This window comes from Enterobacter sp. N18-03635 (assembly GCF_004006055.1).
GTDB classification, from domain to species: domain Bacteria; phylum Pseudomonadota; class Gammaproteobacteria; order Enterobacterales; family Enterobacteriaceae; genus Enterobacter; species Enterobacter vonholyi.
Map to the genome: position 1 here is coordinate 3,896,672 of NZ_CP034769.1, position 111,917 is coordinate 4,008,588.

Annotated in this window: 113 protein-coding genes, 1 tRNA gene, 1 other RNA gene and 1 riboswitch (2 of these 116 running past the window's edge); of the genes, 59 read left to right on the forward strand and 56 right to left on the reverse strand. The window is 57.2% G+C overall.

What is annotated here, in order from left to right:
• The 3 genes in view from ELK40_RS19365 to ELK40_RS19375 are tightly spaced (each overlapping or abutting the next) and all read right to left on the reverse strand, a layout consistent with a single transcriptional unit that may run on beyond the window.
• Positions 1-1,034: the 5' portion of an iron ABC transporter permease gene (locus ELK40_RS19365; protein WP_115876286.1), read on the reverse strand. Its footprint begins 7 nt before the window's first position; 1,034 of the gene's 1,041 nt are visible here — the first part of the coding sequence; it begins with the start codon at positions 1,032-1,034; the stop codon falls past the left edge of the window.
• Positions 1,031-2,014 (reverse strand): iron ABC transporter permease, encoded by a 984-nt coding sequence (locus ELK40_RS19370; RefSeq protein WP_115876287.1) that lies wholly within the window; start codon positions 2,012-2,014, stop codon positions 1,031-1,033. The genes ELK40_RS19365 and ELK40_RS19370 overlap by 4 nt, the downstream gene beginning before the upstream one ends.
• A complete protein-coding gene (locus ELK40_RS19375; RefSeq protein WP_127732326.1) occupies positions 2,011-2,823 on the reverse strand; it encodes an ABC transporter ATP-binding protein in 813 nt (270 codons plus the stop codon). Before ELK40_RS19375 ends, ELK40_RS19370 begins: the two co-directional genes overlap by 4 nt.
• A 384-nt stretch (positions 2,824-3,207) precedes the next feature.
• Between ELK40_RS19375 and ELK40_RS19380 the strand changes: the two genes are divergently transcribed.
• Positions 3,208-5,349 carry a TonB-dependent siderophore receptor gene (locus ELK40_RS19380; protein WP_127732328.1) on the forward strand — a complete coding sequence of 714 codons (2,142 nt, stop codon included), beginning with the start codon at positions 3,208-3,210 and terminating at the stop codon, positions 5,347-5,349.
• A gap of 83 nt (positions 5,350-5,432) precedes the next feature.
• Here the strand turns inward: ELK40_RS19380 and parE are convergent, their stop codons facing one another.
• Genes parE through nudF form a run of 5 tightly spaced genes read right to left on the reverse strand, consistent with a single transcriptional unit; the run spans position 5,433 to position 9,841 of the window.
• On the reverse strand, positions 5,433-7,325 hold the full coding sequence (gene parE, locus ELK40_RS19385; protein ID WP_111963285.1) for a DNA topoisomerase IV subunit B: 1,893 nt from the start codon (positions 7,323-7,325) through the stop codon (positions 5,433-5,435).
• A gap of 28 nt (positions 7,326-7,353) precedes the next feature.
• Positions 7,354-7,935 carry an esterase YqiA gene (yqiA, locus tag ELK40_RS19390; RefSeq protein ID WP_047173609.1) on the reverse strand — a complete coding sequence of 194 codons (582 nt, stop codon included), beginning with the start codon at positions 7,933-7,935 and terminating at the stop codon, positions 7,354-7,356.
• Positions 7,935-8,762 carry a 3',5'-cyclic-AMP phosphodiesterase gene (cpdA, locus tag ELK40_RS19395; protein WP_111963286.1) on the reverse strand — a complete coding sequence of 276 codons (828 nt, stop codon included), beginning with the start codon at positions 8,760-8,762 and terminating at the stop codon, positions 7,935-7,937. The genes yqiA and cpdA overlap by 1 nt, the downstream gene beginning before the upstream one ends.
• Before the next feature lie 27 nt (positions 8,763-8,789).
• On the reverse strand, positions 8,790-9,212 hold the full coding sequence (locus tag ELK40_RS19400) for a DUF1249 family protein (protein WP_014833293.1): 423 nt from the start codon (positions 9,210-9,212) through the stop codon (positions 8,790-8,792).
• A complete protein-coding gene (gene nudF / locus ELK40_RS19405; RefSeq protein WP_008502974.1) occupies positions 9,209-9,841 on the reverse strand; it encodes an ADP-ribose diphosphatase in 633 nt (210 codons plus the stop codon). Before nudF ends, ELK40_RS19400 begins: the two co-directional genes overlap by 4 nt.
• Positions 9,842-10,046: 205 nt before the next feature.
• On the opposite strand from nudF, the gene tolC reads away from it, so the two are divergent.
• The 3 genes from tolC to ELK40_RS19420 all read left to right on the forward strand — a co-directional run bounded on the left by tolC (position 10,047) and on the right by ELK40_RS19420 (position 13,547).
• Positions 10,047-11,525: an outer membrane channel protein TolC gene (tolC, locus tag ELK40_RS19410; protein WP_127732329.1), complete on the forward strand. Its 1,479-nt coding sequence runs from the start codon at positions 10,047-10,049 to the stop codon at positions 11,523-11,525.
• Positions 11,526-11,715: 190 nt separating this feature from the next.
• Positions 11,716-12,384, forward strand: a complete 669-nt coding sequence (locus ELK40_RS19415) for a DUF1190 family protein (RefSeq protein ID WP_048028997.1) — start codon at positions 11,716-11,718, stop codon at positions 12,382-12,384.
• Positions 12,385-12,386: 2 nt separating this feature from the next.
• The gene (locus tag ELK40_RS19420; RefSeq protein ID WP_127732331.1) at positions 12,387-13,547 is read left to right on the forward strand and encodes a glutathionylspermidine synthase family protein; all 1,161 of its coding nucleotides are present in this window, start codon (positions 12,387-12,389) and stop codon (positions 13,545-13,547) included.
• A gap of 92 nt (positions 13,548-13,639) precedes the next feature.
• On the opposite strand, the gene ygiD is transcribed toward ELK40_RS19420, so the two are convergent.
• Positions 13,640-14,428, reverse strand: a complete 789-nt coding sequence (gene ygiD, locus ELK40_RS19425) for a 4,5-DOPA dioxygenase extradiol (RefSeq protein WP_115876291.1) — start codon at positions 14,426-14,428, stop codon at positions 13,640-13,642.
• A gap of 196 nt (positions 14,429-14,624) precedes the next feature.
• On the opposite strand from ygiD, the gene zupT reads away from it, so the two are divergent.
• The gene (gene zupT / locus ELK40_RS19430) at positions 14,625-15,398 is read left to right on the forward strand and encodes a zinc transporter ZupT (RefSeq protein ID WP_024906487.1); all 774 of its coding nucleotides are present in this window, start codon (positions 14,625-14,627) and stop codon (positions 15,396-15,398) included.
• 32 nt (positions 15,399-15,430) lie between these two features.
• Here zupT and ribB read toward each other — a convergent pair whose 3' ends face one another.
• Positions 15,431-16,084, reverse strand: coding sequence for a 3,4-dihydroxy-2-butanone-4-phosphate synthase (gene ribB, locus ELK40_RS19435; protein ID WP_028017147.1), 654 nt, complete (start codon positions 16,082-16,084; stop codon positions 15,431-15,433).
• 106 nt (positions 16,085-16,190) lie between these two features.
• Positions 16,191-16,341, reverse strand: a riboswitch (FMN riboswitch).
• Between the two features lie 119 nt (positions 16,342-16,460).
• Here ribB and ubiK point away from each other — a divergent pair.
• On the forward strand, positions 16,461-16,757 hold the full coding sequence (gene ubiK, locus ELK40_RS19440; RefSeq protein WP_014071796.1) for a ubiquinone biosynthesis accessory factor UbiK: 297 nt from the start codon (positions 16,461-16,463) through the stop codon (positions 16,755-16,757).
• 77 nt (positions 16,758-16,834) lie between these two features.
• On the opposite strand, the gene hldE is transcribed toward ubiK, so the two are convergent.
• From hldE to ELK40_RS19455, 3 genes are read right to left on the reverse strand one after another with little or no spacing between them, the layout of a single operon-like run.
• Positions 16,835-18,265, reverse strand: a complete 1,431-nt coding sequence (gene hldE / locus ELK40_RS19445) for a bifunctional D-glycero-beta-D-manno-heptose-7-phosphate kinase/D-glycero-beta-D-manno-heptose 1-phosphate adenylyltransferase HldE (RefSeq protein ID WP_111963291.1) — start codon at positions 18,263-18,265, stop codon at positions 16,835-16,837.
• Between the two features lie 40 nt (positions 18,266-18,305).
• Positions 18,306-21,161 (reverse strand): bifunctional [glutamate--ammonia ligase]-adenylyl-L-tyrosine phosphorylase/[glutamate--ammonia-ligase] adenylyltransferase, encoded by a 2,856-nt coding sequence (gene glnE / locus ELK40_RS19450; protein ID WP_127732333.1) that lies wholly within the window; start codon positions 21,159-21,161, stop codon positions 18,306-18,308.
• 21 nt (positions 21,162-21,182) lie between these two features.
• The gene (locus ELK40_RS19455) at positions 21,183-22,484 is read right to left on the reverse strand and encodes an inorganic triphosphatase (protein WP_127732335.1); all 1,302 of its coding nucleotides are present in this window, start codon (positions 22,482-22,484) and stop codon (positions 21,183-21,185) included.
• 229 nt (positions 22,485-22,713) lie between these two features.
• Here ELK40_RS19455 and ELK40_RS19460 point away from each other — a divergent pair, with 229 nt between their 5' ends.
• Positions 22,714-23,334, forward strand: coding sequence for a TIGR04211 family SH3 domain-containing protein (locus ELK40_RS19460; protein ID WP_024906484.1), 621 nt, complete (start codon positions 22,714-22,716; stop codon positions 23,332-23,334).
• A 60-nt stretch (positions 23,335-23,394) separates the two neighbouring features.
• Positions 23,395-24,636: a multifunctional CCA addition/repair protein gene (locus ELK40_RS19465; RefSeq protein ID WP_127732337.1), complete on the forward strand. Its 1,242-nt coding sequence runs from the start codon at positions 23,395-23,397 to the stop codon at positions 24,634-24,636.
• Between the two features lie 10 nt (positions 24,637-24,646).
• On the opposite strand, the gene bacA is transcribed toward ELK40_RS19465, so the two are convergent.
• Positions 24,647-25,468: an undecaprenyl-diphosphate phosphatase gene (bacA, locus tag ELK40_RS19470; protein ID WP_115876294.1), complete on the reverse strand. Its 822-nt coding sequence runs from the start codon at positions 25,466-25,468 to the stop codon at positions 24,647-24,649.
• 105 nt (positions 25,469-25,573) lie between these two features.
• Complete coding sequence (gene folB / locus ELK40_RS19475; protein WP_023333447.1) at positions 25,574-25,942, reverse strand: bifunctional dihydroneopterin aldolase/7,8-dihydroneopterin epimerase; 369 nt, start codon at positions 25,940-25,942, stop codon at positions 25,574-25,576.
• A 107-nt stretch (positions 25,943-26,049) separates the two neighbouring features.
• On the opposite strand from folB, the gene plsY reads away from it, so the two are divergent.
• On the forward strand, positions 26,050-26,664 hold the full coding sequence (gene plsY / locus ELK40_RS19480; protein ID WP_111963295.1) for a glycerol-3-phosphate 1-O-acyltransferase PlsY: 615 nt from the start codon (positions 26,050-26,052) through the stop codon (positions 26,662-26,664).
• Positions 26,665-26,755: 91 nt separating this feature from the next.
• Positions 26,756-28,222 carry an MFS transporter gene (locus tag ELK40_RS19485; protein ID WP_127732339.1) on the forward strand — a complete coding sequence of 489 codons (1,467 nt, stop codon included), beginning with the start codon at positions 26,756-26,758 and terminating at the stop codon, positions 28,220-28,222.
• A 42-nt stretch (positions 28,223-28,264) separates the two neighbouring features.
• Here ELK40_RS19485 and ELK40_RS19490 read toward each other — a convergent pair whose 3' ends face one another.
• Entirely contained in the window at positions 28,265-28,687 is a 423-nt protein-coding gene (locus ELK40_RS19490) for a MarR family transcriptional regulator (protein ID WP_111963297.1), read from the reverse strand.
• A gap of 147 nt (positions 28,688-28,834) precedes the next feature.
• On the opposite strand from ELK40_RS19490, the gene ELK40_RS19495 reads away from it, so the two are divergent.
• From ELK40_RS19495 to ureG, 9 genes are all read left to right on the forward strand, one after another.
• A complete protein-coding gene (locus ELK40_RS19495) occupies positions 28,835-29,848 on the forward strand; it encodes an alpha/beta hydrolase (RefSeq protein WP_111963298.1) in 1,014 nt (337 codons plus the stop codon).
• A 148-nt stretch (positions 29,849-29,996) separates the two neighbouring features.
• Positions 29,997-30,824, forward strand: coding sequence for an urease accessory protein UreD (locus tag ELK40_RS19500; RefSeq protein ID WP_127732341.1), 828 nt, complete (start codon positions 29,997-29,999; stop codon positions 30,822-30,824).
• Between the two features lie 10 nt (positions 30,825-30,834).
• The gene (locus ELK40_RS19505) at positions 30,835-31,137 is read left to right on the forward strand and encodes an urease subunit gamma (RefSeq protein WP_003862556.1); all 303 of its coding nucleotides are present in this window, start codon (positions 30,835-30,837) and stop codon (positions 31,135-31,137) included.
• A 10-nt stretch (positions 31,138-31,147) separates the two neighbouring features.
• Positions 31,148-31,462 (forward strand): urease subunit beta, encoded by a 315-nt coding sequence (locus ELK40_RS19510; RefSeq protein ID WP_127732343.1) that lies wholly within the window; start codon positions 31,148-31,150, stop codon positions 31,460-31,462.
• Positions 31,455-33,158 carry an urease subunit alpha gene (gene ureC / locus ELK40_RS19515; RefSeq protein ID WP_127732345.1) on the forward strand — a complete coding sequence of 568 codons (1,704 nt, stop codon included), beginning with the start codon at positions 31,455-31,457 and terminating at the stop codon, positions 33,156-33,158. The genes ELK40_RS19510 and ureC overlap by 8 nt, the downstream gene beginning before the upstream one ends.
• Positions 33,159-33,167: 9 nt before the next feature.
• On the forward strand, positions 33,168-33,632 hold the full coding sequence (gene ureE, locus ELK40_RS19520) for an urease accessory protein UreE (RefSeq protein ID WP_127732836.1): 465 nt from the start codon (positions 33,168-33,170) through the stop codon (positions 33,630-33,632).
• Positions 33,633-33,641: 9 nt separating this feature from the next.
• Positions 33,642-34,181: a HupE/UreJ family protein gene (locus tag ELK40_RS19525; protein ID WP_115876301.1), complete on the forward strand. Its 540-nt coding sequence runs from the start codon at positions 33,642-33,644 to the stop codon at positions 34,179-34,181.
• Positions 34,181-34,855, forward strand: a complete 675-nt coding sequence (locus ELK40_RS19530) for an urease accessory protein UreF (protein ID WP_115876302.1) — start codon at positions 34,181-34,183, stop codon at positions 34,853-34,855. The genes ELK40_RS19525 and ELK40_RS19530 overlap by 1 nt, the downstream gene beginning before the upstream one ends.
• A 9-nt stretch (positions 34,856-34,864) precedes the next feature.
• A complete protein-coding gene (ureG, locus tag ELK40_RS19535) occupies positions 34,865-35,482 on the forward strand; it encodes an urease accessory protein UreG (RefSeq protein WP_127732347.1) in 618 nt (205 codons plus the stop codon).
• A gap of 44 nt (positions 35,483-35,526) precedes the next feature.
• On the opposite strand, the gene tsaD is transcribed toward ureG, so the two are convergent.
• Complete coding sequence (gene tsaD, locus ELK40_RS19540) at positions 35,527-36,540, reverse strand: tRNA (adenosine(37)-N6)-threonylcarbamoyltransferase complex transferase subunit TsaD (RefSeq protein ID WP_024906472.1); 1,014 nt, start codon at positions 36,538-36,540, stop codon at positions 35,527-35,529.
• A gap of 236 nt (positions 36,541-36,776) precedes the next feature.
• Between tsaD and rpsU the strand changes: the two genes are divergently transcribed.
• The 3 genes from rpsU (at position 36,777) to rpoD (ending at position 40,866) form a co-directional block, all read left to right on the forward strand.
• The gene (gene rpsU, locus ELK40_RS19545; protein WP_001144069.1) at positions 36,777-36,992 is read left to right on the forward strand and encodes a 30S ribosomal protein S21; all 216 of its coding nucleotides are present in this window, start codon (positions 36,777-36,779) and stop codon (positions 36,990-36,992) included.
• Between the two features lie 115 nt (positions 36,993-37,107).
• Positions 37,108-38,853: a DNA primase gene (dnaG, locus tag ELK40_RS19550; protein WP_003862574.1), complete on the forward strand. Its 1,746-nt coding sequence runs from the start codon at positions 37,108-37,110 to the stop codon at positions 38,851-38,853.
• Between the two features lie 165 nt (positions 38,854-39,018).
• The gene (rpoD, locus tag ELK40_RS19555; RefSeq protein ID WP_023309228.1) at positions 39,019-40,866 is read left to right on the forward strand and encodes an RNA polymerase sigma factor RpoD; all 1,848 of its coding nucleotides are present in this window, start codon (positions 39,019-39,021) and stop codon (positions 40,864-40,866) included.
• A gap of 103 nt (positions 40,867-40,969) precedes the next feature.
• Here rpoD and mug read toward each other — a convergent pair whose 3' ends face one another.
• Positions 40,970-41,476 carry a G/U mismatch-specific DNA glycosylase gene (gene mug, locus ELK40_RS19560; RefSeq protein WP_127732349.1) on the reverse strand — a complete coding sequence of 169 codons (507 nt, stop codon included), beginning with the start codon at positions 41,474-41,476 and terminating at the stop codon, positions 40,970-40,972.
• A 124-nt stretch (positions 41,477-41,600) separates the two neighbouring features.
• On the opposite strand from mug, the gene ELK40_RS19565 reads away from it, so the two are divergent.
• Positions 41,601-41,676, forward strand: a tRNA-Ile gene (locus tag ELK40_RS19565).
• A gap of 153 nt (positions 41,677-41,829) precedes the next feature.
• Here the strand turns inward: ELK40_RS19565 and ELK40_RS19570 are convergent.
• Positions 41,830-42,309: a hypothetical protein gene (locus ELK40_RS19570; protein WP_127732351.1), complete on the reverse strand. Its 480-nt coding sequence runs from the start codon at positions 42,307-42,309 to the stop codon at positions 41,830-41,832.
• Positions 42,310-42,601: 292 nt separating this feature from the next.
• On the opposite strand from ELK40_RS19570, the gene ELK40_RS19575 reads away from it, so the two are divergent.
• Positions 42,602-42,784, forward strand: coding sequence for a hypothetical protein (locus ELK40_RS19575; RefSeq protein WP_127732353.1), 183 nt, complete (start codon positions 42,602-42,604; stop codon positions 42,782-42,784).
• A gap of 12 nt (positions 42,785-42,796) precedes the next feature.
• Here ELK40_RS19575 and ELK40_RS22940 read toward each other — a convergent pair whose 3' ends face one another.
• The 6 genes from ELK40_RS22940 to ELK40_RS19600 form a co-directional block, all read right to left on the reverse strand.
• A complete protein-coding gene (locus ELK40_RS22940) occupies positions 42,797-43,162 on the reverse strand; it encodes a hypothetical protein (protein ID WP_127732355.1) in 366 nt (121 codons plus the stop codon).
• A gap of 38 nt (positions 43,163-43,200) precedes the next feature.
• On the reverse strand, positions 43,201-43,530 hold the full coding sequence (locus ELK40_RS19585) for a hypothetical protein (protein WP_348523113.1): 330 nt from the start codon (positions 43,528-43,530) through the stop codon (positions 43,201-43,203).
• Positions 43,472-43,936 carry an S-type pyocin domain-containing protein gene (locus ELK40_RS22945; RefSeq protein ID WP_244599417.1) on the reverse strand — a complete coding sequence of 155 codons (465 nt, stop codon included), beginning with the start codon at positions 43,934-43,936 and terminating at the stop codon, positions 43,472-43,474. Before ELK40_RS22945 ends, ELK40_RS19585 begins: the two co-directional genes overlap by 59 nt.
• Positions 43,937-43,956: 20 nt before the next feature.
• Complete coding sequence (locus tag ELK40_RS22950; RefSeq protein WP_244599394.1) at positions 43,957-44,244, reverse strand: hypothetical protein; 288 nt, start codon at positions 44,242-44,244, stop codon at positions 43,957-43,959.
• An 87-nt stretch (positions 44,245-44,331) separates the two neighbouring features.
• Positions 44,332-44,805 carry a hypothetical protein gene (locus ELK40_RS19595; protein ID WP_127732357.1) on the reverse strand — a complete coding sequence of 158 codons (474 nt, stop codon included), beginning with the start codon at positions 44,803-44,805 and terminating at the stop codon, positions 44,332-44,334.
• Complete coding sequence (locus ELK40_RS19600) at positions 44,783-45,175, reverse strand: polymorphic toxin type 44 domain-containing protein (protein WP_127732359.1); 393 nt, start codon at positions 45,173-45,175, stop codon at positions 44,783-44,785. The genes ELK40_RS19595 and ELK40_RS19600 overlap by 23 nt, the downstream gene beginning before the upstream one ends.
• A 208-nt stretch (positions 45,176-45,383) precedes the next feature.
• Here ELK40_RS19600 and ELK40_RS19605 point away from each other — a divergent pair, with 208 nt between their 5' ends.
• Both ELK40_RS19605 and ELK40_RS19610 read left to right on the forward strand, forming a co-directional pair.
• On the forward strand, positions 45,384-45,875 hold the full coding sequence (locus tag ELK40_RS19605; protein ID WP_127732361.1) for an Hcp family type VI secretion system effector: 492 nt from the start codon (positions 45,384-45,386) through the stop codon (positions 45,873-45,875).
• Between the two features lie 388 nt (positions 45,876-46,263).
• Positions 46,264-47,433, forward strand: coding sequence for a DNA repair protein (locus ELK40_RS19610; protein ID WP_111964916.1), 1,170 nt, complete (start codon positions 46,264-46,266; stop codon positions 47,431-47,433).
• On the opposite strand, the gene ELK40_RS19615 is transcribed toward ELK40_RS19610, so the two are convergent.
• On the reverse strand, positions 47,434-48,198 hold the full coding sequence (locus tag ELK40_RS19615; protein WP_127732363.1) for a siderophore-interacting protein: 765 nt from the start codon (positions 48,196-48,198) through the stop codon (positions 47,434-47,436).
• Positions 48,199-48,345: 147 nt separating this feature from the next.
• Between ELK40_RS19615 and ELK40_RS19620 the strand changes: the two genes are divergently transcribed.
• Positions 48,346-48,840, forward strand: coding sequence for a PadR family transcriptional regulator (locus ELK40_RS19620; protein WP_127732365.1), 495 nt, complete (start codon positions 48,346-48,348; stop codon positions 48,838-48,840).
• Here the strand turns inward: ELK40_RS19620 and ELK40_RS19625 are convergent.
• Positions 48,837-50,396, reverse strand: a complete 1,560-nt coding sequence (locus ELK40_RS19625; protein WP_127732367.1) for a methyl-accepting chemotaxis protein — start codon at positions 50,394-50,396, stop codon at positions 48,837-48,839. The two genes, ELK40_RS19620 and ELK40_RS19625, sit on opposite strands and share 4 nt — an antisense overlap.
• A gap of 336 nt (positions 50,397-50,732) precedes the next feature.
• A complete protein-coding gene (locus ELK40_RS19630; protein ID WP_115876308.1) occupies positions 50,733-52,253 on the reverse strand; it encodes a PAS domain-containing methyl-accepting chemotaxis protein in 1,521 nt (506 codons plus the stop codon).
• A 436-nt stretch (positions 52,254-52,689) separates the two neighbouring features.
• Here ELK40_RS19630 and ygjG point away from each other — a divergent pair, with 436 nt between their 5' ends.
• A complete protein-coding gene (ygjG, locus tag ELK40_RS19635; protein ID WP_168708009.1) occupies positions 52,690-54,069 on the forward strand; it encodes a putrescine aminotransferase in 1,380 nt (459 codons plus the stop codon).
• A 39-nt stretch (positions 54,070-54,108) separates the two neighbouring features.
• Here the strand turns inward: ygjG and ELK40_RS19640 are convergent, their stop codons facing one another.
• Positions 54,109-54,711 (reverse strand): helix-turn-helix domain-containing protein, encoded by a 603-nt coding sequence (locus ELK40_RS19640; protein ID WP_115876309.1) that lies wholly within the window; start codon positions 54,709-54,711, stop codon positions 54,109-54,111.
• A gap of 42 nt (positions 54,712-54,753) precedes the next feature.
• Between ELK40_RS19640 and ELK40_RS19645 the strand changes: the two genes are divergently transcribed.
• Together ELK40_RS19645 and ELK40_RS19650 are read left to right on the forward strand one after the other, a co-directional pair.
• A complete protein-coding gene (locus ELK40_RS19645; RefSeq protein ID WP_115876310.1) occupies positions 54,754-55,440 on the forward strand; it encodes a B3/4 domain-containing protein in 687 nt (228 codons plus the stop codon).
• 12 nt (positions 55,441-55,452) lie between these two features.
• Positions 55,453-56,301 carry a dihydrodipicolinate synthase family protein gene (locus tag ELK40_RS19650; RefSeq protein WP_127732369.1) on the forward strand — a complete coding sequence of 283 codons (849 nt, stop codon included), beginning with the start codon at positions 55,453-55,455 and terminating at the stop codon, positions 56,299-56,301.
• A gap of 54 nt (positions 56,302-56,355) precedes the next feature.
• Here the strand turns inward: ELK40_RS19650 and lsrG are convergent, their stop codons facing one another.
• Genes lsrG through lsrA form a run of 6 tightly spaced genes read right to left on the reverse strand, consistent with a single transcriptional unit; the run spans position 56,356 to position 62,041 of the window.
• Entirely contained in the window at positions 56,356-56,649 is a 294-nt protein-coding gene (gene lsrG, locus ELK40_RS19655) for a (4S)-4-hydroxy-5-phosphonooxypentane-2,3-dione isomerase (protein WP_008503162.1), read from the reverse strand.
• A complete protein-coding gene (gene lsrF / locus ELK40_RS19660) occupies positions 56,646-57,533 on the reverse strand; it encodes a 3-hydroxy-5-phosphonooxypentane-2,4-dione thiolase (RefSeq protein WP_115876312.1) in 888 nt (295 codons plus the stop codon). The genes lsrG and lsrF overlap by 4 nt, the downstream gene beginning before the upstream one ends.
• A gap of 11 nt (positions 57,534-57,544) precedes the next feature.
• Positions 57,545-58,546 (reverse strand): autoinducer 2 ABC transporter substrate-binding protein LsrB, encoded by a 1,002-nt coding sequence (gene lsrB, locus ELK40_RS19665; RefSeq protein WP_115876313.1) that lies wholly within the window; start codon positions 58,544-58,546, stop codon positions 57,545-57,547.
• A gap of 1 nt (position 58,547) precedes the next feature.
• Complete coding sequence (gene lsrD, locus ELK40_RS19670) at positions 58,548-59,525, reverse strand: autoinducer 2 ABC transporter permease LsrD (protein ID WP_115876314.1); 978 nt, start codon at positions 59,523-59,525, stop codon at positions 58,548-58,550.
• Positions 59,526-60,557: an autoinducer 2 ABC transporter permease LsrC gene (lsrC, locus tag ELK40_RS19675; protein WP_111964928.1), complete on the reverse strand. Its 1,032-nt coding sequence runs from the start codon at positions 60,555-60,557 to the stop codon at positions 59,526-59,528.
• The gene (gene lsrA / locus ELK40_RS19680) at positions 60,554-62,041 is read right to left on the reverse strand and encodes an autoinducer 2 ABC transporter ATP-binding protein LsrA (protein WP_115876315.1); all 1,488 of its coding nucleotides are present in this window, start codon (positions 62,039-62,041) and stop codon (positions 60,554-60,556) included. Before lsrA ends, lsrC begins: the two co-directional genes overlap by 4 nt.
• Positions 62,042-62,256: 215 nt before the next feature.
• Here lsrA and lsrR point away from each other — a divergent pair, with 215 nt between their 5' ends.
• The 3 genes from lsrR to ELK40_RS19695 all read left to right on the forward strand — a co-directional run bounded on the left by lsrR (position 62,257) and on the right by ELK40_RS19695 (position 67,049).
• Entirely contained in the window at positions 62,257-63,228 is a 972-nt protein-coding gene (gene lsrR / locus ELK40_RS19685; protein ID WP_003862617.1) for a transcriptional regulator LsrR, read from the forward strand.
• Positions 63,229-63,261: 33 nt separating this feature from the next.
• Positions 63,262-64,842: an autoinducer-2 kinase gene (gene lsrK, locus ELK40_RS19690; protein ID WP_115876316.1), complete on the forward strand. Its 1,581-nt coding sequence runs from the start codon at positions 63,262-63,264 to the stop codon at positions 64,840-64,842.
• A gap of 185 nt (positions 64,843-65,027) precedes the next feature.
• Complete coding sequence (locus ELK40_RS19695; protein ID WP_127732371.1) at positions 65,028-67,049, forward strand: NADPH-dependent 2,4-dienoyl-CoA reductase; 2,022 nt, start codon at positions 65,028-65,030, stop codon at positions 67,047-67,049.
• A 41-nt stretch (positions 67,050-67,090) separates the two neighbouring features.
• On the opposite strand, the gene rlmG is transcribed toward ELK40_RS19695, so the two are convergent.
• Positions 67,091-68,227, reverse strand: a complete 1,137-nt coding sequence (rlmG, locus tag ELK40_RS19700; RefSeq protein WP_127732373.1) for a 23S rRNA (guanine(1835)-N(2))-methyltransferase RlmG — start codon at positions 68,225-68,227, stop codon at positions 67,091-67,093.
• Positions 68,228-68,310: 83 nt separating this feature from the next.
• On the opposite strand from rlmG, the gene ELK40_RS19705 reads away from it, so the two are divergent.
• The 4 genes from ELK40_RS19705 (at position 68,311) to sstT (ending at position 72,563) form a co-directional block, all read left to right on the forward strand.
• Positions 68,311-68,814, forward strand: coding sequence for a M48 family metallopeptidase (locus ELK40_RS19705; RefSeq protein ID WP_024906411.1), 504 nt, complete (start codon positions 68,311-68,313; stop codon positions 68,812-68,814).
• Positions 68,815-68,884: 70 nt separating this feature from the next.
• Complete coding sequence (locus ELK40_RS19710; protein ID WP_127732375.1) at positions 68,885-69,883, forward strand: Gfo/Idh/MocA family oxidoreductase; 999 nt, start codon at positions 68,885-68,887, stop codon at positions 69,881-69,883.
• A 251-nt stretch (positions 69,884-70,134) separates the two neighbouring features.
• A complete protein-coding gene (locus ELK40_RS19715; protein WP_023309283.1) occupies positions 70,135-71,103 on the forward strand; it encodes a TerC family protein in 969 nt (322 codons plus the stop codon).
• Between the two features lie 218 nt (positions 71,104-71,321).
• A complete protein-coding gene (gene sstT / locus ELK40_RS19720; protein ID WP_115876320.1) occupies positions 71,322-72,563 on the forward strand; it encodes a serine/threonine transporter SstT in 1,242 nt (413 codons plus the stop codon).
• A gap of 94 nt (positions 72,564-72,657) precedes the next feature.
• On the opposite strand, the gene ELK40_RS19725 is transcribed toward sstT, so the two are convergent.
• Both ELK40_RS19725 and uxaC read right to left on the reverse strand, forming a co-directional pair.
• Entirely contained in the window at positions 72,658-74,145 is a 1,488-nt protein-coding gene (locus ELK40_RS19725; RefSeq protein ID WP_115876321.1) for an altronate dehydratase family protein, read from the reverse strand.
• Between the two features lie 17 nt (positions 74,146-74,162).
• Positions 74,163-75,575, reverse strand: a complete 1,413-nt coding sequence (uxaC, locus tag ELK40_RS19730) for a glucuronate isomerase (protein WP_115876322.1) — start codon at positions 75,573-75,575, stop codon at positions 74,163-74,165.
• Between the two features lie 475 nt (positions 75,576-76,050).
• On the opposite strand from uxaC, the gene ELK40_RS19735 reads away from it, so the two are divergent.
• The 11 genes from ELK40_RS19735 (at position 76,051) to ELK40_RS19785 (ending at position 83,308) form a co-directional block, all read left to right on the forward strand.
• Entirely contained in the window at positions 76,051-77,349 is a 1,299-nt protein-coding gene (locus ELK40_RS19735; protein WP_024906406.1) for an MFS transporter, read from the forward strand.
• A gap of 115 nt (positions 77,350-77,464) precedes the next feature.
• The gene (exuR, locus tag ELK40_RS19740) at positions 77,465-78,241 is read left to right on the forward strand and encodes a transcriptional regulator ExuR (protein WP_023615584.1); all 777 of its coding nucleotides are present in this window, start codon (positions 77,465-77,467) and stop codon (positions 78,239-78,241) included.
• 344 nt (positions 78,242-78,585) lie between these two features.
• On the forward strand, positions 78,586-79,248 hold the full coding sequence (yqjA, locus tag ELK40_RS19745; protein WP_008503144.1) for a DedA family general envelope maintenance protein YqjA: 663 nt from the start codon (positions 78,586-78,588) through the stop codon (positions 79,246-79,248).
• Positions 79,249-79,250: 2 nt separating this feature from the next.
• On the forward strand, positions 79,251-79,634 hold the full coding sequence (gene mzrA, locus ELK40_RS19750; protein WP_127732377.1) for an EnvZ/OmpR regulon moderator MzrA: 384 nt from the start codon (positions 79,251-79,253) through the stop codon (positions 79,632-79,634).
• A gap of 143 nt (positions 79,635-79,777) precedes the next feature.
• On the forward strand, positions 79,778-80,146 hold the full coding sequence (locus ELK40_RS19755; protein WP_023309291.1) for a DUF1090 domain-containing protein: 369 nt from the start codon (positions 79,778-79,780) through the stop codon (positions 80,144-80,146).
• A gap of 31 nt (positions 80,147-80,177) precedes the next feature.
• Positions 80,178-80,483 (forward strand): YqjD family protein, encoded by a 306-nt coding sequence (locus ELK40_RS19760; protein WP_008503141.1) that lies wholly within the window; start codon positions 80,178-80,180, stop codon positions 80,481-80,483.
• Between the two features lies 1 nt (position 80,484).
• Positions 80,485-80,883: a phage holin family protein gene (locus ELK40_RS19765; RefSeq protein ID WP_014885329.1), complete on the forward strand. Its 399-nt coding sequence runs from the start codon at positions 80,485-80,487 to the stop codon at positions 80,881-80,883.
• Positions 80,880-81,176: a YqjK-like family protein gene (locus ELK40_RS19770; protein ID WP_111964937.1), complete on the forward strand. Its 297-nt coding sequence runs from the start codon at positions 80,880-80,882 to the stop codon at positions 81,174-81,176. Before ELK40_RS19765 ends, ELK40_RS19770 begins: the two co-directional genes overlap by 4 nt.
• A gap of 209 nt (positions 81,177-81,385) precedes the next feature.
• Positions 81,386-81,778 (forward strand): DoxX family protein, encoded by a 393-nt coding sequence (locus tag ELK40_RS19775; RefSeq protein WP_023309292.1) that lies wholly within the window; start codon positions 81,386-81,388, stop codon positions 81,776-81,778.
• A gap of 71 nt (positions 81,779-81,849) precedes the next feature.
• A complete protein-coding gene (locus tag ELK40_RS19780; protein ID WP_127732379.1) occupies positions 81,850-82,836 on the forward strand; it encodes a glutathione S-transferase family protein in 987 nt (328 codons plus the stop codon).
• A gap of 106 nt (positions 82,837-82,942) precedes the next feature.
• Positions 82,943-83,308, forward strand: coding sequence for a DUF805 domain-containing protein (locus tag ELK40_RS19785; RefSeq protein WP_023294635.1), 366 nt, complete (start codon positions 82,943-82,945; stop codon positions 83,306-83,308).
• 41 nt (positions 83,309-83,349) lie between these two features.
• On the opposite strand, the gene yhaJ is transcribed toward ELK40_RS19785, so the two are convergent.
• Positions 83,350-84,252, reverse strand: coding sequence for a DNA-binding transcriptional regulator YhaJ (gene yhaJ / locus ELK40_RS19790; RefSeq protein ID WP_008503135.1), 903 nt, complete (start codon positions 84,250-84,252; stop codon positions 83,350-83,352).
• Between the two features lie 104 nt (positions 84,253-84,356).
• Here yhaJ and ELK40_RS19795 point away from each other — a divergent pair, with 104 nt between their 5' ends.
• Positions 84,357-85,058: a pirin family protein gene (locus ELK40_RS19795; protein WP_115876325.1), complete on the forward strand. Its 702-nt coding sequence runs from the start codon at positions 84,357-84,359 to the stop codon at positions 85,056-85,058.
• Between the two features lie 89 nt (positions 85,059-85,147).
• Here ELK40_RS19795 and ELK40_RS19800 read toward each other — a convergent pair whose 3' ends face one another.
• From ELK40_RS19800 to garL, 9 genes are all read right to left on the reverse strand, one after another.
• A complete protein-coding gene (locus tag ELK40_RS19800; protein ID WP_111964939.1) occupies positions 85,148-85,558 on the reverse strand; it encodes a Spy/CpxP family protein refolding chaperone in 411 nt (136 codons plus the stop codon).
• 146 nt (positions 85,559-85,704) lie between these two features.
• Complete coding sequence (gene pflB, locus ELK40_RS19805; RefSeq protein ID WP_127732381.1) at positions 85,705-87,999, reverse strand: formate C-acetyltransferase; 2,295 nt, start codon at positions 87,997-87,999, stop codon at positions 85,705-85,707.
• Between the two features lie 15 nt (positions 88,000-88,014).
• The gene (tdcD, locus tag ELK40_RS19810) at positions 88,015-89,223 is read right to left on the reverse strand and encodes a propionate kinase (RefSeq protein WP_115876388.1); all 1,209 of its coding nucleotides are present in this window, start codon (positions 89,221-89,223) and stop codon (positions 88,015-88,017) included.
• A 30-nt stretch (positions 89,224-89,253) separates the two neighbouring features.
• Positions 89,254-90,585: a threonine/serine transporter TdcC gene (gene tdcC, locus ELK40_RS19815; RefSeq protein ID WP_127732383.1), complete on the reverse strand. Its 1,332-nt coding sequence runs from the start codon at positions 90,583-90,585 to the stop codon at positions 89,254-89,256.
• A 9-nt stretch (positions 90,586-90,594) separates the two neighbouring features.
• A complete protein-coding gene (tdcB, locus tag ELK40_RS19820; protein ID WP_111965010.1) occupies positions 90,595-91,584 on the reverse strand; it encodes a bifunctional threonine ammonia-lyase/L-serine ammonia-lyase TdcB in 990 nt (329 codons plus the stop codon).
• 101 nt (positions 91,585-91,685) lie between these two features.
• Positions 91,686-92,606: a transcriptional regulator TdcA gene (tdcA, locus tag ELK40_RS19825; RefSeq protein WP_008501504.1), complete on the reverse strand. Its 921-nt coding sequence runs from the start codon at positions 92,604-92,606 to the stop codon at positions 91,686-91,688.
• Between the two features lie 687 nt (positions 92,607-93,293).
• Positions 93,294-93,670: RNase P RNA component class A (rnpB, locus tag ELK40_RS19830), an RNA gene on the reverse strand.
• A gap of 59 nt (positions 93,671-93,729) precedes the next feature.
• The gene (gene garR, locus ELK40_RS19835) at positions 93,730-94,620 is read right to left on the reverse strand and encodes a 2-hydroxy-3-oxopropionate reductase (RefSeq protein ID WP_127732385.1); all 891 of its coding nucleotides are present in this window, start codon (positions 94,618-94,620) and stop codon (positions 93,730-93,732) included.
• Between the two features lie 21 nt (positions 94,621-94,641).
• A complete protein-coding gene (gene garL / locus ELK40_RS19840; protein ID WP_127732387.1) occupies positions 94,642-95,412 on the reverse strand; it encodes a 2-dehydro-3-deoxyglucarate aldolase in 771 nt (256 codons plus the stop codon).
• A 374-nt stretch (positions 95,413-95,786) separates the two neighbouring features.
• Here garL and garD point away from each other — a divergent pair, with 374 nt between their 5' ends.
• Positions 95,787-97,358, forward strand: a complete 1,572-nt coding sequence (garD, locus tag ELK40_RS19845; RefSeq protein WP_127732389.1) for a galactarate dehydratase — start codon at positions 95,787-95,789, stop codon at positions 97,356-97,358.
• A 155-nt stretch (positions 97,359-97,513) separates the two neighbouring features.
• Here garD and rsmI read toward each other — a convergent pair whose 3' ends face one another.
• A complete protein-coding gene (gene rsmI, locus ELK40_RS19850) occupies positions 97,514-98,377 on the reverse strand; it encodes a 16S rRNA (cytidine(1402)-2'-O)-methyltransferase (RefSeq protein ID WP_111964947.1) in 864 nt (287 codons plus the stop codon).
• Between the two features lie 62 nt (positions 98,378-98,439).
• On the opposite strand from rsmI, the gene ELK40_RS19860 reads away from it, so the two are divergent.
• The 4 genes from ELK40_RS19860 to dolP are packed head-to-tail and all read left to right on the forward strand — an operon-like array spanning position 98,440 to position 102,167.
• Positions 98,440-100,617 (forward strand): penicillin-binding protein activator, encoded by a 2,178-nt coding sequence (locus tag ELK40_RS19860; protein WP_127732391.1) that lies wholly within the window; start codon positions 98,440-98,442, stop codon positions 100,615-100,617.
• Positions 100,575-100,970 (forward strand): YraN family protein, encoded by a 396-nt coding sequence (locus ELK40_RS19865; protein ID WP_111964949.1) that lies wholly within the window; start codon positions 100,575-100,577, stop codon positions 100,968-100,970. The genes ELK40_RS19860 and ELK40_RS19865 overlap by 43 nt, the downstream gene beginning before the upstream one ends.
• A 21-nt stretch (positions 100,971-100,991) precedes the next feature.
• Entirely contained in the window at positions 100,992-101,582 is a 591-nt protein-coding gene (gene diaA / locus ELK40_RS19870) for a DnaA initiator-associating protein DiaA (RefSeq protein ID WP_003861754.1), read from the forward strand.
• Positions 101,583-101,591: 9 nt separating this feature from the next.
• Entirely contained in the window at positions 101,592-102,167 is a 576-nt protein-coding gene (gene dolP / locus ELK40_RS19875) for a division/outer membrane stress-associated lipid-binding lipoprotein (protein WP_111964950.1), read from the forward strand.
• A gap of 50 nt (positions 102,168-102,217) precedes the next feature.
• Here the strand turns inward: dolP and ELK40_RS19880 are convergent, their stop codons facing one another.
• Together ELK40_RS19880 and ELK40_RS19885 are read right to left on the reverse strand one after the other, a co-directional pair.
• Positions 102,218-103,255 (reverse strand): permease, encoded by a 1,038-nt coding sequence (locus ELK40_RS19880; protein WP_115876339.1) that lies wholly within the window; start codon positions 103,253-103,255, stop codon positions 102,218-102,220.
• Between the two features lie 39 nt (positions 103,256-103,294).
• Positions 103,295-103,939 carry an NAD(P)H-binding protein gene (locus ELK40_RS19885; RefSeq protein ID WP_127732393.1) on the reverse strand — a complete coding sequence of 215 codons (645 nt, stop codon included), beginning with the start codon at positions 103,937-103,939 and terminating at the stop codon, positions 103,295-103,297.
• A 128-nt stretch (positions 103,940-104,067) separates the two neighbouring features.
• Between ELK40_RS19885 and ELK40_RS19890 the strand changes: the two genes are divergently transcribed.
• Positions 104,068-104,586 carry a type 1 glutamine amidotransferase domain-containing protein gene (locus ELK40_RS19890; protein ID WP_115876340.1) on the forward strand — a complete coding sequence of 173 codons (519 nt, stop codon included), beginning with the start codon at positions 104,068-104,070 and terminating at the stop codon, positions 104,584-104,586.
• Here the strand turns inward: ELK40_RS19890 and ELK40_RS19895 are convergent.
• Positions 104,566-105,000 carry a YhbP family protein gene (locus ELK40_RS19895; protein ID WP_127732395.1) on the reverse strand — a complete coding sequence of 145 codons (435 nt, stop codon included), beginning with the start codon at positions 104,998-105,000 and terminating at the stop codon, positions 104,566-104,568. The genes ELK40_RS19890 and ELK40_RS19895 overlap by 21 nt on opposite strands.
• A 14-nt stretch (positions 105,001-105,014) precedes the next feature.
• On the opposite strand from ELK40_RS19895, the gene ELK40_RS19900 reads away from it, so the two are divergent.
• Complete coding sequence (locus ELK40_RS19900) at positions 105,015-105,344, forward strand: GIY-YIG nuclease family protein (protein WP_115876341.1); 330 nt, start codon at positions 105,015-105,017, stop codon at positions 105,342-105,344.
• Here the strand turns inward: ELK40_RS19900 and ELK40_RS19905 are convergent.
• Together ELK40_RS19905 and ELK40_RS19910 are read right to left on the reverse strand one after the other, a co-directional pair.
• A complete protein-coding gene (locus ELK40_RS19905) occupies positions 105,331-105,834 on the reverse strand; it encodes an N-acetyltransferase (protein WP_127732397.1) in 504 nt (167 codons plus the stop codon). The two genes, ELK40_RS19900 and ELK40_RS19905, sit on opposite strands and share 14 nt — an antisense overlap.
• On the reverse strand, positions 105,828-106,352 hold the full coding sequence (locus tag ELK40_RS19910; protein WP_024906374.1) for an SCP2 domain-containing protein: 525 nt from the start codon (positions 106,350-106,352) through the stop codon (positions 105,828-105,830). Before ELK40_RS19910 ends, ELK40_RS19905 begins: the two co-directional genes overlap by 7 nt.
• 211 nt (positions 106,353-106,563) lie before the next feature.
• Here ELK40_RS19910 and ELK40_RS19915 point away from each other — a divergent pair, with 211 nt between their 5' ends.
• From ELK40_RS19915 to ELK40_RS19925, 3 genes are all read left to right on the forward strand, one after another.
• Positions 106,564-107,559 carry a peptidase U32 family protein gene (locus ELK40_RS19915; RefSeq protein ID WP_021242249.1) on the forward strand — a complete coding sequence of 332 codons (996 nt, stop codon included), beginning with the start codon at positions 106,564-106,566 and terminating at the stop codon, positions 107,557-107,559.
• Between the two features lie 7 nt (positions 107,560-107,566).
• Positions 107,567-108,445, forward strand: a complete 879-nt coding sequence (locus ELK40_RS19920) for a U32 family peptidase (protein WP_115876343.1) — start codon at positions 107,567-107,569, stop codon at positions 108,443-108,445.
• A gap of 78 nt (positions 108,446-108,523) precedes the next feature.
• Positions 108,524-109,531: a luciferase-like monooxygenase gene (locus ELK40_RS19925; protein WP_115876344.1), complete on the forward strand. Its 1,008-nt coding sequence runs from the start codon at positions 108,524-108,526 to the stop codon at positions 109,529-109,531.
• 84 nt (positions 109,532-109,615) lie between these two features.
• Here the strand turns inward: ELK40_RS19925 and mtr are convergent, their stop codons facing one another.
• The gene (mtr, locus tag ELK40_RS19930; protein ID WP_115876390.1) at positions 109,616-110,860 is read right to left on the reverse strand and encodes a tryptophan permease; all 1,245 of its coding nucleotides are present in this window, start codon (positions 110,858-110,860) and stop codon (positions 109,616-109,618) included.
• 142 nt (positions 110,861-111,002) lie between these two features.
• Positions 111,003-111,917, reverse strand: partial view of a DEAD/DEAH family ATP-dependent RNA helicase gene (locus ELK40_RS19935; RefSeq protein WP_111964959.1) — the 3' end only. It continues 981 nt past the right edge of the window; the window shows 915 of its 1,896 coding nt (coding positions 982-1,896); its start codon lies beyond the right edge, outside the window — the gene reads right to left on this strand; its stop codon occupies positions 111,003-111,005.

A 111,917-nucleotide genomic window follows, 5' to 3' on the forward strand; every position in this document is an offset into this window, starting at 1 on the left:
CTGTCCCGACGCTGCCAGAGCAGCAGCAGGAAAAACGGTCCGCCAATCAATGAAATGACAATTCCCGCCGGCAGCTGCAGCGGGAGGAATGCAAGACGTCCGACGTTATCCGCCAGCAGCACCAGCAGCGCGCCCAGCACGGCGCTTCCCGTCAGGAGCGCCGTTTGCCCACCGCGCAGCAGCAGGCGCGCCATATGCGGGGCAATCAGCCCCACAAAGCCAATGCTGCCCACGCAGGAGACGCAGGCCGCCGTCAGCACCACCGGGGCGAGAACCCTCAGCAGCGCCAGCCGCGTTATGCGCACGCCAAGACCCGCGGCGGCCTGATTGCCGAGCAACGCCACGTCCGCTGCCCGCGCGGTAAAGAGCAGCAGCGCAAACGCGGGGGCGGCCCAGAGCGCGGCCAGGCCCACCAGCGTCCAGTTTGCCGCATGCAGGCTTCCCGCCAGCCACAGCATCGCCGTCTGCACGTCCCGCACGTCGGCGGTGGTGATAAAGACGCCCATTGCGGCGGCAAACGCCCACGACACGCCGATGCCGATCAGGATGAACCGCGGGCGCGAAATATCGCGCGCCAGGGCGATAACCACCAGCGCGGTGAGCAGCCCACCGGCCATGCCGACCAGCGGACGCCAGGCCAGGCCCAGCGCCGGGAACTGAAAAATGAGCAGCAGTACCGCCGCGCTACAGCCCTCCTTCACGCCGATAAGCCCTGGGTCAGCCAGGCCATTGCGGGTGATGGACTGCATTGCCGCCCCCGCCATACCGAGCATCGCCCCGCACAGCACCGCCATCAGCAGGCGCGGCAGGCGGATATCCATCACGATGTAGCGCGTCTCCGCAGTCAGGCTCGCAGGAGAAAACAGCGCGCGCCCGATGGCGGAGGTGGGAATGGGCAGAGAACCGTGCGTCAGGCCAAAGCCCAGCAGGCTTAGCGCCACCAGCGCCAAAAGAATCAGGCACGCCAGCGCCCGCGGGCGAACCAGCGCCGATATACGGCCAATTCGGATCGCGCGGAATCCGGCCCGGTTCATTTGAACATCCTCGACGCCATAAAGATGAATACGGGCGCGCCGACCAGGGCCGTCATGATGCCGGTTGCCAGCTCCCAGGGGGTAAACAGCGTGCGGGCGGCGATATCCGCCAGCAGCAGAACCAGCGCACCGCACAGGGCAGACAGCGGCACCATCACGCGTAAATCAACTGACACCAGACGGCGAATGAGCTGCGGCACGACCAGGCCAATAAAACCAATCGGCCCGGCGATAGAGACGGCCGCGCCGCAGAGTAGCGCGATGGCCAGCAGGGCGAGCAGGCGGGTTTTCAGCAGGGACACGCCAAGCCCCTGCGCCATTCTGTCGCCCAGCGCCAGCATGTTGAGCGAGGGCGACAGCCCGATAGCAAGAACAAAACCAGCGGCTGCAGCCCACAGGGCGCTCTGGAGCATCTGCGCGTTAACCCCGGCGATATCACCCGCCAGCCAGGTACGCAGGTCGAGCAGCGTCTGTTCATCCAGGATTAACACCGCGGCGGTAATCGACGAGGCAAACGCCGACATCGCCACGCCGCACAGGGTGACCTTCATCGGCGTGAGCCCGGTGCGACCGGACGAGGAGAACATCAGCACCAGCAAAAACAGCGCGGCTGCACCGGCGGCGGCAACGAGCGGGCGACCAAACGGCAGCGACAGGCCAAGCGCGCTGACGCTCGCCACTGCCAGCGCAGCCCCGGCGTTGAGCCCCAGAATATGCGGCTCGCCTAGCGGGTTGCGGATCACAGACTGCAGCAGCACGCCCGCCACGCCGAGCGCGGCGCCCGTCACCATCGCGGCGCAGAGGCGCAGCAGTCGTAATTTGATAATGACGTTATGGTCGAAATTGCGCGGGTCGAAGTGGATGAACGCCTCCACTACCGTCTGCGGGGCGATAAAGCGTGCACCGATGCCAAGATGCGTAATCGCACCCAGCGCCAGCAGCAATATAAAAATCAGGAAGGCCAGAGAAGCGCGTATCATGGCTGTTCAAGGCTCTGGCGAAACGGCATAAAGAACGGTTTGCCGGTCAAGGGGTTGATGGACATATGCACGTCCACATCAAACACCGCTTTGATCAGTTCCGGCGTGCAGACGTCGCCCTCGTGCAATACGCCCTCCACTTTTCCCTGGCGCAAAAAGACCAGCGAATCACCGTAGTTCACGGCGAAGTTGAGATCGTGCAGCACTACCACCACGGTACGCCCGTGCTCACGCGTCAGCGTATGCAGAAGCTCAAGGATCTCCACCTGGTAGCGGAGATCGAGATATGTCGTCGGCTCGTCAAGCAGGATATACGGCGTTTGCTGCGCCAGCGCCATGGCGATCCAGCAGCGCTGACGCTGGCCGCCGGATAAGCTTTCCACCGGCATATGGGCAAACTCTGCCGTGCCGGTCAGGCGCAGGGCCTCTTCCACCGCCCGCTCGTCCTCGTCGCTCCACTGACGCATAAAGTTCTGCCAGGGAAAACGCCCGCGCGAGACCAGTTCAAAAACGGTTAACCCTTCCGGCAGCAGCGGCGACTGCGGGAGAATGCCAAGCTGACGGGCGACCGCTTTGGTGGGCTGCTCGTGGATCGCCTTGCCGTCGAGAACTGCCGCGCCGCCAAGCGGCTGGAGCAAACGCGCAATGGTGCTCAGCAGCGTGGATTTCCCACAGCCGTTCGCCCCTACCAGCACGGTCATTTTCTGCTGTGGGATCGCAAGGGAGATATCATCAACGATGATTTTTTTCTGATAGCCCGCAGAGAGGTTCTCCAGAACCAGACCCGGTTTGTGTGTGTTGTGAGCCACGTGAACGCCAACGTAATGAAAAACCAACAAATAAAAATAAAACTCATTCTCTTTTGAGAGTTTGACGCCGAGCCATGTAGTAGTCAAGCGAAGAAACACCCTGGAAAAACCAGGGGTAAGCCTGAGTAAAAGTGAAAACTGGACGGCTTGTGAAAACATCTATTTCAATGACTTAATTATTATCCCGCTGCGCTTGTACGCACGGTTAAACGCTGTAGTCGATTTTTTCTTTTTTCCATTTACTACTACATTCACGCATGATTGAATGATTCTCAATTACATGTCCGATGCCACTTCCGGCTAACGGACAGACCGTAAAGGGCAATGACTCACACAGTTTGCCGCGAAACGTCATTCGCGGGATATTTCGGGATAACAGATGTAATGGCTACGTTCACACCTTCACTCTCTGGGGTAAAAGGGCGCGCGCTCTTTTCCCTGCTGTTTATGGCGCCGCTGGTTCAGGCAGCAGATAACACCGCGGCTAAAGATGGCGAAACGCTTACCGTCACCGCCGATCCAAATACGACGGCGGAGGCCACCAACGGCTATCAGCCGCTGAACACCTCCACCGCGACGTTAACCAACATGCCGATGCTGGACATCCCGCAGGTGGTCAATACCGTCAGCGACAAAGTGCTGGAGGATCAAAATGCCACCACGCTGGATGAAGCTCTGTACAACGTCAGCAACGTGGTGCAGACCAACACCCTGGGCGGTACGCAGGATGCCTTCGTGCGCCGCGGATTTGGCGCGAACCGCGACGGGTCAATCATGACTAACGGCCTGCGCACCGTCCTGCCGCGCAGCTTTAATGCCGCAACCGAGCGCGTGGAGGTGTTGAAAGGCCCGGCCTCCACGCTGTACGGCATTCTCGATCCGGGCGGCCTGATTAACGTCGTCACCAAACGCCCTGAGAAGACCTTCGGCGGTTCAATTTCTGCCACCTCTTCCAGCTTTGGCGGCGGTACCGGACAGATCGATGTTACTGGCCCAATTGACGGCACGCGTCTGGCGTATCGCCTCACGGGTGAGTATCAGGACGAGGATTACTGGCGTAATTTTGGCAACGAACGCAGCACCTTTATCGCCCCGTCCTTCACCTGGTTCGGCGACGACGCCACCGTGACCGTGCTCTATTCGCATCGCGACTATAAAACGCCGTTCGATCGCGGAACGATCTTCGATCTCAACACCAAAAAGGCCGTCGACGTCGATCGCAAAACCCGCTTTGATGAGCCGTTTAACGTGACCGACGGCCAGTCCGATCTCGCTCAGCTCAATGCGGAATATCGCCTCAACAGCCAGTGGACCGCGAAGTTTGACTACAGCTACAGCCAGGATAAATACAGCGATAACCAGGCGCGCGTGATGGCATACGATTCAAAAACCGGCAACCTGACCCGCCGAGTGGATGCCACCCAGGGCTCGACCCAGCGTATGCACACGACGCGCGCGGATCTGCAGGGGAACGTGGACATCGCGGGCTTTTACAATGAGATCCTGACCGGCGTGTCGTATGAGAATTACGATCTGCTGCGCACCGACATGATCCGCTGTAAGAACGTTAAGGATTTCAATATCTATCATCCGACGTATGGCAAACTCGGCAAATGCACCACCGTGTCGGCGTCCGACAGCGACCAGACGCTGAAGCAGGAAAGCTACTCTGCCTATGCGCAGGACGCGCTGTACCTGACCGATAAGTGGATTGCCGTCGCAGGCATGCGCTACCAGTATTACACCCAGTACGCGGGGAAAGGCCGCCCGTTCAACGTCAACACCGACAGCCGCGACGAACAGTGGACGCCGAAGCTGGGGCTGGTTTATAAGCTCACGCCAGCGGTCTCGCTGTTTGCCAACTACTCGCAAACGTTTATGCCGCAGTCGTCCATTGCGAGCTACATCGGCGATCTGCCGCCGGAAACGTCGAATGCTTACGAGGTGGGCGCAAAGTTCGACCTGTTCGACGGGGTTACCGCCAATATCGCGCTGTTTGATATTCACAAACGCAACGTGTTGTACAACGAAAGCGTGGGAGGGGAAACCATCGCCAAAACGGCGGGCCGCGTGCGCTCCCAGGGCATGGAGGTGGATCTGGCCGGTTCACTGACCGAGAACACCAATATTATCGCCAGCTATGGCTATACCGACGCGAAGGTGCTGGAAGATCCGGACTACGCGGGCAAACCGCTGCCGAACGTGCCGCGCCATACCGGCTCCCTGTTCCTGACCTACGATATTCACAATGCGTTTGCCGGGAATACCCTGACGCTGGGCGGCGGCGGGCACGGCGTAAGCCGTCGTTCCGCAACCAACGGTGCGGATTATTATCTGCCGGGCTATTTCGTGGCGGATGCGTTTGCGGCGTACAAGATGAAGCTACAGTATCCGGTGACGCTGCAGGTGAACGTGAAGAACCTGTTTGATAAAACCTACTACACCTCATCTATCGCCACCAACAATCTGGGTAATCAGATTGGCGACCCGCGCGAAGTGCAGTTTACGGTGAAGATGGAGTTTTGATGTAAAAAAGCCCGGTGGCGCTAACGCTTACCGGGCCTACGCTCCATTCCCTCTCGCTGTGGGAGAGGGTTAGGGTGAGGGCATCAGGCCTCAATATCCGCCATATCGCCTTTCTCCTGCAGCCAGTTACGACGGTCTTCCGAACGTTTCTTGGCAAGGAGCATATCCATCATGGCGTTGGTCTGCTGTTCGTCTTCGTCGCTGATCGTCAGCTGCACCAGACGGCGCGTGTTCGGATCCAGCGTCGTTTCGCGCAGCTGCATCGGGTTCATCTCGCCCAGCCCTTTAAAGCGCTGAACGTTAGGTTTGCCCTTCTTGCGCTTCAGCTGTTCCAGCACGCCCGCTTTTTCTTCTTCCGTCAGCGCGTAGTAAACCTCTTTGCCGAGGTCGATACGGTAAAGCGGCGGCAGCGCCACGTGGACGTGACCATTTTTAACCAGCGTGCGGAAGTGCTTCACAAAAAGCGCGCACAGCAGCGTGGCGATGTGCAGACCATCGGAATCCGCATCCGCGAGGATACAGATCTTGCCGTAGCGCAGCTGGCTCAAATCGTCGCTATCCGGATCGATACCGATCGCCACCGAGATATCGTGGACTTCCTGCGAGGCCAGCACTTCATCTGAAGAGACCTCCCAGGTGTTCAGGATTTTCCCCTTGAGCGGCATGATCGCCTGGTATTCACGGTCGCGAGCCTGCTTGGCCGATCCACCCGCCGAGTCCCCTTCCACGAGGAATAGCTCGGTACGGTTGAGATCCTGCGCGGTACAGTCCGCCAGCTTGCCCGGCAGCGCAGGGCCGCTGGTCAGCTTTTTACGCACCACTTTCTTCGCGGCACGCAGACGACGCTGGGCGCTGGATATCGCCATTTCAGCCAGCATCTCTGCTGCCTGAACGTTCTGGTTCAGCCACAGGGTAAACGCATCTTTCACCACGCCGGAAACGAACGCCGCGCACTGGCGTGACGACAGACGCTCTTTGGTCTGACCGGCAAACTGCGGATCCTGCATCTTCACGGAGAGCACGTAGGCGCAGCGGTCCCAGATATCTTCCGCCGACAGCTTCACGCCGCGCGGCAGGATATTGCGGTATTCGCAAAATTCGCGCATCGCGTCCAGCAGTCCCTGACGCAGCCCGTTGACGTGGGTACCGCCGAGCATGGTTGGGATCAGGTTGACGTAGCTTTCGGTCAGCAGTTCGCCGCCTTCCGGCAGCCACAGCAGAGCCCAGTCGACCGCTTCGGTATCGCCGCTAAAGTTACCGACGAACGGTTTTTCCGGCAGCGTCGGCAGGCCGTTTACCGCTTCGCACAGGTAGTCGTTCAGGCCATCGGCGTAGCACCAGGTCTGCTCGGTATTGTTGACGTTATCCTTAAAGGTAATTTCCACACCCGGACACAGCACCGCTTTGGCTTTCAGCAGGTGCGTCAGGCGGGATACGGAAAAGCGCGGGCTGTCGAAGAAGCTTTCGTCAGGCCAGAAGTGGACGCTGGTGCCGGTGTTGCGTTTGCCGCACGTGCCGACAACCTGCAGATCCTGCACCTTCTCGCCGTTTTCAAACGCGATGTTATAAATCTGGCCGTCGCGACGGACGTTTACTTCCACGCGCTTGGACAGGGCGTTGACGACGGAAATCCCCACGCCGTGCAGGCCGCCGGAGAACTGGTAGTTCTTGTTGGAGAACTTACCGCCCGCATGCAGACGACAGAGGATCAGCTCAACGGCAGGCACGCCCTCTTCCGGATGGATATCCACCGGCATGCCGCGCCCGTCGTCGATGACTTCCAGCGACTGATCGGCATGCAGGATAACGTCAACGCGTTTGGCATGGCCCGCCAGCGCTTCGTCCACACTGTTATCAATAACTTCCTGGCCCAGATGGTTTGGGCGCGTTGTATCGGTGTACATCCCCGGGCGGCGGCGAACCGGCTCAAGCCCGGTGAGGACCTCAATGGCATCAGCGTTATAGGTTTGCGTCATGATTTAAACTAGCAATTCGCATTGATTGTCAGTGGCTGTGCAGTCCAAGAAAATCGACAATCTGGGTGAAATGATTCTCAAAGCCCGTGAAAGCATGGTTTCCGCCCTCTTCTATAGTCTGGCGGCAGGAGGCGTAATACGCCACTGCCTGGCGGTAATCCAGCACTTCATCACCCGTCTGCTGCAACAGCCAGATGAGATCCGGCGCCTCAAGCGGGTCGACCTGCATAACTTTGAGATCGTAAATATGGCGTGACTCTAGCACATATTGCTGCCCGGTGTAGGGGTTCTCGTTTTCGCCAAGAAAGTCCCTCAGCAGCTCAAATGGCCGAACCGCCGGATTAACCACAACGGCAGGTAGCATGAAGCATTGTGAGAGCCAGGTGGCGTAATACCCGCCCAGCGAGGAACCGACCACACCAAAGGTTTCGCCGCCGTGCGCAAGCACAATCGATTCCAGCATCTCCGCGGCCTCTGCCGGGTAAGGCGGCAGCTGCGGGATAATCATCTCAACGTCGGGGTGATGCTCGCTCAGCCACTGGCGAAACAGAGTCGCTTTTGCGGAGCGCGGCGAGCTGTTGAATCCGTGCAGATAAAGGAGCGTAGACATCAATAGCCTTCTGAAGCGGTATCCGGGCGGAATTTTGCACCGGTCAAACGGCAGACTTCCGTGGTCAGCGTGCCGTCGGCATGCAGTTCCAGCCAGCGCCAGCCTGGCGCAATGGTATCCAGCGTAAAGTTGGCGCAGTGCGGCTTAAACTGAACGCAGGTCGACGGCGTCGCCAGCATGCGGCGCCCGTTCCAGTCGAGATCCTGTTCCTGGTGAATATGTCCACACAGCAGGTTTTTCACTCGCGGGAACTTCGCCAGCACGCGATCCAACGCTGCGGAGTTGCGCAGACTGTGCTGATCGAGCCAGCTACAGCCCGCCGGCAGAGGGTGATGATGAAGCAACAGCAGCGTGTGACGTTCAGGTTCAGCAGCCAGTTTGGTCTCCAGCCAGTCGAGCTGAAACTCGCTTAACTCACCGTGCGGGACGCCAAACACCTGGCTGTCCAGCAGCAGGATCTGCCACTGGTCACCCGCAAAAACACATTTCGCCGGAGAAATACCCGCATCCTGGAGAGAACTGTACATAGCGGGCTGGAAGTCATGATTTCCTGGCAGCCAGACGCAAGGCACGCTAAAGCTCGCGATGCCTTCAGCAAAATGCTGGTAGGCCGCGGAAGATTGGTCCTGCGCCAGATCGCCCGTTGCGACAATCAGATCGCATGCACGGTTTTCGGCGTGAATCGCGCTAAGTACCGCCTGATAACTCTCCCAGGTATTCACCCCCAGCAGCGTTTCATGCTTTTCGGCAAAAAGGTGGGTATCGGTGATTTGTAATATCCTGACTGGCGCCCCACCAGCAACAGTCAGGTTCAACAGGCTTTCCAAATGGTGTCCTTAGGTAGGTTTATGACGCTAACAAACCGGAATCGCCATTGCTCCATGTGCTAAACAATATCTTAGCCAGTCGGCTAAAAACTGGTTAATTTGATGCTTTTCGTCGCGTTGATGCAACTTTTTATTCGGGTAATCATACCGCGCCTTGAAGCGAAAGATCTGCTGGCTTGAACACACTTCAGCGACCATCGCGTCGTGATAGAGGCGTACCGTCATCGACGGCAGGCTCCAGTAGCTAATGCTGGGTGCCGTTTGCTCAATTTCCACCAGCGTAGTGTAGCGCGTTGATTCTGTTATCGTTAAACGATACTGCGCGTTGCTCACCTGATAGCTTACCGTTTCGCCGGGTGCGTCGTTTTTCGGCAGCAGGCGGCGCAATTGTGCGAAATTGGTTTCGCACAGGCGCATCATTTCTGGGAAGTCAGGCGTATAGCGCTTCATTTTTTCCACTCGTTTCGTAATGTCTGATAATGCAGCTGCAGCCATTGCAGGGCGATGACAGACGCTGCGTTGTCGATTTTCCCCTCTTCTACCCACTGATAAGCCTGTTCCCGGCTCACCACATGAACACGAATATCTTCGTTTTCATCTGCCAGACCGTGGATCCCTTCCGCCGTCGTGGCGTCCACTTCGCCCACCATAATGGACAAGCGCTCGCTGGTACCTCCCGGGCTTGCCAGATAGCTCAGCACCGGTTTTGTGCGGCCCACCACCAGCCCGGCCTCTTCCAGCGCCTCGCGTCGGGCGACGTCTTCAACCGTCTCACCTTCTTCGATCATCCCGGCCACCATTTCCAGCAGCCACGGGCTCTCACTGACGTCATAAGCGGCGATGCGGATCTGCTCCACCAGCACAACTTCGTCACGCACTGGGTCAAAGGGTAGCAAGACTGCCGCATGCCCGCGCTCAAAAATTTCGCGTCTGATTTCGCCGCTCATTTCACCGTTGAACAGGCGATGCCTGAAACGGTAAAGATCCATTGAAAAAAAACCGCTATAAAGCGTTTCTCGTGCAATAATTTCTACATCGTTTTTGGCGAATGTCACGGGCAACTTTTCTGGTTTTTGCATGAGTCGAGTCCTGGTAGCAATGGTGATGAAATTGTGAATTTCAAGGCTGTTTGGCTGCCGTTTGTAAGGCTATATGGTAGATTGGTGCAAATTACCGCCAGATGGCACGTAACGCCAACCTTTTGGTGTGGATGATTCTGTTAGAATCGGCAATTATTTTTTTAATTAGATCAGCGCTAATACTGCTTCACAACAAGGAATGCAAATGAAGAAATTGCTCCCCATCCTTATCGGCCTGAGCCTGACGGGCTTCAGTGCAATTAGCCAGGCGGAAAACCTGTTACAGGTCTACCAGCAGGCACGTCTGGGCAACCCTGATTTACGTAAATCAGCGGCCGATCGTGATGCTGCGTTTGAAAAGATTAACGAAGCTCGTAGCCCCTTGCTGCCACAGTTAGGTTTAGGTGCAGATTATACCTACAGCAACGGTTTCCGCGACGCTAACGGCGTAAACTCCAATGCTACCAGCGCCTCACTGCAATTAACACAGACGCTGTTTGATATGTCCAAATGGCGTGCCCTGACCCTGCAGGAAAAGAGCGCAGGCATCCAGGATGTGACCTATCAGACCGACCAGCAGACGCTGATCCTGAATACTGCCACGGCGTACTTCAACGTGCTGAGCGCGATTGACGCACTCTCCTACACCGAAGCGCAGAAACAGGCCATTTACCGTCAGTTAGATCAAACCACTCAGCGCTTCAACGTGGGTCTGGTCGCGATCACCGACGTGCAGAACGCCCGTTCACAGTACGACACCGTGCTGGCTAACGAAGTGACCGCGCGTAACAACCTCGACAACGCGCTGGAATCCCTGCGTCAGGTCACCGGCAATTACTATCCTGAGCTGGCCTCCCTGAACGTCGACAGCTTCAAAACGGATAAGCCGCAGGCCGTTAACGCCCTGCTGAAAGAGGCGGAAAACCGCAACCTGACGCTGCTGCAGGCGCGTTTGAGCCAGGACCTGGCCCGCGAGCAAATTCGTCAGGCGCAGGACGGCCATCTGCCAACCCTGAGCCTGAGCGCGTCTACCGGTGTCTCTGATACAACCTACAGCGGCTCTAAAACCAATACGTCCCAGTATGACGACAGCAATATGGGCCAGAACAAGGTGGGCCTGAGCTTCTCCCTGCCGCTGTATCAGGGCGGTCAGGTCAACTCCCAGGTGAAACAGGCGCAGTACAACTTTGTTGGCGCGAGCGAGCAGCTGGAAAGCGCCCACCGCAACGTGGTGCAGACCGTGCGTTCCTCCTTCAACAACGTGAACGCCTCAATCAGCAGCATCAACGCCTATAAACAGGCCGTTGTGTCTGCACAGAGCTCCCTGGACGCGATGGAAGCAGGTTACTCGGTCGGTACACGTACTATTGTGGACGTGCTCGATGCGACCACCACGCTGTACAACGCGAAACAGCAGCTCTCCAGCGCGCGTTACCAGTACCTGATTAACCAGCTGAACATCAAACAGGCTCTGGGTACGCTGAACGAGCAAGACCTGCAGATGCTGAACAGCGCGTTGGGCAAACCGGTCTCCACCTCTCCGGACAGCGTTGCACCGGAGAACCCGGAGCAGGTTGCCGCGGTTGATAACTTCAACGCTAACGGCACTACCCCTACTGCACAGCCTGCTGCCGCGCGAACCACAGCGCCTGCCAGCAAGAGCAATAATCCGTTCCGTAACTAAGAGTGTCATCAGGCCTACTGCGGCCTGATGCCTTCACTCCAGCCCTCTTCCACAGGGAGAGGGCGCATCTGAATCACATCCGAACGTAAGTCAACGTAAAGATCCCCCTGATTCCGCCCCTCTTCGCTTCATTTTCAACCACTCATCCTCTATCCTGAGCGTTATTACCACTGGGTCCTGGAAGACAAAGATGAAACGGACAAAAACGATCAATCACGCGTCGTTCCGCAAGAGCTGGAACGCACGTCACCTCACCCCTGTTGCGCTGGCGGTCACGGCTGTCTTTATGCTGGCAGGCTGTGAGAAAAATGACGAAACGGTTTCGCTGTATCAAAACGCGGACGACTGTTCTGCCGCAACCGGCAAAGCCGCCGAATGTAAAACGGCTTACACCAGCGCGCTGAAAGAAGCGGAACGTACCGCGCCGAAATATGCCTCACGCGAAGACTGCGTGGCGGAGTTTGGTGAAGGTCAGTGCCAGCAGGCACCGGCTCAGGCAGGCACCGCACCTGAAAATCAGGCGCAGGCGCAGTCCAGCGGCAGCTTCTGGATGCCGCTGATGGCAGGCTACATGATGGGCCGCCTGATGGGCGGTGGTGCAGGTTACCAGCAGCAGCCGCTGTTTAGCTCGAAAAACCCGGCCAGCCCGGCTTACGGTCAATATACCGATGCCAGCGGCAAAGGCTACGGCGCAGCGACCCCTGGCCGCACCGTGACCGTACCGAAAACGGCGATGGCGCCGAAGCCTGCGACCACCAGCACCATCACCCGTGGCGGGTTCGGTGAGTCTGTGGCGAAGCAGACCAGCATGCAGCGCAGCGCGACAGGCACCTCCTCTACTCGCTCAATGGGCGGCTGATCATGGAACGAGTCAGTATCACCGAGCGCCCGGACTGGCGCGAAAAAGCCACCGAGTACGGTTTTAACTTCCACACCATGTACGGCGAGCCGTACTGGTGTGAAGACGCCTATTACAAGCTCACGCTGGCCCAGGTTGAGAAGCTGGAAGAGGTAACGGCCGAGCTGCACCAGATGTGCCTGAAGGTGGTGGAAAAGGTCATCGACAGCGACGAGCTGATGGCAAAGTTCCGCATTCCAAAGCACACCTGGAGCTTTGTCCGCCAGTCGTGGAAAACGAATCAGCCTTCGCTTTACTCTCGCCTGGATCTGGCATGGGACGGCAAAGGCGAGCCTAAGCTGCTGGAAAACAACGCCGATACCCCAACGTCACTGTACGAAGCGGCGTTCTTTCAGTGGATTTGGCTGGAAGACCAGGCCAATGCCGGAAACCTGCCGGAAGGCAGCGACCAGTTCAACAGCCTGCAGGAAAAGCTGATCGAGCGCTTCGCCGAGCTGCGCGAGCAGTTTGGCTTCAACCTGCTGCATCTCGCCTGCTGCCGCGACACGGAAGAAGACCGAGGCACGGTTCAGTATCTGCAGGATTGCGCCGCTGAAGCGGAGGTGGCGACCGAGTTCCTCTATATCGAGGATATCGGCCTCGGTGAAAAAGGTCAGTTCACGGACATGCAGGACCAGGTGATCAGCAACCTGTTCAAGCTCTACCCGTGGGAATACATGCTGCGCGAGATGTTCTCCACCAAGCTGGAAGATGCTGGCGTGCGCTGGCTTGAGCCGGCATGGAAGAGCATTATCTCCAACAAAGCCCTGCTGCCGATGCTCTGGGAAATGTTCCCGAACCATCCGAACCTGCTGCCGGCGTACTTTGCAGAAGATGATTACCCGCAAATGAAGAAGTACGTCGTCAAGCCGATCTTCTCACGCGAAGGCGCAAACGTGTCGATTATCGAAAACGGCAAGACGCTGGAAGCGGTTGAAGGGCCGTACGGCGAAGAAGGGATGATCGTCCAGGAGTTCTATCAACTTCCAAAATTTGGCGACAGCTATACGCTGATTGGCAGCTGGCTCATCAACGATCAGCCTGCCGGAATTGGCATTCGCGAAGATCGCGCGCTGATCACGCAGGATCTGTCGCGGTTCTATCCGCACATTTTCGTGGAGTAAGACTGCGGCCTGATGCCCTCACCCCAGCCCTCTCTACAGGGAGAGGGTGGAAAGACTAAAAACGGCAACCTGACGTTGCCGTTTTGCTTTTATTATCCCACCTGCACCGATAGCATACTCAAACTGCCCATCTCAATACCGTCGACCGGGATCGTCACCGGCTCCTGACCATCCCACGCGCCAAGTACGTACAGCAGCGGCAGGAAGTGCTCCGGCGTCGGGTTAGAAAGCGAACCGCCCTCATGATCCAGATAGTTCACCAGCGGATGCGCCTCAGCCGGCCCCTGCCAGGTCAGGTTCGCTTTAACGTAGTCGTTAAAGGCGGTCGCCCACGGGTACGGCGTGTTCTCACCGTGCCAGCGTGCGGTACGCAGGTTATGCACCACGTTGCCGCTCGCCACCAGCATGATGCCTTCATCACGCAGGGTCGCCAGCTTGCGGCCCATCTCCAGATGCCAGGCGGCCGGTTTGGTGCTGTCGATGCTCAACTGCACCATCGGGATATCCGCATCAGGATACATTTTAATAAGCACGCCCCAGGAGCCGTGGTCAAAGCCCCAGGCTTCTTTATCCAGCGTCACAGGGACAGGCGCCAGCAAATCCACCAGCCTTTGTGCCAGCTCGGGCGAGCCGGGGGCCGGATAATGCGTGTCGTAAAGCGCCTGCGGGAAGCCGCCAAAATCATGAATGGTTTTTGGCGCTTCCATGGCGGTCACGCCCGTCCCACGGGTAAACCAGTGCGCAGATACCACCACGATCGCTTTCGGACGCGGTAGCGTCTCGCCCAGATGACGCCAGGCGCGGGTATAGACGTTGTCTTCCAGAACGTTCATAGGGCTACCGTGGCCTAAAAACAGGGCTGGCATACGTGAAGAAGTCATGGTGATATCCTTACGGAAGGTGTCAATTTAATGGTGCTACATTACGCGCAATCCGGCAAAGATGAACGCAGATAAGCGTGAAGATCATCATCAGGAAATTTGAATGTAAGGAATGTGTAAAGCCGGGTTTTCCCCCTCGCTTTGCCAGAAATGAATCATTTATATTAATGAGAATCATTATCATAAGGAGCAATGCATGTCAGTCCCTCTGATCCTGACCATACTGGCGGGCGCCGCGACGTTCATCGGCGCGATCCTCGGCGTGCTCGGCCAAAAGCCCTCTAACCGCGTGCTGGCCTTCTCACTGGGCTTTGCTGCCGGGATCATGTTGCTCATCTCCCTGATGGAAATGCTCCCTGCCGCGCTGGGCACGGAAGGCATGTCTCCGCTGCTGGGCTACGGCATGTTTGTCTTTGGCCTGCTGGGATACTTTGCCCTCGATCGGATGCTGCCGCACGCGCATCCGCAGGATTTAATGCAGAAAAACGTGACGCCCATGCCGCGCAATATCAAGCGTACCGCCGTGCTGTTAACGCTTGGCATCAGCCTGCATAACTTCCCGGAAGGGGTCGCCACCTACGTGACGGCCAGCAGCAATCTTGAGATGGGCTTTGGCATCGCTCTGGCGGTCGCCTTACACAATATTCCTGAAGGACTGGCCGTCGCTGGGCCCGTGTATGCCGCAACGGGATCGAAACGCACCGCTGTGTTCTGGGCGGGTATTTCCGGGATGGCCGAAATCCTTGGCGGCGTGCTGGCCTGGCTCATCCTCGGTAGCCTGGTCTCTCCGGTAGTGATGGCAGCGATTATGGCAGCGGTAGCCGGGATCATGGTTGCGCTTTCGGTGGATGAACTGATGCCGCTGGCGAAGGAGATCGATCCTAACAACAACCCCAGCTATGGCGTGCTGTGCGGAATGTCGGTGATGGGATTAAGTCTGGTTCTGCTGCAGACCGCAGGAATCGGGTAAAAAAACGCCGGGACATCCCGGCGTTTTTATTATCAGCTGGCTTTGCGCTCGTGCGCCTGGCGATACTCGACCAGATCTTCAATCGTGACCACCGGCATGTTGTGCAGACGGGCAAAGGTGATGCACTCCGGCGCGCGCGCCATGGTGCCGTCATCGTTGGTCAGTTCACACAGCACACCGGCAGGTTTGAAGCCCGCCAGCGTCACCAGGTCGATCGTCGCTTCGGTGTGACCACCGCGGGTCAACACGCCGCCCGCCTGCGCGCGCAGCGGGAAGACGTGGCCTGGACGATGCAGATCGGATGGCTTCGCATCATCAGCAATGGCGGCACGTACGGTAGTCAGACGGTCAGCCGCAGACACACCGGTGGTCACGCCATGCGCCGCTTCAATGGTCACGGTAAAACCGGTACCAAAGGCGCTGGTGTTGTTTTCGACCATCATCGGCAGCTCGAGCTGCTTACGACGATCTTCGGTAATACACAGGCATACGATGCCGCTGCCGTGACGGATGGTCAGCGCCATCTGTTCAACGGTCATGTTTTCGGCGGCGAAAATCATGTCGCCTTCGTTTTCACGGTTTTCATCGTCAAGCACCATCACACCGCGGCCTTCGCGCAGTGCATCCAGTGCATGTTCAACACGTTGAGTTGAAGTGCCAAAAGAGGAAAGTAGCGTCTGATTCATGGTAAAAAAACCTCATTAACATTATGGTTACCAGAATCAGGGCAGTCTTAGGAGCGCCGTATAAGCGGCAAAAAGATAACGTGAGCGGGCCCATGCCCGACTTGATCGTTACTCTCTCCCATCCGGACTCTAACCGTCGGCCCCGGAATTACACCGGATCTGCTGACCTTTGAGTTTTCACCCAAAGCGCTCGCGGGCTTTCAGCGTCACGCTGATTTACCGCCGGTGGGGAATTTCGCCCCGCCCTGAGAATAAGCGAGATAACTATAACGCTATTGATTATCCTGGGCAATGCATAAGCATCAAACAATTTTGTTTACCCCGGGCATGACGCGCTACAATGGACACTAACACCTTTCCATCAAGGGAAACGACAATGATTGACCCGAAAAAAATTGAGCAGATCGCGCGTCAGGTTCATGAATCTATGCCAAAAGGCATTCGTGAATTTGGTGATGACGTAGAAAAGAAAATCCGCCAGACGCTGCAGGCGCAGTTGGTTCGCCTTGATTTAGTCAGCCGCGAAGAGTTTGACGTGCAGACCCAGGTTCTGCTGCGCACCCGCGAGAAGCTGGCGCTGCTGGAACAGCGTCTGACCGAGCTGGAAAACCGCAATGCGCCGGAAGAAGTGAAGCCGGCACCGGCCATTCCGCCGGTGGATGACCAGGAGTAAGTGCGGCCTGATGCCCTCACCCCAGCCCTCTCCCACAGGGAGAGGGTGAAAAAAAACGGGCCAAACGGCCCGTTTTTTTACTTACTGTCTTTCTGAATCTTCTTGATGATGTTGGTGGTTGAGCACCCGTCCTCAAAGTTGAGCACCATCACCTCGCCGCCGTTGGCCCAGACTTCTTCGCTGCCCGCGATTTGCTCCGGCTTGTAATCCCCGCCTTTTACCAGCAGGTCCGGCAGAATACCGGCAATCAGGCGCTGCGGCGTGTCCTCTTCAAACGACACCACCCAGTCCACGGCTTCCAGCGCGCCGAGCACGATCATACGCTGCTCCAGCGGGTTCACCGGACGCGTTTCCCCCTTCAGACGTTTGGTCGACGCATCGCTGTTGACCGCCACAATCAGGCGATCGCCCAGCTTGCGCGCATTCGCCAGATACGAAACGTGGCCAGCGTGCAGAATGTCGAACACGCCGTTGGTCATCACCACCTTTTCCCCACGCTTGCGCGCGGCGGCGACGGCTACCTTCAGCTCGTCTTCGGTCATGACGCCAAAACCGGTATCCGCACGGCCGCGCACCGCGTTTTCCAGCTCGATTGGGGAAACGGTTGAGGTCCCGAGTTTACCGACGACCACGCCCGCCGCGGCGTTAGCGAAGTAGCACGCCTCTTCCAGCGAGTTTCCTGCCGCCAGCGTCGCCGCCAGCACGCCGATCACCGTATCGCCGGCACCGGTCACGTCGTACACTTCCTGCGCCTGGGTTGGCATGTGCAGCGGCGCTTTGCCCGGCTGCAGCAGCGTCATCCCCTGCTCGGAGCGGGTCACCAGAAGCGCAGATAATTCGAAGTCTGCAATGATCTTCATGCCGCGCTCAACCAGCTCTTCCTCGGTTTTGCATTTGCCCGCCACCGCTTCAAATTCGGAGAGGTTTGGCGTCAGCAGGGTTGCGCCGCGATAGCGCTCAAAATCGGTCCCTTTCGGGTCGATCAGCACGGGTACGTTGGCTTTACGCGCCAGCTGAATCATCGTCTGCACGCTCGCCAGCGCGCCTTTGGCGTAATCGGAGAGCACCAGCGCGCCGATATTGCCCAGCGCCTGGTTGATACGCTCGTGCAGCGGCTCGGGATCAACGCCTTCGAACCCTTCTTCAAAGTCGAGGCGGATCAGCTGCTGGTTGCGCGACAGCACGCGCAGTTTCGTAATCGTTGGGTGTGTCGGAACAGAAACGAAGTCGCACTTCACGTTCACGTCCGCCAGCGACTTGCTCAGCGCGCGCGCCGCATCGTCGATGCCGGTCAAGCCCACCAGACGCGACTGCGCGCCCAGAGAGGCAATGTTCATCGCCACGTTTGCCGCGCCGCCGGGACGCTCTTCAATGGTGTCGACCTTAACCACCGGTACCGGTGCTTCCGGAGAGATGCGGCTGGTCGGTCCATACCAGTAGCGATCCAGCATCACATCCCCAACAACCATAACTCCAGCACGTTCAAACTCTGGCAGTGTTACTTTCATTCCTGACTCCAGAAAGATTCACAATTTGCGCGCGATGATATCACACTTGATTTGTTACGCACGGTTCCACCAGCCACTTCTGCCAGCTGGCCGTTACCTGAGCGCGTTCTGCGACAAAACAGTCCAGCGCCACGTGCCCCGGCTGCTCCTGCAGCGCCAGGTGATGAAGCTCATCGCGAAGCGTCGTGTAGGCGCGGGTTAAGGCCTGCGCCTCCTGCTCGTCCATGATGTCGTTTTGCGCCAGCAGTTCCAGAATGCGCACGTTATCCGACCAGCGGGTCAGCTTCGGCTTGTCGTGGGCGTGGAGCAGCACCAGATACTGGGTAATGAACTCAATATCGGTGATTCCGCCCTCGTCGGCTTTGATATCAAAGCGATCGTGGTGTTTATTGCCGAGATGCGCGCGCATTTTCTCGCGCATTTCGCGCACTTCCGTTTGCAGCGTGCTACCCTCGCGCGGGGTGGTCATAACCTCCTTACGGATGGCATCGAACTGCGTTTTGAGCTGCGGATCGCCATATACCACGCGAGCGCGCACCAGCGCCTGATGCTCCCACGTCCAGGCTTCATTCTTCTGGTAATCGGCGAAGGATTCCGTTGAAGTGACCAGCATGCCCGCCGCGCCGGACGGACGCAGGCGCGCATCAACTTCATACAAAATGCCCGACGAGGTGCGGGTGCTGAACAGGTGCATGATGCGCTGCGCCAGGCGCAGGTAGAACTGACGCCCGTCAATTTCACGCTCACCGTCGGTCATCACGTCAACCGGGCAGTCGTGCAGGAAGATTAAATCCAGATCGGAGCTGTATCCCAGCTCCCAGCCGCCGAGCTTGCCGTAACCCACCACGGCAAACCCTCGCCCCTCACGGTCAGCAAGGTGCTTCGGCTGGCCGTAGCGGGCCACCATCTGCACCCACGCCTGCTGCACTACCGCGTCGATGATCGCCTCCGCGAGCCAGGTTAAGTGATCGCTCACTTTCATCACCGGCAGCGTTCCGGCGATATCCGCCGCCGCCACGCGCAGCATCTGCGCCTGCTTAAACTGACGCAGCGCCTCCAGCTGTTGCTCTTCGTCTTCTTCCGGCACGCGAAGCAGATACTGACGCAGCTCGTCCCGGTAGGCATCCGTCGCCGTGGGCTGATACAGCGTGTTCGGATCGAGCAGCTCATCCAGCAGCAGCGGATATCGCGCCAGCTTATTCGCCACCATCGGCGACGCGGCGCAGAGCGTAATCAGATGCTTCAGCGCCCCCGGGAACTCGCTCAGAAGCTCCAGATACGTGGTGCGCGTAATAATCCCGCTCAGCAGCGGCATCATGCGCGACAGCGGCACCGGCGCGTCCGCCCGCGAGCAGACCTCGCTCAGCAGATGCGGCATCAGGTGATCCAGCACCTGACGACCGCGCGGGCCGATGGCGCGTTTGTTCAGTTCGAGACGGAAATCCGCGATCAGCGCCACCACGCGATGGCGGGCGTCGTCACTCAGGTGCGCCAGCACGGGGGTCGTGTCATCTTCCTGAAGTGCGTCCTGCCACAGCTCGCGCCAGTGCTCGGAAAGCGCGTCGTCCTGCGATTCACTTTCGTCATCACCAATCAGCTCGTTAAAGATGCGGCGCACGCCCGCCATGTGAGCGTCCAGCCGTTCGGTCAGCGTAGACCAGTCATCCACGCGCATGCCCCAGGCCAGGCGCGCCCGATTAAGGTCATCCCCCGGCAGGGTCTGGGTCTGTTCGTCGTTGATGCTTTGCAGCAGGTTTTCCAGACGTCGCAGGAAAAGATAGGCCTCGCGCAGGGTTTGCGCGTCGCCGTCCGGCAGCAGATGAAGCTGTTCGATGGCGCTCAGCGTCGGCAATAGCGAGCGGGACTGCAAGGACGGCTCACGGCCACCGCGAATAAGCTGGAAGACCTGGACGATAAATTCGATTTCGCGAATGCCGCCCGCGCCGAGCTTGATGTTGTCCTTCAGCCCGCGACGGCGAACCTCACGGGCGATCATCCCTTTCATATTACGCAGAGACTGGATGACGCTGAAGTCGATATAGCGACGGAACACGAACGGGCGCAGCATGGCGCGCAGTTCGTTAGCGTAAGCGTCGCCGCTGTCGCCCATGATCCGCGCTTTAACCATCGCATAGCGCTCCCAGTCACGCCCCTGCTCCTGGTAGTAATCCTCCAGCGCGGCAAAGCTCAGCACCAGCGGTCCGCTGTCGCCAAACGGACGCAGGCGCATGTCCACGCGGTAAACAAAGCCGTCCTGCGTCGGCTGATCCAGCGCCTTAATCAGACGCTGACCGAGGCGGGTAAAGAACTGGGCGTTGTCCAGCTCGCGACGGCCGCCGCGCGTAGAGCCGTTCTCGGGCCACGCGAAAATCAGGTCGATATCGGAGGAGAAGTTCAGTTCGCAGCCGCCCAGCTTGCCCATCCCCAGAATCAGCAGCGGCTGAGGAACCCCTTCCTCGCTGCACGGCGTGCCCCACTCTTTACAGCAGGCGGCGTAGAGCCAGTCGCGCGCGGCGACAATCAACGTCTGCGCCAGCTCGCTTAACTGCTGCAGCGTACTCTCTTCACTCACCAGCTCCAGCGCCTGCGCCCAGGCAATGCGCACCATCACCCGACGGCGGAACTGGCGCAGGACGCGCATCAGCGTCGCTTCATCCGCTACGTCTTCGAGTGCGGCCTGCAGCCAGCCGGCATAGTGCCGCCACTCGTCCGCCTGCGGCGGTGCGTTTTCAAGCTCCGCCAGCCAGTCCGGGTAGACGGCGATGCTTTCCTGCACAAAATCACTGAAGGCGAGCACGCTCTTCGCCTGCTCGCTTAACGATGACGCCGGTAATGACTCAGGCAGACGTTCGCAAACGGTCTGCCACTGCTGCTGTAACGGTGAAGAAAGCGGCATTCTAGGGGTTCCTTGCCAGAGTTAACGTTTTCCGCTGTGCAGCCAGTACGGCTCCTGCGAAATGGCCTCATTACGGAAATGCTCAATTTCAATATGCTGACGGGTTTCGATGGCATGCTTCAGCCCCTGCCAGTTTTCCAGCCACGCCTGCGCCTGTGGCCCGTCGTAGGCACCGGAAAGGAGCAGCATGCTGTCGATGTTGCGCGAAAGACGGGGAAGCTGATCGCCATACTTATCGCCGAGCGGATACGCAAAGGTGCTCTTCAGTTCAGCGGCATGACGGGAAAGATGAATGTCCGCGAAACGCTTAAAGTTTTCCGCGATTTTGGCCTCGGCTTTCGCATCCAGGAAGGCGCGCCAGCCGCGCGTGACCAGAAACTCGGTCAGCGCCAGTTTTGCCGAAGCGGCCTGCGGGCTGTAGATCGCCGTTTGCGCCGAGACGTCCGAGAGCATCAGCGTTTCGGTTTGCGTCAGCAGATCGCGTAAGTGAGCGCTCGCTTTGCGAGGCACGATGCCGCCGAACAGCGCCAGGGTATGGCGCACCAGGGCAATCGCCGCGAGCACGTGGGATTTGGCGTTTTTCACATTTCGCACCCACAGCTCTTCGTGGTACTGCCACTGCGAAAGCGCCAGCTCCAGCGCGGCTTCCAGCCCCTGCTCAACGCTGGCTTTCGGCGCAACGCGCAAAATGGTCGTCTCTTTCAGCACGCGCGGCGCATTTCCGGCCGCCAGATGGTAACCCCGCGCGGCTTTACTCAGGCTTCCCTGACGCAGTCCGGACTGACTCACCAGCCTGCGCGCCAGCTTCAGCACGTCATTTGCGTCCCCTTCCAGCAGCTCAAGCTCCAGTTCGCAAATCGGTTCCTGGAATTCCCCTGCCTTCACCTCACCCAGATCGAGGGCGATTTCGATGCGGCTTTTGCCTTCCGTCACCAGCCATTTCTCGCGCCAGAAATCGGTGCTGAACAGCGGCTGTACCTGTTCCGCCAGCGCGGAAGGCAGCTCGCCTTCCGGCCAGACTTCCGCCGGGAAACGTTCCAGCTCAAGTTCTGGCTTACTGATGTCGATATTGTATTCCGGGCGCTGATGTAAACCGCCGACCACGCGGCCGGCAATTTTCATCGTCATCTCGTAGCGCCCGCTCGCGCCACGGATGCGCAGCCCCATATCGTGGCGGCGCAGCCAGTTGTCTGGCGTTTCGTAATAGATATTAAGCAGTTGTACCGGTGCATGGTGTTCGCCGGAAAGCGTATGCAGATGCTGGCGGAGTGCGTCAACGCTGTCTTTTTCGACGATAAATTTTAATTCGATTTCCTGAGCCATAGCCTTGTACTTTTGCGGGCGTCACAGACGCGTCAATGAGGGCGAACTTCCTCGCCATTTGTTTGTCAGTACATAGTATTTTGCGCCAAATTGCCATGCAATGAGCAATTTGTCGGGCGTAAATGTGTAGAGTCGTGACACAGATGATTCTGATTGCTGACGAATGCTTTGCGTAGAGACACTGTTGCCACTACTATCGTTCCACTATTTATGAAAATAACGACTAATGATGCTTAAATTACGCCTGATTGGACTTACTTTACTCGCTTTTAGCGCCGCAACCGCAGTGCACGCTGAAGAAAAGCGTTACGTTTCTGACGAACTGAACACCTGGGTACGCAGTGGCCCCGGAGATAATTATCGCCTCGTGGGTACGGTAAATGCCGGCGAGGAAGTCACCCTGTTACAGACCAACGCGGACACCAATTACGGTCAGGTTCGCGACAGTACCGGCCGTACGTCCTGGATCCCGCTGAAAGAGCTGAGCACCGTGCCAAGCCTGCGCACGCGCGTTCCCGATCTGGAAAACCAGGTGAAGACCCTGACCGACAAGCTGAACAACATCGACGGCACCTGGAACCAGCGCACCGCTGAAATGCAGCAGAAAGTAGCGCAAAGCGACGGTGTGATTAACGGTCTGAAAGAAGAGAACCAGAAACTGAAAAACGAGCTGATTGTCGCGCAGAAGAAAGTGAATGCCGCCAATCTGCAGCTCGACGATAAACAGCGCACCATCATCATGCAGTGGTTTATGTATGGCGGCGGCGTACTGGGCGTCGGTCTGGTGCTGGGCCTGGTTCTGCCGCACCTGATCCCGAGCCGTAAGCGTAAAGACCGCTGGATGAACTAATTCGTCTTCTCTGCCAGACTTACGTATCATTCTGGAAAAGAGAAAACGGGAGAGTTGGGCGTGAAAAGTTATCTGGTCGGTGGTGCGGTACGTGATGCGTTGTTAGGTCTGCCGGTCAAAGATAAAGACTGGGTGGTGGTTGGCGCCACCCCGGAAGAGATGCTCGACGCGGGCTACCAGCAGGTAGGCCGCGATTTTCCCGTCTTCCTCCACCCGAAAAGTCGTGAAGAGTATGCCCTGGCGCGTACCGAGCGGAAATCAGGTTCGGGCTATACGGGCTTCACCTGCTATGCCGCGCCGGACGTGACGCTGGAGGAAGATCTTCTGCGCCGCGATCTCACCATCAACGCGCTGGCGCAGGACGAGAACGGCCAGATCGTTGACGCTTATGGCGGCCAGGACGATCTGCGCAACCGTCTTTTACGTCACGTCTCCCCGGCGTTTTCTGAAGATCCGCTCCGCGTCCTGCGCGTGGCGCGCTTTGCCGCACGCTACGCCCATCTCAGCTTCCGTATTGCCGATGAAACCATGGCGCTGATGACCGCCATGACCGAGGCGGGCGAGCTTGAACACCTGACGCCAGAGCGCGTCTGGAAAGAAACGGAAAATGCTCTCACAACGCGCAACCCGCAGGTCTTTTTCCAGGTCCTTCGCGACTGCGGCGCGCTGAAGGTGCTCTTCCCGGAAATAGACGCGCTGTTTGGCGTGCCTGCTCCGGCGAAATGGCACCCGGAAATTGATACCGGCGTACACACGCTGATGACCCTGAGCATGGCGGCCATGCTCAGCCCTGACGTGGACGTGCGCTTTTCCACCCTGTGCCACGATCTCGGCAAAGGCCTAACGCCAAAAGAATTCTGGCCTCGCCACCACGGGCACGGCCCGGCAGGGGTGAAGCTGGTCGAGGGGCTGTGCCAGCGTCTGCGCGTGCCGAACGAAATCCGCGATCTGGCGAAACTGGTGGCGGAATTCCACGATTTGATCCACACCTTCCCCATCCTCAAACCGGCCACCATCGTTAAGCTTTTCGATAACATCGACGCCTGGCGTAAACCGCAGCGCGTGGAGCAAATCGCGCTGACCAGCGAAGCTGACGTGCGCGGGCGTACCGGGTTTGAAGCGTGCGATTATCCGCAGGGGCGTTTACTGCGTAAAGCCTGGGAGGTAGCGAAAGCGGTGCCGACGAAGGACGTTGTCGAGGCGGGATTCAAAGGTCCGGAAATTCGCGAAGAACTCACGAAACGGCGAATTCAGGCGGTGTCTGACTGGAAGGAAAAACACTGCCCTCAGCCAAAAGACTGAGGGCTATCGGTTAGAAGAAGACTACGTACACCGCAGCGGCAACGATAAAGCGATAGATCGCGAACGGAATGAACGAGATACGCTTAATCAACTGCAGGAAGGTTTTGATGGCAATCAGCGCCACGATAAACGCGGTGATGAAGCCAACGGCGAACATTGGAATATCGCCAGTCGTCAGGAAGTGATAGCTCTTATAGACGTCGAGTACAGTGGCGCCCATCATCATCGGCACCGCCAGCAGGAATGAGAACTCTGACGCGGCGTAACGGCTTACGCCCATCAGCATCCCGCCGGAGATGGTAGCGCCTGAACGCGAGAAGCCCGGCCACAGCGCCAGACACTGGAAGCAGCCAATGATAAACGCCTGACGATACGTCATATCGTCCAGCCCTTCCGCGCGCGGCGTTTTCGGCTTCAGCACTTCCGCGGCGATCAGCAGGAAGCCGCCCACCACCAGCGCGTACATCACGTTAATCGGGTTAAACAGCGATTTGATGGCGTCGTGGAAAACCAGACCCAGCACCACCGCCGGGATCATCCCGAGCAAAATATGGATCAGCGACAGGCGACCTTTACTCATCCCTTCGTGCTGCGGCGGACGGCCAAAATGGATACCGATCAGGCCAAACAGACGGCGCCAGAACATCACCACCACCGCCAGAATCGAACCCAGCTGGATAACCACTTCAAACGTTTTGGCGGTATCGCCTTCAAAGCCCAGCAGATGGCCAACGATAATCATATGGCCGGTACTGGAAACCGGTAAAAACTCCGTCAATCCTTCGACCACACCCAGTATTGCCGCCACCAGCAGCGAGTGCATATCGCTCATCTATAAACCCCTAAAAAGATATAAAAAAACGGTCGCCCCAACGGCTACCGTGAAAGATACAGCTTTAAGACCGGTATAACCTAAAATGGTTTAGCAATTATGACGTTAATTCTTGCCTTTCAGATTTGTGCCACGCTCAATGATGACGCCAACGTTGGCGGCTCGCGCCACCGCGCCCGGCTTGCTCAGCTTGATGCGCACCCAAGGTGAATTAAATTTTTTCAGCAGCAATTCTGCGACTTCTTCCGCCACCCGTTCGACCAGCGCAAAACGCTGCCCTTCAACGTGGGCGATGACCGTTTCACTGATGTCGGCATAGCTGAGACAGTCGTTCACGTCATCGCTTTTTGCCGATTTGCGGTTATCCCATCCCATTTCGATATCGAACACCAGCTTCTGCTCGATGGTCTGTTCCCAGTCGTAAACACCAATTGTGGTGATTACCGAAAGTTGCTCTATAAATACAATATCCATCACGACCTGCCTGCTTTTTGGCTAAACCGGATACCACTTCCGGCGAATTATGCGTATTATCCACAGATGCTGAGAATACAGATACATTTTCAAAACGGAACAGCGTTATGAGTGCAATCGCGCCTGGAATGATCCTCCTCGCCTATCTTTGCGGCTCAATCTCCAGCGCCATTCTGGTCTGCCGCATCGCCGGGTTACCCGACCCGCGTGAAAATGGTTCCGGGAATCCGGGGGCGACCAACGTACTACGAATTGGTGGCAAGGGAGCAGCCGTAGCGGTTTTGATTTTTGATGTTCTGAAAGGGATGCTGCCCGTCTGGGGCGCGTATGCGCTGGGCGTCACGCCGTTCTGGCTGGGGCTTATTGCTATTGCGGCCTGTGTCGGCCACATCTGGCCCGTATTCTTCGGTTTTAAAGGTGGCAAAGGCGTGGCGACCGCCTTTGGTGCCATTGCGCCTATCGGCTGGGACCTAACCGGCGTGATGGCCGGGACCTGGCTACTGACCATTCTGCTGAGCGGCTATTCGTCGCTGGGCGCCATCGTCAGCGCGCTGATCGCCCCGTTCTACGTCTGGTGGTTTAAACCTCAGTTCACCTTCCCTGTGTCGATGCTCTCCTGCCTTATCCTGCTGCGTCATCACGATAATATTCAGCGCCTGTGGCGTCGTCAGGAGACCAAAATCTGGACGAAGCTCAAGAGGAAGAAAAAAGACGCGCCGTAAGGGTTAGTTATGCCTTATAGCCAAATGTGATTTTGGTCACCTTCTGCCTGTGGTAACTGTTAATGACACAACACAACCACATTAGAAGAAAATGGCTGAAATCACAGAAACAACTCCCCTTTCAACGGCAGAAAAACACCCCGATGGCGACATCAAGTGGGTGCGCAGCGCTTCGGATGTATCACGCCTCGTTAATGACGGCTCACAGGGCCGGGCCAATGCCCGCATCGTGGTCGGTATCGCGCTGGGCGGGATTTTCCTCGATGCTTACGATCTGGGCGCGCTGGCCTTCGGCATAAAAGATATCACCCGCGAATTTAACCTGACGCCCGCCGGGACCGGTATGGTGGCCTCGGCAATTACCTTTGGCGCGATTGTCGGGGCGCTACTCGGCGGTTACCTCACGGATAAAATCGGGCGCTACCGCGTTTTTATGGCTGATATGGTGTTCTTCGTGGTGGCCGCCATCGCCTGTGCGCTGGCCCCGAACGAATATGTGCTGGCGGGTGCCCGCTTTGTGATGGGGCTTGGGGTCGGGATCGACCTTCCCGTGGCGATGGCGTTTTTAAGCGAGTTCGCCAGGCTGAAAGGTCCGGGAAACAAAGCCTCCAGCGTCGCGATGTGGTGCCCCACCTGGTATGCCGCCATCAGCGTCTCCTACCTGCTGGTGCTGTTCTTCTACGCCGTGCTGCCGGAAAGCCACAGCGACTGGCTGTGGCGTTTAATTCTCGGCTTTGGTGCAGTGCCAGCGCTGGTGATTATCGCCATCCGCAGCCGCTATATGAGCGAATCGCCGGTATGGGCGGCGAATCAGGGCAATCTGAAGGAGGCGGCGTCGATTTTGCGGCAGTCGTACAATATTAACGCCCACGTCGCGCAGGATGCGCTCGGCCAGCCTGCACCCGTCGTGAATAAAGCGAAATGGTCAAACTATCTGAATCTATTTCGCGGCGTCTACTTACGCCGCACGACGCTCGCCACGCTGCTGTCCGTCGTCTCCTCGTTCGCCTATAACGCCGTGGCGTTTGGCCTGCCTGTGATCATCTCCAGCTTCTTTGTCCAGTCGATGCTCACCACCATTCTCATTTCTCTGGCGCTTAACCTGCTGTTTGCCTTCGTCGGCGGACTGCTGGCGGTACGCTATGTGCCGCGCTTCGGCGCCTGGCGGATGTCGCTTGCGGGTTATGCCTGCCAGCTTGTCGCATTGCTTGGCCTGGCGCTGATTGGCCGACCGGAAGGTGCTTCTGAAGGCGTGCTTGCCGTGGCGATGCTGGCGCTATTCCTTTTCGGTCAGGGCTTTGGCCCGGGCGCGCATACCATGACGTTCGCCTCGCTGAGCTACCCGACCTCGCTGCGCGGCGTGGGCGTGGGTCTCAACCAGACGCTGATGCGCAGTAGTTCTACGCTGTCGCTGTTCCTGTTCCCGCTGCTGGTGGCGTCGCTCGACACCGCCGTGTTCTGGGTGATTGCGCTGGCGCCGTTTATCGGCCTGGCATCGCTGCTGGCGATCCGCTGGGAGCCCTCCGGGTATGATGTGGATGCGGAGGACTATCGGTAACGACACATCGCTTCGGTGGGTTCCCCACCCACCGAAGGGTTCTTACAAATCGTCCAGCAGCGTTCGGGAGAGTTTTTTTAGCATATCAAGCTCATCATCGTTCATCCGCATGCTGCAGCGAATCTGGTCCGGCAATGCCATCACCCGTTTTTTCAGTTCTTTCGCCTTATCGGTCAGCACGACATTTTTCATTCTTTCGTCACCCACAACCGCGATACGGTTGAGGAATCCTTTTGCCTCAAGCTTTTGTACAAGCGGCGTCAATGTGCCCGAATCAAAAAACGTCTTATCGCTGAGATCGCGAAGTGGAATGTTGTCTTTCTCATAAAGCGCCATCAAAACAACGAATTGCGGGTAGGTCAAATCCATCTCTTGCAGTAGGGGACGATACTGGCGAACAAACGCATTGGTGACCGAGTACAGCGAGAAGCAAAGTAAATCATCTAGCGTTTTGTTTTCTTTCATTTTTCTATCAACTCCGAATCTGTTGCCTAAAAAAATTATAAATAATGTTTGACTAAAAGTATCTTGCGCGCAAGTATTAAACCAGCAACTAAGTAGCACACTATTTAGTTATCTCATCCGTTCAAATGCGCTTAAAGAGGTACCACCATGAAAACACTAACCGCCATCCTGGTTTCTTCCGTCTTCGCGTCAGCTGCGGCATCCGCTCAAACCACCAATACTCCAGCTCCGACCGCAGGCGTACAGGCGTTTCTTAATATTCTGAATTCCGGCAAGGGTAAGCCAATGGAACAGATGACCCCGCAGGAGGCCCGGCAGGTACTGATCGGCGCGCAGCAAGGCGCAAAACTGCCGCCCGCTCAGGTTTCAGAAAAAACGATCCAGGTAAATGGTCAGGCGATCAAACTGAAAATAGTGAAACCTGAAAACGCGACCGGCACGCTCCCGGCATTTATGTTCTTCCACGGCGGCGGTTGGGTGCTGGGCGATTACCCAACCCATGAACGCTTAATCCGCGATCTGGTTCGCGCATCAGGCGCCGCAGCGGTTTACGTTGATTACACGCCGTCACCTGAGGCCCATTTCCCGGTGGCCATCAATCAGGCCTATGAAGCGACAAAATGGGTAGCCGAACACGGTCAGGAAATTGGCGTGGACGGTAGCCGTCTGGGTCTGGTCGGTAACAGCGTGGGCGGCAATATGGTGGCTTCCGTGGCGCTGCAGGCAAAACAGTTCAATGGGCCCAAAATTCGCTACAACGTGATGCTCTGGCCTGTGACCGATGCGAATTTTGATACTGCCTCGTATAACCAGTTCGAGAACGGCTATTTCCTGTCGAAAAACATGATGAAATGGTTCTGGGATAACTACACCACCAGCGCTGCCGACCGCAACAATATCCTTGCCTCTCCGCTTCGCGCCAGCGCCGCGCAGTTGAAAGGCTTCCCGGAGACGCTGATTCAGACAGCAGAGCTGGACGTTCTGCGGGATGAAGGTGAAGCATTCGGGCGTAAGCTGGATGCGGCTGGCGTCCCGGTGACCGTCACGCGCTATAACGGCATGATCCACGATTACGGCCTGCTTAACCCGCTGAGCCAGGAGCCAACGGTTAAAGTTGCCCTGGAGCAGGCAGGCGCAGCGCTGCATGAGCACCTGAAATAACGGCATCGCGATGTTTGTCAGACAGCACGCCCCCGGGGCGTGCTTTTTTGTTTCGTCTTAACCGCCATCCATAAGCGACTCATATGACAGCCTTCATTTCTGCCAGGGCATACTGAAACGACCCCGATGATGAGCAGATGGATGCAGCATGTTAGCAGCTCAGGTCACTGATAATTCGTACAAAGGCTGGCAGGCGTCGCTTGCCCTGCAGTTTTGTCACACCCCTGAGAAAACCCTCCTGCACTCCGCTCATCACGTCGGGCCGCTTACCGTTCAGCGTCCATTTTATCCCGAAGGAGAAGCCTGCCACCTTTATCTGCTGCATCCGCCTGGCGGGATTGTGGGCGGCGATACGCTGGACATTTCCGTTCGGCTGGACGCCAAAAGCCATGCGCTTATCACAATGCCCGGCGCCAGCAAGTTCTATCGCAGCAGCGGCCCGCAGGCTCGCCTGAATCAGCACTTTTATCTCGATGATGAATCCACGCTGGAGTGGCTACCGCAGGACACTATTATCTTCCCGGGTGCGAACGCCGCGCTGCGCTCCGTCTTCCACCTGAAGACCTCCAGCACGCTGCTGGCGTGGGAGCTGTACTGCCTGGGGCGCCCGGTGATCAATGAGACCTTCAGCCACGGCACGCTGGAGAGCCGCCTTGAAGTCTGGGTTGAGGATGAACCGCGCCTGATTGAGCGTCAGCACCTTGCCGACGGCAATCTCACGCCCGTCGCCGGATATCCATGGCTCGGCACGCTGCTGTTCTATCCGGCCAATGAAGAACATCTCGACACGGTACGCGAACGGCTCGCGCCGCTGGAACACTTTGCGGGGGCAACGCTCACCGACGATCTGCTTTCGGTGCGTTTTCTCTCCGATGACAACCTGATTTGCCAGCGGGTGATGCGTGACGTCTGGCAGTCGCTTCGCCCGCTTCTCACCACCAAAACCGCCTGTTCGCCGCGTATCTGGCAGACATAAGAGAAACGTTATGGAACTGACCCCCAGAGAAAAAGACAAGCTGTTGCTGTTCACCGCCGCGCTGGTTGCCGAACGCCGCCTTGCGCGCGGGGTAAAGCTTAATTACCCGGAATCGGTCGCGCTGATCAGCGCCTTCATCATGGAGGGCGCGCGCGATGGCGAAACCGTCGCCTCGCTGATGGAGGCGGGCCGCCACGTCCTGACGCGCGATCAGGTAATGGAAGGCGTGCCGGAAATGATCCCGGATATTCAGGTCGAAGCCACCTTCCCGGACGGATCGAAGCTCGTCACCGTCCATAACCCGATCGTCTAAGGAGCGCGCGATGATCCCAGGTGAATACCAGATCCAGCCCGGAACGATTGCGTTCAACGTCGGGCGTGAAATCCAAAGCGTGGTTGTCGAAAATCACGGCGACAGGCCGATCCAGGTCGGATCGCATTACCACTTTTACGAGGTCAACCCGGCCCTGAAGTTCGAGCGGGAAGCCACCAAAGGCTACCGGCTGAATATCCCGGCGGGCACCGCCGTGCGCTTCGAGCCCGGCCAGAAGCGTGAGGTGACGCTGGTTCAGGTCACGGGCGCGCAGCGCATTTTCGGTTTTCGCGGCGAGGTGATGGGCGAGGTGAAACATGGCTGAGATTTCACGCCGGGCATATGCCGATATGTTCGGCCCCACCACCGGCGATAAAGTGCGGCTGGCCGACAGCGAGCTATGGATCGAAGTGGAAGACGATCTCACGATCTACGGCGAAGAGGTCAAATTCGGCGGCGGAAAGGTGATCCGCGACGGCATGGGTCAGGGGCAGATGACCGCAGACGACTGCGTGGATCTGGTTCTCACCAACGCGCTGATCGTCGATCACTGGGGGATCGTAAAAGCCGATATCGGCGTAAAGAACGGGCGGATCTTCGCCGTCGGCAAAGCCGGTAATCCGGACATTCAGCCCGGCGTGACGATCCCGATTGGCGCGGCAACGGAAGTGATTGCCGCCGAGGGGAAGATCGTCACCGCGGGCGGGATCGACACCCACATCCACTGGATCTGCCCGCAGCAGGCGGAAGAGGCGCTGGTCTCCGGCGTCACGACCATGATCGGCGGCGGCACCGGCCCCGCGGCGGGCACCAACGCCACCACCTGTACGCCGGGGCCGTGGTATATCGCCCGCATGCTGCAGGCAGCCGATACGCTGCCGGTGAATATCGGCCTGCTCGGTAAAGGTAACGGCTCCAACCCGGACGCCCTGCGCGAGCAGATTGCCGCCGGTGCTATCGGGCTGAAGATCCACGAAGACTGGGGCGCGACGCCTGCGGCGATCAACTGCTCGCTGGAGGTGGCCGAAGAGATGGATATTCAGGTGGCGCTGCACAGCGACACGCTGAACGAGTCCGGGTTTGTCGAAGACACGCTGGCGGCCATCGCAGGGCGCACCATCCACACTTTCCATACCGAAGGCGCAGGCGGCGGCCACGCGCCGGATATCATCACCGCCTGCGCGCACCCGAATATTCTACCCTCCTCCACCAACCCGACGCTGCCCTACACGGTGAATACCATCGACGAGCATCTCGACATGCTGATGGTCTGCCACCACCTTGACCCGGATATCGCCGAGGACGTGGCGTTTGCGGAATCCCGCATTCGTCGTGAAACCATCGCCGCTGAAGACGTGCTGCACGACATCGGCGCATTCTCGCTCACCTCGTCAGATTCGCAGGCCATGGGCCGCGTCGGAGAAGTGATTATCCGCACCTGGCAGGTCGCTCACCGCATGAAGGTCCAGCGCGGCGCGCTGCCGGAAGAGACTGGCGATAACGACAACTTCCGCGTGAAGCGCTACGTCGCCAAATACACCATAAACCCGGCGCTGACCCACGGTATCGCCCATGAGGTCGGTTCGATTGAGGCGGGCAAGCTGGCGGATCTGGTGGTCTGGTCCCCGGCGTTCTTCGGCGTCAAACCCGCCACCATCGTCAAGGGCGGGATGATCGCCTGCGCGCCGATGGGCGATATCAACGCCTCGATCCCCACGCCGCAGCCGGTGCATTACCGCCCGATGTTTGGATCGCTGGGCGCCGCGCGCCACGCCACCCGGCTGACGTTTATCTCGCAGGCCGCCACTGCGAACGGCATCCCGCAGCAGCTCAGCCTGCAGAGCGCCACGGCGGTAGTAAAAGGCTGCCGGACGGTGAAAAAGGCGGACATGATCCATAACGGCCTGCAGCCGAACATTACCGTCGATTCACAAACCTACGAGGTGCGCGTCGACGGCGAACTGATTACCAGCGAACCGGCTGACGTTCTGCCGATGGCGCAACGCTATTTCCTGTTTTGAGGAGTAATGATGATTTATTTAACCCAACGTCTGGACCACGCGCACCCGACTACCGCCAGCGTCACGCTGCCGATTGACGTGCGGGTGAAAAGCCGCGCCCGCGTATCGCTGAACGACGGGCGCGAGGCCGGGCTAATGCTGCCGCGCGGCCTGCTGCTGCGCGGGGGCGATCTGCTGACTACCGACGACGGCAGCGAGGTTGTCGAGGTGATCGCCGCGCCGGAGTCGGTCTCCGTGGTGCGCTGTGCCGATCCGTTCCTGCTCGCCCGCGCCTGCTACCACCTGGGCAACCGCCACGTGCCGCTGCAGGTTATGCCCGGCGAGCTGCGCTATCACCACGATCACGTTCTCGACGACATGCTGCGCCAGTTCGGGCTGGACGTGACCTACGCCAGCCTGCCGTTTGAACCGGAAGCGGGCGCTTACACCAGCGATGCCCACAGCCACGGCCATTCTCACGCTCATTCACATTAAGGATTAATCATGCGCAAGTTACTCACTCTGTTACTGCTGGCTTTTTCCGTTCCCGCGCTCGCGCATCCCGGCCACGGCGCCGACAGCTTCCAGGCCGGTTTTCTCCATCCGCTGACCGGACTCGATCACCTGCTTATGCTGGCGGGTGCAGGCGTGCTCTCGGCACTGAGCGGCCGCAAGCTCCTGCTGCCGTTTGCCACCCTCGGCATGATGCTCGTTGGCGCTATTGCGGGCAGCCTGCTCGGCGGCTTTAGCGGCATGGAGATGCTGATTATCGCCTCGCTGGCGGTCTGCGGCGTGATGATGTTTAAAACTGAAAATCGCTTGCTGCTGGCAGTGCCTGTCCTGGCGATGTTCCACGGCTGGGCGCACGGCGTGGAGATGTCCGGCCACAGCTTCTGGCTCTTCACCAGCGGCTTTATGCTCGCCAGCGCCACGGTGCTGTGCGCCAGCTTTGCCGCAGGGCTGCTGCTGCGCCGTCACGACGGCCTGCGTAAAACCTTCGGCGGCGGGCTGATCGTCTCCGCCCTGCTGGCGCTGATGAGCTGATGGAGCACGCCCGCCAGAGGCTGCGTCTGATGCAGCTCTCCAGCAGCAGCCTGCCGGTCGGGTCGTTTACCTGGTCACAGGGGCTGGAGTGGGCCGTTGAGGCGGGCTGGGTCACGGACGCCAACGCCTTTAAACGCTGGCAAATCCAGCAGATGGAGCAGAGCTTTTTCTGCGTCGACCTGCCGCTGTTTATCCGTCTTTATCAGGCCTGTGAGCAACGCTCGCTTACAAATGCAAAACGCTGGACGGCATACCTGCTCGCCTGTCGGGAAACGCGCGAGCTACGAGAAGAAGAGCGCAACCGCGGGGCGGCCTTTACGCGGCTGATTAAGAGCTGGGAACCTGACTGTCTGCCCGAATGGCTGCCGCTGTTTATGCAAAGCCAGCTCTGCGGCATGGCGTGGCTCGGCGTTCGCTGGGGCATTAGCGCGCGCGAACTGGCGCTGAGTCTGGGCTACAGCTGGATGGAGAGCGCGGTCATGGCGGGCGTCAAGCTGGTGCCGTTTGGGCAACAGGCCGCGCAGCAGCTGATTATCGAACTGAGCGACCACTACGCCGCCGGGTTTGAACAGGCATTTTTACGTAGCGACGACGCGCTGGGGGCAGCAACGCCGCTGTCCGCCATCGCCTCGGCGCGCCACGAAACCCAATATTCACGACTATTCCGTTCCTGAGGAGTCAACATGGCTGATTACAAACATCCCCTGCGCGTGGGCGTGGGCGGCCCGGTAGGGTCGGGCAAAACCGCGCTGCTGGAAGCGCTCTGCAAGGCGATGCGCGATACCTATCATCTTGCGGTGGTCACCAACGATATCTACACCAAAGAGGATCAGCGCATCCTGACCGAAGCGGGCGCGCTGGAGCCAGAGCGCATCGTGGGCGTGGAGACGGGCGGCTGCCCGCATACCGCTATCCGGGAAGATGCTTCGATGAACCTGGCGGCGGTGGAAGCGTTGAGCGAGAAGTTCGGCAATCTGGACCTGATCTTCGTTGAAAGCGGCGGTGACAACCTCAGCGCGACGTTCAGCCCTGAGCTGGCGGATCTGACCATTTACGTGATCGACGTGGCCGAAGGGGAAAAAATCCCGCGCAAGGGCGGGCCGGGGATCACCAAATCCGATTTTCTGGTCATCAACAAAACCGATCTCGCGCCGTACGTGGGTGCCTCGCTGGAGGTGATGGAGCGCGATACCAACCGCATGCGCGGCGAGCGTCCATGGACCTTTACCAACCTGAAGGCGGGTGACGGTCTTGCGACGATTATTGCATTTCTGAAAGAGAAAGGGATGTTGCGGGTGTAGTCAAACGATCCCCTCTCCCTGTGGGAGAGGGTTAGGGTGAGGGATTACGCCTCCGGCAGTTCCGCCAGCGGCCAGCGCGGACGCACGGACACGCTCAGGTCGGACGTTGCCCCCGCATTAAGGCGCACCATCCCGGCGTAGGCGATCATCGCCCCGTTATCGGTACAGAATTCCGGACGGGCATAGAACACTTCCCCGCGACGCTTTTGCATCATCTCGGCGAGCTTCGCGCGAAGCGTGCGGTTAGCGCTCACGCCGCCCGCCATCACCAGACGCTTAAAGCCGGTCTGATCCAGCGCGCGCTTGCACTTGATCATCAGCGTGTCCACTACCGCATCTTCGAACGCGCGGGCGATATCGGCGCGGGTTTGCTCGCTGTCGTCGTTATTGCGGATCGTGTTGGCCGCAAAGGTTTTCAGCCCGGAGAAGCTGAAGTCCAGCCCCGGACGGTCGGTCATCGGACGCGGGAAAACAAAGCGCCCTTCCGTTCCCTGCGACGCCATTTTTGACAGCATCGGGCCGCCCGGGTAATCCAGACCCAGCAGCTTGGCGGTTTTATCGAACGCTTCACCGGCGGCGTCGTCGATCGACTCGCCCAGCAGCTCGTACTTGCCAATGCCCGTTACGCTAATCAGCTGCGTATGGCCGCCGGAAACCAGCAGCGCAACAAACGGGAATTCAGGCGGATTCTCTTCCAGCATCGGCGCCAGAAGATGCCCTTCCATATGGTGAACCGGGATGGCCGGCACGTCCCACGCGAAGGCCAGCGAACGACCAACGGTTGCGCCAACCAGCAGCGCACCGACCAGGCCCGGGCCTGCGGTATAGGCCACGGCATCAATATCGGTTGAGCTCAACCCGGCCTCTTTCAGCGCCGCCTGAATCAGGGGAACCGTTTTACGCACGTGGTCACGAGAGGCCAGTTCAGGGACGACGCCGCCGTAGTCAGCGTGCAATTTCACCTGACTATACAGCTGGTTGGCCAGAAGTCCTTTTTCGTCGTCGTAAATGGCGATGCCGGTTTCATCGCAGGATGTTTCAATACCCAGTACACGCATGACTTGTTTTACCTCGTTTCAATACCGCGCAGTGTAGAGCCTGGGCGGGTTGATGTAAAACTTTGTTCGCCCCAGGAAGAAGGCTCGTGTATACTCCTCACCCTTATTAAAGTCCCTTTCAAAATCGCATCGGTGCTTTACAAAGCAGCAGCATTTGCAGTAAAATTCCGCACCATTTTGAAATAAGCTGGCGTTGATGCCAGCGGCAAACCGAATTTATTAAAGGTGAGAGTTACATGCCGGTAATTAAAGTACGTGAAAACGAGCCGTTCGACGTAGCACTGCGTCGCTTCAAACGTTCATGCGAGAAAGCAGGTGTTCTGGCTGAAGTTCGTCGTCGTGAGTTTTATGAAAAACCAACGACCGAACGTAAGCGCGCTAAAGCTTCCGCTGTGAAACGTCACGCGAAGAAACTGGCTCGCGAAAACGCACGCCGTACTCGTCTGTACTAATTGGTTGAGGGCCTCAGCCCTCAATTGACAGACAGAGTAATAGTCGTAAGGCCGTGCTTCCGGAAGGAATGCGCGGCTTGTTTTCGTTTATAAGTCGCTTAAATTTTTGGGGCATATGGCCGGAAGAATCCCACGCGTTTTCATCAATGACCTGCTTGCCAGAACCGACATCGTCGATCTCATCGACGCGCGGGTAAAGCTGAAAAAACAGGGCAAGAATTACCATGCGTGCTGTCCGTTCCATAACGAAAAAACCCCCTCCTTCACCGTAAACGGTGAAAAGCAGTTTTACCATTGCTTCGGCTGTGGTGCTCACGGTAATGCCGTTGATTTTTTAATGAACTACGACAAGCTCGAGTTCGTTGAAACCGTCGAAGAGCTGGCGGCGATGCATAACCTTGAAGTGCCGTATGAAGCAGGCAGTGGGCCAAGTCAGATCGAGCGCCATCAACGGCAAACGCTGTATCAACTGATGGATGGCCTGAATTCGTTTTACCAACAGTCTCTTAAGCACTCTGCGGCTGAGCCTGCGCGTCAGTATCTGAACAAGCGCGGACTGAGCGACGATGTCATTGCGCGTTTCGCTATTGGTTACGCCCCGCCCGGCTGGGACAACGTGTTAAAGCGTTTTGGCGGCAATAGCGAAGATCGTAAATCTCTCATCGATGCAGGTATGCTGGTCACCAACGACCAGGGACGAAGCTACGACCGCTTCCGCGAACGGGTGATGTTTCCGATCCGCGACAAGCGAGGCCGGGTAATTGGTTTTGGTGGTCGCGTGCTGGGTGATGCCCTGCCGAAATACCTTAACTCCCCGGAAACCGATATTTTCCATAAGGGCCGCCAGCTTTACGGTCTTTATGAGGCGCAGCAGGATAACGCGGAACCTCCGCGTCTTCTGGTCGTCGAAGGCTATATGGACGTCGTTGCGCTGGCGCAGTACGACATTAACTACGCGGTTGCGTCGTTAGGTACGTCCACCACCGCCGATCATATTCAACTGCTGTTCAGGGTGACCAATAACGTCATCTGCTGTTACGACGGTGACCGTGCAGGACGCGACGCCGCCTGGCGTGCGCTGGAAACCGCGCTACCCTATATGACCGACGGGCGTCAGCTACGCTTTATGTTCCTGCCCGACGGTGAAGATCCGGATACGCTGGTGCGTAAAGAGGGCAAAGCGGCGTTTGAAGCGCGGATGGAGCAGGCTCAGCCGCTCTCCACGTTTTTGTTTAACAGCCTGATGCCGCAGGTCGATTTGAGTACCCCTGACGGGCGCGCGCAGCTCAGCACGCTGGCGCTGCCGTTAATCAGTCAGGTGCCCGGCGAAACGCTGCGCATCTACCTGCGTCAGGAGTTAGGCAACAAGCTCGGCATTCTGGATGACAGCCAGCTTGAACGTTTAATGCCTAAACAGGCTGAAAACGGCACGGTTCGCCCCGCGCCTCAGCTAAAACGCACAACCATGCGTATACTGATAGGGTTATTGGTCCAAAACCCCGAGCTTGCGCCGCAGGTGCCGTCGCTGGCGGGTTTGAACCACGAAAAATTGCCCGGACTTGGCTTATTTTCAGAACTGGTCAACACGTGTTTGTCACAGCCAGGTCTGACCACCGGACAACTTTTAGAGCATTATCGCGGCACAAAAGAGGCCGCTACCCTTGAAAAATTGTCGATGTGGGACGATATAGCAGATAAGGACATTGCAGAAAAAACGTTCACCGACTCACTCAACCATATGTTTGATTCGATGCTTGAGCTGCGCCAGGAAGAGTTGATAGCTCGCGAGCGCACACACGGTTTGAGCAGCGAAGAACGCCGGGAGCTCTGGATGATTAACCAGGAACTGGCGAAGAAATAAGTCAAAGACAAAAGTATTTAACGGCTTAAGTGCCGAATATCGATCGGGAAGCCCCCGGCAGCCGCACTGAGAGGCAGCGGCAAAAATATAAGTACGCCCTCGCTTTAAAGGTTGGCAGCCCCATCGCCGACACCAATCAAACGAATTAAGTGTGGATACCGTCTTATGGAGCAAAACCCGCAGTCACAGCTGAAACTTCTTGTCCAACGTGGTAAGGAGCAAGGCTATCTGACCTATGCCGAGGTCAATGACCATCTGCCGGAAGATATCGTCGATTCAGATCAAATCGAAGACATCATCCAAATGATCAATGACATGGGCATTCAGGTGATGGAAGAAGCACCGGATGCCGATGATCTGTTGCTGGCTGAAACCTCCAACAACACTGACGAAGATGCGGAAGAAGCTGCTGCACAGGTACTGTCCAGCGTGGAATCTGAAATCGGGCGTACCACTGACCCGGTCCGCATGTACATGCGCGAAATGGGTACCGTTGAACTGTTGACCCGCGAAGGCGAAATTGACATCGCAAAACGCATCGAAGACGGGATCAACCAGGTTCAGTGCTCTGTCGCCGAGTACCCGGAAGCGATCACCTATCTGCTGGAGCAGTACGATCGCGTTGAAGCGGAAGAAGCGCGCCTGTCTGACCTGATCACCGGTTTTGTCGACCCGAACGCTGAAGAAGATATGGCGCCTACCGCCACTCACGTCGGTTCTGAACTATCTCAGGAAGAGATGGATGATGACGAAGACGAAGATGAGGAAGAGAGCGACGACGACACCGCGGACGATGACAACAGCATCGACCCGGAGCTGGCGCGTGAGAAGTTTGCCGAGCTGCGTACCCAGTACGAAGTGACGCGTGACACCATCAAAGCGAAAGGCCGCAGCCACGCTGCCGCTCAGGAAGAGATCCTGAAGCTGTCTGAAGTATTCAAACAGTTCCGCCTGGTGCCAAAACAGTTCGACTACCTGGTAAACAGCATGCGCGTGATGATGGATCGCGTACGCACCCAGGAACGCATCATCATGAAGCTGTGCGTTGAGCAGTGCAAAATGCCGAAGAAGAACTTCATCACCCTCTTCACCGGTAACGAAACCAGCGAAACCTGGTTCAACGCGGCTATCGCGATGAACAAGCCGTGGTCTGAAAAACTGCACGACGTGAAGGACGATGTGCATCGCGGCCTGCAGAAACTGCATCAGATTGAAGAAGAGACCGGCCTGACCATCGAGCAGGTAAAAGACATCAACCGTCGTATGTCCATCGGTGAAGCGAAAGCTCGCCGTGCGAAGAAAGAGATGGTTGAAGCGAACTTGCGTCTGGTTATCTCTATCGCCAAGAAATACACCAACCGTGGCCTGCAGTTCCTGGATCTGATTCAGGAAGGCAACATCGGTCTGATGAAAGCGGTAGATAAGTTTGAATACCGTCGTGGTTACAAGTTCTCCACCTATGCAACCTGGTGGATCCGTCAGGCGATCACCCGCTCTATCGCGGATCAGGCGCGCACCATCCGTATTCCGGTGCATATGATTGAGACCATCAACAAGCTCAACCGTATTTCCCGCCAGATGCTGCAGGAGATGGGCCGCGAGCCGACGCCGGAAGAGCTGGCCGAGCGCATGCTGATGCCGGAAGACAAGATCCGTAAAGTGCTGAAGATCGCCAAAGAGCCAATCTCCATGGAAACACCAATCGGTGATGATGAAGATTCACATCTGGGTGATTTCATCGAGGATACCACCCTCGAGCTGCCGCTGGACTCTGCCACCACCGAGAGCCTGCGTGCTGCGACACACGACGTTCTGGCTGGCCTGACCGCTCGTGAAGCGAAGGTCCTGCGTATGCGTTTCGGTATCGATATGAACACCGACCACACGCTGGAAGAAGTGGGTAAACAGTTCGACGTTACCCGCGAACGTATCCGTCAGATCGAAGCGAAGGCGCTGCGTAAGCTGCGTCATCCAAGCCGCTCTGAAGTGCTGCGTAGCTTCCTGGACGACTAATCCGTCCTGACCGTGAAAAAGCTCCCTTCGGGGAGCTTTTTTTTTGTTTATTCCCTCTCCCTGTGGAAGAAAGTCAGGGGTGAGAGCATCAGGCAGCAGGGGATTAAAGCCCCCGCACCATCAGCGCCTCATCAAGCTCCCTGTAGGCCTCCACCAGCTTATCCAGCGTCGCCCTGTTGAGCCCGCTCGGGTTCGGCAACACCCACACCTGCGTAACGCCAATCATGATGCTCTGCTTACCCCACTTAGCCCCGCGCTGGCTGAAAGCCTGCTCGTAGGCCTGCTTACCGAGGATCGCCAGCGCGGCCGGCTGATAGTCTTCTATTTTCTTCACCAGCTCACGCCCGCCGCTTCGCAGCTCATGGAGGTTGACCTCACTTGCCTGTACAGTCGGACGTTCGACCAGCATGGTAATTCCGCAGCGCGTATCCAGCAGGTGCTGTTCCTCTTCGGGCTTGAGTAACCTGTCGGTAAACCCGGCCTGGTAAATCACCTTCCAGAAGCGATTCCCCGGATGGGCGAAGTGAAAACCGGTTTGCGCCGAGGACTTGCCCGGGTTAATTCCGCAGAACACCACCCGCAGGCCAGGGGCCAGAATATCGTTGATCATCTTTACTCCCGCTGATACATCGTTATGGAAGTATAAAGGATTGATTATGCGTTGTTTATAAAAACAGCAGGCAGGTGCGAATGGCTGGATTGCTGCGGGGAGTTACTTTATAATTCACCGCCACGGCCCCTTAGCTCAGTGGTTAGAGCAGGCGACTCATAATCGCTTGGTCGCTGGTTCAAGTCCAGCAGGGGCCACCAAATTTTAGAAGTAAATACATACACTTAGGCCACTCTCGCGAGTGGCCTTTTTGTTTATAAGTGTTTGAGTGTCGCAAAAGTGTCGCAGTAGTTGCTACTAGAAGCTCATTTATCAGCGCCTCTATCACTATTCCTCTGCTTTTCCTGCTGAAGCTATTTAATCATCGGAATGAGCTTTTTCGCCTTTTCTTCTACATAGTCGTCAAGATGAAGTTGCAAGCGCTCGTCAAATGATGTTTCTGACCGCTTTAGGAGTGTAGTTTCTGGGGGCACAAATTTACTCTTTCCGGGAATTTGATCAGTCATCAAAAGCAGCCCATCTTCCAGGGTAAAACTTAATTCCGCAAAAATATATTTGTGGCCGCCAATGTATTCAAAGGCTATTGCTTCAAAGGAGTGGCTGAACATTGTTCGATGGCCTTCAAGCATAAAATAATCTACCATTTGAGGGGTATTATCGATGAACTCTCTAATCTGAGGCGTTGATATGATTCCGGAAACATCACGTCCGTTTATAGAAACTTCAACAACTGTTTGCTCTGGCGATTCAATCCACTTATTTTCAGACAAGCCTTCAAAATCATCTCCTGAATAAGAGGAGGACCATGAGCCTTCAAGTGTCGGACTAGACATAACCCATTTTTCAGCAAGATGTTAATTATCAATGAGTTGTTTGGAGTCCATGGTTGCCACCATGAACAAAGAAGATCCCACTACAGCAAGTACTGCCCACCATTTTTTAATAATTTGCATTTACCGTAACCCAACCCCCCAAAGATTGTATTAATTTACAACGCGAAGGCACTAATTAGAAATAGTATATTCTCAATCTGGTTGTAATCTGGATACGATTTCATAAAGATGTGGCTTACTATCGTGTAATGAAAATTAGCATTGAATCTTGATTACCATCGGGCATTGCTCAATGAATTACACACAATTTGGTTCAAACAATACTGAAAATTTTTTCAGCCTTTTTAAAATGCTGATCTCGATTCAAACCCGCACCAGCCACGGCTTTGCTGGTTTTTCTTTGTCTGCCGCCTATTGCGCCACTTGGTCTTTTCACCTCACACAAAATAAAAAAATCTCCTTATTTATCTGTTGATTACGCTTTTCGTTAGATCCTCCGCAGATCCCTAAAACTGAAAAAACTGAAATTCTTTTCAATCTTTTCAGTTCCGGTATTCCGTAAAACCGCCAGCACTGGCGCGGCCTGTCGGTCTGGTTTGTAGAAAAATAAAACTGAATAATTTTTATGATCCAAATACCGCAGGCGGGTGCGGTTGTAGTGCGATTTTGGTCTGCGGAAGATTTTTTTTGCCATGCTGTGACGCGCCAGCGCCCTGCTGTACACACGATCTGTTTTAAGGGTAGATCTGAGCGCCTTAAAAGGCTGAACGCGGCACAGCGCCGCTGGCAGCGCGTAGCGATAGCCGCTTGTGAGGTAAGAAATGAGATATCCCCGCCGGGGGATGAAGGGCATAAAAAAACCCGCTTTCGCGGGTTATGTTCTGAACTGGTTTACTTGCCAAACACCGGGGAGTATTTGCCGTTCAGCGTGTCAGCTTTCGTTCCGGTGTTCCGGATGGCTCCCGCGTTGGTCGGTGCTCCTGTATTGCTGTGCGTGTGGCTTGCCGTTTGCTCTGCCAGCTCTTTTACCACGTCCAGCGTGTCCAGCATCAGCTGTGCCACGTTGATGGTGCCAGAGCCAATCCACACTATCGGGGCAATAATCTGCTGTTGAACAGCCGCCACGCTTTTACATATCAGCCCAATTTTCTCAATCAGGTCTTTATTCCCTGCGTAAATATGCTTTAACAGCAGCGGCAGACGGCATGTGATCCGCCTCATAAACCCCCTGCCGCGAACGGCGTTTAAAGTCACTGCATAACTTGACCTCCAGAAACTCCACCGGCGGTTTGCTCAGGTAGATATAAATCGGCGGCAGGTCTGGGAACGGCAGGATCAGAATGTAATCCGCGAAGCTCTTTTTTTCCGGTGCCGGGCTGGTGGTCGCCGTTATTCCGGTATTATCCGGCAGCGGGCCAACAATCACAGGTTTTGGCAGCACGGGCCGCGCCTGGTTGCCGGTATTCCAAGGCTGTTTCTCGCCCGCTCGGTCAGGCGTCAAGATTATGGTTATGTGCTGATCTTCCTCCGTGGTGAAGGTGTACGCCTGCGCGCTGCTGTCGTACTCCATTTTTCTGACGCGTACATTATCCCGGCCAGGTGGTGTGTGCCAGCCATGCGGGACCAGGTTCCCCTGCTGTCACTCTCTCACGTATAGCGCACCCGGCTCGAGGCTTCACGCATCTGCGCCAGGCGCATACGGTCAATAAAATCCTGTTCACCGTCATTCAGCCTGCCAGGCATCATTCCCGCCAGCAGCCCGGACACGGGAGCACCCGCTCCGGCGGTGGCTATCTCACCCTGCTCGGCAACGCCACGCACCGCCCAGGTACCGTAGGTCAGCGCCCTGCCGCTTATCAGCTCCAGCAGGCTTGCGCCTGCTGTGGCAGCCTGTGCGCGTGCAGCTGCAGCAGCGACGGCGGCCTGATAATCCATTTCTTCATGGTTGCCGTTCAACCAGCGATAAAGGGCGCTGCGCTTTTTCGGTACGGGGATATCCTCTGTTTTTAAATAAAATATCTATTATCGAATAAATTTCCCCTTGTCCCAGCCCTCGCCACGGGCCGTTAAGTCGATTGACGGCGCGGCCGCTATTCCCTCAGCATCATAAAAAAATGCGGACGTTGTAAAGCTGTACACGGTGCCATAAACAGTAAATGAGATATTGTTGCCTATGCCGTCAACTTTCGCACGGGCGGTGTTCGCTGTAAGCGTTGGGGCGATATGTTGTTTTTCGAGAGCCGCCAGCGGATCGCCGTCAATCTTGCTTGCTAAAAAATAACGATATACTTCCCCTGTGGTCATGTTCGAGCCGTCATATTCAGTTATATATAACCACGTACGGGGCGTGAGTTGGCGAACCTCATAAAGTTTGTCACTCACCGTTAAACGCTGGATATGCTGAAAATAACAGTATCCCGCAATCACGATAGCCATAGTGAATGTAGCCACCCAATGCAACGCCTTAAACGCCTTAATAGTGGTGCTGCTTAACATAGTCTATGCCTTGCTTTATCCAAAATTGGTCCATCGGATCATCACCAAACGGCGGGGCCCCCGTAAAATTGCCCCATTCCGGCCTTGATGTGCCGGCCTTCCACTGCGCCGCGCCAGCGGCAATAAGCAAAATCTTTTCAGGGATGCACGCTGCAAAACCCACAGCGCCGTAATGAAAATTTCCGAAGTCAGCGTAAGCCCGTTTTTGTTGTTTGTAATCCCACGTCCCGCCGTTCCTTACTCGCTCATAAAACCACGTATACGTAAGCGGGGTGGCCATGCCCTGAACGCCGTGACGCGCCCGCGCAAGCCTGATGTGTTCGCGCAATATCTCCAGCCCGCGGGGCGGGTAAATCGGTATACATGCCATCGTTATTCCCTTTTGCCTGGCAAACCAGCAACATAAGAGCAACAGCACGGTGCGATACTGTTTGAGATCAATCTATTAATTTTATTTGCAACATCAATAAGTAACCCGATTAAATAACACGAATCTATAACACAATTTGTATCACCTGCGATCGGTTTTTAGCCGTTAATGAGGGTTTATTCTCTTTACATAAAATGGAGTTTTAAAAATGGCTATTCCTGCTTACCTGTGGCTTAAAGACGATGGCGGCAATCCGATTTATGGATCTGTGGATGTTCAAAACCGCGAGGGAAGCATTGAGGTGCTTTCTTTTAGTCACGGCCTGTTAGTTCCTACCGATAACAACACGGGCAAAATCACCGGTACACGCGTACATGCGCCGCTCGTAATAGAAAAGGAGTTTGATAGCTCCAGCCCATATCTTTATAAGGCCGTAGCTACCGGGCAGACGCTGAAAAGCGCGGAAATTAAGTGGTATAAAATCAACGATGCGGGGCAAGAGGTAGAGTATTTCAACATGCTGTTGGAAAACGTCCGGATAGCCAGCATTAACCCAGTTATGCATAACTGCAAAGAGCCAGGTTTACAGATGCATAATCATAATGAGGGCGTACAGCTGCGCTATGAGCGGATCACCTGGAAATATTGCGATGGGAACGTCCAATATTCAGACGCGTGGAACGAGCGTGTAACAGCGTAAAAAAAGGGCGGTTAATCCGCCCTATATTGTTTTTAGTGCCAATTCTTTCGCACCTTGGGTCTGCCAGCACGTAGCCTCCCTCGATGGCAATACCTCGCGCGATCACCCGGTGCCGGCTCTCCGCACTTCTTACACGTTTGGGCTATTTTAATCATGCTTAATGCTGTTAAGCATTCTCTGGCTGTTACCGCCTCTGATTTTTTGCTGCACCCTATGCAAGCACATACGGAATCAATCACACGTAGCCCGGCCTGCCGCTCACCCTCACAAACTGCAAAACTAAAGAAATCCCCCATCGCGCCGATCATCATCCGTGTGTATTATTTCCTGTAGCTTTTACAACAACTAACCTTAACTCAAATACTTAAGCGCCAAAGCGAAAGGCATCATGAGCACACCGATCAAACGGCTAGAAATCATTAAAAATGCCATTGAGCTGGAAGATGACGACATCATCCAGAGCCAGCTGACACGCCTGAAAAATGAAGCGTTTGACGATGAGCTACAGGCAATCGTCGTGGCGCTTGAGGGAAAAAACTACACCGAGGCTATGGCGGCCATTACCGCCTGGCTGCAGGGCCAGCGCGCCGTGACCCAGTGGCGCGATCCGCAGGTGGCGGCCAGCAAGCTCGAGCTGAAGGCGCTGGAAGAGCGCCTGCGCGATCTGATTGACCGCCGCAACGCCCGTGTGCAGCAGCTTGATGAATTCAACGATCTCTATTTCTCCCGCCTCGGGCCGTTGATGCAGCAGATCCTCGCCCTGCGTAAAACGCTGGCCGAGCTTAACCTGCGTCGTCAGCAGGCGGAAGCGCGTCGTCGCGAGGAAGATTATCGTCGCTGCCAGCGCTATATGGCGCAGGCGGTAGAAGTACTGGCGACGCTTACCCAGCGCTGGCGCGATCTCCCGGCTGACTCCGTGCAGGCAGCCGAGGCGCGTAAACATCTGGAGCAGCAAAGTAATCTCATCGCCAACCTGCTGGCCGAAGCGCTGGAGCTGGAGAGCGGCTTAACGCGTGAAGAAGAGCCTGCGCGTCAGGCTCGCGACGAGGCCAACGAAGAGTACGAGAAGTATCGCGAACAGCATCACGATGCCGAAGTGCGGCTGCGTAAAGGAAAGCATCTTTCGGAAGAAGATCAGAACGAACTCAAGCGTCTCTGGCGGCAGGCGAGCAAGCTCTGCCACCCGGATCTGGTGGCGGACGATCTGAAAGAAGAAGCCAACAACATGATGGTGCAGCTTAACCAGGCGAAGCAGCGCGGGGATGTGAAAGCCATTCGTTCGCTGGTGGCCCGCCTGCAGCAGGGCTTCGAGCCATTGATGGCAAGCGACAGGCTGAACGATCTGGAACGTATCCGCAAAAAAATGGCGCAGGTCCGCGAGCAGATCGACATTTTAGTGAATGAGCTGGCGGAGCTGGAGAAAGAGGAGTCCTGGCTTCTGGTCTCGTCGCTGAGCAATATGGAAGCGTACTTCGCTCAGCAGGAGAAAGCGCTGCACGAGGTCCGCGCCTCGCTCGAACATCAGGTGAGCGAAGCGCAGCTGGATTCAGCAGCCTGATTATTTGGCGTGCCAGTATGCGCTGGCACGCACCAGCTGTGGATCAATCGCGTCGGTTTCAAACTGACGGCTCAGGCTTTTCACCACCTTCCCTTCCCCGGTCAGCCAGATAAAGTAATCGTCCCCCGGAACGGTCAGCGCAGCCAGATGATCTGCGACTGCCTGCTCGCTGTGGCCCACCACCCAGGTGATGTTGAACTCGCTCAGGTGCGCCAGATAGTCCTTATAGGATTCATCCCCAACCGTCACGACCGCGTGAACGTCCGGGCGAACCGGCAGTTGCGCAATGCTCTCTAGGCGTCGACGCAGCGCGGGCATACCGGACTCATCGCACACGTACAGCTGCCAGGCGTAATCCTCCGGCACCACCAGCGAGCCGCGCGGGCCGCCGATGGTCAGCTTGTCTCCCGCTTTCGCCTCAATCGCCCAGCTGCTGGCAATACCGCCGTCATGAATGAAGAAATCGAGAACCAGCTCATGATTTGCCTTGTCGTAGAGCGGCGTATAGTCGCGCGCCTGCGGACGCACGCCGTCGCCCCAGTCGATGCCTTCTTCGGTAACCACCGGCGGCACGAACGTCGCCCCGGGTGCCGGGAAAAAGACTTTGGTATGGTCGTCGAAACCGCGGGAGCTAAAGCCCTCCAGCGCCTCGCCGCCTAAAACAATGCGCTGGAAACCCGAGCTGGCGCGCTCAACGCGGAGCACCGTCAGCTCGCGAAAACGCAGGTCATTACGAACGCGCTGTGGGTAACGGGTAGTTGCCATTTTTAGCCCCTTCTCTGGTGAATACGATATATCTAAATCAATTTTCAAATGATAATGATTACTAATAAGTAAAAATGCAAGATCTTTTAGATTGCATCTGAATATATCTTAGATATAGTTTAGATATATCAAAATGAAGGGCATACTATGCGACACGAACATGAGGGCGGCGGGCGGCGGGCGCGCTTTTTCGGCCACGGCGATCTGCGGCTGGTGATTCTGGATATCCTGACCCGTAGCGCGAGCCACGGCTACGAGCTGATCAAAGAGATCGAGAACCTGACCCAAGGGAATTACACCCCGAGCCCAGGGGTCATCTATCCAACCCTGGATTATCTTCAGGATCAGACGTTTATCACCATTACGGAAGAAGAGAACGGTCGCAAGAAGATTGCGATTACCGCTGAAGGACAACGCTGGCTGGACGAAAACCGGGAACAGCTGGAACAGATCCAGGTGCGTATCAAAGCGCGTTCTGTCGGTTTTCAGCTACGCAAAAACCCGCAGATGAAGCGGGCGCTGGATAACTTCAAAGCGGTGTTAGACCTGAAGGTGAATCAGGGAGAGCTCAGCGACGCGCAGCTCAAGCAGATTATCGGCGTAATCGACCGCGCGGCGCTGGAGATCTCCCAGCTGGATTAAGCCGGTGCGTGCTCACTCACGCGGAAGACGCGTACCAGCTCTTTCAGGTGCATCGCCTGTTCGTTAAGCGATGCTGCTGCCGCGACGGACTCCTCCACCAGCGCGGAGTTCTGCTGGGTGGTGGCATCAATCAGGCCAATCGCGCTGTTAATCTGCGAGATACCTTCCGTCTGCTCGTGGCTGGCCTGGCGGATCTCACGCAGGATCGTATCCATCTCCTCCACGTTGCCGACCATGCCGTTAATCAGCCCACTCGCTTTTTCAACCAGGTTCATCCCGTCCTGGGTCTGGCTGGTAGAGCTCTCAATCAGCTCGCGGATTTCGCTGGCAGACGACGCGCTCTTCTGGGCAAGCTGACGCACTTCACCGGCCACCACCGCAAAACCGCGACCGTGCTCGCCGGCGCGCGCCGCTTCCACAGCGGCATTTAGCGCCAGAATGTTGGTCTGGAAAGCAATGGCGTCGATCAGGTCGATAATGTCGGACATCCGGTTGGACGTCTCGTTAATCAGGCGCATTTTGCTGGTCACCTGCTTCATCATCTCACCGTTGTTTTTGACCACCGTGGCGGCATCAGCCGAGAGGTTGGTCGCTTCCCCGGTATGCGAGGCGGTATTTTTCACCGTCGCGGTGATCTGCTCCATCGAGGCGGCGGTCTGTTCAACGGAGCTGGCCTGCTCTTCCGTGCGCGCGGCCAGATCCTGGTTCCCGGCGACAATCTGCGCGGCTGCGCTGGAGATATTCTCCGAGCCGGTTTGCACCTGCTGCACAATGTCCAGCAGTCGCGTTTTCATCTCCATCAGCGCGTGCAGCAGCAGACCCGTTTCGTCTTTACCGTGTGGCGTGATGCTGCCCGTGAGATCGCCCTCTGAAATGGCTTTTGCAAAATGCACCGCCTCGCCGAGCGGACGAGTAATAGCGCGCACGATAAACCAGCCGATCAGGCTGCCTGCCCCGACGCTAAAGAGCGTGAGCAGGATCAACAGCAGGCGGTTAGACCGGAAATCCCCTTCCACCTGCGCGCCAGCGCTCTGCATCTCGCTGTTTTGAATGGTAATCAGCTCCTTCACCTTCGCTTTATAAGCCTGCTGCACGGCGAGGGTGGTGGTCATCATCTCCTGAATAGCGCCCGCACGATTGTTGTTCTGCACCGCCTGCAAAATGCGGTAGCGCGAGTCCAGATACTGCTGGCGCACGCTGCGGATCTCCGCCAGCACCTGCTGAGACTTTTGATCCTGCAACGCGGTGTTCAGCTCTCCCAGGATCACCGTGATATGCTCGCTGATCTCTTTCAGGCGCTGCTGAGATTGCCCAGTGTAGGTGCCCTGCTCGTCCAGCAGCATCAGCTGTTGAGTGCTAATAAATTCCTGGAAGTTATCAATTAACTGGTTCGCTTTTACCGTGGTCGGATAATCACTGGTAATAATGGATTGCATCCCGTTATTAGCCCGGTTCAGACTCAGCAGAGACAGGCTCGCGCTGATCGCCATCAGGACAATAAAGAACCCAAACGCCAGAAATAATTTCGTGCCGATCTTTACGTCATGTAAGAACATATTTTCTCCATCGATGTGATTATTTCTCAGACGATCGCTGTTATCGGTAACGATTTCGCTAACTTTATGAGTTTGATCGTTTTTTTATTTCATAACCCACACAATGGATAGGTAGAGGCTATTAATATTGCCCCATTGATCGTTACCAGACCACCAGAGAGGCATTTTTCAAAATAGCCTTCTGGATAATTGACTTAGGCAGGGATAAATAACTAAGATACTTTCTTTAGTTATTTAATATTATATTAACAATAAAATACATTAATAGTCACACGCAGAAAATAAAAAGCCGTTTATTCCTTACGAAATAAACGGCTTTTTTGGAACATTACTGGCTCAATGAAGCACTGTCACCGCATCCTTGAGACGTCCGGCGCGGTGCTTCACCATGGCAGAAATGTGTGCGCTCTCCTCGACCAGGTCGGCGTTTTTCTGCGTAATGCTGTCGAGTTCAGCCACCGCGCGGGTCAGCTCAGAGAGTCCGGTTGCCTGCTCGGAGGTCGCGTGGCTGATCTGGGCGATAAGCTGCGTCACGTTTTTCACCTGCACAACAATATCATCCATCGTACGGCCTGCGGCATGCACCTGCTCAGAGCCGGACTGCACCTTGCTGGCGCTGGCATCAATGAGTTTACGAATATCATTCGCGGCACTGGCGCTGCGGCTGGCGAGATGGCGGACTTCGCCCGCGACCACGGCAAAACCTTTGCCCTGCTCGCCTGCCCTAGCCGCTTCAACCGCCGCGTTCAGCGCCAGAATATTGGTCTGGAAAGCGATGTCGTTAATCAGGGAGGTAATTGAGCCAATTCGCTGCGTGCTGTCGGCAATATCATCCATCGTTTTAACGACGGTCTGCATCGCATTGCCTCCTTTTGTCGCCGCGCTGCTCGCGGCCACGGAGAGTTTGTCCACCTCGGCGGCGGTTTCGGAGTTACTCTGAACGGATGCGGCCATCTGATTCATTGTCGCGACGGTCTGCTGCACGTTCGCTACGGTCTGACGCGTTCGATCGTTCAGATCTTCATTTCCCTGCGCCAGCCTGTCGCTGCCGTCACGGACGCTAACCACCTGGCTCGACACGTCATTAATCAACCAGCGGCACATCAGGCCAAGCTGCCCTACCGCGCGCAACGTCAGCCCCAGCTCGTCACTGCGGTTCAGATGCTGCACGCTGTTGCGCTCACCGGTTGCGACCTTCAGCGCCTGTCGCGCTACATTCTCTACCGGGCGGACAATCTGTTGCTCAAAGAGCAGCGTCCCCAGCAGCATCACCACCGCAGCAGCAACGAGCGGCACCCACCCGGCGGAGGTCACCGCCAGGGTGGAGGCGAGTAGGGCAAAGAGCACCGCCATCACGCTGCGCACGCGCCAGCGCAGCGGCATGGCCGGCAGTTTGCCCAGACAGCCTTTTCCAACCACCAGCCCCTTGTACACACGTTTCTTACAGCTCCCGTCGTTGAGCGCCCGGTAGAGCGGTTCCACGGTGGCAATTTCTTCCGCCGTGGCTTTGGTGCGAATGGACATATAGCCCGTGACCTGCCCGTGGCGCACCATCGGCACTGCGTTAGCACGCACCCAGTAGTGATCGCCGTTTTTGCGCCGGTTTTTGACAATCCCACTCCACGGTTCGCCCTGCTGCAGCGTGTACCACATATCGGCAAATGCGGCTTTTGGCATGTCGGGGTGGCGTACCAGGTTGTGCGGCTGGCCCGTCAGCTCATCAAGCTGGTAGCCGCTCACCTGCACAAAAGTGTCGTTGGCGTGAGTGATGTAGCTGTGGACGTCTGTGGTAGACATTAAGGTGGTGTCATCGTCCAGAGGATATTCATTCTGGGTGACATAGGTTGGAGAGGACATCGTGGGCATCCCTTGCAGGTTATTTGAATGTTAATTTTGTGGGTCAATGTTTTTTCGGCGGTAAACAATTTATCTTTAGTTGTTAAACTTGATGAAGATCGCAGATTTCACTTAAACCATACTTTTTGTACGAATTTATAATTCATTGATTTCAAATACTTTCACAAAGAAATTACCTATAAAGTATGACCAGTTAACGCCCACTTAAGTTGCAGCGAATGCACTTCTTTAGTGCAGTTGCGCTTTTTCGCCCCCATTTATCCTTATCTGTCCTGTACCGCTAAATCCCGTTTCGGTTGCTTCGGCATGATTAAATATTGTGCAACATTATTTTAACCTGGCGTTTATCCCGATTTTCATTAAGGCATCTGAAGTGGCGTAATCCCTGCAATACTTAAACCAGTATCATGTGATACGCGATCCCCGGGAGCACATTTTGAACAGGTTACCTTCCAGCGCCTCGGCTCTTGCCTGTACCGCGCACGCATTGAATCTCATTGAGAAGCGAACGCTCGATCATGAGGAGATGAAACAACTTAACCGAGAGGTCATCGATTACTTTAAAGAGCACGTCAATCCAGGGTTTCTGGAGTATCGCAAATCTGTTACCGCCGGCGGGGATTACGGAGCCGTAGAGTGGCAAGCGGGGAGTCTTAACACGCTTGTCGACACCCAGGGACAGGAGTTTATCGATTGCCTTGGTGGTTTTGGTATCTTCAACGTGGGGCACCGTAATCCAGTTGTGGTTTCCGCCGTACAGAATCAACTTGCGAAACAACCTCTCCATAGCCAGGAACTGCTCGACCCGCTTCGCGCCATGCTCGCGAAAACGCTGGCGGCCTTAACGCCCGGCAAACTGAAATACAGCTTCTTTAGCAACAGCGGCACGGAATCGGTCGAAGCGGCGATAAAGCTCGCCAAAGCGTACCAGTCGCCGCGCGGGAAATTCACCTTTATCGCCACCAGCGGCGCGTTCCACGGTAAATCCCTGGGCGCACTGTCCGCTACCGCCAAATCCACCTTCCGCAAACCGTTTATGCCGCTGCTGCCGGGCTTCCGCCACGTGCCGTTCGGCGACATTAACGCCATGCGCACCGTGCTGAGTGAATGCCGTAAAACCGGCGATGACGTGGCGGCGGTGATCCTGGAGCCGATTCAGGGTGAAGGCGGCGTGATCCTCCCTCCGCAGGGCTATCTGCCTGCCGTGCGTCAGCTGTGCGATGAGTTTGGCGCGCTGCTGATCCTCGACGAAGTCCAGACCGGGATGGGGCGCACCGGCAAAATGTTTGCCTGCGAGCACGAGAACGTGCAGCCGGACATACTGTGTCTGGCGAAGGCGCTTGGCGGCGGCGTGATGCCGATTGGCGCGACGGTTGCTACTGAAGAGGTGTTCTCGGTGCTGTTCGACAACCCGTTCCTGCATACAACCACCTTTGGCGGTAACCCGCTGGCCTGCGCAGCGGCGCTGGCGACCATCAACGTGCTGCTGGAGCAAAACCTGCCCGCGCAGGCGGAGCAGAAAGGCGACATGCTGCTGGACGGCTTCCGTCAGCTAGGCCGGGAGTATCCGGATCTGGTGCAGGATGCGCGTGGTAAAGGGATGCTGATGGCAATTGAGTTTGTCGACAACGAAATCGGCTACAGCTTTGCGAGCGAGATGTTCCGCCAGCGGGTGCTGGTGGCCGGAACGCTCAACAACTCGAAAACCATCCGCATTGAACCGCCGCTTACGCTGACGATTGAGCAGTGCGAGCAGGTGCTGAAAGCGGCGCGTAAAGCGCTGGCAGCGCTGCGGGTGAGCGTGGAAGAGGCGTAAAAAATCACCGGGCCTACAGGCGTTTGTAGGCCCGGTTTTTTAGCGGTGAAATTCCGCCACCGTCATGGTGAAGCGAAGCACGGTATCGCCCTCATTGGCGTAGCCGTGCGCCGCTTCCGTTTTCGCCACAGCCGATGCGCCAGCGTTAACCTGGGTTACCGTCTCATCCACCGTCAGCGTTAAAACGCCTTCGTTCACGTGCAACAGCTCAAAGGTTCCCGCCGGGTGCCCCGGAGAGGTAAAACGCTCCCCCGGCTGCATCTCCCATTGCCATAACTCAATCATATCCGGGCCTGCCGTTCCCGCCAGCAGTCTGGCGCGTCCACCCTGTTCGCCCTGCCACAGCACCGGAATAGTCTCTTCTTCGATAACATGCACCAGCGGCTCGCTGGAGACGTTAACGATATCCGCCACTGAGATACCGAGCGCGGCAGCCAGTTTGCACAAGATGGCGATACTGGGGTTGGCTGCGCCCTTTTCGATCTCTACCAGCATGCCTTTGCTGACGCTTGCGCGGCGGGACAGCTCGTCCAGAGATAGCTTTTTCTCTTTGCGCCAGTTGCGTATGCGGTTCGCGACGGCCAGGCTTACCTGGGCAACATCGGCCCCGTGCGCAGTCATTATATTGACTTTATCAGTCATTGGTCACTACCATGGTATAAAACAGTCAATACAGGATTATTTATGTCTCTCGTTACGCCGTCAATAGACTCACGTCTTGCCGGGATTGCCCCAGGCTTTCGGGCGCTGAGCATTCTGGTTGAAGCTGCGCCAATTACCCATCCGGAGGTGGCGGCTGCCGCGCTGGCGCAGGCCTGCCAGCAGATGCTTAATGATGATGTGCCCTGGGCTGATGCACACCTTTCAGGCTGGGATGAAGTGTTTAAAGCCTTCGGCGCGAAACCGAAACGCACGCCCTGCTCGGCATCCGCCCTGCGTAAGCGGGTCCTGAAAGATGGCTCGCTGCCGCCGCTGGATCCGGTGGTGGATATCTATAACGCGGTGAGTATTCGCTACGCCATTCCGGTCGGCGGAGAAAATCTCGCGGCTTATTCGGGCACGCCGCGTCTGACGCTTGCCGACGGCAGCGAGCCATTTGATACCTTCAAAGAGGGACAGCCGGTGGTGGAACATCCGGAACCGGGCGAGGTTATCTGGCGCGACGATACTGGCGTCACCTGCCGCCGCTGGAACTGGCGCCAGGGGATACGGACGCGCCTTGATAGCCAGGCGCAATCCATGTGGTTTATTCTTGAAAGCCTGCCGTCGATGCCGCTTGCGGCGCTGGAAGAGGCGGGAGATGAGCTGGTCAACAACCTGCAGCGGCTGATGCCGGGGGCCACGGCTCAGGTTCAGATGCTGACGCTGTAAGAGGACAACACGATGTTTTACGGGTTAAGCGCTTTTCCGTTAACGCCCCTGAAAGAGGGGACGTTTGACGAGCAATCCTTCATCAATCTTCTGCGCCCCGTGGTCGACGCTGGCGTGGATTCTCTGGGCATTCTCGGCTCAACGGGAAGCTATGCCTATCTGACCGTAGAAGAGCGCGGTCGGATCGCACGCTGCGCGGTGGCGCATGCTGATGATATTCCGGTCATCGTCAGCATTGGCGCACACCGGCTGGACGATATACTGCGTCTGGCTGACGACGCGCAGGCGGCAGGTGTCTCCGGCGTGCTGATGGCCCCCGTGTCCTACCAGCGATTAACGGAAGACGAAGTGTTTAATCTCTATGAAACGGTGACCCGCCAGCTCTCCATACCGTTGTGCATTTACGATAATCCGGCCACCACCGGGTTTGCGTTTAACGATGAATTGTTATTTTCCGTAGCGGCCCTGCCGAATGTGGGATCCATTAAGCTTGGTCGCGTGCCGGAAGACCTGTCGCAGGTACGCGCCCGTCTTCCTGAGACAGTCACGCTGGGCATCGCCGGCGACTGGCGAGCGGCCTCTGCCCTGCAGGCCGGGTTTGACGTCTGGTACTCGGTGCTCGGCGGATTGTTCCCGCAAACAGCGCTGGCGATTGCCCGTTCGAAAGAGACTGCCCAATCCGAGCGATTAGAGCCACTGTGGGAATTGTTCCGTCACTACGGCAGCTTACGGGTTATCGCGGCGGCGGCAGAGATGATGGGAAAAGTGGCTGCACCCGCGTTGCCGTTCCCGTTGCAGACGGTTCAGGGTGAGCCACGTGAAGCGCTCGCGAGATTACTTGCCCATCTGGAGCTGGTTTGAAAAATGCCGGGTGGCGCTGCGCTTACCCGGCCTACAACACTTTTATAACGCCTGTTACTCCGGCAACAGCCCAACAAAGCTGCGCTTTTTACGCGGCTCCGACATCAGCTCCTCAAGTTTATCCACGCACGCCAGGTAGTGCGGGGTTTGCTTATGCGCCAGCACCGCCTCTTCGTCTTTATAGGCTTCGTAGATAAAGAACCGGGTTTTTACCCTCGGGTCCTGCAATACGTCAAAACGCAGGTTCCCCGGCTCCTGGATTGCGCCCTCGTGGTTGGCGCGAAACACTTCCAGAAACTCGTCTACCCGCTCGGGCTTAATGTTGATCTCTACCAGCGTTACGTTCATTTTGCTTCTCCCTGTTTCTCTTCCTGCCAGAACTGGAACGCATCGCGGGCATTCCAGCTCTCGTGAACCACTTTTTTCACCGCCTTCAGCATGGCGAGCGGCGCGCTGGACTGGAAGATGTTGCGCCCCATGTCCACGCCGGACGCGCCCTGGTCTATCGCGCGCCAGCACATCTCCAGCGCCTCGTGCTCCGGCAGCTTTTTGCCCCCTGCGATAACGATCGGCACCGGGCAGCTGGCGGTCACTTTTTCAAAACCCTCATCCACGTAGTAGGTTTTAACGAACTGCGCCCCCATTTCGGCGGCGATGCGGCTTGCCAGCGAGAAATACCGAGCGTCGCGCGCCATCTCTTTGCCGACGCCCGTCACCGCCAGCGTCGGCATGCCGTAGCGCGCGCCAGCGTCCACCAGCTTGATGATGTTATTAATCGACTGATGCTCAAACGGGCTTCCGATATAGACCTGCGCCGCCACCGCGCAGACGTTCAGGCGCAACGCGTCTTCCATCGCCACCGCCACGCACTCGTTGGAAAGTTCGCCCAGAATCGAGTTACCGCCGGAGGCGCGCAGCACCACCGGTTTGTTCGTCGCGGCGGGCACCTGGCTCCTGAGGATGCCGCGGGTACACATCAGCACGTCGGTTTCACCAAACAGCGGCGCGATAGAGAGGTCGATACGCTCAAGGCCGGTAGTCGGCCCCTGAAAGTAGCCGTGGTCAAAGGCCAGCATCACCGTGCGGTTGCTGTTTGGGTTAAAGATGCGCGCCAGCCGCGACTGCATGCCCCAGTCCAGCGAGCCGCAGCCCTTCAGGGTGAACGGCACATTTTGCTGCGGCGTGCCGATGCCAAAATCCTTACCGTCTTTGATGTCGTCTAAATCAGCCATTTGCTCCCCCGTCAGAAATCGTATTTGCTGATGTTCTCTTTGGTGAACACCACCCGCTCCGGCAGCAGCACGATGCCGTTGCCCTTCGCCTCATACTGGTAGCCCTGCACGCTGTTCGGCTCGACCTTCAGCGCCCCGATGTTTTTTACGTCCACGCTGTCGCCGACGTTAAGATCGCCTTTTTTAAGCAAACGATCGGCGACATTGACCGCAATTTTGCCCTGTTGCACCACGTCCCACAGGCCGAAGGCCTTCACCGTGCCGCGCTCAACGTACGGGCGCATCACGTTCGGCGTGCTGAAGCCGACAATCGCCACCCCTTCCCGCTTCAGGTTTTCCGCCGCCTGCGCCGCGGCCGGCAGCGCGTTGGCGTCCGGGGCGATAATCGCATCCAGATCCGGGTAGGCTTTTAAGATCCCTTCGGCGGTTTGCAATGATTTGGTGGCGTCGTTATAGCCAAACTGGGTCGTTACGATCTGCCACTGGGGGTGATCTTTCTCGATTTTGGCCTTCGCCTCTTTCACCCACTGGTTCTGGTCGGTGACGGTGGGGCTTGAGTAGAAGAACGCCACTTTGGCATTCGGTTTGGTGACCTGCTTGCCCGCCATCTCCACCAGCAGGCCGCCCAGCTGTTCCGGCGTCCCCTGATTGATGTAGATGCTGCGGCACTCCGGCCTGGTGTCGGAATCCCAGGTCAGGACCTTGACGCCGCGCTGCATCGCGCGCTTAAGCGCCGGACACAGCCCGTCCGGCGACACGGCGGAGACAATAATGGCGTTATAGCCCTGGTTGACGAAGTTATTGATGAGCTGCACCTGGCCGGAGACGCTCGGCTCGGTCGGGCCGTCGTAGGTCACGTCCACGCCAAGATCTTTCCCCGCCTCTTTCGCGCCGTTGCCGCCGCTGGTGAAGAAGCCAACGCCCACCAGCTTCGGGATAAAGGCAATGCGGTCCGCCGCCTGCGCCGAAGCGAAGCTGAGGGCCATTGCCAGGACGAGCAGTTTTGTTTTCATCTTACGCTCCGGATAGTTTTCTGAAGAGAGATCGCACCCACTCGCGGTGCAGACTCAGCGAACGTCCCATCACCACCACAACCAGCAGCGCCCCTGACAGCGCGCTCGACACCTGGTTGGGGATACCGACCATCTGTAAACCCTGCTGCAGGTACCCCACCAGCAGCGCCGCCAGCGCCGTACCGACAACCGAACCTGAACCGCCGTAGATATTGGCTCCGCCGAGCACGGCGGCGGTGAGCGCGGGCATCAGTAAATCGCGCCCAAGATCCGAACGCGCGGAGCCGAAATAGGAGACCATGACCAGCGCGGCAATCGCGGAGGCAACGCCCACCAGGCCGTACAGCGCGTAGGGCATGCCGTTCACCGACAGCGCCGCATAGCGTGCCGCACGCGGATTTTGGCCAATCAGGAACAGATGACGGCCAAAGCGCCCGCGGTGGGTAATGAGCCAGAAGAAGACGGTGATTACCGCGAACAAGACCAATGGGATCGGCAGGCCCAACACCGTGAGGTTAGCGAAGGCGGTAAAGCTGTCCGGGAAGCCGCCGATGCCCTCGTAGCCCGTGGCCCCCGCCATGCCGGAGAGCAGCAGCGCGCCGCCGCCGTAGAGGTAGAGCGTGCCGAGGGTGATAACCAAAGGGCTGATGCCGGTGTAGTGGATCAGCGCCGCATTCACCAGCCCGCACAGCAGGCCGAGCAGCAGCGTCAGCGGAACGGCGGCCGCCATCGGCCACCCCGCCTGCATCATCACCCCCAGCGCGATGGCGCACAGGCCGATGGTCGAGCCGAGGGAGATGTCGATCCCGCCGCTGACGATCACCAGCGTCAGCGGCAGCGCCACAATGCCGATGCAGATGAAGTCGCTGGTGCTGAACAGCAGCATGTTGATATCGAGCATGCGCGGGTTGATGGCGCCAAAGAGCAGGATCTCCAGCACCAGCAAAATCAGCAGCGCGCTTTCCCAGTTAAGCCTCATTTACGCCACCTCTTTTTTACGTTTGGGAAAGGGGGTGACGTGCTTTCCCCCTCTGTTACCCGGCTGGAAGCGACCGTACTTCAGCGCCCGCTGATGCCGCGCCAGCGCCTGGCGCAGACGCCCGTCGAGCACCAGCACGCCCAGCAGCACCAGCCCGGCGATAAAGTCGTTCCACCACGCCGGGAGCCTGAACAGCACCAGCACGGTGTCGATTTGCGTCAGGAAGAACGCACCGAGCAGCGCGCCAATCAGCGTCCCCGTGCCGCCCAGCAGCGAAATACCGCCGAGCACGCAGGCGGCGATGGCCTTCATCTCCAGCCCGCTGCCGGTCTGGTTAGGCACAAAGCCAATCTGCGCGGCAAAGACGATCCCGGCGCAGGCCGCCAGCATGCCGTTGAGGGTGAAGGCGATCATACGGGTGCGGTTCACCGCCACGCCCAGCTGGCGCGCGGCGGCGAGGTTATCCCCCACCGCGTAGAAATCACGCCCGAACGCGGTGCGCGACAGCGTCCATGCGCCTGTGGCCGCGATGGTCAACACCACCATGCCAAGGGGCGACACGCCGACAGCGGCAGGCTCAGAGAGGGATTTCAACCCCGGCGGCAGCCCTTCAATCCACTTTCCGCCCGTCCAGAGCAGCATCGCCCCGCGGTACAGCCCCAGCGTGCCGAGGGTCGCGACAATCGCCGGAATACGCAGCCCCACCACCAGAAAACCGTTGAACGCCCCGGCCAGCGCCCCGATCGACAGTGCGAAGAGAATGGAAACGGGCAGGCTGTAGCCGCCGTTCAGCGCCACGCCGACGGCGATGGCGGACAGCCCGACCGTTGAACCGACGGACACGTCGATATTGCGGGTCAGCATTACCAGCGCCGCACCGATGGCCAGCAGGATCAGGATCTGCGAGCTGGCGAAGATCATCCCCAGCGTCTGCAGGCTGAAGTAAGAGGGATTCAGCGCCACCAGCACGGCGAACAGCGCCAGAATGGCGAGAAACGCGCTCAGCTCGCGGTTTTTCAGTAAGGTCTTCATGATTGCCCTCCGAACGCCAGCGCCATCATGCGATCGAGGCTGACGGCGTGGCGCGGCAGTTCGCCGCTGAGCACGCCCTGGTGCATCACCAGCACCCGGTCAGCGAGACCCGGAAACTCATCGAGATCGCTTGAGATCATCAGCACCGCCACGTTCTGCGCCGCCACGCTTTTGATAAGCTGGTAGATATCGGCGCGCGCCGAGACGTCCACCCCGCGCGTCGGCTCGTCGACGATCAGCAATAACGGGTTGGCTTCCAGACAGCGTGCAAGCAGCACCTTCTGCTGGTTGCCGCCGGAGAGAGTGCGCACGGTTTGATCCGCATGGTTGAGCTTGATCCCCAGCGCCCGGTGATAGCGCTCCACCACCGCGGACTCTCTTTTCCGCTGCTGCCAGAGCGACGGCTCGTTCAGCGCCACGGTGTTCCAGCGGATCGGCGCGTCGAGGAACAGGCCGGACACCTGCCTGTCTTCCGGCAGGTAGACCAGGCCTTTTTCCAGCCGCAAACGCACCGGCTCGTTGGCGATCTCCTGGTTCTCCAGCCAGATGCGTCCCCCGCGTACCGGCCGCAGGCCGTAGAGGGTTTCGGCAAACTCGGTGCGCCCGGAACCCACCAGCCCGGCCAGGCCGACGATCTCCCCGGCGTAGATCTCAAGGCTCAGATCGATAAACCCTTCTCCGGTCAGGTCCTCTACCCGCAGCACCGGAAAATCCTGCGGCTGGGTGCGGCGGTTGCCCGGCAGAGCCAGCCACAGCTTTTGCGTATCGCTGAGGGATTTCTCCCGGCTCACCGGCGTCATGGCGGCGATCAGTGCGCTATCGTCAAACTGCGCGGTTTCGCCGCTCAGCACCACCGCGCCGTCGCGCATCACCGAGACGTGGCTCGAAAGCACGCGAATTTCTGGCAGCTTGTGCGAGATAAAGACTATCCCGACGCCGAGTGCCTGCAGGGCGCGGATCTGGCGGAACAGCCGTTCGGTTTCGCCCGGCGTGAGGGAGGCCGTGGGCTCGTCGAGGATCAGGATCCTGGCGTTGCGCATTAATCCGCGCAGGATCTCCACCATCTGCTGATCCGCCACCTCCAGGGTGCTGGCGGCGGCGTCGAGGTTGAGCTGGCAATGCAGTTGCTCAAGCTTCTCCTCCAGCCGCTTTTCCCGATCGCGTTCGCGCGGCAGGCGGAACAGGATGTTTTCCCGCACCGTAAGGTTGGGGAACAGCAGCGGCTCCTGCGGCACCAGGTAAATGCCGAGCCTGTGCGCCTGCACGGGCGTCAGCCGCGCATATGACTGCCCCTCGACGGAAAGTTCACCGCTGTCCGGCGTCTCGACCCCGGCGATGATCTTCATCAGCGTCGATTTTCCCGCGCCGTTTCCGCCCATCAGCGCGTGCACCTGGCCCGCAAGCAGCGTGAAATCAATGCCTTTCAGAACCGGCACGCCTGAGAACTGCTTGCTGATATTCCGCGCGTCGAGAAGTGGTGTCATCATCGCTCCGCTATTGAACAAATGATTTTTAGATTTAATAATGTTCAAAAGCGTAGACGGTGAACTATATTTACAACCGTGCAGGGATCACAGTTTTATCGATTGAGATTCAGATAAACCAGAAACGATCGAAATGATCCGTTTTGTCGCGTGGCTCACACTTTCCCTCCGCGTCATCACGAACATATGATCTAAATTTTTATAAGAGTTCAACTATGAGCGATAAACGCACTGCGGAAGAAGGACGGTTTGCCGGGCTGGCGCTGGCGGAAGAGGAGCTGGTGGCGCGCGTGGCCTGGTGCTACTACCACGACGGGCTGACCCAGAACGATATCGGCGAGCGGCTCGGGCTGCCGCGTTTGAAGATTTCTCGCCTGCTGGAAAAAGGCCGTCAGTCCGGGGTGATCCGCGTGCAGATTAACTCCCGCTACGAGGGATGCCTGGCGCTGGAAACCGAGCTACAGCAGCGCTTTGGCCTGAAGCTGGTGCGCGTGATGCCCGCCCTGAATACGCCGCCGATGAACGTGCGGTTAGGCATTGGCGCGGCGCAGTCGCTGATGGGCGTGCTGGAACCCGGCCAGCTGCTGGCGGTGGGGTTCGGTGAAACCACCATGAGCAGCCTGCAGCACCTGAGCGGCTTTATCAGCTCGCAGCAGATCCGCCTCGTGACGCTCTCCGGCGGCGTCGGGCCATATATGACCGGTATTGGACAGCTGGACGCGGCCTGCAGCGTCAGCATGATCCCCGCCCCGCTTCGCGTGTCTTCCGCCGAAGTGGCCGGGATCTTAAAACGCGAGACCAGCGTGCGGGACGTGATCCTCGCCGCCACCGCCGCTGATGTCGCGGTGGTTGGCATTGGTTCGGTGAACCAGCGCCGCGACGCTACGATACTGCGCTCCGGCTATATCAGCGAAGGTGAACAGCTGATGTACGCCCGCAAAGGCGCGGTCGGCGACATTCTCGGCTATTTCCTCAATGCCGAAGGCGAATGCGTTGAGGAGCTGGAGATCCATAAAGAATTACTCGGCGTCTCGCTTGATGAGCTGGCGCAGCTGCCCACCATCGTTGGCGTGGCCGGCGGGGAAGAGAAAGCCGATGCGATTTATGCCGCACTGAAGGGTCGCCGTATCAATGGCCTGGTGACGGAAGAGACGACAGCCCGCGCGGTGCTGGCTCTGGCCAAGTGAGAGCCCGCCCTGCGCTAACAGCGAGGCAAGCTCATGAGTTACCTTTTAGCGTTAGATGCAGGGACAGGCAGCGTTCGCGCCGTTATTTTCGATTTACAGGGCAACCAGATTTCCGTCGGTCAGGCCGAGTGGAAGCACCTGAGCGTTGAGAACGTGCCGGGGTCGATGGAGTTCGACCTCGAGACCAACTGGCAGCTGGCCTGCCGGTGCATTCATCAGGCGCTGTCGCGCGCGAATCTGACCGCGGCAGATATTCAGTCCGTTGCCTGCTGTTCAATGCGCGAAGGGATCGTGCTGTATGACCGCAACGGCGAGGCCATCTGGGCCTGCGCTAACGTCGACGCCCGCGCCAGCCGCGAAGTGGCCGAACTCAAAGAGATCCACGATGACCGTTTTGAATCCGAAGTATATGACGTCTCCGGCCAGACGCTGGCGCTGAGCGCCATGCCGCGCCTGCTGTGGCTGGCGCACCATCGTCCGGATATTTACCGCAACGCCGCGACCATCACCATGATCAGCGACTGGCTGGCGGCGAAGCTCTCCGGCGAGCTGGCGGTCGACCCGTCTAACGCGGGCACCACCGGCATGCTGGATCTGTTTTCCCGCAACTGGCGTCCGGCGCTGCTCGACATGGCCGGGCTGCGCGCCGATATCCTCTCCCCGGTGAAAGAGACCGGCACCGTACTGGGTGCTATAAACCGGGAGGCCGCGCTGCAGAGCGGCCTGCGCGAAGGCACGCCGGTGGTGATGGGCGGCGGCGACGTGCAGCTGGGGTGCCTGGGGCTGGGCGTGGTTCGCGCCGGACAAACGGCGGTGCTGGGCGGTACCTTCTGGCAGCAGGTGGTCAACCTGCCGCAGGTGCGCACCGATCCTGAGATGAACATCCGCGTGAACCCGCACGTCATTCCCGGCATGGCGCAGGCGGAGTCGATCAGCTTCTTTACCGGGCTGACCATGCGCTGGTTCCGCGACGCCTTCTGCGCGGAGGAAAAGCTGATTGCCGAGCGGATGGGGATGGACACCTACTCCCTGCTGGAAGAGATGGCGAGCCGCGTGCCGGCGGGTTCCCACGGGGTGATGCCGATCTTCTCCGACGCGATGCATTTTAAGCAGTGGTACCACGCCGCGCCGTCGTTTATTAACCTCTCCATCGACCCGGAAAAATGCAACAAAGCGACGCTGTTCCGCGCCCTGGAGGAGAATGCGGCGATCGTCTCGGCCTGCAACCTGGCGCAGATTTCGCGCTTCTCCGGCGTAACGTTTGAAAGCCTGGTGTTTGCGGGCGGCGGTTCCAAAGGCGCCCTGTGGAGCCAGATCTTAAGCGACGTCACCGGCCTGCCGGTGCGCGTGCCGGAAGTGAAAGAGGCGACGGCGCTCGGCTGCGCGATTGCGGCAGGTGCTGGCGCGGGGCTGTTTGCCGATATGGCCTCGACGGGCGAACGGCTTGTGAAGTGGAGCCGCGAGTTCACGCCGAACCCGCAACACCGGGAGCTGTACGACGGCATGATGCAGAAATGGCAGGCGGTGTACGCCGACCAGCTCGGGCTGGTGGACAGCGGGCTGACGACCTCGATGTGGCAGGCGCCGGGGCTGGTGCGGGCAGCGGCGCCGTAAATAACGCCGGATGGCGCTACGCTTATCTGTTCTGGGGTTTTGTAGCCCCGGTAAGCGCAGCGCCACCGGGGAAGTTCTTTGAGATCTATCACAATCATTCGATCCCGCTTTTACCTTTCCGCTGCCGCTGGCTAAATTAGTAACTCATCCGACCACATAACAATAATTTTACACTGGAAGAGACTATGAGCCGCTACCCGTCGTTATTCGCCCCCCTCGATCTGGGGTTTACCACCCTTAAAAACCGCGTGTTGATGGGCTCGATGCACACCGGGCTCGAGGAGCATCCGGACGGGGCCGAGCGTCTGGCAGCCTTCTATGCCGAGCGCGCGCGCCATGGGGTGGCACTGATAGTCACCGGCGGCGTGGCCCCTTCCCCTTCCGGCGTCGGCATGGAGGGCGGCGCGGTGCTGAACGATGCGTCGCAGCTGCCGCACCACCGCATTGTGACCGACGCGGTGCACAGCGAGGGCGGTAAAATCGCCCTGCAAATTCTGCACACCGGACGCTACAGCTACCAGCCGAATCTGGTTGCGCCATCGGCCATTCAGGCGCCGATTAACCGCTTTAAACCTCACGCCCTCACCCACGACGAGATCCTGGCGCTGATCGACGACTTTGCCCGCTGCGCGGCGCTGGCGCGTGAGGCGGGCTACGACGGCGTGGAGGTAATGGGCTCAGAAGGCTATCTGATTAACGAGTTCCTCGCGGCCCGCACCAACCAGCGCGACGACGAATGGGGCGGCGACTATGCCCGCCGGATGCGCTTTGCTGTAGAAGTCGTGCGCGCCGTGCGCGAACGTGCGGGCGCGGATTTTATTATCATCTTCCGCCTGTCGATGCTCGACCTGGTGGAAGGCGGCGGCACGTTCGACGAAACCGTGCAGCTGGCGCAGGCGATAGAAGCCGCGGGGGCCACCATTATCAACACCGGCATCGGCTGGCACGAGGCGCGCATTCCGACCATCGCCACGCCGGTGCCGCGCGCGGCGTTCAGCTGGGTAACGCGCAGGCTGAAAGGGAAAGTGTCTGTTCCGCTGGTCACCACCAACCGCATTAACGATCCGCAGGTGGCGGACGATGTGATTTCGCGCGGCGATGCCGACATGGTCTCGATGGCGCGCCCGTTCCTGGCCGATGCCGAACTGCTCTCCAAAGCGCAAAGCGGCCGCGCGGATGAGATCAATACCTGCATCGGCTGTAACCAGGCCTGTCTGGATCAGATCTTCGTCGGGAAGGTCACCTCCTGCCTCGTCAACCCGCGCGCCTGCCATGAAACCAAAATGCCGGTGATCCCGGCGACAGCGAAAAAACGCCTGGCGGTTGTCGGCGCAGGACCTGCGGGCCTGGCGTTTGCGGTGAATGCCGCTTCGCGCGGGCACAGCGTGACGCTGTTTGATGCAGCCGGGGAGATCGGCGGGCAGTTTAATATCGCCAAACAGATCCCGGGCAAAGAGGAGTTTTATGAAACGCTGCGCTACTACCGCCGGATGATCGAACTGACGGGCGTCGAGCTGCGGCTTAACCAGTTTGTCAGCGCGGCGGATCTGACTGATTTCGATGAGGTGATTCTGGCGAGCGGGATCGTACCGCGCATGCCTGCGATCGAGGGTATCGATCATCCAAAAGTGCTGAGCTATCTCGACGTGCTGCGTGACAAAGTACCGGTTGGCGAGAAGGTGGCGATTATCGGCTGCGGCGGGATCGGCTTTGATACCGCCATGTATTTGAGCCAGCCGGGCGAGGCGACCAGCCAGAACATTGCCGAGTTTTGCGTCGAATGGGGCATTGATACCAGCCTCAGCCAGTCCGGTGGCCTGCGCCCGGAAGGGCCGCAGCTGCCGAAAAGCCCGCGCCAGATCGTGATGCTGCAGCGTAAGGCCAGCAAGCCGGGTGAAGGGCTGGGCAAAACGACCGGCTGGATCCACCGCGCTACCCTACTCTCGCGTGGGGTGAAGATGATCCCGGCGGTAAGCTACGAGAAGATCGACGACGAGGGTCTGCACGTCACGATCGGCGGCGAGCCGCAGCTGCTGCGCGTGGATCATGTGATTTTATGTGCCGGGCAGGAACCGAAGCGGGATCTGGCCGATCCGCTGCGCGAGGCCGGTAAAACAGTGCATCTGATTGGCGGGTGCGACGTGGCGATGGAGCTGGATGCGCGGCGGGCGATTGCGCAGGGGACGAAATTAGCTCTGGCGATCTAGGGCATTGCCCGGTGGCGCTGCGCTTACCGGGCAAAACAATCTTAACGACGACGTCCCAGCTTCACCGACTTCAGCACCACGAACTTATTGTTCGTCGCAATGGTGACGCAGTTGCCGAAAATCTTCTTCAGCTTGTGGAAGTAATCCAGGTGGCGGTTGGCCACGATGTACAGCTCGCCGTTAATCTTCAGGCAGCGGCGCGCGTGGTGGAACATCTCCCACGCGACGTTATCCGTCAGGGCGTGCTTCTGGTGGAACGGCGGGTTGCAGAACACGGCGTTAAAGCGGAACGGCTCTACGCCGGACAGCGCGTTGTTGATCATAAACTCGCAGCGGTCCAGCGCGTCCGGCATGTTGGTTTCCACGTTCAGACGGCTGGAGGCCACCGCCATCGGCGATTCGTCGCTGAACACCACGCTGGCCTCCGGGTTCTTCGCCAGCAGCGTCAGGCCAATCACGCCGTTGCCGCAGCCCAGGTCGACAATCTCTCCCTCCAGATTTTCCGGCAGATGTTCCATAAAGAAGCGCGCGCCGATATCCAGACCAGTGCGTGAGAAGACGTTCGCGTGGTTGTGGATGGTCCAGTCGGTCCCTTCCAGCGTCCAGCTCAGCGTGTCCGGCGCGTCGGCCAGCTCCGGCGCGCTGAAGGTGCAGTTAATCAGGCGCGCTTTTTTCCACGCCAGCGTGGTGGTGGTTGGGCCGAGGACCTTCTCGAACAGCTCCAGCGTCGAGGTGTGAATATCGCGCGCTTTGGCACCCGCGATGATGCGCGTTTCAGGCGTGACGACCTTACGCAGCGCGCGAAGCTGCTGCTCCAGCAGCGCCATGGTTTTTGGCACTTTGATCAGCACCACGCCCGGCGCCTGCGGGTAGTCCGCGGTGCTGTCGAGGAACTTCACGCTGGACTCGTCGATGTCGTTATGGCGAAGGTTTTCACGCGTCGCCAGTTCGCTTAAGTAGGAATCGCCGATGCTGTACGGCGTGTGCCCCGCCAGGGCGCAGCCCAGCGCGCCGAAGGCGTCATTCAGGATCAAAACCGGGCCGCGGATTTCAGTCTCATCCAACTGTTGCAGCAGATATTCATCCGCCGCTTCCCACGCCTGAAGCGGGTTAACGTCGTCCGTTTCCGGGAAACGTTTAAGGTTGAGTGAACGGAAACCGTTGTCTAAGTGGCTCATCGGCCCTCCTGAATGGTAAAATTTGGCGTATCCCTGAAAAGGGTGCGTGAGTATACCCGTTTTCGCATTAATTTGGGCTTTTGATGAACCAACTTACTTATCTCCAGGGCTATCCGGAGCATTTACTGACTCAGGTTCGCAGCCTGATTGCCGAGCAGAAGCTCGGCGCGGTGCTGGAAAAACGCTATCCCGGCACGCACGATTTCGCGACCGATAAGGCCCTCTGGCAGTATACGCAGGATCTGAAAAACCGGTATCTGAAGAGCGCCCCGCCGATCAACAAGGTGATGTACGATAACAAGATCCACGTGCTGAAAAACGCGCTCGGCCTGCACACCGCCGTCTCCCGCGTGCAGGGGGGCAAGCTGAAGGCAAAGGCCGAAATCCGCGTCGCGACGGTTTTCCGCAACGCGCCGGAAGCGTTTCTGCGGATGATCGTCGTCCATGAGCTGGCACACCTGAAAGAGAAAGAGCACGACAAAGCGTTCTATTCCCTGTGCTGCCACATGGAGCCGCAGTACCACCAGCTGGAGTTTGATACCCGTCTGTGGCTTACGCATTTATCGTTAAAAGGTAATGCGGAATAGCGCACGCGAATTGTCATGATGACGTGCTACAGTGGCTAAAGGTTCCCCGCTACGGAGTACGTAAACGTTTATGATACGTTTCGCAGTCATTGGAACGAACTGGATCACGCGCCAGTTCGTCGACGCCGCCCACGAAACCGGCAAACTGAAACTTACCGCAGTCTATTCCCGCAGCCTTGAGCAGGCGCAGAGTTTTGCCAACGATTACCTCGTTGAGCATCTCTTCACCTCGCTTGATGAGATGGCGCAAAGCGATGCCATTGACGCGGTCTATATCGCCAGCCCGAACTCCCTGCACTTCTCGCAAACGAAGCTGTTCCTCAGCCATAAAAAGCATGTGATTTGCGAGAAGCCGCTGGCGTCAAATATTGAGGAAGTGGAGGCGGCCATTGCGCTTGCCCGCGAAAACCAGGTGGTTCTTTTCGAAGCGTTCAAAACCGCCAGCCTGCCGAATTTCCTGCTGCTGCAGCAGTCCCTGCCGAAAATCGGCAAGGTACGCAAAGCCTTTATTAACTACTGCCAGTACTCGTCGCGCTACCAGCGCTATCTGGACGGCGAGAACCCGAACACCTTTAACCCGGCGTTCTCGAACGGCTCGATAATGGATATCGGATTCTACTGCCTGGCCTCTGCAGTGGCCCTGTGGGGCGAACCGCACGGCGTCACGGCTACCGCCAGCCTGCTGGAGAGCGGCGTGGATGCGCACGGTGTCGCGGTGCTGGACTACGGGGATTTCAGCGTCACGCTGCAGCACTCCAAGGTGAGCGATTCCGTGCTGCCATGCGAAATTCAGGGCGAAGCGGGCTCGCTGGTCATCGAGAAGATCTCCGAGTGCCAGAAGGTGAGCTTTGTCCCGCGAGGTGGCAAAGCCCAGGAGCTGACGCAGCCTCAGCATATTAACACTATGCTCTATGAGGCAGAGGTCTTCGCCCGTCTGGTGGAAGACAACGAAGTGAATCACCCAGGCCTTGCGGTGAGCCGCACCACGGCGAAGCTGCAAACGGAGATCCGCCGTCAGACCGGCGTGGTGTTCCCGGCAGACGGCGTGAGTGCGGAAGTTATCGCGTAAAGCTGTGTAATGAAACGGCGCAGACCATTGACGAAACCAATGGTCTGACATATTTTGTTACCTGCAAAGGGGAGTAACTTCTTCGTCGGTGGATCGTCATTACGATGCGTGCAATACCGCATCCGGTCGCCGGGCAACCTTCGTGGTTGTAAGTGAGACCTTGCCGGAAGGCGAGGTCTATGCATAAAAAGCTAACGGCTATCGTCTTCTGACCATGGCCGTTTTTGTTTTTTATGTGTAAGGAAAATAGTATGCATTCTGTCGGCACTCCCATGTTGTGGGGCGGATTCGCGGTTGTCGTGCTCATCATGCTGGCGATCGACCTCTTTTTGCAGGGACGTCGCGGCGCGCACGGCATGACCATGAAACAGGCCGCCGCCTGGTCGCTGGTGTGGGTCACCCTCTCTCTGCTCTTCTGCGCTGCCTTCTGGTGGTACCTGGCCTCGACTGAAGGCCGCGCAGTTGCCGACCCTCAGGCGCTCGCCTTCCTCACCGGTTATCTGATTGAAAAAGCCCTGGCGGTCGATAACGTCTTCGTCTGGCTGATGCTGTTCAGCTACTTTGCCGTACCTGCTGCCCTGCAGCGTCGCGTGCTGGTGTACGGCGTGCTGGGCGCGATTATCCTGCGTACCATCATGATCTTCGCTGGCAGCTGGCTGATTACCCAGTTCGAATGGCTGCTGTACGTCTTCGGCGCGTTCCTGCTGTTCACCGGGGTCAAAATGGCGCTGGCGAAAGAGGACGGCTCTGCGATTGGCGATCGCCCGCTGGTGAAGTGGATCCGCGGCCATCTGCGCATGACCGACAAGATCGAGAGCGAGCACTTCTTCGTGCGCAAGAACGGCCTGCTGTTTGCCACCCCGCTGCTGCTGGTGCTGATTCTGGTTGAGCTGAGCGACGTGATTTTCGCCGTGGACAGCATTCCGGCGATCTTCGCGGTAACCACCGACCCGTTCATCGTCCTGACCTCTAACCTTTTCGCCATTCTCGGCCTGCGTGCCATGTATTTCCTGCTGGCAGGCGCGGCGGAGCGTTTCTCCATGCTGAAGTACGGCCTGTCGGTGATTCTGGTGTTTATCGGTATCAAAATGCTAATCGTCGATTTCTACCATATCCCGATCGCTATTTCGCTCGGCGTGGTATTTGGCATTCTGATCGTGACGCTAATTATCAATACCTGGGTTAACCGCCAGCACGATAAGAAGCAGCAGGTGGAGTAATCCCCTCACCCCGGCCCTCTCCCACAGGGAGAGGGTGAACACACTTTTGTAACGCAGCAGTTAAAAAACATGATGCAACACGTAAAATCCAGCATTTTACGCTTCCCTCCTTTGGCACATTCCCTATACTCGACCAGGCAAACATTTACTTACATCCGGACATAAATGTGACTAAGAGCACATCCGGGATGGAACGCAATTTCACTCAGGAAATATGTATGAGCATACAATCAAGCGGTCTGTTCGCGCGCCTGGCGCAGGGCAGCCTCGTTAAACAAATTCTGGTCGGGCTGGTGCTGGGTATTCTGCTGGCGATGGTGTCAAAACCTGCCGCGGAAGCCACGGGGCTGCTCGGGACGCTGTTCGTAGGTGCACTGAAAGCCGTCGCGCCGGTACTGGTTCTGATGCTGGTCATGGCCTCAATTGCCAACCACCAGCACGGACAAAAAACTAACATTCGCCCCATTCTGTTCCTTTATCTGCTGGGAACCTTCTCGGCTGCCTTAACGGCCGTGGTGTTTAGCTTCCTGTTCCCGTCCACGCTGCACCTGACCAGCGCGGCCGGTGATATCACGCCGCCGTCCGGCATTGTCGAAGTCCTGCGGGGCCTGCTGATGAGCATGGTCTCTAACCCCATCACCGCGCTGATGAGCGGAAACTACATTGGCATCCTGGTCTGGGCGATTGGTCTGGGCTTCGCGCTGCGCCACGGCAACGAGACCACGAAAAACCTGGTCAACGATTTGTCCAACGCCGTGACCTTTATGGTGAAGCTGGTGATTCGCTTTGCGCCAGTCGGTATTTTCGGGCTGGTCTCCTCCACGCTGGCAACTACCGGTTTTGACGCACTGTGGGGTTACGCGCAGCTGCTGGTTGTGCTGGTCGGCTGTATGCTGCTGGTGGCGCTGGTGATCAACCCGCTGCTAGTGTTCTGGCAGATCCGCCGCAACCCGTATCCGCTCGTGCTGACCTGCCTGCGCGAAAGCGGCGTAACCGCCTTCTTCACCCGCAGCTCGGCGGCGAACATTCCGGTTAACATGGCGCTGGCGGAGAAGCTGAACCTGGACCGCGACACCTATTCCGTTTCGATCCCGCTGGGTGCAACCGTGAATATGGCGGGTGCGGCAATCACCATTACCGTGCTAACCCTGGCGGCGGTGCATACGCTGGGCATTCCGGTGGATCTGCCAACCGCGCTGCTGTTGAGCGTCGTGGCGTCGCTGTGTGCCTGTGGCGCATCGGGCGTGGCGGGCGGTTCCCTGCTGCTGATCCCGCTGGCGTGTAATATGTTCGGTATCCCGAACGAAATCGCCATGCAGGTGGTAGCCGTCGGCTTTATCATCGGCGTGCTGCAGGACTCCTGCGAAACCGCGCTGAACTCCTCTACCGACGTGCTGTTTACCGCAGCGGCCTGTCAGGCGGAAGACGCGCGTTTAGCGAAGAACGCCCTGCGAGGTTAACAGCAAAACGGCAACCCTGAGGTTGCCGTTTTTAGTGTTTGTACCCTCTCCCTGTGGGAGAGGGTCAGGGTGAGGGCACCAGCCCGCTCCCTATTTAAAGCGTCACACCACTCTTAAAGATCGCCAGCTCGCGGAAGTCGTTCTTCTCGTTACAGGTTTGCTTGCCGTTGGCAAATTCCACAATCGCGTCCACGAATTCCGTCAGCAGCTGCGGCATCGCTTTGCCGTGAATCAGCTGGCCCGCATCAAAGTCGATCCAGTGTTTTTTCTTCGCCGCCAGCTCGCTGTTGGTGGCAATTTTCACCGTCGGCACAAAACCGCCGTACGGCGTGCCGCGACCGGTGCTGAACAGCACCATATGGCAGCCGGCGCCCGCCAGCGCGCTGGTGGCGACCGCATCGTTACCCGGTGCGCTCAGCAGGTTCAGACCGTGCGTTTTCAGGCGCTCGCCGTAGCGCAGAACGTCCACCACCTGGCTGGCGCCCGCTTTCTGGGTGCAGCCGAGAGATTTCTCTTCCAGCGTGGTGATCCCGCCCGCTTTGTTACCCGGAGACGGGTTCTCGTAAATGGGCTGATTGTGGGCGATGAAATACTGTTTGAAGTCGTTCACCATGGTGACGGTCTTCTCAAACGTCTCTTCGTCGCGGCAGTGGCTCATCAGAATACGTTCCGCACCGAACATCTCCGGCACTTCGGTCAGCACAGTGGTGCCGCCGTTGGCAATGACGTAATCCGAGAAGCGACCCAGCATCGGGTTGGCAGTGATGCCGGACAGGCCGTCAGACCCGCCGCACTCCAGACCAAACTTCAGCTCGCTCAGCTTGCCCGGCTCGCGCTTGTCGTGGCGCATCACGTTATACAGCTGATGAAGCTGCTCAACGCCCGCTTCCACTTCGTCGTCCTGATGCTGACACACCATAAAATGCACGCGCTCAGGATCGAACTCACCGAGCGTCTCGCGGAAGGCGTCCACCTGATTGTTCTCGCAGCCCAGGCCGATCACCAGCACCGCCCCCGCGTTCGGGTGGCGCACCATGTTTTGCAGCATGGTGCGGGTATTGATGTGGTCGTCTCCCAGCTGGGAGCAGCCGTAGGTGTGGCTGAACAGATGTACCCCGTCAGTGCCTTCGGCACTGTTGGTCTCTTTCAGAAAACGCGTCTGGATCTGCCGCGCGATGCCGTTGACGCAGCCGACGGTCGGGAGGATCCACAGCTCGTTGCGGATCCCCACCTCACCGTTAGCGCGACGGTAGATCTGTACTTCACGATCTGCCGCCTGACGCTCTTCCGCGGGTAAATCAGGTTGATAGCTGTACTCGTCCAGATCGCTTAGATTGGTGCGGGTATTGTGAGAATGAATATGTTCACCCGGCTCGATATCCGCTAACGCATGCCCAATCGGAAGACCGTACTTAATGATGTTGTCCCCTTTGGCGAGAGGCTTCACGGCAAACTTGTGTCCGCGAGCAATCGCCTGACGCAGGGTGACGCTCTGGTTATCAACGGTCACCACGTCGCCTTCATCGAGATCCGTCAGCGCGACGGCCACGTTATCCAGCGAATGGATTTTGATGTATTGCATATCAACCTCAAACGGCCCTAGTTCAGTTCAATGGCGAAGTAGTCACGCGCATTGTTAAAGCAGATGTTTTTCACCATTTCGCCCAGCAGCTGGATATCCGCTGGCGCTTCGCCTGCGTGCACCCAGCGGCCAATCATCTGGCACAGAATGCGGCGGAAATATTCATGACGGGTATAGGACAGGAAGCTGCGGCTGTCGGTCAGCATGCCGACAAAGCGGCTTAGCAGGCCAAGCTGCGCCAGCTGCGTCATCTGACGTTCCATACCGTCTTTCTGATCGTTGAACCACCAGCCGGAGCCGAACTGCATCTTGCCCGGCATCCCTTCGCCCTGGAAGTTGCCGACCATGGTACCCAGCACTTCGTTATCGCGCGGGTTCAGGCAGTACAGGATGGTTTTAGGCAGCAGATTTTGTTCGTTCTGTTTGCTCAGAAGTTTGGACAGCTCTTCTGCCAGCGGACGGTCGTTGATGGAGTCGAAGCCTACATCCGCACCCAGCAGCTTAAACTGGCGCTGGTTGTTATTGCGCAGCGCACCGATATGGTACTGCTGTACCCAGCCGCGACGCGCATATTCCGCACCGAGGAACACCAGTACCGCCGTTTTGAACTGCGCCACTTCGTGCTCGCTAAGCGATTCACCGGAGAGACGACGTGCCAGAATGCTGTCCAGCTCGGCCTCGTTTGATTCTGCAAACAGCACCACGTCCAGCGCGTGGTCAGAGACTTTACAGCCGTGCGCCGCGAAGTGATCCAGACGTTTGGTCAGCGCGGTTTGCAGGTCGGTGAAACGACGGATGTCGGTATCGGACACTTCCGCCAGCTTCGCCATGTAGTCGGCGAAGGTAGCCTGCTCAATGTTGAAGGCTTTGTCCGGGCGCCAGCTTGGCAGCACTTTGATATCAAAAGAGGTGTCTTTGGCGATAACCGCATGATGCTCCAGAGAGTCAATCGGATCGTCGGTGGTGCCCACCATCTTCACGTTCATCTGCTTCATGATGCCGCGCGCGGAGAAGTTATCCTGCGCCAGCAGGGCGTTGCAGCGCTCCCAGATTTCATCGGCGGTCGTTGGGGAGAGCAGTTTGCCGGTGATGCCAAACGGACGGCGAAGCTCAAGGTGCGTCCAGTGGTAAAGCGGGTTGCCGATGGTGTGCGGAACAGTCGCCGCCCAGGCGTCAAACTTCTCGCGGTCGGTCGCATCGCCGGTACACAGGCGCTCAGCCACGCCGTTGGTGCGCATGGCGCGCCATTTGTAGTGGTCACCCTTCAGCCAGATGTCATACAGGTTTTTGAAGCGATAATTTTCGGCAACCTGCTGCGGCGGTAAATGGCAGTGGTAGTCGAAAATCGGCTGGTCTTTTGCGTAGTCGTGGTACAGGCGGCGAGCAAATTCGGTATCTAACAGAAAATCGTCGGTCATAAACGGCGTCATTATCGTCTTCCTCATTACGGGAGCGCAGAAAGCGTATGTTCATATGCTGCAAAGTTATCACACCAATTTCCACCAGCCGACGTTTTTTTCGTGAGTGAGATCAATAAACGTCAACAAATAAATTACCCTCAATGGAGTAAACCCTTCTACAAGCCGCATCATTACTGGCTTTGCGCTCAGCAATTAATGTCCCCACAAAGAATCATACATTTGTGATGTCACTCACCTTTTAAAGTTGTATGACAAGTTATCTTTTCGCCGTCGCAAACTATAAGCCGACGGAATGCATTCCTGGTGTCAGATACACCAGATTTAACGGTACGGATACCGACTTATGCACGCTTACTTATGGCAAGGTTCGGGCCGTTCCGGGACATGCTCCCGGCTGCGCCCCTCCCGTTACACAACTGCTCCCGGAAACGGTCGAGAGGTTGCCGCGTTCTGGCGCGGAAATAACATAACGATGAGGTTTTAGATGCGTAAAATTAAAGGGTTACGTTGGTATATGATTGCACTGGTGACGTTAGGCACCGTGCTGGGCTACCTGACGCGTAACACCGTGGCAGCAGCAGCGCCAACGTTGATGGAAGAGCTGCATATCTCCACGCAGCAATACTCCTACATCATTGCCGCCTACTCCGCGGCTTATACCATCATGCAGCCTGTTGCTGGCTATGTGCTGGACATTCTCGGTACCAAAATCGGTTATGCCTTCTTCGCCATCGCCTGGGCGGTGTTCTGCGGAGCCACCGCGCTGGCGGGAAGCTGGGGCGGCCTGGCGCTGGCGCGCGGCGCGGTAGGTGCAGCTGAAGCCGCCATGATCCCCGCAGGGCTGAAAGCCAGCTCCGAGTGGTTCCCGGCAAAAGAGCGTTCCATTGCGGTCGGTTACTTCAACGTCGGCTCGTCCATCGGGGCGATGATTGCACCACCGCTGGTGGTGTGGGCTATCGTGATGCACAGCTGGCAGATGGCGTTCATCATCTCTGGCGTGCTGAGCTTTGCGTGGGCCATGGCGTGGCTGATTTTCTATAAACATCCGCGCGATCAGAAAAAACTGTCTGAAGAAGAACGCGAGTACATCATTGGTGGTCAGGAAGCGCAGCATCAGACCAACAACGGCAAAAAAATGACCGTCTGGCAGATCCTGGGCACCCGTCAGTTCTGGGGTATCGCCCTGCCGCGTTTCCTGGCCGAGCCGGCATGGGGTACCTTCAACGCGTGGATCCCCCTGTTCATGTTTAAAGTCTACGGCTTTAACCTGAAAGAAATCGCGATGTTCGCCTGGATGCCGATGCTGTTCGCTGACCTGGGCTGTATCGTGGGCGGATACCTGCCACCGCTGTTCCAGCGCTGGTTTGGGGTGAACCTGATTGTTTCCCGTAAAATGGTAGTGACCATGGGCGCACTGCTGATGATTGGCCCGGGCATGATCGGCCTGTTCACCAGCCCGTATGTGGCCATCGCCCTGCTGTGCATCGGCGGATTTGCTCACCAGTCCCTGTCCGGCGCGCTGATTACGCTCTCCTCTGACGTCTTTGGCCGTAACGAAGTGGCCACCGCCAACGGCCTGACAGGGATGGCCGCCTGGACCGCGAGTACGATGTTTGCGCTGGTGGTCGGCGCACTGGCGGATACCATCGGCTTCAGCCCGCTGTTCGCCGTGCTGGCTATTTTCGACCTGCTGGGCGCTGTGGTGATCTGGACGGTGCTGAAAAGCAAATCGGCAGAAGAGCTGGCGAAAGAGTCCCTCGGGAAACCGGCTACGCAAAGTTAGCGAAAATGCGTTTCACCGAAGCCGCCTCCGGGCGGCTTTTTTAATGGCAAAATCTGGAGAGTGGCACGCAAAAGTGGTATAACAAATCATCTGCCGTACCCTGCCTGGAGCGCATATGGAAATCACCGAACCACGTCGTTTATATCAACAACTTGCTGCCGAGCTGAAAGATCGCATCGAGCAAGGAGTCTATCTTGTCGGTGATAAACTTCCCGCCGAGCGCTTCATTGCGGATGAAAAAAGCGTCAGCCGCACCGTGGTGCGCGAAGCCATCATCATGCTGGAAGTGGAAGGCTACGTTGAGGTACGCAAAGGCTCCGGCATTCACGTGATTTCTAATCTGCCGAAACACTCTCCCGTCGCGGACGAAAGTCTGGAATTCGCCAGCTACGGTCCGTTTGAGCTGCTCCAGGCTCGCCAACTGATCGAAAGCAATATTGCTGAGTTTGCGGCGACGCAGGTGACCAAGCAGGACATCATGAAGCTGATGGAAATCCAGGAGAATGCCCGTAAGGAAAAATGTTTCCGCGATTCAGAGTGGGATCTGCAGTTTCACGTCCAGGTCGCCCTGGCAACCCAAAATACGGCGCTGGCGGCAATCGTTGAGAAAATGTGGACTCAGCGCGTTCATAACCCGTACTGGAAGAAACTGCACGACCATATCGATTCCCGTACCGTCGACAACTGGTGTGACGATCACGATCAAATCCTTAAGGCGCTGATTCGTAAAGATCCCCATGCCGCTAAGCTGGCGATGTGGCAGCATCTGGAAAACACCAAGCAGATGCTGTTCAATGAAACCAGCGACGACTTCGAATTTAACGCTGACCGCTATCTTTTCGCCGATAATCCCGTTGTTCATCTCGATACGGCCCCCAGTGCCGCAAAATAGATGACCTTCCCGCTGGCAGGCGCCTCGCTGCGCCTTCTGGCTCCAGTGGGTAAGCAAAACATATATAGTGTCAGCCTTTGTAAATCCCCTCGCTCACTTCCTGGGCTTACGCCAAAATCAACTCACGCCTGCAAATTCTGTGACGCAGAACGTTGGGCTTTGTTACAATTGGATTCACTTCGTTATTTTGTAAGTTAGTGCTTGCTAACCAGCCAATTAACAGGGAAACGTGTTGGCCACACCGCAATGTGTCCGCGAGCGACCATAATGAAATCACAACAATGTCGCCGTGCTGTTTGCCCCGGATAACAGGCGTGACGTTAACCGATTTCCAGGAACACTGAATGGAACTTTTGACCCAACTACTGCATGCCCTTTGGGCGCAGGATTTTGAAACGCTGGCCAACCCTTCCATGATTGGCATGCTCTATTTCGTCTTGTTTATGATCCTGTTCCTTGAGAACGGTTTGCTGCCTGCTGCCTTCCTGCCTGGTGACAGTTTGCTGGTGCTCGTCGGCGTGCTGTGTGCCAAAGGGGCGATGGCGTTTCCGCAAACTATTTTATTACTGACCGTCGCGGCCAGCCTCGGCTGCTGGGTGAGCTACATCCAGGGTAGATGGCTGGGCAATACCCGGATCGTCCAGAACTGGCTCTCGCACCTGCCTGCACATTATCATCAGCGGGCGCACCACCTTTTCCATAAGCACGGGCTTTCCGCGCTGCTGATTGGCCGCTTTATCGCGTTTGTACGTACGCTGTTGCCGACCATTGCCGGTCTGTCGGGGCTGAGCAGCGCCCGCTTCCAGTTCTTTAACTGGATGAGCGGTCTGTTATGGGTGCTTATTCTGACAACGCTCGGCTATGCGTTGGGTAAAACGCCGGTGTTTATGAAATATGAAGACCAGCTGATGTCCTGCCTGATGCTGCTGCCTGTGGTTCTGCTGGTCTTCGGCCTGATCGGCTCTCTGGTCGTGCTGTGGAAAAAGAAATACGGAGCCAGAGGCTAACGATGGCTATCTCACCGCTTGCCCTGCGCCGTTTTGCCTGTGCCGTGATTACACTGGGGGTGCTCAGCGCTATGCTTCTGGCATGGAGCGCGCTTTCGCACCAGGAATCCACGCTTGCCATTCGCCCGGTGAACCAGGGTGCCAGCGTGCCTGACGGTTTTTCTGTCTGGCACCATCTGGACGCGAACGGGATCCGCTTTAAAAGCATCACCCCACAGGACGATGTTTTACTGATCAAGTTTGATTCCCGAGCGCAAAGTGCCGCCGCAAAAGTGGTTCTCGACCGTACGCTGCCGCACGGGTATATCATTGCCCAGCAGGAAGATGAGAGCCAGCCTGCAGCCTGGCTCTCGTTGATTCGCGATACGTCGCATCGGTTTGGATAACTTCCAGGATTCCGAATCTTTTCACTCACTTTGGTGAATCCCCCGTTTACTTACTATGCTTAAGTACGCGGAGCACCCCTCGACTGTACTCCGCATAACTTTGGATAGCGGCTTACGCCGCAACACAATGGAAGGTTTCGATAATGAAATTCCGCATGACTCTGGCTCTGGCCCTTTTTTCTTTAAGCACAGCATCCTTCGCAAACTCTCTTTGTCAGGAGAAAGAACAGGATATTCAGCGTGAGATCGGTTATGCCGAAAAGCATAACAATCAGCACCGTGTTGACGGTCTTAAAAAAGCGCTGAGCGAAGTGAAAGCGAACTGTTCAGACAGCAAGCTTCGTGCCGACCACAAGAAGAAAATCGCTGAACAGAAGGACGAGATAGCCGAGCGCCGTCGCGACCTGCAGGAAGCGAAAGAGAAAGGGGATGCGGAAAAAATTGCTAAGCGCGAGAAGAAGTTGAAAGAAGCGCAGGACGACCTGAAAGCGCTGGAAGCTCGCGATTATTGAGTTAACGGAAATCTCAACAGGAGAGAGAATCATGTCAAAAGATACGACGTCTGAACATCTGCGCGCTGAACTGAAATCCCTGGCCGATACCCTTGAAGAGGTGCTGAACTCCTCTGCTGACAAGTCAAAAGAAGAGGTCAGCAAGCTGCGCAGCAAGGCGGAGCAGGCCCTGAAAGAGAGCCGCTACCGCCTGGGTGAAACCGGTGATGCACTGGCGAAACAGACCCGCGAAGCGGCTGCCCGCGCGGACGAATACGTGCGTGATAATCCATGGACGGGTGTAGGAATTGGTGCCGCAGTGGGTGTGGTACTGGGTGTCCTTCTGACGCGTCGTTGATATGGAAGATCCTCGTCACGCACAAGGGCCTGCTAACAACGTCCTCGGCATCGGCCAGCGTATTTTAACAACGCTGGTCGGGATTGCCGAAACGCGCGTCCGGCTGGCAGTGGTTGAGCTGGAAGAGGAGAAAGCCAACCTCTTCCAGATGCTGCTGATGCTCGGACTGACCATGCTCTTCGCCGCGTTTGGTCTGATGAGCCTGATGGTGTTAATCATCTGGGCCATTGACCCGCAGTATCGTCTTAACGCCATGATTGCCACCACCGTCGTTCTGCTGGTAGCAGCGTTGATTGGCGGTATCTGGACGCTGCGTAAAGCGCGTAAGTCCACGTTCCTGCGCCATACGCGTCAGGAGCTGGCTAACGATCGCGCCCTGCTGGAGGATGACAAGCCGTGAGCGGTAAAGCCGAACGTCAAAAGCGAAAAGCGTACCTGCTAAGCCAGATCCAGCAGCAACGGCTGGATCTGTCGGCCAGCCGTCGCGACTGGATTGACGCGACGCGACGGTTTGACCGAGGCTGGAACACCTTCCTGAGCCTGCGTTCATGGGCGCTGGTCGGCAGCAGCGTGATGGCTATCTGGACGGTTCGTCATCCAAATATGCTCATCCGCTGGGCGCGCCGTGGGTTTGGTGCCTGGAGCGCCTGGCGCCTGGTGAAAGCAACGTTGCGGCAGCAGCAATTACGCTAGCCTTCTCGCCGGGTAAGGCGTAGCCGCCACCCGGCAAAATCCTCCCCCTCACTTACTCAATATCTTTGAAGAAGATTGACAGTTTTCCTTGCTAACAATTGCCACCCGCCCCGTTTATTATCCTCTCCATCGACAGCAACGACGCGGTATCTACCCGGAATTGCAGACAAATAACGTTCAGCCGCTGATGTGGTTTCCTGGAGAGTAAAATGAAAAAATTAGAAGATGTTGGTGTACTGGTAGCGCGTATTCTGATGCCAATTCTGTTCATCGTGGCAGGTTGGGGAAAAATCACCGGTTATGCGGGTACCCAGCAGTATATGGAAGCCATGGGCGTTCCGGGATTCCTGTTGCCACTGACCATTCTTCTTGAGTTCGGCGGCGGCCTGGCAGTCCTGTTCGGCTTCCTGACCCGCACTACCGCGCTGTTTACTGCAGGCTTCACCGTACTGACGGCGTTCATCTTCCACAGCAACTTTGCGGAAGGCGTGAACTCTCTGATGTTCATGAAAAACCTGACCATCGCGGGTGGCTTCCTGCTGCTGGCCGTCACTGGCCCGGGCGCATACAGCATCGACCGCGTTCTGAATAAGAAATGGTAAGCACGCTATACTGAATGAACTCAAAGCGAGGAGACATCTCCTCGCTTTTGCTATCTGACGGAGGAGAAAAAATGGGACAACTCGTAGACGGCGTATGGCAGGATGTCTGGTATGACACCAAATCCACCGGAGGTCGCTTCAAGCGCTCAGTTTCGGCCTTCCGTAACTGGCTGACCGCCGACGGTGCCCCCGGCCCGAGCGGCGAAGGCGGCTTCGCGGCTGAGAAAGACCGTTATCATCTTTATGTTTCCCTTGCCTGCCCGTGGGCGCACCGCACGCTAATTGTGCGCAAGCTCAAAGGTCTCGAATCCTTAATTCCGGTTTCGGTGGTCAACCCACTGATGCTGGAAAACGGCTGGACGTTCGACAGTGATTTTCCTGCGGCAACCGGCGACGAACTGTATCACCACGATTTCCTGTACCAGCTCTATCTGCGCGCCGATCCGCACTACACCGGGCGCGTGACCGTGCCTGTGCTGTGGGACAAGAAAAACCAGACGATTGTCAGCAATGAGTCTGCGGAAATCATCCGCATGTTCAATACCGCATTTGATGCGCACGGCGCTCGTGCCGGCGATTATTACCCGGTTGAACTGCGCGATAAGATTGACGAGCTGAACGGCTGGATTTACGACAACGTCAACAACGGTGTCTACAAGGCCGGTTTCGCCACCAGCCAGGAAGCGTATGACGAAGCGGTCGGGAAGGTGTTTGAATCACTGGAACGCCTGGAGCAGATCCTGGGCCAGCATCGCTACCTGACGGGCGATCGCCTGACGGAAGCGGACATTCGCCTGTGGACCACGCTGGTTCGCTTTGATCCGGTTTACGTCACCCACTTTAAGTGCGATAAACACCGCATCAGCGACTACCTGAACCTGTATGGTTTCCTGCGCGACATCTACCAGATGCCGGGCATCGCCGACACGGTCGACTTCGACCATATTCGCACCCACTATTTCCGCAGCCACAAGACCATCAACCCGACGGGTATTATCTCCATCGGCCCGTGGCAGAACCTGGATGAACCGCACGGGCGCGACGTCCGATTTGGATAAATATTAAGGGCATCAATAGATGCCCTTTTTTAATTCACAATCTCCATCTATCCTTACTTTGATTGCTTAGAAAACAAGTGATTGACCGATTATTGAGGCAAGGAAAATGGACTGGTATCTGAAAGTACTGCGCAACTACATTGGATTTGGTGGCCGCGCCCGCCGCAAAGAGTACTGGATGTTCGTTCTGGTGAACTTCATCCTCATCATGGTGCTGGGTATTGTGGATAAAATTCTTGGCTGGGAGCGGGCTGGCGGTGAAGGCGTGCTGACCACCATTTATGGCCTGTTAGTCCTGCTGCCATCGTGGGCGGTACTGTTCCGTCGGCTGCACGATACCGATCGTTCAGCGTGGTGGTTATTGCTGCTGTTGATCCCGATCGTGGGCTGGATCGTGATTTTGATTTTCAACTGTCAGAGCGGAACGCCGGGCGAAAACCGTTTTGGTCCCGATCCTAAGATCGGCGCGTAAATTACTGCCCGGTGGCGCTTACGCTTACCGGGCCTGTACGCTTATTTGTTGTGGTGCGCAAAGAGCTTTGGAATTTCTCGCAGGCACCACGATTTGGCTTCGCCCATGCTGTCGCGACGCCACGCCATAATGATATCCACTTCGCTGGTGTACTCCGGGCTCACAACCCGCAGTCGTCCTTCCGCAATATCTTTTTCCACAAACGGGTACGGCATCGTCGCCACGCCCAGACCGGCCAGCAGCGCCTGCCGTTTGTCCTCCAGCGAGGTCACCGTCAGACGAGGCTGTTTATCCAGCAGCTGCACCGTCAGCACCGGACGCTCGCGCGCGGTATCCGCGACCGCCACGCCGCGATACTTCACGCGCGTCACTTCAGAGAGCGGCTCGGGTTCCTGATGAATCGGGTGGTTGGGGGCGGCAACGTAAACATTCATCACGCTGTAGAGCTTGCGCGAGTTGATTTCCGACGATGAGCGGAAGTGCATGTCCGGCGCAATAACGATATCTGCCCTGCCCGTCTCCAGACGTTCCCACGCCCCTGCCAGCACCTCGGTGATGATGGACAGCTGCGTATTGGCCTTCGCTGCCAGGCGGTCCACCAGCGGGAACAGCGCTTCGGTCGGCACCAGCGCTTCGGTCACGAGCGTGAGATGGGTTTCCCAGCCGCGCGCCAGCGCTTCGGCGTCTGTCGTCAGCTTGTCCGCCGCTTCCAGCAGTACGCGGCCGCGCTCCAGCAGCATTCGGCCGACGTTGGTGAATTTTGTTCGATGACCGGAGCGGTCAAAAAGCACCACGTCCAGCTCTTCTTCCAGCTTCTGCATGGTGTAGCTCAGCGCAGACGGAACGCGCCCCAGTTCATCGGCTGCCGCCGCAAAACTGCCGCGCCGGTCAATCGCGTCCATGACGCGAAGCGCCTCAAGCGTCAATGCTCTCTCTTTAGCCATCTCGTTCTCATTCAGGAAATTTGAACATACCGGGCAGAATATCTGGCTAACAATGAAGCGTCCATACCTTTACCATTGTTTTAGTGTAAAGAGAGGTCAAGTTTATGATTACGACAAGAACAGCTAAACAGTGCGGACAAGCCGATTTCGGTTGGCTGCAGGCCCGCTACACCTTTTCCTTTGGACACTACTTTGACCCTAAACTCCTCGGTTACGCTTCACTGCGCGTGCTGAACCAGGAAGTGCTCGCCCCGGGCGCATCCTTCCAGCCGCGTACGTACCCGAAAGTCGATATCCTGAACCTGATCCTGGAAGGCGAGGCAGAATACCGCGATAGCGAGGGCAATCATGTCCAGGCAAAGGCTGGCGAAGCGTTGTTAATTTCCACACAGCCGGGTATCAGCTACAGCGAACATAACCTCAGCAAAGACAAAACGCTGACCCGCATGCAGCTATGGCTGGACGCCTGCCCTGAGCGGGAAAATCCGCTGGTCCAGAAGTTAGATTTAACGGGCGATAAGCAGCAGCTGATTGCATCGCCGGACGGCAGTACAGGTAGCCTGCAGCTGCGCCAGCAGGTGTGGCTGCATCATATCGAACTGAAGAAAGGTGAACAGGCGAGCTTCCAGCTTCACGGTCCGCGCGCCTATCTGCAGTCTATTCACGGTACGGTGCATGCGGTGACGCACACGGAAGAGAAAGAAGCCCTCACCTGCGGCGACGGGGCGTTTATTCGTGATGAAGCGAATATCACGCTGGTGGCAGATACGCCGCTGCGCGCGCTGCTGATTGATTTGCCGGTTTAGAGAATGCCCTCACCTTAACCCTCTCCCAACGGGAGAGGGAACCGCTCGAGCCTCGGCAGAATTATCCGGCGCCGTACGCGACGACGAAATCACTCTGCCAGCGCGTTGGCCATATCAGTTCTAATCTGTTTACGCTGTTCCGGCGTTAATACCTGGCTGACGTCGAAGTAATATTTCACGCGGTAATAACGGGTCTGCTCTTCAATCTTGCTAAAGGCGGCAAGCTGGCTTTTGACCGTGCTTTCGTCCCATTTACCCGCCTGGAACATGTCGACCAGCGCGCCGTCCTTCACGCCCGTCATCGGGATCTTGCTGACATTTTGTTCCAGCTGCTTATGCAGCTCTTCAATCTTCTTAACCTGCTCATTGCTGAGCTTCAGGTGCTGTACCAGCGGATCCTGCGATGGAGACGGAGCAGCCTCAACGTTCGCGGCCTGTGCCGTAAAACTGCACACTGCCAGCGAGGCGGCGACCAGCGCAATACGGGTCATTTTCATCATCTTACTGTCCTTACATGCTGTGATAGGAAAAGCGGGCATTGTTTTTCAAGAGCGGATGAATATGTGTGAGTAATTATATAAACAATTTTGTATGTTTCGCGGGCAAAAACATGCCCCCTGGGTTGAGGGGGCATGAGCACTTAGATTTAGATTGACTGGGTAAACGTTCGAGAAATCACGTCCTGCTGCTGTTCCCGCGTCAGCGCATTAAACCGCACCGCATAGCCCGAAACGCGGATGGTCAGATTCGGGTAATTCTCCGGATGCGCAATGGCATCCAGCAGCATCTCCCGGTTCATCACGTTAACGTTCAGGTGCTGCCCGCCCTCAATAGATGCTTCGTGATGGAAGTACCCGTCCAGCAGCCCCACCAGGTTGGTTTTGCGCACCAGCTCGTCCTTACCCAACGCCTGCGGCACAATGGAGAAGGTGTAGGAGATGCCATCTTTCGCATAGGTAAATGGCAGCTTGGCAACCGACGTTAGCGAGGCCACCGCCCCTTTTCTGTCGCGGCCATGCATCGGGTTTGCGCCTGGCGCAAACGGCGTGCCGCCGCGGCGTCCGTCCGGCGTGTTCCCGGTCTTCTGGCCGTAAACCACGTTGGAGGTGATGGTCAGGATCGACTGGGTCGGCACCGCGTTGCGATAGGTTGGCAGCGCCTGAATTTTCTTCATAAAGCGCTCCACCAGGTCGCAGGCAATGCTGTCCACACGGTCGTCGTTGTTGCCGTACTGCGGATAGTCCCCTTCAATCACGAAATCGACCGCCAGGCCAGTATGGTCGCGCACCGGCTTCACCGTAGCGTATTTAATCGCCGACAGGGAATCCGCCGCTACCGACAGCCCGGCAATGCCGCAGGCCATGGTGCGATAGACATCCCGGTCGTGCAGCGCCATCAGCGAGGCTTCGTAGCTGTACTTATCATGCATGTAGTGAATGAGATTCAGGGCGCTGATGTACTGCACCGCCAGCCAGTCCATAAAGTGATCGAGACTCGCCATCACGGTGTCGTAATCCAGCACGTCGTCCAGCAGCGGCTCGGTTTTTGGCCCGACCTGGATCTTCAGCTTTTCGTCCACCCCACCGTTGATCGCGTACAGCAGCGTTTTGGCAAGGTTGGCGCGCGCGCCAAAGAACTGCATCTGCTTGCCGATCACCATCGGGCTGACGCAGCAGGCAATGGCATAATCGTCGCTGTTGAAGTCCGCACGCATCAGATCGTCGTTCTCATACTGCAGCGAAGAGGTGACGATCGACACCTGCGCGGCGTATTTCTTGAACGCGATCGGCAGCTGTTCTGACCAGAGGATCGTCAGGTTCGGCTCCGGCGCGGGTCCCATGGTGTGCAGGGTATGCAGATAGCGGAAGCTGTTTTTGGTCACCAGCGTGCGTCCGTCCAGCCCCATGCCGCCGATCACTTCCGTCGCCCAGATCGGATCGCCGGAGAAGAGCGTGTCGAACTCCGGCGTGCGCAGGAAGCGCACCATGCGGATCTTCATGATGAAGTGGTCGATCAGCTCCTGCGCCTGCACCTCGCTCAGCCGCCCCGCCTGCATGTCGCGTTCGATGTAGATATCGAGGAACGAGGCCGTGCGCCCCAGCGACATCGCCCCGCCGTTCTGGGATTTCACCGCTGCCAGGTAGGCAAAATAGACCCACTGCACCGCTTCCTGAGCGCCCATAGCCGGACGAGAGATATCAAACCCGTAGTTCGCCGCCATCTGCTGGATCTGCAGCAGCGCGCGCCTGTGCTCCGCCAGCTCTTCGCGCAGGCGGATCGTTGCCTCCAGATCTTCGCCGCGCTCCAGCCTGCCCTGCAGATCGGCAAACTGAAGTTCACGTTCGCGTACCAGATAGCTGATGCCGTAGAGCGCCACGCGGCGGTAATCACCGATGATGCGTCCGCGCCCGTAGCCGTCCGGCAAACCGGTCAGCACGCCGGATTTACGACAGCGCATCATCTCCGGGGAGTAGACGTCAAACACCCCCTGGTTATGGGTTTTGCGCAGGTCGGTAAACAGGTATTCGAACTGCGGATCCATCTCCCGACCATAGGCTTCAAACGAGCTGCGGATCATGTTGATCCCACCGTACGGGTGCAGCGCGCGCTTGAGCGGCTTATCGGTTTGCAGGCCGACGATCGTCTCCAGATCCTGGTCGATGTAGCCAGGCCCGTGGGCCGTAATGGTGGTGGCGATGTTGGTGTCGAAATCCACCGGGGCGTGGGTGGCATTCTCCTGGCGAATGCCGACCATTACCTTCTGCCACAGCGCCGTCGTTGCAGGCGTCGCCTGCGCGAGGAAAGCTTCATCGCCTTCATAAGGGGTGTAGTTATGCTGAATAAAATCGCGGACGTTGACGGCGTTTTTCCATTCTTCACCGCGAAACCCGGCCCATGCGTCGCTGTAGGGCGCGACGCCCGTATCGATTGTTACTTTCATGTGTTTCTCGCTTTATCAGGCGTAAGCCGCAGCCGGGGTAACCTTCCCAAGACGGAGGGCGTCCAGCGCGATCATTTTTTCTTCGTTGGTAGGGACCACCGCGCAGGCCACGCGGGACGATTCGGTGGAGATCACGCGCTCACCCGCGCTGCCCGGCAGGGCATTTTTGGCGTCGTCGAGGATAATGCCGAAGACTTTCAGATGTTCCGCCACCAGAGCGCGAATCAGCGTTGAGTTTTCGCCAATGCCGCCGGTAAAGACCACCCCATCCAGGCGGTGCAGCGACGCCGCGTGCCCGGCGATATGTCGCGCAATGCGGTGAACAAAGGTATGGATAGCCAGCTGCGCCCGCTCATTGCCTTCGTCCCAGGCTTTCTCCAGCGCGCGTAAATCGGAGGAGATGCCGGAGATCCCAAGCAATCCCGACTCTTTATTGACCACGCGCTCCAGATCCTCTAACGACTGGCCGGTTTGCTGGGCAATCCACGCCATCGCGCCGAAGTCCACGTCGCCGCAGCGCGTCCCCATTATCAGCCCTTCCAGCGGCGTCATCCCCATCGAGGTGTCGACGCTTTCGCCGTTGCGCACCGCGCAGATGGACGCCCCGTTGCCGAGATGGGCAATCACCAGGCCGCTGTCATCGGGGGACAGGCCGAGAAGCGTATGCGCCTGCGCGGCCACGTAGCGGTGAGAGGTGCCGTGGAAGCCGTAGCGGCGCACGCCCAGCGCTTCAAAATAACGATACGGCAATCCGTACAGATACGCCTGAGGCGGCAGCGTCTGGTGGAAGCTGGTATCAAATACCGCTACCTGCTGCACGCCCGGGAACAGATGTTGTGCAGCTTCCACGCCGCTCAGGTTGGCGTAGTTATGCAGCGGCGCCAGCGGTGAGACCTGGCGGATCTGCTCAATCACCTCTTCCGTGATCAGGGTCGACTCGCTGAAAAGATTGCCCCCGTGAGCAATGCGATGGCCAATTAAGGCCACGCTGCTCATCAGGTTACGCTTCTCCAGCTCCAGGGCGATGGCAGCCAGCGCCCCTTCGTAGTCCTGGTGAGCCAGTCTGGCTGGCTCACCCCCGTTCACGGAAATAATGGCCTTCTCGGTGTTGATCCCGTCTGCAATGCCCGTCATCAGGGCGTCGCAGCTGCTGGCGTCGAGCACCGAAAACTTAACAGAGGACGATCCGCAGTTAATAACCAGTACAACCGGAAACTCAATCATCATGTGACTCCGCTCTTCCTGAGCAATGGTTTAGAACAGTTTGTAAACGATATTCAGAATGGTCAGCAGGCCGACCGCGGTAACGAAGACGTTCTCGGTACGCCCTTTGTATTTTGCCAGCGCCGGTGCTTTGCGGATGGCATACATCGGCAGCAGGCACAGCAGAGAGGCGATGATTGGTGCACCCATGGCTTCAATAAGGTCGAGAATGTTCGGGTTGGCGTAGGCCACAACCCAGGTGGAGCCCATGATGAACACCATGCTGATGGTGTTCAGTTTGCCGACAGAGACTTTCTTCTTATCGCCCTTGTAGCCGAACTTGAGGATCAGGCCATTCAGCCCTTCCAGCGTGCCCAGGTAATGACCGAAGAAAGATTTGAAGATAGCAACCAGCGCGATGATGGAGGCACCGTATTCCAGCACCGTCGCGAACGTCGATTTTGTCCCGGACATTGACGCAAAGTGGTTCGCCAGGTAAGAGAGCACCGGAATGTTCTGTGCCTTGGCGTCCGCCATGTTCTGCGGAGAGAGCGTAAACAGGCAGCTAAAGGCGAAGAACATCACCACGGCCACCATCAACAGGCTGGCGCGACCGATGATTTTGGAACATTTCTGCTCGGTGAACTCTTTTCCGAACTCCGGCTCGTATTCTTCGCGCTTGGAGACCACGAAAGAGGAGACGATAGGCGAGAAGTTGAAGGAGAAGACCATGATGGAGATACCCAGCCACACGGTGACCAGAATGCCGTCATGGCCGGTGAAGGCGATATCGCTCAGGTTGACCTGGTCGATCACCGCTGAGTTCCAGTAAGGGATCAGCGACAGGGAAATCAGCACCAGGCTGGCAATAAACGGGAACACCAGGAAGCTCATTACCTTCACCATCAGGTCTTTACCAAACCAGATAACAAAGGCCATCAGCAGCAGCAGGAACAGCGCCACCACGCCGCGGTTCAGCGCAGGCAGCTGGAGCTGGTTTTCCCAGAAGGTCATAAAGGTGTTGGTAATGGTGACGCCGTAAATCCACAGCAGCGGGCAAATGGCGAAGAAGTAGAGGAACGTAATGACCACCCCACCCGTCTTACCAAAGTGCTCTTCCACCGTTTCGGTGATGTTGCCGGAGACGTTGCTGCCGGAAAGACACAAACGCGCCAGCGCGCGGTGGCAGTAAAACGCAATCGGGAACGCGAGAACCAGCATCAGCAGGATGGGGATTAATCCGCCAAAGCCCGCGCGGATGGGGAAGAACAGCACGCCTGCGCCAATGGCGGTACCAAACAGGCCAAGCGTCCAGGTGGTATCAGACTTACGCCAGGAGGACGTTTTTGTCTGGCCAACGATAATGCTTTCTGTGTTGCTCATAGGTCACCTTTATGCGTCAACGAAGCCGGTAATTTGGGAAACACGGGAGAGATCGATATTGCCGCCGGAAATAATGCAGACGGTTTTACGACCCTGAATATAGTGATCAAGCCTGCCGCTTAATAACGCGGCACAGGCCAGCGCGCCGGCACCTTCTGTCACCACTTTATTTCGCTGAATAAGCGCGATCATGCTGTCGCGAATGTTGTCTTCGCTCACCAGCACAATGTCATCGACCAGTTCACGAACGATCTCAAAGGTTAATTTCCCCGGGCGAGAGACATCGCAGCCGTCGGCTAACGTGCCGGTAACGCGATGGTTGGTTATTTCTCCGGCATGCCAGGAGGCAGCCATTCCGTGCACGTTTTCAGACTGTACGCCGATGATATTAATGGTGGGATTGATGGATTTAATTGCCGTTGCAATCCCGGCAATTAGTCCACCGCCGCCGATAGGCACAATGACGTTATCCACGTCATATAAATCTTCAAGAATTTCCAGACCGATGGTGCCCTGCCCGGCGATGACTTTTGCATCGTCGTAAGGGGGAATAAAAATACGCCCTTCCATCTCGACGATTTCGCTGACTTTGGCGATGGTGTCGTTGAAGTTCTCGCCGTGCAGCACGACTTCCGCCGAGTAGTCGCGCGTCGCGGCCACTTTAGACTTCGGCGCCCCCATCGGCATCACCACTTTGCCGTCGATGCCAAGCATGGCGCAGGAGAGAGACACCCCCTGCGCGTGGTTCCCCGCGGAGCAGGCGACAACGCCTTTACGTTTTTCAGCGTCGGTCAGTGAGCTTAATTTGTTAAACGCGCCGCGGATCTTAAACGAGCCGGTGCGCTGCATGTTCTCGAACTTCAGGAATATTTCGCCCTTACAGCGTTCGCTGAGATAATTCGAGCGCGGCATACCGGTTTTATATATTTTTCCTGCCAGTCGTTTTCTGGCGTCCTGAATATCTTCAATGGTTACAGGGAGATCGTAGGTAATATGCATAATATCCTCGTTATAATAATTCATTCTTTTTCAGGCAAAGTCAGGGTGTCAGCGCGTTAACACGTTAACGCGCTGGGTGTTTTAAAATAAATACTAATTATTCATCGTCGTCTTTCGATATTCATCGACGAATACTGTTTTGCCAGCTCAACTAATACTGACGCCGATTTTTTAATCCTGTAATTTTTAGACCACACGGCGGCATAACGCGCCACGGGTAATTCATCTTCCACGGGCAGCACAATAAACTGGTCGGAACCGAATGGCGCAATCATGTCGCGGGGAATCACCGTCAGATAATCGGCATTCAGGACAAGGTTATAAATGGTGACGACCGAATCGGTCTGGACGATGTTTTCGATGCTGATGTGGTTGTCTTGCAGGGTGGTCAGAAGTTCTTTGTAGTAGCCCATATCGGTTTGCGGCATCACCCACTGCTCGTGCGTGAGCGATGCCAGTGTCGTCGGGCCGGTGCACGTTCGCGTTTTACTGGCGACCAGCACAAATTCGGACTCAAACAGCGGTTCGACGTGCAGATCCTGTAGCAACATTTCATCGCTCAGGGTGCCGATAGCGAAATCCAGACGACCGTCGCGAATGGCCGGAAGGAAAGATGAGAGCTGGGCTTCATACATCGAGACGCGTGCTTTCGGGAACACTTCCTTGAATTTTTTGATCATCTCAGACAGGAAGGTAAAGCCGATCAGCGACGGGTAGCCAAAGGAGACGTCCATAACGGTGCTGAAGCTCAGGCTGTTAATTTCACTCACCATGTTTTTCATTTCGCGGGTGATCGACTCTGAGTACGAGAGCAGAACCTGGCCCGCGGCAGTGAGTTTTACGCCTGTGTTTTTACGCACCATCACTTCCACGCCGAAGTAGGACTCAATATCGCTGATGATTTTGCTGACTGCAGGTTGCGTCAGGCCCAGCTGTCTTGCTGCAGAACCTATGGAGCCACTTTTAATGACTTCCTGAAATACCACGAGGTGCTGTGTTTTCGGTAGAATAATAGTGTTCATAATATTCTGCGCTTATTTCCCTATGACGGGGTGAATTCTACTCAATAATCTTTAAAGGGGTATGTGCTGTTACTCACAATTTGCTTTCCCGGCCCTTTAACCCACAGACCAAAAACAAAATAAAATCGTTATATTTCATTAACATACAACGATATAAATATGCTACTACGCTGATATTGATCAACAAAAATAGCGGTAATAAATTAATTTTATGGCGATAACCCGGATAAATTTTACCGTCCGGAAAAAATCAATAAAGACGATATTTCAGGCAATTAAAGGCCAATAAATAACCGCTATTTGTTTGAAACATTCTTTCAATTTATCAAGTTTTTCTAACGCGAATTTTCAGGCTTGCGGAAAAGAGTGGAATGCGTCACATATTCACGGGAGAAATGTATTTAATTTCAATATATGCATATCAAACAAGAAAAATTTTGCGATCATTAAGATAACAATATTAACAAATTACCAATACTGTAAATCTTCTGTTTTTTAGCGTGAAATTTTGTGATGACGATCGTCAACAGATGCAGGAGCGATACTGAAGGAGCAAAAACAGTGAAATGTGCTTAATGTCGCAAATATGAGAATTGATGTCGTTTGTTCGGTTGCCGGGCGGCGCAGCGCTTACCCGACCAGCAACATTCAGAAAGCAAAAACCCCGCCGAAGCGGGGTTTTTTAAGAAGTGAAACTGACCGATAAGCCGGGTTCTGTCGTGGACAGTCATTCATCTAGGCCAGCAATCGCTCACTGGCTCAAGCAGCCTACCCGGGTTCAGTACGGGCCGTACCATGTGAACCCCTATTTGGCCTTGCTCCGGGTGGAGTTTACCGTGCCACGGACTGTTACCAGCCGCGCGGTGCGCTCTTACCGCACCCTTTCACCCTTACCTGATCCCGCTTGCGCGGGCCATCGGCGGTTTGCTCTCTGTTGCACTGGTCGTGGGTTTCCCCCCCAGGCGTTACCTGGCACCCTGCCCTATGGAGCCCGGACTTTCCTCCCCTCCGCCCGTCTCCCCCGAAAGGGACGACGACGAAGCGGCGACTGTCTGGTCAGCTTCGGCGCGCAGTATAGAGGGTTTGCACGCCGCTGTCACCCTCAGGTATGGGAAAGCCGTGATTAACGCGCCACTTCCACCTTCGCCAGTTTTTCGTAATAGCATGCAATCGCGCTGTGATCTGCCGTGCCCAGGCCATCGGCACGCAGCGCCTGCATCATCTCCATAACTGCTGCGGTCAGCGGCAGCTGTGCGCCCACGCCGTGTGACGTATCCAGCGCGTTCGCCAGATCTTTGATATGCAGGTCGATGCGGAAACCGGGTTTGAAATTACGCTCCATGACCATCGGCGCTTTGGCATCCAGCACGGTGCTGCCCGCCAGACCGCCGCGAATAGCCTGGTAGACCAGGTCCGGATTGACGCCCGCTTTGGTTGCCAGCGTCAGCGCTTCAGACATGGCGGCAATGTTGAGTGCCACAATCACCTGGTTTGCCAGCTTGGTCACGTTACCCGCCCCAATCTCTCCGGTGTGTACCACGGAGCCCGCCATCGCTTTCATCAGGTCGTAGTATCTATCGAAAACGGCTTTATCACCGCCGACCATCACCGACAACGTGCCGTCGATCGCTTTCGGCTCACCGCCGCTGACCGGCGCATCCAGCATATTGACGCCCTTTGCCTTTAGCGCCTCGCTGATTTCACGGCTTGCAAGCGGTGCGATAGAGCTCATATCGATAAGCACCAGGCCAGGCTTCGCGCCGTCGATAATGCCGTTTTCACCCAGCGCAACCTCTTTGACATGCGGGGAGTTAGGCAGCATGGTGATGATGACATCGCACTGCTCGGCAATGGCTTTCGCGGTGGTGGCGGCTTCTGCGCCAGCCGCTATCACCTCAGCCACGGCCTGTGGATTATGATCGGAGACCACCAGCGAGTAACCTGCTTTGATGAGGTTCTTACTCATTGGTTTACCCATGATCCCCAGGCCAATAAAACCCACTTTCAGCGTCATAATCTGTTTCCTCAATGATGGTTATTTTTTAAAAGCGTCCGCTAATTTCTGCGTGGCCGAGCGGAATACGCCGAGGTCGCTGCCGACGGCAACAAACGTGGCTCCCCACTCCAGATAGCGACGGGCGTCAGCCTCAACCGGTGCCAGAATGCCGCACGGTTTGCCGTGTGCTTTAGCACGGGCAAAAATGTGCTGGATCGCGCGCTGCACGTCAGGGTGGCTGGCATTACCCAGATGGCCAAAGGCGGCAGCCAGATCGCTTGGGCCAACGAAGATACCGTCCACGCCGTTGGTGGCTGCAATCGCATCGACGTTATCAACGCCCTGCTGGCTCTCAATCTGAACCAGAATGGTGATGTTGCTGTTGGACTGCGCGAAGTAGTCCGGCACGGTGCCAAACATATTGGCGCGATGCGAAACGGAAACGCCGCGGATCCCTTCTGGCGGATAGCGCGTAGAGGCTACGGCCAGTGCCGCTTGTTCTTCTGTCTCCACAAACGGGATCAGGAAGTTATAGAAGCCGATATCCAGCAGGCGCTTGATAATCACCGGCTCGTTGGTGGGGACACGCACTACCGGGGCGCTGTGGCTGCCTTTAAGCGCCATCAGCTGCGGAATAAAGGTGCTGATATCGTTCGGCGCATGTTCGCCGTCCAGCACCAGCCAGTCGAAACCAGCCAGGCCCAGCACTTCGGTGCTGATAGGATTTGCCAGCGCGGACCAGCAGCCAATCTGAATCTGGTGCGTCGCAAGAGCCGCTTTAAATTTATTCGGGAAGATATCGTTATTCATCGTATTTACCTTTTTAATTCCGCAGCCTTTTTCAGTATCATTTTATTTATTCAGACACCGCGCCAGCATGATATTTATTATTCTGCCGTATTCTGGCGTGATAAAAACGTCATTCAGTATAAGGCGCAATCCGCGACCGCACATTGTTTTAATGCTCAGGTATTACGGTATATTTTGATAAAAATTTTTGCATATGCACAAAGCACTGGGCGCTAATGCACAGAATCAAGGATTACGGGTTCTGAAGCGATCGAGATCACATTTTCATATCCCCTATGCTGACATGCTTTATTTCTGCAAGCCGCGTATTTATTTCTACCATTAGAAAATTGGCTGAATTTATTATCAGACACTTTGCTGGAGAATATTGAACAATGGCCGACATTGAAATTCGACAGGCATCGCCGACGGCGTTTTATATAAAAGTTCACGACACCGATAATGTAGCGATTATTGTCAACGACAATGGCTTAAAAGCGGGAACCCGCTTTCCGGACGGGCTGGAACTGATTGAGCATGTTCCGCAGGGACATAAAGTCGCCCTGGCGGATATTCCTGCTAACAGCGAAATCGTACGTTACGGTGAAGTCATCGGCTATGCCGTTCGATCTGTACCTCAGGGTAGCTGGGTTGAGGAGTCGCTGGTGGCGCTTCCGGAAGCACCGCCGCTGAATACGCTTCCGCTGGCAACCCGCGTGCCGGAGCCGCTTCCTCCGCTGGAAGGCTATACCTTTGAAGGCTACCGCAACGCGGACGGCAGCGTCGGCACTAAAAATCTGCTCGGCATTACCACCAGCGTACACTGCGTGGCGGGCGTAGTGGACTACGTGGTGAAAATCATCGAACGCGATCTGCTGCCGAAATACCCGAACGTCGACGGCGTGGTTGGCCTGAACCACCTCTATGGCTGCGGCGTGGCGATTAACGCGCCCGCTGCCGTGGTGCCTATCCGGACCATCCACAATATCGCCCTGAACCCGAACTTTGGCGGCGAGGTGATGGTCATCGGTCTGGGGTGTGAAAAATTGCAGCCAGAACGGTTGCTTCAGGGGACCGAGGATGTCAAAGCCATCCCGGCAGACGAGGCCAGCATCGTGCGCCTGCAGGACGAACGTCACGTTGGTTTCCGCTCAATGGTCGACGATATTTTGCAGGTAGCAGAACGCCATCTGGACAAACTCAACCGCCGCCAGCGCGAAACGTGTCCGGCGTCGGAGCTGGTGGTCGGAACCCAGTGCGGCGGCAGCGATGCCTTCTCCGGCGTGACGGCCAACCCGGCGGTGGGCTATGCGTCCGATCTGCTTGTTCGCTGCGGCGCCACGGTGATGTTCTCCGAGGTGACTGAAGTGCGTGACGCCATCCATCTGCTGACGCCGCGCGCCGTTAATGAAGAGGTCGGCAAGCGCCTGCTTGAGGAAATGGCCTGGTACGATAGCTATCTCGAGATGGGCAAAACCGACCGCAGCGCCAACCCGTCTCCAGGCAACAAGAAAGGCGGCCTGGCAAACGTGGTGGAAAAAGCCCTTGGTTCGATTGCCAAATCCGGGCAGAGCGCGATTGTGGAAGTGCTCTCTCCGGGCCAGCGCCCGACGAAACGCGGCCTGATTTACGCGGCAACGCCGGCCAGCGATTTCGTTTGCGGCACGCAGCAGGTCGCGTCCGGCATTACGGTGCAGGTCTTTACCACCGGGCGCGGCACGCCGTACGGCCTGATGGCGGTACCGGTGATCAAGATGGCGACACGCACCGAGCTGGCAAACCGCTGGTATGACTTAATGGACATCAACGCGGGTACTATCGCGACCGGAGAAGAGAGTATTGAGGACGTGGGCTGGAAGCTGTTCCACTTCATTCTGAATGTCGCCAGCGGGAGGAAGAAAACCTTCTCCGATCAATGGGGATTACATAACCAGCTGGCGGTGTTCAACCCGGCACCGGTGACGTGATTTTCCGTCCCACATCTATCCCGCATTCAGGTAACCCGCCGGACACGCCGCAAACCTTCCAGGTTGAGGCGATACCTGTTGGCTAAAAGACGCATAACGATCCGTAGGCCGGGTAAGGCGTAGCCGGCACCCGGCAAAAACCGGCAGGGGATGCCTTACTCCCCCTGCTGCTCCAGCGCATACTTATACAGCGCATTTTTCTTCACGCCGTGAATTTCTGCCGCCAGCGCAGCGGCTTTCTTCAGCGGCAGTTCCGCCTGCAGCAGCGTCAGCGTGCGCAGCGCGTCGGCAGGAAGCGCGTCTTCTTCCGCCTTGTGCCCTTCGACAATCAGCACCATTTCACCCTTGCGGCGGTTTTCGTCTTCCTTCACCCACGCCAGCAGCTCGCCCACCGGTGCGCCGTGGATGGTTTCCCAGGTTTTAGTCAGCTCGCGCGCCAGCACCACATAACGGCCTTCTCCCCAGACGGTCACCATATCTTCCAGGCTCTCCAGCAGGCGGTGCGTGGATTCGTAGAAAATCAGGGTGCGCGGTTCCGCTTCCAGGTCTTTTAAGACGTCGCGGCGGCCTTTGGATTTGGCAGGCAGGAAGCCTTCATAGCAGAAACGGTCAGACGGCAGACCTGCAGCGCTTAATGCAGCAATCGCGGCGCACGGGCCGGGCAGCGGCACAACGCGAATACCGGCTTCGCGACAGGTACGCACCAGGTGATAGCCGGGATCGTTGATCAGCGGCGTACCGGCGTCGGAGACCAGAGCAATGTTCTGCCCCTCTTTCAGCTTCGCCACCAGCGTTTCGGCTTTTTGTTGCTCATTATGATCGTGCAGAGCAAACAAACGGGCGTTAATCGCGAAATGTTGCAGCAGCAGGCCGGTGTGGCGGGTATCTTCAGCAGCAATTAAATCAACAGCTTGCAGTACGGTGAGCGCACGTTGGGTAATATCAGACAAATTCCCGATAGGAGTAGGTACAATATAAAGCTGGCCTTGAGAATTATCTGCCGTTTCGTGTTGTTTCATTGTTTCGTCCGTATTGCCGATTTAATATTGAGCATTGCGTAAAAAAAATCACTGGATACAGTATGGTACCGTTAACGTTTCTTCGAAAAAAAGCCACGCGCAGCGTGCCGCTTCTGCTGGCAGCCCTGATTTTTGCAGGCTGTGGCACCCAGGCACCTGACCAGAGCACCGCCCATCTTCAGGGTTCTGCTCAGGCTGATTCTGGCTTTTATCTGCAGCAAATGTCGCAGAGTTCAAATGATACCAAGACCAACTGGCAATTACTCGCCATTCGTGCACTGCTGAAAGAGGGTAAAACCCAGCAGGCTGCCGAACTGTTTAACCAGTTGCCGAAAGATCTTAACGACGCCCAGCGTCGCGAGCAGAGCCTGCTCTCTGCCGAGCTGAAGGTCGCGCTGAAAGATTACGCCGCCGCGAAGAAGATCCTCGGGGACATTGACGTGAGCGCGCTGGATAAAAACCAGCAGGCTCGCTTCTGGCAGGCGGGCATTACCGCTGAGCAGGGGCGCCCTTCCCTGACGCTGCTCCGCGCCCTCATCGCGCAAGAGCCGCTGCTCGGCGGTGCCGAAAAGCAGAAAAATATTGATGCCACCTGGCAAGCGCTGGCTTCGATGACGCAGGAACAGGCGCAGGCTCTGGTCATCAACGCCGATGAAAACGTTCTTCAGGGCTGGCTGGATCTGCAGCAGATGTGGTTTAACAACCGCAGCGATCCAAAGATGCTGAAAGCCGGTATTACGGACTGGCAGACACGCTACCCGCAAAACCCGGGTGCGAAAATGCTGCCAACCCAGCTGGTGAACGTGCAGAACTTTAAGCCAGCGTCCACCAGCAAAATCGCCCTGCTTTTGCCGCTCAACGGCCAGGCGGCGGTGTTTGGCCGTACCATTCAGCAGGGCTTTGAAGCAGCGAAAAACGGCACGACGTCGGTCACCGGCAGCGCTGTTCCCGCCCAGGCGGCCCAGGCGGCTAACGTGAGTGATGTTGTCAGCCCATCCGCCGCCGAGACCAGCGACCTGACCACGGCGCAAGCTCCGGCGCAGGGCACGATGCAAAACCCGGTGACGGCCCCGACAACGCCTCCAGCTGAAGCTGCACCGGCTACAGCTGCACCAGCTACGGCAGCACCTGCGACCCAGGCTCCAGCCGAGACCCAAGCGGCACCAGCACCTGACGCAACGGTAGAACAGCCTCAGCAGCAGACTGCACAACCCGCGGCCCAGCCTGCCGCTCAGCCGCAGGCCGTAGCAACCACCAGCGCCAACCCGGGCGCTGAGGTGAAAATTTACGACACCAGCTCGCAGCCGCTTGACCAGGTACTGACTCAGGTTCAACAGGACGGGGCGAGCATCGTTGTCGGCCCGCTGCTGAAAAACAACGTGGAAGAGCTGATGAAGAGCAATACCACGCTGAACGTGCTGGCGCTCAACCAGCCTGAGCAGGTTCAGAACCGGGCCAATATCTGCTACTTCGCGCTTTCCCCTGAAGATGAAGCGCGCGATGCGGCGCGTCATATTCACGAGCAGGGTAAGCAGGCTCCGCTGCTGCTCATCCCACGCAGCGCGCTGGGCGATCGCGTGGCCAATGCCTTTGCCGATGAGTGGCAGAAGCTGGGCGGCGGCGTGGTGCTGCAGCAGAAATTCGGCTCCGTCTCTGAACTGCGTGCGGGCGTAAACGGTGGAGCGGGTATCGCGCTTAACGGCAGTCCTGTCACCGCGAGCCTGCCGCAGCAGCAGGGCGTGACGATTGGCGGCCTGACGATCCCGGCCCCGCCTACCGACGCGCAGATTAGCGGTGGCGGTAAAGTGGATGCGGCCTATATCGTTGCCACGCCGCAGGAGATCGCCTTTATCAAACCGATGATCGCGATGCGTAACGGCAGCCAGAGCGGCGCAACGCTTTACGCCAGCTCACGCAGCGCGCAGGGCACCGCCGGCCCGGATTTCCGTCTGGAAATGGACGGTCTGCAGTACAGCGAAATCCCGATGCTGGCTGGCAGCAATCCGGCGCTGATGCAGCAGGCGCTGAGTGCCGTACGTAACGATTATTCTCTGGCGCGTCTGTATGCGATGGGTGTCGATGCATGGGCGCTGGCGAACCACTTTACCCAGATGCGCCAGGTGCCGGGCTTTGAGCTTAACGGCAATACCGGCGATCTGACCGCCACCCAGGACTGCGTGATCAACAGGAAGTTATCATGGCTCAAATACCAGCAGGGGCAGATCGTCCCGGCCAGTTAAGCCGAAAAGAGACCGGCGATGCGTGGGAATTAAAGGCGCGTCGCTGGCTTGAAGGCAAAGGACTGCGTTTTATCGCCGCCAACGTCCGCGGGCGCGGCGGCGAAATCGACCTGATCATGAAAGACGGTCAGGTCACCGTGTTTGTAGAAGTCCGTTTTCGACAGTCCTCTCGTTTTGGCGGTGCTGCCGCCAGCGTGACGCTCGCCAAACAACATAAATTATTACAGACTGCCCACTTGTGGCTTGCCCGCCATAATGGGAGTTTTGATACTGTGGATTGCCGGTTCGATGTGATAGCCTTCACCGGAAATGAGATCGAATGGCTTAAAAACGCTTTTGGCGAAGACGCATAATTAAGATTTAAAAGGGATAACGTGCTCGAAAGAATTAAAGTGTGCTTCACAGAAAGCATCCAGACTCAGATTGCCGCGGCGGAAGCCCTTCCGGATGCTATCTCGCGTGCCGCAATGACGCTGGTGCAATCCCTGCTAAACGGCAACAAAATCCTCTGTTGTGGCAACGGCACGTCAGCCGCCAACGCACAGCATTTTGCTGCCAGCATGATCAATCGCTTTGAAACAGAACGCCCGAGTTTACCCGCCATTGCACTTAATACCGATAATGTGGTCTTAACGGCGATTGCTAACGATCGTCTGCATGACGAAATTTACGCAAAGCAGGTGCGAGCCCTGGGTCATGCGGGAGATGTGCTGCTGGCCATCTCCACGCGCGGCAATAGCCGGGATATTGTCAAAGCCGTTGAAGCTGCCGTCACCCGCGACATGACAATCGTGGCCTTAACCGGCTATGACGGGGGTGAGCTGGCGGGTCTGCTTGGGCCGCAGGATGTGGAAATCCGCATTCCTTCTCACCGGAGCGCACGTATTCAGGAGATGCATATGCTCACGGTGAACTGCTTATGTGACTTGATCGATAACACGCTTTTCCCTCACCAGGATGATTAAGGAGTTCTTATGAAGGCTTTATCGACCCTTGCAGTCCTTATGTCTGCATTACTGCTTCAGGGATGTATCGCTGCGGCCGTTGTGGGTACCGCCGCGGTAGGCACCAAAGCGGCAACCGATCCGCGCACCGTGGGAACGCAGGTGGATGACGGTACGCTGGAGCTGCGCGTCAACAGTGCGCTGTCGAAAGACGAACAAATCAAGAAAGAAGCGCGTATCAACGTGACGGCTTATCAGGGCAAAGTGCTGCTGGCAGGCCAGGCGCCGAATCTGGAGCTCGCCTCTCGTGCGAAACAGATTGCGATGGGCGTAGAAGGGACCACTGAGGTGTTTAACGAAGTGCGTCAGGGCAAGCCAATTGGCCTGGGTGATGCCTCTTCCGATACCTGGATCACCACCAAAGTACGCTCCCAGCTGCTGGGCTCGGACCAGGTGAAATCCTCCAACGTGAAGGTGACGACAGAAAACGGTGAAGTGTTCCTGCTGGGTCTGGTGACCGAACGTGAAGGGAAAGCGGCGGCCGATATCGCCAGCCGGGTGAGCGGCGTGAAGCACGTCACCACCGCGTTTACTTACATCAAGTAAGCTACACCCGACTGTAAGCCCGGTGAGCGCTCGCGCCACCGGGCTTTTTTTCACATCAACGCAATACTCCCCACTATCACCCCGCTCAACGCCACCAGCCCTGCGGTCAGCCACAGCGCTTTCGCCGGGAATGACTTACGCAGCATAATCAGCGACGGCAGGCTGATGGCAGGCAGCGTGATGAGCAATGCCAGCGCCGGCGCGGTACCCATACCGGCCAGCATCATGGTCTGAACAATGGGAATTTCTGCGGCTGTAGGGATCACAAACAGGCAGCCTGCAACGGCCATCGCAATGACCCACAACAGCGTGTTATCGATAGCGCCATCCGCATGCGGGAAGAGCCAGACGCGCGCCGCCCCGAGAACCAGTACCGCCAGGATATAGACCGGGATGGTGCTCCAGAAAAGCTGCCATAGCGCCTTGCCCCAGCGTGCGAAGAAACCGCCCTGCGGCTCGCTAACGTCCAGCTCAACAGACGCGGACTCTGGCGCCTTATCCTTCACCAGATTCTGCACCAGCGTCGCCACCACCAGCACGGTCAGCAGTCCGGCCACCAGACGAATGAACGCAAAATGCCAGCCCAGTACAAAGCCCATAAACACCAGCGTTGCCGGGTTGAGAAGCGGGTTGCCCATCCAGAACGCCAGCGCGCCGCCCATCGACACGCGCTGGCGACGCATTCCAGCAGCCACAGGCGCGGCGCAACAGGAGCACATCATCCCCGGCAGGGAGAAGATCGTTCCCAGCAGCGTACCCTGAAAGCGCGGCTGTCCAAGGGTTTTCACCAGCCAGTTGCGCGGGATCAGCACCTGAATCAGTGAGCCCAGGATCACGCCTAAGACCGCGGCCTTCCAGACGGCAAGAAAGTAGACCATGGCATAGTCCCACGCCGCCTGAAGCGGGCTGGCATCAGCCTGAGCGAGAATAGATTTACCGATGCTGTGCGTTTCGGCGGCGGTGAAGGCTTTACCGTAGTACGGCTGCCATTTCACGTACCAGAGGCCAACAATGACCACGAGAAAGAAGAGTGCGGGCTTCCACCATTGAACAGGTGTTGCCGCCTGAGATGAAGACTGACCAGTCATAGCATTCCCCGGAGAGTATGAGTAATTAGCCGGGGGAGTTTACGCCTCGCCCTGCGCGATTTCACGCAGTTTTGCCGAAGGGATAATGTTTACGCCCGCTTTCGACGGGGCCAGTCCCTCTTTTAACAGCACACGCGCGACGTCCCGCGCCTCGATGGCTTTCCAGTTGCCGGGAAGGATGCGAAACAGCGGGGCCATGATCGACTCGTTAAAGCGGCGCTCGTCCCGGTGGCCGATCAGCATTGAGGGGCGCACAATCGTCAGTTGCTCCCATTTCTGCGCAATCAGCGCATCCTCCATCTTGCCCTTCACCTTGTTGTAGAAGAAAGGCGATCCGGCACTGGCGCCCAGCGCGCTGACCACCAGAAAATGTCTGGCCCCCAGCTTTTTCGCCGTGAGCGCGGTGTCCACCACCAGCGTGTAGTCGGCGTGGATAAATGCCTCTTTGCTCCCCGCCTCCCGCCGCGTGGTGCCCAGACAGCAAAAGGCGATATCAATCGGGTCCTGCACCTGCGCCAGCGCATCCGTCAGCTGAGGATCGTGCGGGTTAAAGACGCCGGAGATGTCCGCCAGCGGTCGACGCGTCGGGGCAGCGATGTAGTTCACGCGGCGATCCTGAATCAGCAGCCGCAGCAGGTGATCGCCCACTAGCCCGGTAGCACCCGTAATCAATACCTGACTCATCTTATCCCCTTTACAGAATTGTCCGTTTGCGAACTCAGCGTCGTCGACCACACTTAGAAGTCTGTTACAGGTAAGTATTTACCACAAGCGGAGAAAAATCAGTCTGAAGCCAAAACAACGGAGGAAGCATGGGCAAGAAAATCGCAGTCTTGATTACCGACGAGTTTGAAGATTCAGAATTCACCTCTCCTGCAGAGGCGTTCCGCAAGGCGGGACATGAGGTCATCACCATTGAAAAAGAGGCGGGCAAAACGGTGACAGGCCATAAGGGCGAGGCCAGCGTGACCATCGACGAGACCATCGATAACGTTAGCCCCTCAGATTTCGACGCCCTGCTGTTACCCGGCGGCCATTCACCGGATTCCCTGCGCGGGGACGAGCGTTTCGTGACCTTTACCCGGGACTTTGTTTCTACCGGCAAACCGGTCTTTGCCATCTGCCACGGCCCGCAGTTGCTCATCAGCGCAGAAGTGGTCCGCGGGCGTAAGCTCACGGCGGTGAAACCGATCGTTATCGATCTCAAAAACGCGGGTGCTGAGTTTTACGATCAGGAAGTGGTCAACGACAAAGACCAGCTGATCACCAGCCGGACCCCGGACGATCTCCCGGCGTTTAACCGCGAAGCGCTACGCCTGCTCGGCGCGTAGCCAGTGCAGCTTCTTGCCAAAGCCCAGGGTGTTGTCGGTAAATTTCAGCTCATCGAGGCGGATTTCCCACACCGGGGCTTTTAGCGCAGCGGCAACCGGAAAGCGGCGCGTGTAGTGCTTACGACGCGCGTCGCTCTCTTCTCCGTCCAGACGACGGATCTCCCCTTTAAACTGCACGCCGCGGATCAGCGCGACCGTTTTCGGCTGGCCGTTCACCGTGCCCGCGACCTTAGCCTGCTGGCCGGTCATCAGCGCATGGCGCGTTTTGTCTTCACTCATGACATAAAACGCGACGCGCTCCGGATCGTAGTAGTAAAACGCGTTTGCGCACCACATCTCACCCTCGCTGTAGACGCACCAGGTGACGACGTGCTGCTTCGCCAGCCAGCGGTTGATGGCTGCCAGTGTTTCCATTTTCGTTCTCTCTCATGCTATGGTGCGTTCACCTTAACATACTGAATCTGTTTACCGTGTGCTGGTTTCTCTATCTTGTCCGAACCGCTGATAACGCACTCTACACCGGGATAACCACCGATGTGGCGCGGCGTTTTTTACAACATCAAACGGGGAAAGGGGCAAAAGCGCTGCGGGGGAAAGGGGAATTACAGCTCGCCTTTTCGGCGCCCGTCGGTGACCGATCGCTGGCACTCAGGCTGGAATACCGCATCAAACAGCTGACGAAGCGCCAGAAAGAGCGCCTCGTGACCGGAGACGGCTCCTTTGAGGCGCTACGCGAGAGCCTGATTAAAAGCGGTTGAAATGGTCGTGGTACTCGACAAGCCCATTGACGCCGTTAAGCGCGTCGTCCGCCAGACGGTGTACCTGGAAAGCGGATTCCGTACCCGGCCAGCGGCAGCGCAGATCGTAATGCGCGGCCTGCTCGAAGCCTAAACGGCCATAGAACGCCGGATCGCCCAGCGTTACCACGGCCGCATAGCCGAACTCATTGAGCGAATCCAGCCCTTCATAGACCATCTGACGCGCCAGCCCTTGCCCGCGATAGTTTTCATCCACCGCCAGCGGCGCCATGCCTACCCACTGCAGCTCTTCGCCCTGAACGGTTACCGGACTGAAGGCAACATAGCCCACCACCTGACCTTCATCATCGGTGGCAACCAGCCCCAGCGTAATCAGGCCGTCTTCGCGAAGATCGTGGACCAGTTGGGCTTCGGCATCGCTCGTAAAGGCTCGGCGCAACAACGCATCGATCCCCGGCGCATCAATCCCAATTTCGACTCGAATCAGCATGGCTCACCTACTGAAGTGTGTTTACCGTCCGGCGGGGTTTTCAGCCCGGCCTCAACGAAATCTGCCATTTGCATTAGCATCACGCGCAGCGCTTTCGGCATCTGCTCCAGCTCAATGGCATCCATTAAATTCTTCACGTACAGGCCCAGCTCCGTGTCGCCTTCAATCACCAGACGGCGCTGGAAGAAGAGCGTGTCCGGATCCTGCTTGCGCGCGGCGATCATCAGCAGATCGCTGGCGTTGGCGCTAAAGCTCACGTCCGCCTCGGCGGTTTCGCGGACGATGAGCTGGTCATTCTCAACGGAGGTAAACCAGCGCAGCCCGATGTCACGCACCTCAATGCTTAACCAGCGGCCTTCCAGGAACTCCAGCTCGCCATCCTGCAGCGCCTGGCGGAACTGCCAGCTCAGGACCTGCTCCAGCACCTGGCGTTTAAGCGCGAACGGCGCCAGCTTGACCGGCACGCTCAGCATTGATGGACCAAATTGTACGAGACGTGAACGCAGTTTATCCAGCACGAGCTTTACTCCCTGATATCTATAGTCCTGCTATTTTGCCATATCCGAAGCGCAACATAGCGGCGTAAATCAACAAACCATCGTCCGTCGTACCTCATTATTGGTGCCATCAATACGCCATTAGCTGCCTTAAATCAAAAATTGTCGCGTATGGGTTAATTAAAATCCCAGCTCGTTAACATTTTTGCGATCGACAACATCAGGATAAATTATGGAGCTGCTCTGCCCAGCCGGAAATCTTCCGGCGCTTAAGGCGGCCATCGAAAATGGGGCCGATGCGGTCTATATCGGGCTGAAAGATGACACCAACGCCCGCCATTTTGCCGGCCTCAACTTTACGGAGAAAAAGCTTCAGGAAGCCGTTAACTTCGTTCACCAGCACCGCCGCAAGCTGCATATCGCCATCAATACCTTTGCTCATCCTGACGGCTACGCCCGCTGGCAGCGCGCGGTGGATATGGCGGCACAGCTGGGTGCCGATGCGCTGATTCTGGCCGACCTCGCCATGCTTGAGTATGCGGCAGAACGCTATCCCCATATTGAGCGCCACGTCTCTGTTCAGGCATCTGCCACCAACGAGGAGGCCGTACGATTTTATCACCGAAACTTTGACGTAGCCCGCGTGGTGCTGCCGCGCGTGCTCTCTATTCATCAGGTTAAGCAACTCGCGCGCGTCACGCCAGTGCCGCTGGAAGTTTTTGCCTTTGGCAGCCTGTGCATTATGGCCGAAGGCCGTTGCTATCTTTCCTCGTATTTGACCGGCGAGTCGCCGAATACCGTCGGGGCCTGCTCCCCTGCCCGCTTCGTTCGATGGCAGCAAACGCCGCAGGGGCTGGAATCTCGTCTGAATGAGGTGCTGATTGACCGCTATCAGGATGGTGAAAACGCCGGTTATCCGACGCTGTGTAAAGGCCGCTATCTGGTCGACGGCGAGCGCTACCACGCGCTCGAAGAGCCTACCAGCCTTAATACGCTCGAGCTGCTGCCTGAACTGCTGGCGGCCAATATTGCCTCGGTGAAAATCGAAGGTCGCCAGCGCAGCCCGGCCTACGTGAGCCAGGTGGCGAAAGTGTGGCGTCAGGCCATCGACCGCTGCATGGCGGACCCGCAGAACTACGCCCCGCAGCAGGCCTGGATGGAAACGCTCGGATCGATGTCCGAAGGCACGCAAACCACGCTGGGCGCGTATCACCGTAAATGGCAGTGAGAAAATCATGAAATATTCATTAGGGCCGGTGCTTTACTACTGGCCAAAAGAGACGCTGGAAGATTTTTACCAACAGGCTGCCTCCAGCAGCGCCGATGTGATTTACCTCGGCGAAGCGGTGTGTAGCAAACGCCGCGCCACCAAAGTGGGCGACTGGCTTGATATGGCGAAAAACCTGGCCGGCAGCGGCAAACAGGTCGTGCTCTCCACGCTCGCGCTGGTGCAGGCCTCTTCTGAACTGGGCGAGCTGAAACGCTACGTAGAGAACGGCGAGTTCCTGCTGGAGGCGAGCGATCTCGGCGTGGTGAACATGTGCGCCGAACGCAGGCTGCCGTTTGTCGCGGGCCATGCCCTGAACTGTTATAACGCCGTGACCCTGCGCCTGCTGCTCAAACAGGGGATGACGCGCTGGTGTATGCCTGTTGAGCTCTCCCGCGACTGGCTGGCAAACCTGCTGACCCAGTGCGAAGAGTTGGGCATTCGTAACAAGTTTGAAGTTGAAGTGCTGAGCTACGGGCATCTGCCGCTGGCCTATTCCGCCCGCTGCTTTACCGCACGCTCGGAAGACCGTCCAAAAGACGAGTGCGAAACCTGCTGTATTAAGTACCCAAACGGACGCAGCATGCTGTCCCAGGAGAACCAGCAGGTGTTTGTTCTCAACGGCATTCAGACCATGAGCGGCTATGTCTATAACCTCGGCAACGAGCTGGCGTCTATGGACGGGCTGGTGGATATGGTGCGCCTGTCACCGCTTGATAACGGCGTGTTTTCGATGCTGGATGCCTTCCGCGCCAACGAAAACGGTGCTGCTCCGCTGCCGCTTACGGCAAACAGCGACTGTAACGGCTACTGGCGACGGCTCGCAGGACTGGAACTTCAGGCCTAAAAAAGGCTCACTTTGTTAACAACGGTTATCATTTTTTAATGCAGTATTAAAGATTCACCGTCGACAAAGTGAGCTGTTATGACTGACAAAACCATTCCGTTTTCGGTGCTGGATCTGGCGCCGATCCCACAAGGCTCCTCGGCAAGAGAAGCCTTTTCGCACTCTCTGGATCTGGCTCAGCTGGCCGAAAAGCGTGGCTATCACCGCTACTGGCTGGCCGAACACCACAACATGGTGGGCATCGCCAGCGCCGCCACCTCGGTACTGATTGGTTATCTGGCGGCAAACACCACCACACTGCACCTGGGATCCGGCGGCGTGATGCTGCCAAACCACGCTCCTCTGGTGATCGCCGAGCAGTTTGGCACCCTGAATACCCTCTATCCGGGCCGTATCGATTTAGGGCTTGGCCGTGCGCCGGGCAGCGACCAGCCGACTATGCGTGCCCTGCGTCGCCATATGAGCGGCGATATCGACAACTTCCCGCGCGACGTGGCCGAACTGGTGGACTGGTTCGACGCGCGCGATCCGAACCCGCACGTGCGTCCGGTACCGGGCTACGGCGAGAAGATCCCGGTGTGGCTGCTGGGCTCGAGCCTCTACAGCGCGCAGCTTGCCGCCCAACTGGGGCTACCGTTTGCATTTGCCTCGCACTTCGCGCCGGATATGCTGCATCAGGCGCTGCATCTCTACCGCACGAACTTCAAACCGTCCGAGCGTCTGGAGAAGCCGTACGCAATGGTGTGTATCAACATCGTTGCCGCCGACAGCAATCGCGACGCGGAATTCCTGTTTACCTCCATGCAGCAGGCGTTTGTGAAGCTGCGTCGCGGTGAAACGGGCCAGCTTCCGCCACCGGTGGAGAATATGCATCAGCTGTGGTCAGCCTCCGAACAGTATGGCGTGCAGCAGGCGCTGAGCATGTCGCTGGTAGGCGATAAAGCGAAAGTGCGTCACGAGCTGGAGGCGGTGCTGCGCGAAACGCAGGCGGATGAAATTATGGTTAACGGCCAGATTTTCGATCACCAGGCGCGTTTGCACTCGTTTGAGCTGGCGATGCAGGTGAAAGAGGAGTTGGTGGGATAGGTTTTTGCCGGATGGCGGCTTCGCCTTATCCGGCCTACGCGATCCCTGTAGGCCCGGTAAGCGTAGCGCCACCGGGCTTTGCGTTTACTGATAGACAGGCAGCAGGTTAAAAGTCGACAGCACGTGGACCAGTGCGTTACCTACCCCAAACACCAGGATCAGTGCAATCATCGGCTTGCCGCCCCAGACGCGAAATTTCGGGCTGCCGAAGCGTTTACGTGATTTACGTGCCAGCAGCGCGGGCACAATTGCCGCCCAGATGGTTGCCGCCAGCCCTGCATAGCCGATGGCGTACAGGAAACCGTTCGGCCACAGCAGGCCGCCCACAATCGGCGGCAGGAAGGTCAGCAGCGCGGTTTTGAAGCGCCCCATCGCAGAATCATCAAAGCCAAACAGATCCGCCAGGTAGTCAAACAGGCCCAGCGTCACGCCGAGGAAAGAGCTCGCCACCGCAAAGTTAGAGAAGATAACCAGCAGCAGATCCAGGCTGCGGCTGTTCAGCACGCCGCTCAGCGCCTGCACCAGCACGTCAATGTTACCGCCCTTCTGGGCAATGCCGATAAATTCCGGACGCGGGATGTTGCCCATCGTCCCTAGCAGCCAAATCACATACAGCCCCAGCGCCAGCAGCGTGCCGTAGACCAGACACTTCACAATGGTGCGCGGATCTTTGCCGTAGTACTTCATCAGGCTCGGCACGTTACCGTGGTAGCCGAACGACGCCAGACAGAACGGCAGGGTCATCAGCAGGTAAGGCGTGTAGGAGGTGTTCACTTCGGCGACGTTAAACAGCGTGGCGGGCGTCACGTGCCCCAACAGACTGCCGAAGGTCAGGAAGAAGGTGATGACCTTCGCGCCCAGTACGATTGCCGTCATACGACTCACCGCTTTGGTACTCATCCAGACGATAAACGCCACAGCCAGCGCGAAACATAGCCCCGCCAGACGCGCCGGAACGTTCAGCGACATCTCCGAGAAGGTGTGATGCAGAATCGAGCCGCTCGCTGAAATATACGCGTAGGTGAGGATATACAGCACAAACGCGATGGAGAGCCCGTTCACCAGATTCCAGCCTTTGCCCAGCAGATCTTTGGTGATGGTGTCGAAACTGGAGCCAATCCTGTAGTTCAGGTTCGCCTCGAGGATCATCAGCCCGGAATGGAGCATACAGAACCAGGTAAAGACCAGCGCGGCCAGCGACCAGAAGAACCACGCACCGGACATGACCACGGGCAGGGAGAACATCCCGGCACCTATAATGGTTCCGCCGATGATCACCACGCCGCCAAGCAGCGAAGGTGACGTTTGGGTGGTGGTTAGTGTCGCCATACAGCCTTTTCTCCAGTCAATCATACGGTTCTGCATTTTAATGTGACGCACTGTACCAGTACAAGAGTACAAAAGGAATAAAAAAAGCCCCGATCGCATGAATCGGGGCTGTATATTTTACTTTACGTCAGAAGCGTAAGGCTTACGCGTCACCGAAACGACGACGGCTGGTGCCTTCTTCACGACGCGGGCCACGGCTTTCGCGGCGCTCGCCGGAGAAACGACGGCCTTCACCACCGCGACCTTCGCTGCGACCGCCTTCACGACGCTCACCGCCGAAACCGCGACCACCGCCACGACGTTCGCCGCCACGGTCAGGACGTGGCTGCGCATCACCCAGCAGCTGCATGTTCATCGGCTTGTTCAGGATGCGGGTACGCGTAAAGTGCTGCAGCACTTCGCCCGGCATGCCTTTTGGCAGCTCGATAGTAGAGTGGGATGCGAACAGCTTAATGTTACCAATGTAACGGCTGCTGATGTCGCCTTCGTTAGCGATCGCGCCAACGATGTGACGAACTTCAACGCCATCATCACGGCCCACTTCAATGCGGTACAGTTCCATGTCACCTGCGTCGCGACGTTCACGACGTGGACGGTCTTCACCACCACGCTCTGGACGGTCACCACGTGGGCCACGATCGTTACGGTCGCCACGACGTTCGAAGCGATCGTCACGGTCACGGAATTCACGCTTAGGACGCATCGGTGCATCTGGTGGCACGATCAGGCTACGTTCGCCCTGAGCCATTTTCAGCAGTGCTGCGGCCAGGGTTTCCATGTCCAGCTCTTCGCCTTCAGCAACAGGCTGAATCTGCGACAGCAGCGCACGGTACTGATCCAGATCGCTGCTTTCCAGCTGCTGCTGTACTTTAGCGGCGAATTTTTCCAGACGGCGTTTGCCCAGCAGCTCTGCGTTTGGCAGGTCCGCTTCTGGAATGGTCAGCTTCATGGTGCGTTCGATGTTACGCAGCAGACGACGCTCGCGGTTCTCAACGAACAACAGCGCACGGCCAGCACGACCCGCACGACCGGTACGGCCGATACGGTGAACGTAAGA

Excerpts from the sequence above, each read along its gene's own strand:
- ELK40_RS19370 (WP_115876287.1), bottom strand. The coding sequence starts at position 2,014 with ATGATACGCGCTTCTCTGGCCTTCCTGATTTTTATATTGCTGCTGGCG.
- ELK40_RS19380 (WP_127732328.1), top strand. The coding sequence starts at position 3,208 with ATGGCTACGTTCACACCTTCACTCTCTGGGGTAAAAGGGCGCGCGCTC.
- parE (WP_111963285.1), bottom strand. The coding sequence starts at position 7,325 with ATGACGCAAACCTATAACGCTGATGCCATTGAGGTCCTCACCGGGCTT.
- yqiA (WP_047173609.1), bottom strand. The coding sequence starts at position 7,935 with ATGTCTACGCTCCTTTATCTGCACGGATTCAACAGCTCGCCGCGCTCC.
- ELK40_RS19400 (WP_014833293.1), bottom strand. The coding sequence starts at position 9,212 with ATGAAGCGCTATACGCCTGACTTCCCAGAAATGATGCGCCTGTGCGAA.
- nudF (WP_008502974.1), bottom strand. The coding sequence starts at position 9,841 with ATGCAAAAACCAGAAAAGTTGCCCGTGACATTCGCCAAAAACGATGTA.
- tolC (WP_127732329.1), top strand. The coding sequence starts at position 10,047 with ATGAAGAAATTGCTCCCCATCCTTATCGGCCTGAGCCTGACGGGCTTC.
- ELK40_RS19415 (WP_048028997.1), top strand. The coding sequence starts at position 11,716 with ATGAAACGGACAAAAACGATCAATCACGCGTCGTTCCGCAAGAGCTGG.
- ELK40_RS19420 (WP_127732331.1), top strand. The coding sequence starts at position 12,387 with ATGGAACGAGTCAGTATCACCGAGCGCCCGGACTGGCGCGAAAAAGCC.
- ygiD (WP_115876291.1), bottom strand. The coding sequence starts at position 14,428 with ATGACTTCTTCACGTATGCCAGCCCTGTTTTTAGGCCACGGTAGCCCT.
- zupT (WP_024906487.1), top strand. The coding sequence starts at position 14,625 with ATGTCAGTCCCTCTGATCCTGACCATACTGGCGGGCGCCGCGACGTTC.
- ribB (WP_028017147.1), bottom strand. The coding sequence starts at position 16,084 with ATGAATCAGACGCTACTTTCCTCTTTTGGCACTTCAACTCAACGTGTT.
- ubiK (WP_014071796.1), top strand. The coding sequence starts at position 16,461 with ATGATTGACCCGAAAAAAATTGAGCAGATCGCGCGTCAGGTTCATGAA.
- hldE (WP_111963291.1), bottom strand. The coding sequence starts at position 18,265 with ATGAAAGTAACACTGCCAGAGTTTGAACGTGCTGGAGTTATGGTTGTT.
- glnE (WP_127732333.1), bottom strand. The coding sequence starts at position 21,161 with ATGCCGCTTTCTTCACCGTTACAGCAGCAGTGGCAGACCGTTTGCGAA.
- ELK40_RS19455 (WP_127732335.1), bottom strand. The coding sequence starts at position 22,484 with ATGGCTCAGGAAATCGAATTAAAATTTATCGTCGAAAAAGACAGCGTT.
- ELK40_RS19460 (WP_024906484.1), top strand. The coding sequence starts at position 22,714 with ATGCTTAAATTACGCCTGATTGGACTTACTTTACTCGCTTTTAGCGCC.
- bacA (WP_115876294.1), bottom strand. The coding sequence starts at position 25,468 with ATGAGCGATATGCACTCGCTGCTGGTGGCGGCAATACTGGGTGTGGTC.
- folB (WP_023333447.1), bottom strand. The coding sequence starts at position 25,942 with ATGGATATTGTATTTATAGAGCAACTTTCGGTAATCACCACAATTGGT.
- plsY (WP_111963295.1), top strand. The coding sequence starts at position 26,050 with ATGAGTGCAATCGCGCCTGGAATGATCCTCCTCGCCTATCTTTGCGGC.
- ELK40_RS19485 (WP_127732339.1), top strand. The coding sequence starts at position 26,756 with ATGGCTGAAATCACAGAAACAACTCCCCTTTCAACGGCAGAAAAACAC.
- ELK40_RS19490 (WP_111963297.1), bottom strand. The coding sequence starts at position 28,687 with ATGAAAGAAAACAAAACGCTAGATGATTTACTTTGCTTCTCGCTGTAC.
- ELK40_RS19495 (WP_111963298.1), top strand. The coding sequence starts at position 28,835 with ATGAAAACACTAACCGCCATCCTGGTTTCTTCCGTCTTCGCGTCAGCT.
- ELK40_RS19500 (WP_127732341.1), top strand. The coding sequence starts at position 29,997 with ATGTTAGCAGCTCAGGTCACTGATAATTCGTACAAAGGCTGGCAGGCG.
- ELK40_RS19505 (WP_003862556.1), top strand. The coding sequence starts at position 30,835 with ATGGAACTGACCCCCAGAGAAAAAGACAAGCTGTTGCTGTTCACCGCC.
- ELK40_RS19510 (WP_127732343.1), top strand. The coding sequence starts at position 31,148 with ATGATCCCAGGTGAATACCAGATCCAGCCCGGAACGATTGCGTTCAAC.
- ureC (WP_127732345.1), top strand. The coding sequence starts at position 31,455 with ATGGCTGAGATTTCACGCCGGGCATATGCCGATATGTTCGGCCCCACC.
- ureE (WP_127732836.1), top strand. The coding sequence starts at position 33,168 with ATGATTTATTTAACCCAACGTCTGGACCACGCGCACCCGACTACCGCC.
- ELK40_RS19525 (WP_115876301.1), top strand. The coding sequence starts at position 33,642 with ATGCGCAAGTTACTCACTCTGTTACTGCTGGCTTTTTCCGTTCCCGCG.
- ELK40_RS19530 (WP_115876302.1), top strand. The coding sequence starts at position 34,181 with ATGGAGCACGCCCGCCAGAGGCTGCGTCTGATGCAGCTCTCCAGCAGC.
- ureG (WP_127732347.1), top strand. The coding sequence starts at position 34,865 with ATGGCTGATTACAAACATCCCCTGCGCGTGGGCGTGGGCGGCCCGGTA.
- tsaD (WP_024906472.1), bottom strand. The coding sequence starts at position 36,540 with ATGCGTGTACTGGGTATTGAAACATCCTGCGATGAAACCGGCATCGCC.
- rpsU (WP_001144069.1), top strand. The coding sequence starts at position 36,777 with ATGCCGGTAATTAAAGTACGTGAAAACGAGCCGTTCGACGTAGCACTG.
- dnaG (WP_003862574.1), top strand. The coding sequence starts at position 37,108 with ATGGCCGGAAGAATCCCACGCGTTTTCATCAATGACCTGCTTGCCAGA.
- rpoD (WP_023309228.1), top strand. The coding sequence starts at position 39,019 with ATGGAGCAAAACCCGCAGTCACAGCTGAAACTTCTTGTCCAACGTGGT.
- mug (WP_127732349.1), bottom strand. The coding sequence starts at position 41,476 with ATGATCAACGATATTCTGGCCCCTGGCCTGCGGGTGGTGTTCTGCGGA.
- ELK40_RS19570 (WP_127732351.1), bottom strand. The coding sequence starts at position 42,309 with ATGTCTAGTCCGACACTTGAAGGCTCATGGTCCTCCTCTTATTCAGGA.
- ELK40_RS19575 (WP_127732353.1), top strand. The coding sequence starts at position 42,602 with ATGAATTACACACAATTTGGTTCAAACAATACTGAAAATTTTTTCAGC.
- ELK40_RS22940 (WP_127732355.1), bottom strand. The coding sequence starts at position 43,162 with ATGCCCTTCATCCCCCGGCGGGGATATCTCATTTCTTACCTCACAAGC.
- ELK40_RS19585 (WP_348523113.1), bottom strand. The coding sequence starts at position 43,530 with ATGAGGCGGATCACATGCCGTCTGCCGCTGCTGTTAAAGCATATTTAC.
- ELK40_RS22950 (WP_244599394.1), bottom strand. The coding sequence starts at position 44,244 with ATGGATTATCAGGCCGCCGTCGCTGCTGCAGCTGCACGCGCACAGGCT.
- ELK40_RS19595 (WP_127732357.1), bottom strand. The coding sequence starts at position 44,805 with ATGTTAAGCAGCACCACTATTAAGGCGTTTAAGGCGTTGCATTGGGTG.
- ELK40_RS19600 (WP_127732359.1), bottom strand. The coding sequence starts at position 45,175 with ATGGCATGTATACCGATTTACCCGCCCCGCGGGCTGGAGATATTGCGC.
- ELK40_RS19605 (WP_127732361.1), top strand. The coding sequence starts at position 45,384 with ATGGCTATTCCTGCTTACCTGTGGCTTAAAGACGATGGCGGCAATCCG.
- ELK40_RS19610 (WP_111964916.1), top strand. The coding sequence starts at position 46,264 with ATGAGCACACCGATCAAACGGCTAGAAATCATTAAAAATGCCATTGAG.
- ELK40_RS19615 (WP_127732363.1), bottom strand. The coding sequence starts at position 48,198 with ATGGCAACTACCCGTTACCCACAGCGCGTTCGTAATGACCTGCGTTTT.
- ELK40_RS19620 (WP_127732365.1), top strand. The coding sequence starts at position 48,346 with ATGCGACACGAACATGAGGGCGGCGGGCGGCGGGCGCGCTTTTTCGGC.
- ELK40_RS19625 (WP_127732367.1), bottom strand. The coding sequence starts at position 50,396 with ATGTTCTTACATGACGTAAAGATCGGCACGAAATTATTTCTGGCGTTT.
- ELK40_RS19630 (WP_115876308.1), bottom strand. The coding sequence starts at position 52,253 with ATGTCCTCTCCAACCTATGTCACCCAGAATGAATATCCTCTGGACGAT.
- ELK40_RS19640 (WP_115876309.1), bottom strand. The coding sequence starts at position 54,711 with ATGACTGATAAAGTCAATATAATGACTGCGCACGGGGCCGATGTTGCC.
- ELK40_RS19645 (WP_115876310.1), top strand. The coding sequence starts at position 54,754 with ATGTCTCTCGTTACGCCGTCAATAGACTCACGTCTTGCCGGGATTGCC.
- ELK40_RS19650 (WP_127732369.1), top strand. The coding sequence starts at position 55,453 with ATGTTTTACGGGTTAAGCGCTTTTCCGTTAACGCCCCTGAAAGAGGGG.
- lsrG (WP_008503162.1), bottom strand. The coding sequence starts at position 56,649 with ATGAACGTAACGCTGGTAGAGATCAACATTAAGCCCGAGCGGGTAGAC.
- lsrF (WP_115876312.1), bottom strand. The coding sequence starts at position 57,533 with ATGGCTGATTTAGACGACATCAAAGACGGTAAGGATTTTGGCATCGGC.
- lsrB (WP_115876313.1), bottom strand. The coding sequence starts at position 58,546 with ATGAAAACAAAACTGCTCGTCCTGGCAATGGCCCTCAGCTTCGCTTCG.
- lsrD (WP_115876314.1), bottom strand. The coding sequence starts at position 59,525 with ATGAGGCTTAACTGGGAAAGCGCGCTGCTGATTTTGCTGGTGCTGGAG.
- lsrC (WP_111964928.1), bottom strand. The coding sequence starts at position 60,557 with ATGAAGACCTTACTGAAAAACCGCGAGCTGAGCGCGTTTCTCGCCATT.
- lsrA (WP_115876315.1), bottom strand. The coding sequence starts at position 62,041 with ATGACACCACTTCTCGACGCGCGGAATATCAGCAAGCAGTTCTCAGGC.
- lsrR (WP_003862617.1), top strand. The coding sequence starts at position 62,257 with ATGAGCGATAAACGCACTGCGGAAGAAGGACGGTTTGCCGGGCTGGCG.
- lsrK (WP_115876316.1), top strand. The coding sequence starts at position 63,262 with ATGAGTTACCTTTTAGCGTTAGATGCAGGGACAGGCAGCGTTCGCGCC.
- ELK40_RS19695 (WP_127732371.1), top strand. The coding sequence starts at position 65,028 with ATGAGCCGCTACCCGTCGTTATTCGCCCCCCTCGATCTGGGGTTTACC.
- rlmG (WP_127732373.1), bottom strand. The coding sequence starts at position 68,227 with ATGAGCCACTTAGACAACGGTTTCCGTTCACTCAACCTTAAACGTTTC.
- ELK40_RS19705 (WP_024906411.1), top strand. The coding sequence starts at position 68,311 with ATGAACCAACTTACTTATCTCCAGGGCTATCCGGAGCATTTACTGACT.
- ELK40_RS19710 (WP_127732375.1), top strand. The coding sequence starts at position 68,885 with ATGATACGTTTCGCAGTCATTGGAACGAACTGGATCACGCGCCAGTTC.
- ELK40_RS19715 (WP_023309283.1), top strand. The coding sequence starts at position 70,135 with ATGCATTCTGTCGGCACTCCCATGTTGTGGGGCGGATTCGCGGTTGTC.
- sstT (WP_115876320.1), top strand. The coding sequence starts at position 71,322 with ATGAGCATACAATCAAGCGGTCTGTTCGCGCGCCTGGCGCAGGGCAGC.
- ELK40_RS19725 (WP_115876321.1), bottom strand. The coding sequence starts at position 74,145 with ATGCAATACATCAAAATCCATTCGCTGGATAACGTGGCCGTCGCGCTG.
- uxaC (WP_115876322.1), bottom strand. The coding sequence starts at position 75,575 with ATGACGCCGTTTATGACCGACGATTTTCTGTTAGATACCGAATTTGCT.
- ELK40_RS19735 (WP_024906406.1), top strand. The coding sequence starts at position 76,051 with ATGCGTAAAATTAAAGGGTTACGTTGGTATATGATTGCACTGGTGACG.
- exuR (WP_023615584.1), top strand. The coding sequence starts at position 77,465 with ATGGAAATCACCGAACCACGTCGTTTATATCAACAACTTGCTGCCGAG.
- yqjA (WP_008503144.1), top strand. The coding sequence starts at position 78,586 with ATGGAACTTTTGACCCAACTACTGCATGCCCTTTGGGCGCAGGATTTT.
- mzrA (WP_127732377.1), top strand. The coding sequence starts at position 79,251 with ATGGCTATCTCACCGCTTGCCCTGCGCCGTTTTGCCTGTGCCGTGATT.
- ELK40_RS19755 (WP_023309291.1), top strand. The coding sequence starts at position 79,778 with ATGAAATTCCGCATGACTCTGGCTCTGGCCCTTTTTTCTTTAAGCACA.
- ELK40_RS19760 (WP_008503141.1), top strand. The coding sequence starts at position 80,178 with ATGTCAAAAGATACGACGTCTGAACATCTGCGCGCTGAACTGAAATCC.
- ELK40_RS19765 (WP_014885329.1), top strand. The coding sequence starts at position 80,485 with ATGGAAGATCCTCGTCACGCACAAGGGCCTGCTAACAACGTCCTCGGC.
- ELK40_RS19775 (WP_023309292.1), top strand. The coding sequence starts at position 81,386 with ATGAAAAAATTAGAAGATGTTGGTGTACTGGTAGCGCGTATTCTGATG.
- ELK40_RS19780 (WP_127732379.1), top strand. The coding sequence starts at position 81,850 with ATGGGACAACTCGTAGACGGCGTATGGCAGGATGTCTGGTATGACACC.
- ELK40_RS19785 (WP_023294635.1), top strand. The coding sequence starts at position 82,943 with ATGGACTGGTATCTGAAAGTACTGCGCAACTACATTGGATTTGGTGGC.
- yhaJ (WP_008503135.1), bottom strand. The coding sequence starts at position 84,252 with ATGGCTAAAGAGAGAGCATTGACGCTTGAGGCGCTTCGCGTCATGGAC.
- ELK40_RS19795 (WP_115876325.1), top strand. The coding sequence starts at position 84,357 with ATGATTACGACAAGAACAGCTAAACAGTGCGGACAAGCCGATTTCGGT.
- ELK40_RS19800 (WP_111964939.1), bottom strand. The coding sequence starts at position 85,558 with ATGATGAAAATGACCCGTATTGCGCTGGTCGCCGCCTCGCTGGCAGTG.
- pflB (WP_127732381.1), bottom strand. The coding sequence starts at position 87,999 with ATGAAAGTAACAATCGATACGGGCGTCGCGCCCTACAGCGACGCATGG.
- tdcD (WP_115876388.1), bottom strand. The coding sequence starts at position 89,223 with ATGATTGAGTTTCCGGTTGTACTGGTTATTAACTGCGGATCGTCCTCT.
- tdcC (WP_127732383.1), bottom strand. The coding sequence starts at position 90,585 with ATGAGCAACACAGAAAGCATTATCGTTGGCCAGACAAAAACGTCCTCC.
- tdcB (WP_111965010.1), bottom strand. The coding sequence starts at position 91,584 with ATGCATATTACCTACGATCTCCCTGTAACCATTGAAGATATTCAGGAC.
- tdcA (WP_008501504.1), bottom strand. The coding sequence starts at position 92,606 with ATGAACACTATTATTCTACCGAAAACACAGCACCTCGTGGTATTTCAG.
- garR (WP_127732385.1), bottom strand. The coding sequence starts at position 94,620 with ATGACGCTGAAAGTGGGTTTTATTGGCCTGGGGATCATGGGTAAACCA.
- garL (WP_127732387.1), bottom strand. The coding sequence starts at position 95,412 with ATGAATAACGATATCTTCCCGAATAAATTTAAAGCGGCTCTTGCGACG.
- garD (WP_127732389.1), top strand. The coding sequence starts at position 95,787 with ATGGCCGACATTGAAATTCGACAGGCATCGCCGACGGCGTTTTATATA.
- rsmI (WP_111964947.1), bottom strand. The coding sequence starts at position 98,377 with ATGAAACAACACGAAACGGCAGATAATTCTCAAGGCCAGCTTTATATT.
- ELK40_RS19860 (WP_127732391.1), top strand. The coding sequence starts at position 98,440 with ATGGTACCGTTAACGTTTCTTCGAAAAAAAGCCACGCGCAGCGTGCCG.
- ELK40_RS19865 (WP_111964949.1), top strand. The coding sequence starts at position 100,575 with ATGGCTCAAATACCAGCAGGGGCAGATCGTCCCGGCCAGTTAAGCCGA.
- dolP (WP_111964950.1), top strand. The coding sequence starts at position 101,592 with ATGAAGGCTTTATCGACCCTTGCAGTCCTTATGTCTGCATTACTGCTT.
- ELK40_RS19880 (WP_115876339.1), bottom strand. The coding sequence starts at position 103,255 with ATGACTGGTCAGTCTTCATCTCAGGCGGCAACACCTGTTCAATGGTGG.
- ELK40_RS19885 (WP_127732393.1), bottom strand. The coding sequence starts at position 103,939 with ATGAGTCAGGTATTGATTACGGGTGCTACCGGGCTAGTGGGCGATCAC.
- ELK40_RS19890 (WP_115876340.1), top strand. The coding sequence starts at position 104,068 with ATGGGCAAGAAAATCGCAGTCTTGATTACCGACGAGTTTGAAGATTCA.
- ELK40_RS19895 (WP_127732395.1), bottom strand. The coding sequence starts at position 105,000 with ATGGAAACACTGGCAGCCATCAACCGCTGGCTGGCGAAGCAGCACGTC.
- ELK40_RS19900 (WP_115876341.1), top strand. The coding sequence starts at position 105,015 with ATGCTATGGTGCGTTCACCTTAACATACTGAATCTGTTTACCGTGTGC.
- ELK40_RS19905 (WP_127732397.1), bottom strand. The coding sequence starts at position 105,834 with ATGCTGATTCGAGTCGAAATTGGGATTGATGCGCCGGGGATCGATGCG.
- ELK40_RS19915 (WP_021242249.1), top strand. The coding sequence starts at position 106,564 with ATGGAGCTGCTCTGCCCAGCCGGAAATCTTCCGGCGCTTAAGGCGGCC.
- ELK40_RS19920 (WP_115876343.1), top strand. The coding sequence starts at position 107,567 with ATGAAATATTCATTAGGGCCGGTGCTTTACTACTGGCCAAAAGAGACG.
- ELK40_RS19925 (WP_115876344.1), top strand. The coding sequence starts at position 108,524 with ATGACTGACAAAACCATTCCGTTTTCGGTGCTGGATCTGGCGCCGATC.
- mtr (WP_115876390.1), bottom strand. The coding sequence starts at position 110,860 with ATGGCGACACTAACCACCACCCAAACGTCACCTTCGCTGCTTGGCGGC.